Source organism: Pseudomonas sp. WS 5051 (genome assembly GCF_012985715.1).
In the GTDB taxonomy this organism is placed as follows: domain Bacteria; phylum Pseudomonadota; class Gammaproteobacteria; order Pseudomonadales; family Pseudomonadaceae; genus Aquipseudomonas; species Aquipseudomonas bubulae.
In genome coordinates this window covers 171869-287211 of record NZ_JAAQWV010000001.1, presented here as the reverse complement: position 1 = coordinate 287211, position 115343 = coordinate 171869, and the positions used below count along the sequence as shown (strand labels likewise).

Genomic DNA, 115343 nt, shown 5'->3' with positions numbered 1-115343 from the left:
GCGTGGCCCAGTCGTCGATCACCTGCTCGCGGTTATTGCGTCGCCACACCACTTCGCGGGCAAAGGGTTCGAGGATGACTCGATAACGGCCTTTGTGTTTGAGGCAGAACATCAGATTGACCGGGCATTTGAGCAGTCCTGCCAGCAACCACGGGCCTTGGGGGAATGCTGCCGTATAGCCGAGGAAACCGACCTCTATATGGCGCCCGCCATTGAGTGGTACGCGGTCACCGGCGATGGCCAGCCATTCGCCGTTTTCCAGGCGCTGGTTGAGTTGCAGCATCACCGCCGGGTTGAGTTCACTGACCTGAATCAACCGTAAATGGCTGGCCCCGGCTTCGCCCAGCAGGCGGTTGAAGTGTTCGGCATGCCGGGTGTGAACCAGCACATTCATGGTCACCTGCTCGCCCAGTTCGGCGAGCGCACGGCAGACTTCAAGGTTCCCCAAGTGGGCGCCTACCAGCATCTGCCCGCGTTCGCCGCGCAGTTGATTGCGCAGCAGCGCGGGGTCAACGATTTCGATGTCTTCGATCTTGAGACGGCCATTCCATACATCGAGCTTGTCGAGCAGGGCGTCGGCAAACGCCATGAACTGCCCGAATACCCGCCAGCGAGTAGGGCGCAACTCGCTTTGCTCGCTCCAGTCGGCCAGGCGCTGCTGGTATTGCCAGATGCTGCGTCGTGCGCGGCCGCCGAACACAAAGAAGTACAGCACAATGGCGTAAAGCACCGGGCTGAGCACACGTCGGCCCAGCAACCTGACGCCCAGGGCGGTGAGCTTCATCAGCCGGAAACTGCCGCGCTCTTTGTGGGCAGCCCAATGCTGTTGAGGTTCATTCATGCTTTGCAGCGCCTCCAGAGGATGCCCGGCAAGCGTATCAACATGCCGAAAAACAGCTTGGTGTGCATGCTCGAAATCAGCGCATTGTCATGGAACAGGCGAAAGTGCGAGAGACCGTCCTGCGGGTAGTGGACCTGGGTCGGCAGCCAGCACATCGGCTGGTTGCGCCACGCCAGGCGAACCAGGATCTCGGGGTCGAAATCCATGCGCTTGCCCAGCGTTACCGAGTTGATCAGTGCGAGGGTCGGCGCCAGCGGGTAGACCCGAAACCGCACATCGAGTCGGGAATCTGCAATGAAAGGCTGTTGATCCACACCCACACATGGGTCAGGTAACGCGCATACAGGCGGCCCTTGGGCACGCTGGCATCGTATTGTGGGTAACCGCAGACCAGCGCTGCAGGGTTTTGCTGTGAAACCCGCATGAAAGTAGCGACGTTGCGCAGATCGTGCTGGCCATCTGCATCCACTTGCAGGGCATGGGTAAAGCCCAGTTGCATGGCTTCACGAAGACCGGCCATGACTGCGCCGCCTTTGCCCTGATTGACGGCCAGACGAATGAGGAAGATGTTTTCGCCACGGGCAAGCTCACCAAGAACAGCGGCGCAAGCGGGGCTGCTGGCGTCGTCGACCAGCACACAGGGCAAACCGGCGGCGCGCAGGGCCGCGACCACGCCAGGCACGGCGGTTTCGTGGTTGTACACCGGGATCACGGCGCAGGGGTTATGCACGGGACTATTACTGTTATCCACAGGGGGCCTCCAGCACGATGCGACCACTGGAACAGGGTGCAGTGGCGTTGCGGTAGGCGAAGTGCAATTTTGCGCGTTCGCTGTCAAAGCGCAGGGTTAATTCAATGGCGTCCCCGGGGCGCACCAGTTGCTGGAACTTGAGTACTTCCATCCCGGCAAAACGCGGCGGCAGATCGAGCAGCTGCTGGCCCAACACCATTGCCCAGTCCACTTGCACCACACCCGGCAACACCGGTGTTTTGGGGAAATGGCCGCTGAAGAACGCCAGGTCCGGCGGGATCGACAGGTTCAGCGTCCACTGACCGGCGTCTTCGCTTTGGCTCAACACTTCCGGCAGCTTGGGCCGGGGTGCGAGTAACAATGCATCGACTCGGGCCTGTGGCAGCTTGCCCTGGCTGTTGAGTGGTAACTGGCGCAGCAAACGCCAGCGGCGCGGCAAGGCCACGGCTTCGCAGTGCTGACTCAAGTGCTGGCGCAGGGTGTGGGTCAGGGCTCGGCGCCCCTGTTCGCGCAGGGCAAACAGGCCACTGGCGCTGAGCACCAGCAGGGCGCCCAGTGAGGCGCGTTGGTCATGCACCACGCCCAGGCGGGCTTCGGCTACCCAGTCATGGGAGACCAGCGCCTGCTCCAGCATTGGCAGGGAAATACGTTTCTCTTCGAGTTTGACGATGCGATCCAGTCGCCCGAGCAACTCAAATCGCCCGTCGGCTTCAATACGGGCGGCATCAGCCGTGTGTTCGACATGGCCCTTGGGCAAGTAGCTAGAGGCGATGATCAAGGCGCCGTCACTGCTCTGGCTCAATTGCACATCGGCAAAGGGCTGCCACAGGTGTTGCCCCTGACGCCAGGCGATACCGCCGGTTTCGGAGCTGCCGAGGATCTCGGTCGGCCACTGGCCCAGGCGTTCGAACAGCGTCCGGGCTGCTTCTTCGGGCAGGGCACCGCCAGAAGAAAATACTCGGCGGACCGAGCTTAACGCCGGCCAGTCGAGGTTGTCGGCCATGCGCTTGAGCAAGGCCGGGCTGGCGATCCAGGCAAAAGCAGCGTGCTCACGGCTGGCGCGTTGCATGTCTTCAGGGAAGGCCAGTTGTTTGCGTACAAAGCTGCGGCCTGCGCACAGAGGCCACAACACACGGAACAACAGCCCGTAGATGTGCTGCGCCGCCACACTGGCAATAATGCAAGCATCACCCAGATCAGCACCCCACAGTTGCTCCAGTGCCTGAACCTCGTTGGCCATCTGGCGCAGGCTTTTGTCGATCCGTTTGGGTTCGCCGCTGGAGCCCGAGGTGCACAAACTGAGCTGGCACTGGTCCAGATCCAGTTGCGCTGCAGGCAGAGGATCGGCGTACAGGTCCTGCAACTCTTCGCTTTGAGTTATCCACAGGTCAACCTGGCTGTCCCATCGAAGGCGGGTTTGCGCTTGCAGGTCGGCGGGCAAGAGCACGCTGACTCCGGCCTGCCAGGCACCGAGCAAGGCCTGCGCCAGCTCGGCGGCATCTTCAAGGTGTACGGCAACGCGCCGCACGCCGCGCTGTTGCAGGCCGCCCGCCAGGCGCAGGGCCCGTTCACGCAGGGTGTCGTGGTTCAGCTCGGGGTCAACGCTGACCCGGCGATCTGCGTGCCCCTTGAGCAACAGGTGCTCAAGATTTATCCAATTCATGCCCGGCCTCTTACCTTTTGTCGTATCAGCCATTCAATGAAAAACAGTAGCCCCATCAGCGCGTAGGCGATCAGGCCGTTGTACAACGTCCACCAGCTCAGCGGCGCCCACAGCGTCAGGGAGGCTGCGACTAATCCGTTTAGCATGAAGAACAGGCACCAGACCTTGGTCACCTGCCGCGTGTAATCAATTGCAATATCGGGCAGCACGGGCTCGCGCAACCGCGCCAGCCGCTCGATCATTGGCGGCCCGTACTTCAGGCTCAGGCCGAACAGGCAAAGCATGAACGTGCTGACCAGCACGGGGTACCAGCGCAACAGTGCCGGGCTGTTGAACAGCCCCAGCAGGGCGCAGAACATCAATGCAATCACCGCCATCAACAGACTGCCCGGGCGGCGTTCGCCGGTCAGGGCGCGGGCCAGCCACAGGCTGCCCAGCAGCAGCGCGAATTGCCACGGGGCGAAATGGGCCATGCCGAAATACACCGCAAAGGGGTACATCAGTCCGGCCAGCAACAGGCCGAGGCCAATCAGGCGGTTCATGCGTCAGCGTGAACCAGGCGGTAAACCGCCTCGACCACGTCATTGACGGTACGCACCGATTTGAATTCTTCAGCGGCGATTCGTTTGCCGGTTTTACGCTTGATATGGTCAATCAGGTCGACAGCGTCAATGCTGTCGATTTCCAGATCCTGATACAGGTTGGCGTCCAGGGTGATGCGTTCGGGTTCCAGTTCGAAAAGTTCGACCAGAGCGTCGCGCAGGGTGTTGAAAATGTCGTCACGGTTTTGCATGGTTCGGTCTCAGGCTGCCTGTTTGGCGGTGACAAAAGCCGCAAGGCTGGCCACGTTGGAAAAATGATTGCGTGTATCTTTGGCGTCGGCGTCTATTTTGATGCCGTAGGTCTTTTGAATCGCCAGGCCCAGCTCCAGTGCGTCGACCGAGTCCAGCCCCAGGCCGTCGCCAAACAGGGTTTGATCGTCGCCAATGTCGCTGACACTGATGTCTTCGAGGCCCAGGGCATCGATGATCAGCTGTTTAATATCGTTTTTCAGATCGCTCATCTGTGGCGAGCTCCTTAATAAAATAGTCATGCACGAAGTCGTTGAGCAGGCGCGAGGCTTTGGGCGGCGGGCCAAGCGCGGAAAATGTATGTGGATCTATATCGGCACCGACCCGAAAGCTGAAGTGCACGCGACGCTCGGGTATGCGATACCAGGGCTCGGCCTTGGTCAGCGTGGTGGGGCTGACCTTGATCACCACCGGCGTAAGGATCTTCGCACCCCGCAGTGCAATCGCGGCGGCCCCGCGATGAAAGGATGGCGCATGGCCTGGCCGGGTACGCGTGCCTTCCGGGAAAATCACCAGGGTCTGGCCTTGCTGCAACGCCCCCGCAGCGTTATCGAGCATGTCTACGCTGCCATCATTGCTGATGTATTGCGCCGCACGCACAGGGCTACGGGTAAACGGGTTTTGCCAAAGGCTCTGTTTGACCACGCAATTGGCGTTTCTCACCAGGCCGATCAAAAAAACCACATCGATTAGCGACGGGTGGTTGGCGATGATCATCTGCCCGGGGCGGCCTAGCCGCTCGGCACCCTGGACGTCATAGGTCAGCACGCCCATGCGCGCCATGGTGCGAATAAACAGCCAGAACAGGCGGCTGACGGTAAAACGGGCACGCTCGCGGTGACGCGTGGCATCGCCCGGCAGGCAACTCAGCACCGGAAAAATCACCAGACGCAGGCACAGGCAACCGATACCGAACAGTGCAAAGCTGATGGCAGTGGCGATCAAGCGCCAGGCATAAGCATCACGGCGGGCGCTCACAGGCTGCGTTGCCAGTTCCACACACGGTTTTTCCAGGTGTGTTGGAATGTCGCCTTTTCATCGAACAGATGGCGCAAAAGGTTCAGGGCATGGGGCCATTTAGCCTGTTCAATGCTTGCGGTACTGCTGGCGAGTGAAACCTGCCATTGTTTGCCCGGGGTCAGCAGCAGGCCCACGGCATAAGGGAAGGGCACGTCATCGATACAGCGTGCATAGGCCTCGGGTGGCTGCTCTTCGGTGATGATCAGCAACACGGCGGGCGCACCTTCATTGAGCAGGGCGCAGGCTTCGATCAGGCCGTGCTCCAGGCCGTCTCCGGCGGCAGCAATAGCGGTCATTTCGCTGGTTTCGCCGCGCATGATCGACCACAGGCCAATCACGGCGTTATGCACCGAGAGGCTGAACTGCGTGGGGGACAAGGGCTGATCAGCCGCGAGGTCGCTGAGTATGTCGAATGTGCGCGGGGTTTCACCGTGACGCGAGGCAAAGACCAGCGGTAATGCTTCACGGCCTTCGGCCAATGGCCAGCCGACGCAGAATGCCATGCGAGCCAGGCGGCTGAGGCGGCGCCGTTGCATGGCGGGTAAAAATGAGACATCGGGTGCTGCGCTGTTGGCAGCAAGTACACAGGGGTGCTGGCTCCAGGCTTGCCAATCGGCCACGGTGTCGAGGCCTGGAGCCCAGGCGCGCCACGCGGCGATATTGAAATTGATCACTGGAGTTCATCCCGCCCTTGCAGGCTTCCTTGATGCGAAAGTGGACACCGATCGACGCCGCACTTGATACAGAGGGGCGATATTATCCCGGTGCAGTTGGTTCGTAGCAAATATTGCTTACAGCCCCAGTGTGGTTTTTCTGGGAATTTAGAAAAATAGGATCAATGGATTTTATTTGAGAGATTTATTCGTTTGTTTTTGTGGAGATATTCTCGATTGATGTAGGGCATTTCTTAGCAAGGTAGCTAAGCCGCGCAAAGGGCATCTACACTCGGACACTCATAGGTACACGGAGGTTTTGAAATGCGTCGCGTGGTGTTTAACCAGAAAGGCGGTGTGGGTAAATCCAGCATCGCGTGTAACCTGGCTGCGGTTAGCGCCAGCGAAGGGTATCGCACGTTGTTGGTGGATCTGGATGCCCAGGCCAACTCTACTCAATACCTGACCGGACTGACCGGCGATGATATCCCTATGGGGATTGCCGAGTTCTTTAAACACACCTTGTCAGCGGGCGTGGGCTCGAAGAAAAACCGGGTCGATATTTACGAAACACCCTTTGAAAACTTGCACGTAGTGACGGCTACGGGTGAATTGGCCGATTTGCAGCCCAAGCTTGAGGCCAAGCACAAGATCAACAAGTTGCGTAAGTTGCTGGACGAGCTTGCTGAAGACTATGACCGCATTTATGTCGACACTCCACCCGCGCTGAATTTTTACGCGGTATCGGCGTTGATTGCCTGTGATCGTGTGCTGATTCCGTTCGATTGCGACAGTTTTTCACGTCAGGCGCTCTATGGCCTGCTGGCTGAAATCGCTGAGCTAAAGGAAGACCACAATGAAGACCTGCTGGTCGAGGGCATCGTGGTCAACCAGTTTCAGGCCCGGGCCAGCCTGCCCCAGCAAATGCTTGATGAGCTGATTGCCGAGGGGTTGCCGGTGCTGCCCATGTACCTGAGCAGCTCAGTGCGCATGCGAGAGTCGCATCAGGCCTGCCAGCCTTTGATTCACTTCGACCCGAGGCACAAGCTGACCCAGCAGTTTGTGGAGTTGCACGATTACCTGGATCAGAACGCTTAAGCGCTGATGCCTTGGCTGCGCAGCCAGGCGCCAAGTTGCTGCAATGGCAACGCACCGCTCTGGCGTGCGATTTCGCGGCCATTTTTAAACAGGATCAGGCTGGGTATCGAACGGATGCCCAGTTGCCCCGCCAGGTGCTGGTTGGCCTCGCTGTCTAGCTTGGCAAGCCGACACTTGCCCAGCAGTTGGCGGGCGGCCTGCTCAAATACCGGAGCAAAGGCCTTGCAGGGCCCGCACCACTCGGCCCATACATCTATCAGTAGCGGCAGGTCGCCCTTGATCTGGCTGGCGTAATCGGTTTGCTGCAAATCGAAGGGCCTGGCCAGCAATACTTCATTTTTGCAGCGCCCGCATTTGGGGTGCTCACCCAGGCGATCGCCGGGGATGCGGTTCAGGCCGTTGCAGTGGGGGCAGGGGATCAGCAGCGGTTCGGTCATGGAGAGCTCCTTGGAAGTGGCCATTGGTGCCGCCTGTCGCAGCGACTCCAGATTGATGGCGTGCAGTTCAGCAGATGAACACCTGGGCCGCCACCCCCCATGACGTATCTGCTCACAATGTGCTCAAGCCGGCCACCAGGTCTCTATCTAGGCTGTAAAAACCCCCCGGGCTTTGCACCGCTGGTCTGGCGATCGTTATCGCAAGTTGCGATTGCCAGGGTTCGGGTTTAGCCTTCATAGCAAGATGCGATAAGGACATTGCATGCGAGTGATTACAGCAAAACGAATTTGGGAAGCCAAAGCACAATGGCCGCAATCGGCGAGCGCACTGGATGAGTGGTATCGCAAGATCAAAGTCCTAAGCCCTGAAGACTTCGCCGCGTTGAGGTCGTTTTTCCCCGCCACCGACAAGGTGGGTTCGTTTCATGTTTTCAATATAGGTGGTAACAAACTGCGGTTGATCGCCGTGGTGCGTTACCGGGTACAGCGCCTCTACATCCGTCATGTGCTGGATCACCGTGACTATGACAAGGGCAAATGGAAGGAATCAGCACCATGAACGCATTGGTCGAACAGGCAGCAGAGCATTGGCAATTCGTGGCGCCGCTGCTGCGCAAACCGAAAAACGAAGCCGATTACGACGGGCTGGTCGCCGCCCTTGATACGTTGATCGACTTGATAGGCGATGATGAGACCAACCCCTTGATGAGCCTGGTGGACATCATCGGTGACTGGGTTGAGGCTTACGACCTAGAGCATCGACCGATGCCCAAGGTCAGCGGCGTCGATGTGCTGCGCTCGGTGATGCAGGAACACGGGCTGACGCAAAGCGATTTGCCAGGTGTCGGCACCCAGTCTGTGGTGTCCGAAATCCTCAGCGGTAAACGCCAGCTCAACGTACGGCAGATTCGCTGGCTGGCCGATTACTTCAAAGTGCCTGTGGATATGTTTATCTGAGGCTTACGGCGTGCGCCACGCTGTGGCTGGTTTGTGGGCCGACGACTGGCGACCGGCCTCGGTTCTGTGGGAGCGGGCAAAACCGGCAACAGTATATTTACCGGTTTTGCATCACGACGAGCAGCTGATTTCCAGATGCTTGCCCCACTCCGGCGGGCGTTCGGCGTAGCCTTCCATGCCCGGTTGTTCGGTGAACGGTTGGGTCAATACCGTGTGCAAGCGTTGCACTTCGCTGTAATCCCCGGCCTCGGCCGCATCGATGGCCTTTTGTGCCAGGTAGTTGCGCAGGATATACAGCGGGTTGACCGCGTGCATGCGCTCACGCCGGACGCTTTCATCGCTTGCGCCGTCTCGGGCAACCCGGGCCACGTACTGCGCGGCCCATTCGTCAAAACCCTTGAGATCGACAAATTCGTCTCGCAGCCGTGCTACCGCCTGTTCTGCCGGGAGGTCCCCCAGGCGCCGGAAAAACAGGTTGTAGTCGACGCTGCTGCCTTGCATCTTTTGCAGCAAGGTTTCGACCAAGTGTTGATCGGTGTCTTCGGCACTGGTCAGACCTAACCGGCGGCGCATCAGGTCGAGGTAGTGGGCCTGGTACAGCGGCAAAAAAAGCCCCAGGGTTTCGCGCAAGGCTTCAACGCTGATAAACGGCGTCAATGCCTGGGCCAGGGCACTCAGATTCCACTGGCCGATCGGCACCTGGTTGCTGAAGGAGTAACGCCCTTCATGGTCGGAATGGTTGCAGATGAAGTTGGCGTCGAAGTCGTCGAGGAAGGCGAACGGACCGAAGTCAAAGGTGATGCCCAGGATCGACATGTTGTCGGTGTTCATTACACCGTGACAAAACCCGTAGGCCTGCCACTTGGCGATCAGTTCAGCGTTGCGTTCGACGATTTCGCGAAACATGGCCAGATAGGGTTCGGGTTGCTCCAGGCACTCGGGGAAGTGCATCGCCAGCACATGCTCACCCAGTAGCTTTTGCTGCTCGGGGCGCTTGGTGTAGTAGAAATACTCGAAGTGCCCGAAGCGTATATGGCTGGGTGCCAGGCGCAGCACCATGGCGGCGCGCTCCTGGGTTTCGCGCCACACCGGGGTGTCGGAGGCGATCACACACAGGGCTCGGCTGCTGGGGATGCCCAGTGCATGCAGTGCCTCGCTGGCGAGAAACTCGCGGATCGAGGAGCGCAGTACGGCGCGGCCATCACCCATGCGCGAATAAGGGGTCCTGCCGGCGCCCTTGAGGTGCAGGTCCCAGTGCTCGCCCGCGTCGTTATACACCTCACCCAGCAGTAACCCGCGGCCATCGCCCAGTTGCGGATTGTAAGAACCGAACTGATGACCGGAATAGACCATCGCCCGAGGCTCGGCGTTGGCCCACAGGGTATGGCCACCAAACAGTTGCGCAAATACAGGGTCTTGGGTGACAGCGGGGTCGAGGTCGAGCAGTGCCAGGGCGGCGTCGCTGGCGACCACAACACGCGGTGCGTCGATGGGCTCAGGCAGCACATGGGTCGAGAAGGCATCACCCAGGCGGGCAAAGCGGTTATCAAAAGTCAGTTCGTCGAGGGCTTTCAATGACCGTCTCCAGTGAACAGTGGCGGATCGTGGCAGCGGGCTTGCCGCGACGGCATCAACGGGCTTGGTTGGTTAAACCGATTCGTTTGCATCGCAGACAAGCCAGCTCCCACAGAGGTTGCATCGGACTTGCGTCAGTCGAGCTTGCCCAACTGCGGCTTTTGCGGTGGTGGTGTCGGCTCGGGCGGGACTTCCGGCCCAACGGGCACCAGTTTGTATTCTTGCCCCTGCAGGTTCTTGAGGTACACCTCCATCTGCTGGAAGGAGATGTTGATGTGGTGGTTCTTGAACTCGCGGTTGATAAAGCGGTTGACCTCGTCGATCACCGGGTTGCGGTCGCCCAGGTCGCGTACGTGCATGCGCAGTTCGTGGTCGAGAGTGCTTTGGCCGAAGTTGAGGAAGTACACATGGGGCTCCGGGTCTTTGAGCACCCGCGGGTTCTCTTGCGCAGCCTTGAGCAGCAACTGCTTGACCAGGTCGAGATCGGAGCCGTAATCGACGCCCAGCTTCAGGGTCACACGGGTGATGGTGTCCGTAAGCGACCAGTTGATCAGTTGCCCGGTAATAAAGGTCTTGTTCGGGACGATGATGTCTTTGCGGTCGAAGTCGGTGATGGTGGTGGCCCGGATGCGGATCTTGCTCACGGTACCTGACAGATTGCCGATGGTGATGGTGTCGCCGATCCGTACCGGGCGTTCGAACAGGATCATGATCCCGGAAATAAAGTTGGCGAAGATTTCCTGCATGCCGAAGCCCAGGCCTACCGACAGTGCCGCAACCAGCCATTGCAACTTGTCCCAGCTCACGCCCAGTGTCGACAGGGTGGAGACAAAGCCTACGCCGATGATCACGTAGGTCAGCAGGGTCGTAGTTGCGTAAGCACTGCCCTGGCCCAGATCAAGGCGCGACAGCACCAGCACCTCCAGCAGGCCGGGCAAGTTACGCGCCAGCGCGATGCTGATGCCGATGATGACCAGCGCACCTATCACGTCGCCGATGCTGATGGGCACCATGCTCATATTGGCGCCGGTACCGCTGGTATATTCGTAGAGGGTGATGTTGTCCAGGTAGGAAAATACCGAGATCAAGTCAGCCCACACCCAGTACAGAATGCCGATAAAGCCAGCCAGCAGGGCCAGGCGGATCAGGCGCAGGGACTGTTGGTTGACCTGTTCGATGTCCAGGGTCGGCTCTTCGATAATCGTATCGTTGCCTTCGCCTGCTTCCTTGGCGGCCTGGCGTTTGGCCAGTGCACGCTGGTAGGCCAGGCGCCGTGCCGCTACTGCCAGGCCACGGACAAACGCCGCTTCGACCACCAGCCAGAGCATCAGCAGGTAGAGGGTATTGATCAGGCGGTCGCTGAGCTTGAGTGCGGTGTAGTAGTAGCCAAAACACACCGCCACAAACAGCGCCAGCGGCAGCAGGGCGAAGGCAAAACCGAGCAACTTGCGCAGGCGATAGGCTTTTGTTGCTGTTTCAAAGTCGTTGAGCAACAGGCGGCAGAGCAGCCAGGCCATGGCCGCATAGCAACTGAGCACCACCAGAATACCCAGGACATCGTCGGCCAGCGCAGCCGGTTGTTGCTCGGCAAAGGCGACGACGGCCACCAGGGCCAGGACCACAAAACCGAGTTTGCGGATCCAGTTTTGCAAGAACGCGACCAACGGTTTTTCCCAGCGAAAATGCAGTTCGGCCACGCCACCCGGCGCCAGAATCCGGTAAGCGGTGTAGAACACCAGCCAGGCCTCGGCCATCTGAATCAACGCCGCGCCCGTATTGGCATTCATGCCCCGGGCATCGGTTTGCAAGGCGTAGCCGCACAAGGCCAGCGCCAATGAAATGGGCATCGCCAGCAAGATATTGATCAATATTGCCAGCGGCGTGTGCCATTGGCTGTCACGCTTGAAGTGACCGATGTCCTGATGGATGTTGTTCAATTTGCTGTAGAGGTAGCGACGTTTCCACAGCAGCGCCACGACCACCAGCAAAAACGGCAAGAACAGCAGGGGACGTTGCACCAGGCCTTCTGCCAGTTCACTGACGCTGGAACCCCAGGGCAGGGTGGTGATTTGCTGCTCAAGCTGGCGCGGTGCGGTTTCCAGCCATTCCAGATCCAGCGGCTTGTTGCTGGGGATCCAGAACATTTGCTCATCCAGCGTGGCGCGCAGGCTTTGGGCGGTGCTGAGCAGTTGTTTCTGGTTCAGTTGCAGGGTGATCGATTCGTTGAGCAGCGAGCTTAGTTCGCGGTTCAGGCGGTCCAGCAGATCGCTGCGGGTGTTGACCAGTTCGAGCAGGGTTTTGCGCAGTTGCGGTGTGACCTGGTCGACAGGTTGGGTGGACAGCAGGTTGTCGACGTAAGTCGTGGGGTTGCTGATCAACTCGCGCTGCTGGTTGATTTCAAACTGGTACAGACGGATATCGGCGATTTCGTCTGCCAGATTCTTGTCCATTTTTTGCAGGCGCGGCAGGGCTTGCTTCTGCTTATAAAGTATCTTGGACAGCAACAAACTGCCCTTGAGCACGTTGATCTGCTCATCCAGGGCCTGGTCGCTCTGGGTAACGTTGTCCAGTTGTTGCTTTGTTTGCAGATTCTGCTGGGTCACCTCGTTGAGGCGATCGGTGCTGCGCAACAGGTAGTCGGAGAGCTTGAGGTTGATCGCGCTTTCGGTCGCCAGCAGGCTGCTGCTGCCGGACTTTTTCGCCTCGATGGATTGCTCGGTCACGGTCTGCTGCGACTGGGCCAGGCGCTTTTGATTGATCAGGGTTTGCAGGTCCTGGATTTCCTGGTCCTGGCGCGTGGTTTTTTCCAGCAGCAGGTCGTGCTGGCTGCCGCTCAGATCTTGCAACAGGCTGTTGCCAGCCAGTTCCTGGCGGCGCAGGGCAATCAGTGCGTTGAGCGAGGCGGCTTCGGCGTTGAGCTGGTTGCGCTGATCGGGGGTAAGCAACTTGCCATTGTCGCGTCCTGTTTTCAGGGTGGTGTTGATCTGCTGGATACGGGTCTGGCTGTTGCTGATCTCGGCCTGGGCCCGCTCGGGTCGGGTCTGCGCGGCAATGCTTTGGCTGTTGGCGATAGCCAGGGCTTTTTGCAGCTCGCCCTGTTGCGTGGTGCGTTCCGCCAGCAGTTGTTCCAGCTGCTGCACGGACAGCTCGCTGTAGCGCTGGGCTACGGGTATGGGTTTGCTGGCCTTGATTTTGGCCAGTTCGCGCTGGTTTTCGGCAGTCTGGCGAGGGGCATCGTTGATCTGTTGTTTGACGTCGTTCAGGCGCTGTTCGTAATCGGCTTTGCTGTCGAGCAGGGTCAGGGTCTGCTGGAGCACCGCCTGCAGGGCTTTTTGGTCGGCGTCCGGCAGTTTGCGCTCGGCAATTTTGTCCAGGCTTTGCTGCACCGCTTCGGCGGTAGGCGGGTCGGCAGCCTGAAGCGTGCCGACACAAAGGCTCAGGCCGAGCAGGACGGTGGCGATGAACGTGCGCAGAGTTGGCATAGATACCGGTCAGACAAGGGCGGAAAGTTGGAGTTTAGAGGAACAGCCCCGGGCCCGGTGCACTTCCTTCGGGGAATCTGACGCCCACTTTGGCGATCTTGTTCCCTTCCATCATCGCAACCGTCCAGATGGTGTTGTTCCACTCCACCTGGTCGCCGACCACCGGCGCGCCGCCGACCTTGTGGGCAATGAAGCTGCTCAGTGAGGTGTTCGGGTCGATGCCGTCCAGCTTCAGGCCGTACAAGGCGGCCACAGCGCCCAGCTGGGCGTCGCCCTCGAGCACGAAGTCGCCGAAGAAACGCAGGTCCAGGCCACGGCTCGGGGGCTGGCTGAACAGTTTGCCCAAGGCAGGCAAGTCGTGTTCGTGGCCGATGACGCAGAGCAGGTCACCCACTTCAAGCGTGGTACTACCCGACGGATGGAGCAGTTTTTTATCGCGAAACAGGGCGGCGATACGGGTGCCGTCGGGCATTTTCAGTTCACGCAGGGCCGCACCGATGCACCAGTTTTGTGCGTCGAGGCGATAAACAAAGAGTTCCCACTCGCTGGTGACATGCACTTCAAGGGCTGAACGGGACACGGGGGCCAGATCAGGCGGTACGGTCACCTTGAGCAGCTTGGCGACCCACGGCAGGCTGGTGCCTTGCACCAGAAGAGATACCAGCACGATAAAGAATGCCAGGTTGAAATACAGCTGCGCATTGGGCAGCCCGGCCATCAACGGGAACACCGCCAGAATGATCGGCACCGCACCGCGCAGGCCTACCCATGAGATAAAGGCTTTTTCGCGTCCATGGAAGGCTTTGAAAGGTAGCAGCCCCACTACCACTGACAGCGGGCGGGCAAACAGAATCATCCACAGGGCCAGTGCCAGTGCTGGAATGGCGATGGGCAACAGGTCGTGTGGCGTGACCAGCAAGCCCAGCACCAGGAACATGCCAATCTGGGCCAGCCAGGCCATGCCGTCGAGCATATGCAAAATGCCATGACGGCTGCGGATCGGACTGTTGCCAATCACCAGGCCGCACAGGTAGACCGCGAGAAAGCCGCTGCCGTGCAGGGCGTTGGTCAGGGAAAAGACCACCAGCCCGCCTGCGATCACCAGAATCGGGTACAGGCCGTTGGCCAGGTTGATACGGTTGACCATTTGCAGCATTAGCCAGCCGCCTGCCAGACCGACCGTGCCGCCGATGGCAAATTCACGCACCAGGTTGAGCAACAGGCTCCAGTGCAGGCCTGTTTCACCGCTGGCGAGCATGTCGATCAAGGTGACGGTGAGGAATACCGCCATCGGGTCGTTGCTGCCGGACTCGATTTCGAGGCTGGCTGAAACCCGCTCGTTCAGACCTTTGCCACCCAGCAGCGAGAACACTGCGGCGGCATCGGTGGAGCCGACAATGGCGCCAACCAGCAGACCCTGGATCAAGTTGAGATTAAACAGCCAGGCGGCCATCAGCCCGGTCAGCCCCGTGGTGATCATCACCCCCACCGTGGCCAGCGATAACGCGGGCCATAACGCCACGCGAAAACTGGAAACCCGGGTGCGCAAGCCGCCGTCGAGCAAAATCACCGCCAGAGCGAGGTTGCCCACCAGATAGGCCGTGGGGTAGTTGTCAAAAATGATGCCGCCGCCATCGACACCTGCGGTCATGCCCACCGCAAGGATGATGACCAGTATCGGGATGCCCAGGCGCGAGGACAGAGAACTTACCAGGATGCTTGCGCCTACCAGCAACGCGCCGATCAAGAACAGGCTGTTGATGGTCGTCGCATTCAAAGGCAGTACTCCAGAAAGCTAAAAAAGACAGGGCGCAGACCTGGCATGCAGCCTGCGTGCCATCGATTCTAACCTGCGCCATTGGCGGGCTGTCAAAAAAGGTTTTGAATGGATTACACCCTGGAGGTGTTTGGGCCTGTCGAGTAGGACTGAAGGCCTTTCTTACAAAAAAATGGGATTTTCACTGCATTTTTATATTAGGTAAATTGTGTGTACTGCGGCCTCCCACTTGCGCACGGACATGACATGAACCCTGCTACTGAGGCTGGCAACAGGCTATCGAAGACAACACCGTGGTGTGACGACAAACGAATCAACCTTTATGTCGTGTCTGTCAGCAAGTTTCTGCTGCTGTATGGGCTTACGGCAGGCGGGTACATGGTCTATTGGTCATATCGCAACTGGGCGTCCTACAAAGCGGAAACCGGGGCGCCGATCGCGCCGTTGCTGCGCGCTGCGCTCTGGCCATTTTTTATCCTGCCGCTGTTTGAAGTGGTTCAGAACGGCCTCGACAGGACAGGGCGCTGCTATTTTTGGCAACCCGAGACCAGAGGCCTGCTCATTATGCTGCTGGTCATGTTCTCGGTGCTGGTGTCCACGCTGTTTACCCGGCCCGCGGATGCGGTCTATGTGTTGTTCACCAATGCAGTACTGATCACCGGTTGTTGTGCAATGCTGGTGGCGGCCCAGCGCGCAATCAATATGCTGGCGGGTGACCCGCAGGGCAGCGTCAACAAGGCCCTGAGCTGGGCTAATTTTGCCTGGATGGTGGCCGGCACGTTGTTGATGGCCATCGTTGGCTATATGGAATTCATGAGCCAACGTTGAGTTCATGGCGTAAAAAAACCGGGCAACCCTTTCGGGTGCCCGGTTTTTTATTGCCCGATCACATCCTCAACCGATGGTCATCAGGCTTGCGTTGCCACCCGCAGCAGCGGTGTTGACGCTCAGTGCGCGCTCGATCACCAGGCGTTCCAGGGCGATATTGGTTTCGCCCTGGGACAGGCCCTGTACGCCAACGATGGCGCCTGCGCGTTGTGCCACTTGCTGGCACACGTCACGCAACTGGTCACAGTCGCCGTGGTGCAGGACGGCGTCGAAGATCACTTCGTCCTTGGTCCAGTCCGCGACCAGTGTGATGCGTGGCTGCACCTCTGCAGGCAGGCGGGCCAGCAGGGCCTTGGCCAGTTCACTTTGCGGCAGTACCGCCGAGCTGCCCACGGCCAGAACGGCAGCCAGTTGGGTCAGCAGGTCGCTTTCAACTTCAGCCAGGCACAGCACATGTTCACGCGGCAGAATGGCGTAGCTGTTGCGTTCGCCGGTCGGGCCGTTGAGCAGGCGCGTGATGCCACTTTGCGAGTGTGCAGCGTACTCGGTGCACAGCTCGGCCAGTGCTGGTTGCTGGTTGCTGGTTGCCCAGGCTTGCAGGGCGCTGAGCGGTTTGCTCATGGCCTCGCGGGCCTGGGTGTCCGGTGCGGTCACGGCATCGACCTTGGCGAACGATTGCTCGATTGCATTGCCCGGGCGGGTCGACAGCAGGCGGTACAGGTACAGCGGGCCACCGGCTTTCGGGCCGGTACCCGACAGGCCTTCACCGCCGAAAGGTTGCACGCCGACCACCGCACCAACGATGTTGCGGTTGACGTAGACGTTACCGGCGTTGACGTTGTTGACCACCTTGGCAATGGTTTCGTCGATACGGGTATGCACGCCCAGTGTCAGGCCATAACCCGAAGCGTTGATCTGTGCGATCAACTGGTCGATGTCTTTGCGCTTGTAGCGCACCACGTGCAGCACCGGCCCGAAGATCTCGCGTTCCAGCTCGTCAAAGCTTTCCAGTTCAATCAGGGTCGGCATGACAAAGGTGCCGCGTTTACATTCTTCGCTATCGGCGATGGCCATCTGGTACACAGAGCGGCCCTTGTCGCGCATGCCCTGGATATGCTGCTCGATCCCGGCCTTGGCTTCGGCGTCGATCACCGGGCCGATGTCCACGTTCAAGCGCTCGGGGTTGCCCATGCGCGATTCGGCCATGGCACCTTTGAGCATTTCGATGACGCGATCTGCCGAGTCCTCTTGCAGGCACAGTACCCGCAGTGCCGAGCAACGTTGACCGGCGCTGTCGAAGGCCGAAGACACCACGTCGATAACCACTTGCTCGGTCAGGGCCGAAGAGTCGACGATCATGGCGTTCTGGCCGCCAGTTTCGGCGATCAGCGGGATAGGGCGGCCCTGGGCATCCAGGCGACCGGCAATATTGCGTTGCAGCAGGCGGGCCACTTCGGTGGAGCCGGTGAACATCACGCCTTTGACGCGATCATCACCCACCAGGCGTGCGCCGACGGTTTCGCCGCGGCCAGGCAGCAATTGCAGCACGCCTTGCGGGATGCCGGCTTCGAGCAGGATGCGTACGGCTTGTGCGGCAACCAGCGGGGTTTGCTCGGCAGGCTTGGCCAGTACCGGGTTACCGGCAGCCAATGCTGCAGCCACCTGGCCGCTGAAGATGGCCAGCGGGAAGTTCCACGGGCTGATGCAGACCACCGGGCCCAGCGGGCGGTGGGCATCGTTGGTGAAGTCGTTACGGGCCTGCACCGCGTAGTAGCGCAGGAAGTCCACTGCTTCGCGCACTTCGGCGATAGCGTTGGCGAAGGTCTTGCCAGCTTCACGGGCCAGCAGGCCCATCAGTGGCTGGATCTCGCCTTCCATCAGGTCGGCGGCGCGCTCCAGGATCGCAGCGCGCTCGGCGGGCGGGGTGGCCTGCCAGATCGGTGCGGCGCTCAGGGCACACTGGATAGCGTTATCGGCGTCTTCAACGGTGGCTTCTTGTACATGACCCACCACATCACGCAGGTCGGCCGGGTTGAGCACCGCCGCCGGCGCTTCGTTGCTGGAGTCACAACCGAGCATCGGCGCGGCTTTCCAGTCGTTATGGGCCGTGGCCAGCAAGGCGCAGGACAACGACGCCAAGCGGTGTTCGTTGGACATGTCGATGCCGCTGGAGTTGGCGCGTTCGCTGCCATACAGATCACGCGGCAACGGGATGCGCGGGTGCGGCAAGCCGAAGCCGCCTTCGGTCGTGGCCATTTGTTCAATCTGGCTGACTGGATCGGCCACCAACTCGTGGATTGCGATAGTGTGGTCGGCGATACGGTTAACGAACGAGGTGTTCGCGCCGTTTTCCAGCAGGCGTCGCACCAGGTAAGCCAGCAGTGTTTCGTGGGTACCCACTGGGGCGTACACACGGCACGGACGGTTCAGCTTGCCTTCGGCAACCTTGCCTACAACCTGTTCGTAGAGGGGTTCACCCATGCCGTGCAGGCACTGGAACTCGTACTGACCCGGGTAGTAGTTTTGACCGGCAATGTGATAAATCGCCGACAGCGTTTGGGCGTTGTGGGTGGCGAATTGCGGGTAGATGGCTTCTGGTACGGCCAGCAGCTTTTTCGCACAAGCGAGGTAGGACACGTCGGTGTACACCTTGCGGGTGTAGACCGGATAGCCTTCCAGGCCTTCGACTTGGGCGCGTTTGATTTCGCTGTCCCAGTACGCGCCCTTCACCAGGCGGATCATCAGGCGATGACGACTGCGGCGAGCCAGGTCGATCACGTAGTCGATCACATACGGGCAGCGCTTCTGGTAAGCCTGAATCACGAAGCCGATGCCGTTCCAGCCAGCCAGCTGCGGCTCGAAGCACAGGCGCTCGAGCAGGTCGAGAGAGATTTCCAGGCGGTCTGCTTCTTCGGCGTCGATATTGAGACCGATGTCATACTTCTTGGCCAGCAAGGTCAGCGACAACAGGCGCGGGTACAGTTCGTCCATCACGCGTTCGTACTGGGCGCGGCTGTAGCGCGGGTGCAGGGCCGACAGCTTGATGGAAATGCCCGGGCCTTCATAGATGCCGCGACCGTGGGAGGCTTTGCCAATCGAGTGGATGGCTTGCTCGTAGGACGCGAGGTACTTTTGTGCGTCATGTTCGGTGAGTGCGGCTTCGCCGAGCATGTCGTAGGAATAACGGAAGCCCTTGGCTTCAAAGCGCGTGGCGTTGGCCAGGGCTTCGGCGATGGTTTCGCCGGTGACAAACTGCTCGCCCATCAGGCGCATGGCCATGTCGACGCCCTTGCGGATCATCGGCTCGCCGCTCTTGCCGATAATGCGGCTCAGGGAGGAGGTCAGGCCTGCTTCGTTGTGCGTCGACACCAGCTTGCCGGTCAGCAACAGACCCCAGGTCGCAGCGTTGACGAACAGCGACGGGCTGTTGCCCAGGTGCGGGTGCCAGTTGCCAGTGCTGATCTTGTCGCGAATAAGGGCGTCGCGGGTGCCTTTGTCCGGGATACGCAGCAGCGCCTCAGCCAGGCACATCAGGGCCACGCCCTCCTGGGACGACAGGGAAAACTCCTGCAGCAAGCCCTGCACGATACCGGCACGGCCGCCGGCGCTCTTCTGGTTGCGCAATTTTTCGGCAATCGAGGCCGCCAGGGTTTGCGTGGCTTCGGCCATAGGGGCTGGCAGTCGCGCCTGCTCCAGCAGCATGGGCACTACTTCAGGTTCCGGGCGACGGTACGCCGAAGTAATGGCAGCGCGCAGTACGGACTGCGGCAGGATGCTTTCTGCGAACTCCAGGAAGCATTGATGCGCGTGGTCGGCTTGTACTTCGTCGGCGTCATCGCTGGCAGAACCAGGGATACCGCTCAACTCGGTCAGGGTTGCACCACCCTCGAGTTTTTCCAGGTAATTGAAGATTGCCTGCTTGATCAGCCAGTGTGGCGTGCGATCAATCGAGGTCGCGGCGGCCTTGAGGCGCTCGCGGGTCGGGTCATCAAGTTTGACCCCAAGGGTGGTGGTAGCCATTTTTTTATCCTCATGGGTGCCACATTTGCGTGGCAGCAGCTGGCGGCAAGATTAGCGCTGCGCCGAAACGGGTGCAACTAGGTGCAACCCGTTTTTTTGTGGATTGGTCGACGCTTCGTCAGGAATATTCAGGCGGGGTGAAATCAGTGCCCTGCTGTGGTGCTTTCTGTTTGGTTTGGTAGGGTCTTTGCTCCGAAAAGGCGCAAAAACTCCGAATTGAGACGAAAAGGCGACAAGGTGCAACTTGGCTCGCAGAAACTGGTTGCACCCGATTTGCTTTGTTGCATAGCATTCGCGCCCAAGGTGCAACCTCCTACAGAAGATTGGTTCATCGGCTGATGGATTTCCTGGGGAAACATCAGTCATAAATGCGCGGCAGGGTTAATCGTCTCAAACAGGACGTTTGTGAGCGTACGGCCAGACCGCCGCTAAACATAAAAACAATGCCAGGGCTTTATCAATGAGTGTTAGTAACCCAACCCTGATCACGTTCGTGATCTATATTGCGGCAATGGTGCTGATTGGCCTGATGGCTTATCGCTCCACCAACAACCTTTCTGACTATATTCTCGGTGGCCGTAGCCTGGGCAGCGTTGTCACTGCATTGTCCGCCGGTGCCTCCGACATGAGCGGCTGGTTGTTGATGGGTTTGCCGGGTGCGATCTACATGTCCGGCTTGTCGGAAAGCTGGATCGCCATCGGTCTGGTGACCGGCGCTTACCTGAACTGGCTGTTTGTTGCCGGTCGCCTGCGGGTACAGACCGAGCACAACGGTGATGCGCTGACCTTGCCGGATTACTTCTCCAGCCGTTTTGAAGACAAAAGCGGTTTGCTGCGGATCATCTCGGCCATCGTGATTCTGGTGTTCTTCACCATCTACTGCGCTTCCGGCATTGTGGCCGGCGCCCGTCTGTTCGAAAGCACCTTCGGCATGTCTTACGAATCCGCCTTGTGGGCCGGTGCTGCGGCGACCATCGCCTATACCTTTATCGGTGGGTTCCTGGCAGTGAGCTGGACCGACACGGTTCAAGCCACCCTGATGATCTTCGCGCTGATCCTGACGCCTATCATCGTGCTGCTGGCCACGGGTGGCGTAGACACCACGTTCCTGGCCATCGAGGCCAACGACCCAAGCAACTTCGACATGCTCAAGGGCACGTCCTTCATCGGCATCATCTCGCTGATGGGCTGGGGTCTGGGTTACTTCGGTCAACCGCACATTCTGGCGCGTTTCATGGCCGCTGATTCGGTCAAGTCGATCGCCAAGGCGCGTCGCATCTCCATGACCTGGATGATCCTGTGCCTGGCCGGTACGGTCGCTGTAGGCTTTTTCGGTATCGCTTACTTCTCGGCACACCCTGAAGTGGCCGGGCCGGTGACCGAAAACCCAGAGCGCGTATTCATTGAACTGGCCAAGCTGCTGTTCAACCCGTGGATTGCCGGTGTGCTGCTGTCGGCCATTCTGGCTGCGGTCATGAGTACCCTGAGCTGCCAGTTGCTGGTGTGCTCCAGTGCCCTGACCGAAGACTTCTACAAGTCCTTCCTGCGTAAAAATGCCTCCCAGCTGGAACTGGTATGGGTTGGCCGGATCATGGTGCTGGTGGTTGCACTGATCGCCATTGCACTGGCTTCCAACCCGGAGAACCGTGTGCTGGGTCTGGTGAGCTACGCGTGGGCAGGTTTCGGTGCTGCGTTCGGTCCAGTAGTACTGATCTCTGTACTGTGGAAAGGCATGACCCGTAATGGTGCATTGGCCGGTATTCTGGTCGGTGCCATTACCGTGATCGTGTGGAAGCATTTCGCCTTGTTTGGCCTGTACGAAATCATCCCGGGCTTTATCCTGGGCAGCCTGGCCATTGTGCTGGCAAGCCTTGCGGGCAAAGGCCCAAGCAAAGGCATGATCGAGCGTTTCGACGCTGCTGAAAAAGACTTCCAGCAAAACAGCTGATCAGAGAAGCGCTTGCGCTGACCTTGAAGTGTTCAAAAACGGCCCGTCTCCAGGTGAGACGGGCCGTTTTTTTTGCCTGGGCGTTGCTCACCGTATCTCGGAAAAAACGCCCGCGACCTGACGTCAGGTTGCGTACAAGGTAAACTTCGCCTCCTGCGCAGGAGCAACCATGAACTATCGTCACGCCTTCCACGCCGGCAACCACGCCGACGTCTTCAAACATATCGTCTTGACCCGCCTCATCGCCCTGATGTCGCGCAAAGAGCAGCCTTTTGCCTATCTCGATACCCACGCCGGTATTGGTCTGTACGACCTCAAGGGCGATCAGGCCAACCGCACGGGCGAGTACCTTGAAGGCATTGCACGGTTGTGGGGGCAGAAAGACCTGCCTGCAGTGACTGATGACTACATGCAAGTACTGCGCAAGATGAACCCGGATGGCGAGTTGCGCTATTACCCGGGCTCGCCGGAGTGGGCGCGACGCCTGACCCGTTCCCAGGACCGTGTGCTGTTGAACGAGAAACACCCCGAAGACGGCGTATTGCTCAAAGACAACATGAAGGGTGATCGCCGCGTAGCGGTGCATTTGGGCGAAGGCTGGCATGTGCCGCGTGCTTTGCTGCCGGTGGCTGAGAAGCGTGGCTTGATGCTGATCGACCCGCCGTTCGAGAAACTCGACGAAATGAAGCGCTGCGCCGAATCGTTGAAAGACGCGATCAGTCGCATGCGCCAGACCGTTGTAGCGATCTGGTATCCGATCAAGGACAAGCGCCAGTTGCGTCGTTTCTATCAGGACTTGGCAGGTTCAGGTGCACCGAAGTTGCTGCAGGTGGAGTTGTTCGTGCATCCGCTGGATACGCCCAACAGCCTCAATGGTTCGGGCCTGGCGATCGCCAACCCGCCTTGGGGTCTCGAAGAAGAGCTGCGCGAACTGTTGCCGTGGCTGGCCAAAAAACTGGGTCAAACCCAGGGTGGCTGGCAGATGGAATGGTTGATTGCGGAAAATAGCTGAAAACCAATGTGAGAGCGGGCTTGCTCGCGATCGAGGCGATGCGGTGTAACAGAAACACCGAGTCGCTTGCATCGCGAGCAAGCCCGCTCCCACCGTTTTTTGTGCTACATCAAATCGGGCAGGTCACACCGGTGCCGCCGATACCGCAATAACCCTGCGGGTTTTTCGCCAGGTACTGCTGGTGGTATGCCTCGGCGAAGTACACCGTTGGCGCCTGGTCGATTTCAGTGGTGATGGTGCCCAGCCCGGCCTTGTCCAGTTCCGCCTGGAACACCTTCTTGCTTTCCAGTGCCTGCTCAAGCTGTTCAGGGGTGGTGCAGTAGATCACCGAGCGATACTGGGTGCCGATGTCGTTGCCCTGGCGCATGCCCTGGGTGGGGTTGTGCAGTTCCCAGAACATGGCCAGCAATTGCTTGTAGCTGACCACTTCCGGTTCGTAGACCACCAGCACCACTTCGGTGTGGCCGGTCAGGCCCGAGCAGACTTCTTCGTAGGTCGGGTTCGGCGTGTAGCCGCCCGCATAGCCCACTACGGTGCTGACTACGCCTTCGCGCTCCCAGAACTTGCGTTCTGCGCCCCAGAAGCAACCCAGGCCAAAAATCGCGAAGTCCACGTTCATCGGGAACGGGCCCAGTAGCGGCTGGCCGGTGACGTAGTGGGTTTCCGGCAGTTGTACGTGAGTGTCACGGCCGGGCAGGGCTTGTTCTTTAGTGGGTAGCACGTTTTTATTCACCAGGATTTCCGAGCGCAAGACCATGTTTCATGTCCTCTCAGTCAGAGTGTAGGAAGTCAGGCTGCTAGTGTGCCCGAGTGTTACGGCGCTGTCAGGCCAGTGGGCCACGCGGGTAGCGTTTGAGTTTTTCTATCAGTTCGCTGCCGGGGATAGGTCGGTCGAACAGATAACCCTGGCCTACATCACAGCGATGGCGGCGCAGGAATGCCAACTGTGCAGCGGTTTCTATGCCCTCGGCAACCACTTTGAGCTTGAGGTTGTGGGCCATGGCAATCACGGCGGAGGTGATTTCCATGTCGTTCTGGTTGTCGGGGATGTCTTTGATAAAGCTGCGGTCGATCTTGATGATGTCGATCGGAAATTTTTTCAAGTAGCTGAGCGATGAGTAGCCGGTGCCGAAATCGTCCATGGCCAGGGTCAGGCCCAGTTTTTTCAGTTGGTCGAGTTGCAGGCGGGTGTCGTCGGTGGCTTCCAGCAGCAAGCCTTCGGTCAGCTCCAGCTCCAGCAGCGCAGCCGGTAACTGTTCTTCCTTGAGGATACTGGCAATCGAGGCAACCAGGTCCGGGTCGGAAAACTGCTTGGGCGACACGTTGATCGCTACTTGCAGACTGCCCAGCCCGGCCAGGCTCAGTTGCCGGCTCATCCGGCAGGCCTGGCGGGCGACCCATTTGCCGATAGGGATGATCAGCCCGGTTTCTTCGGCCACGCTGATGAACTGATCGGGGCGGATCATGCCGTTTTTAGGGTGGTTCCAGCGCAGCAGGGCTTCCATGCCCAGCAGTCGTCCGGTACGCAGGCACAGCTTGGGCTGGTAGAACACCTCAAGTTCGTTCTGGGTCAGGGCGCGGCGCAGGTTGTTTTCGACAAACAGTTTGTAGCTGGCTTCGGCATTCAGGGCTTCGGTAAACACCTGCACCTGGTGCTTGCCGCAGGCCTTGGCCTTGTGCAGCGCCAGGCCTGCGTTGCGCATCAGGGTTTGCGGATCCCGGCCATGCAAGGGCGCACAGGCTACCCCGACCGAGCCGGTGACGCTGATCAGCTGGTTATCGACGAACATCGGCTTGTCGAGGGTCATCAGCAACTGGCTGGCAATTTGCTGTCCGGTCGTCAGGTCAGTATCGTCCAGCAATACCGCGAATTCGTTACTGGCAAAGCGCGCCAGCCCATCGCTGGCGCTCAGGCTGTTGCGCAGGCGCCGGGCCAGGCTGATCAGCAGCTTGTCGCCGGTCTGGTGGCCAAGGCTGTCATTGATGCGCTTGAAGTTGTCGATGTCCACCAGCAACAGGCACACCGGCGTGTTGCTGTTGCGGGCGAAGCGTTCATCGAGGTTGCGGATAAAGGCCGGGCGGTTGCCCAGGTTGGTCAGGTTGTCGGTGTAGGCCAGGCGTTCGATGCGCTGCTGCGCCAGCTTGGCCTCGGTGATGTCTTCATAAATACCGATGTAGTGGGTCAGCTCACGGTTGTCGCCATACACCTTGGAAATCGACATCTGCCCCCAGTAGGGTTCCAGGTTTTTGCGTCGGCTCTTGAATTCACCCTGCCAGCTGTTGCCTTTGCTCAGACTGGAGTGAGCATCGAAGAGCAGTTCGCTGAGGTTTTCCAGAGCGGGCAGCTCGGACAGTTTATGGCCCTGGACTTCCTCGGTGCTGTATTGGGTGATGGCGGTAAAGCTGGGGTTTACGTACTCCACCACGCCATCGCAGTTGACCAGCAAAAAGGCGTTGGCACTTTGTTCGACGGCGCGCTGGAACAGGTGCAGGGCGTTGGTGGCAGCGCGGCGGTTGTGGTTGTTGATGACCTGGGCAAACTGGTCGGCCAGCTCGCCGGCGAAGGCGATTTCGTCCGCTTGCCAGGCGCGGGTTCTGCCGACCTGCTCCAGGCACAGGACGCCCACCACCTGACCGTCGATGCGGATACCTGCGTCGAGCATGGCATTGGCTTCGTGCCGGCCCAGGCTGGCCACCAGTTCGCGGGTGCGCGGGTCGCGGCTGGCGTTCGGCGCGTCGATCGAACGGCTGGTGTGCAAGGCTTCCAGGTAGTCGGGGAAGTGGCTGGCATCGAAGATGTCTTGCGCGACATGGGCCTGGGTCTCGCGTTCGAACGCCGAAACAGGCAGCAACCGGTTGCCTTCAAGATTCCACAGGCTGGCACCATCGATTTGATAGATATCGCAGGCGCTGCGGGTGATCAGCTCGGCGGCTTCTTGCAGCGAATTGTGCTGGCTGTAGCGATGACGGGCGAGGCGCAGGATCAAGTCCTGCTGGGCACGCACGCGCTCCAGATGCTGAAGTTGATCCGCCTGGGTACGCTGGTTGAGCGCCAGGGCGATCTGCAGGCGGCTGTTTTGTGTTTCAAGTTCGGCCACCGGGGCGGGCGAAGGGCTGGCAGCGCTGTCTTCAATGGCTAGCAGATAGCCGCGCAAAAAATGTCGATTGTGCTGTTTGTAGGCCTCGCCCAGCTCCATCAGGTTCAGTGGGCCCAGGGCGGTGTGCAGGGTGTAATGCACAACGTAGTGGTGGCTGGTCCTGAGCTGATGCTCGATTGCATCGTGCAGGTGATAGCGGGCGCGGGGTTCCATCAGACTGGCGTAGGGCGAGCCAACCAGCGCGCACAAGTCTGCCGCGGGCATGCCGAATTGGCGCTCGCAGTGCGGGTCGAGATAGAGCATGGCCCAGCTGGCTTCATTAAGCCGTTCGAAACGCAGCATGCCGAGCCTGGAAGGTACGGGGAGCTGGGTCACGACCTCGGCTGCCAGGCGCGGGGCAGCATCAGGCTGGCTTTTCATTGGGGCACTCGCTTCACAAATGCGGATTGCGCACGGGCTGTCACCCTGTCTCTGTGGTAGACGGCAAGGTTGCATCATGCTCGGCGTGCTGACAAGTGAACATAAAGGCTAAGTGCTATAAGGGCTTATCGGCCGGTCGGGGATTTCCTGCAGGCCGATCGGCAAGGTTTGCAGCTTATTTAAGCTCAACAGTTGCGGACTCGATAATCCGGCCCTTTTTATTGTGAAAATCAACCTTGAGTTGTTGGCCGCTAATGCTCAGGCAGACGAAGTTGTCTTCGCTGACCACTCGACTGTTGAGCTTGAGTGAGTAAGTGCCTGTGCCCACGCTGGTCAAGGGGGCGTTGACGAGCAGGTCTCTGACATTCGCGTACGGCAGCAGTCTGGTATTGCACAGGGGTGAGGACACCACGCTGTGTACGATAAAGTCCGGGCTTTTGTCGTGGGTCAGATGACAGCAGAGCGAGCCATGAATATCGCCCGACACGAACACCACGTTCTTGATGGCGTTGCTGCGAATGGTTTCGAGGATGCGGTTGCGCTGCGCCGCAAAGGCCTTCCAGCCGTCATTGTCGCGCCGTTGGTCGGGCATAAGCATGACGCTGCTGACGATGAACTTGACCCTGGCGTTGCTGTTGATCAGCCATTTGAGCAGTGCCTGTTCCTGAGTGACGCCGATCATGCGTTTGTCACGCCCCGTAAGGGTGCGCTCGGTGCGGCAATCCATGACGAACCAGTCGATGTCAGCGTTGGCAAACCTGTACCAGTAGCGGGACAGGTTGCGGTTGATGCGCCCGTCGGGCAGCAGGTCGTGGGCCGGGCCATGGCTGCACTGGTAAGCCTCGTAAGCTCTCATGGCGTTGTTGTAGAGCGTTTTATCTCCGGTATCCCGATTGGCTGGCCAGTTATCTTCGATTTCATGGTCGTCGAGGATCATGTAGGTCGCAGTGCCTGCCATTAGCTTGCGGATATGGGGTTGTGTGAAAGCGGCGCGGTATTTTCGGGTGATGCTGGAGTAGTCGCGGTCCGGGGCCACAATATTCAGGTCATCGACATACACCTGATCGCCGGCCATCACCACAGCATCAATGCTTTGCTGGCGGGTCAGTGCATGGATGTTGCCGAAGATTTCGTCCCCTAGGTGCGGGGCAGAAGGGATGCCTGCCGTGAGCCTGAGGTAGCGGCAAGAGCCAACGACATATCGGCGAGTACGGTTGCGTGCAGTTGAGTCGGTCTTGAAGCTGTATACCGTGGCAGGCCATTGAAGCGGGATCTGCTTGACGGTTTCAGTCGTGTGCCCGGGGTTTGCGGTGGCGAACCAGCCAGCCTGGTATTCGTAGCGGGTATCACTGTGCAGAGTGTTCAAGACCAGCGTATCGGACATGTCGAACTCAGGGCTCAGTCTTGAAAACACACCGGCAGACCACTGGCTGTCGCCAGCCTTGCGATGCCGGATACCGGCGAAGACGGCGTTGTTTTTGTCGAGTTCGCCGCGGACAAAAATGCGCGCGTGCTGTGAAGTGGTAAAGCCCACTATCGGGCCAACGGTGGGTGGGATCACATCGAAATCCTTTCTGATGTTTGGGCGATGGCAATCGCGTGGTTCAATTCCTTTGGTTAACGGTAGAAGTGGTTGGGTGGTTGACCCATTCATGGATTCAGCGCTGGGTGTAGTGCTTGAAGGGCAGTGAGTGTCAGAAAAGCCCCTCACCCTAGCCCTCTCCCAAAGGGAGAGGGGCCTAAGCGCACGCAACTTCAAAAACACCGCCAATCAGCTCCCTCTCCCTCCGGGAGAGGGTTGGGGTGAGGGGCTCTTCAAATCGCAGGCAAAAAAAAGCCCCGCCAAATGGCGGGGTTGAGGTACGAGCGTGGCGCTCGGAAAACAGTGCGCTACCCCGGCCTTCAGTGACGAAGGCCGGGGCGTGGCTTACAACAGGATAGTGCGGATGTCGCCCAGCAACTGGCTCAGACGCTGGGTGAAGCGTGCAGCAGCAGCGCCGTTGATCACGCGGTGATCGTAGGACAGCGACAGTGGCAGCATCAGCTTCGGCTGGAAGGCTTTACCGTCCCAGACTGGCTGGATGGTTGCCTTGGATACGCCGAGGATCGCCACTTCCGGTGCGTTGACGATCGGCGTGAAGCCGGTGCCGCCAATGTGACCGAGGCTGGAAATGGTGAAGCACGCGCCTTGCATGTCGTCTGCGGTGAGCTTCTTGTCACGGGCCTTGGCGGCCAGTGCAGCGGCTTCAGCAGCCAGTTGCAACAGGCTCTTCTGATCAACGTTCTTGATCACAGGCACCAGCAGGCCATCCGGGGTGTCAACGGCGAAGCCGATGTTGACGTACTTCTTGCGGATGATCGCTTTGCCGCTTGGCGCCAGCGAGCTGTTGAAGTCCGGCATTTCCTTGAGCAGGTGCGCGCAGGACTTGAGCAGCAGAGGCAGTACGGTCAGTTTCACGCCGGCTTTTTCTGCGACGGCTTTTTGCGCGACGCGGAAGGCTTCCAGCTCGGTGATGTCAGCCTGGTCGAACTGAGTCACGTGCGGAATGTTCAGCCAGCTGCGGTGCAGGCTCGACGCGCCGATTTGCATCAGGCGGGTCATGGCCACTTCTTCCACTTCACCGAAACGGCTGAAGTCGACAGCAGGGATCGGCGGAATGCCAGCACCACCGGTTGCGCCGGCGGCCGGTGCTTCCTTGGCTTTTTGCATCATGGCTTTGACGTGCGCCTGCACGTCTTCCTTGATGATACGGCCGTGCGGGCCGCTCGGAGTGACTGCACTCAGCTCGACGCCGAATTCGCGGGCCAGTTGACGCACGGCAGGGCCGGCGTGAACCTTGCCACCTTTTGGCGCAGGCGCGGCGGCCGGGGCAGGAGCAGCCTCGGTTTTCGCAGCAGGTGCCGGGGCTGCAGGTGCTTCAGCTTTTGCCGGTGCAGGAGCAGCAGCGGCCTGGGCAGGAGCAGCAGGTGCCGCAGCGCCTTGAACCTTGAGCTTGAGGATAAAGTCGCCAGTGCCGACTTCGTCATCCAGCTTGACCGAAATACTCTCAACCACACCGGCGGCTGGCGATGGAATTTCCATGCTGGCCTTGTCGGACTCGAGAGTGATCAAGGATTGATCAGCCTCGACGGTATCGCCGGCCTTGACCAGGATTTCGATGATTTTAGCTTTGCCCGACGAGCCGATATCCGGGACATGAATGTCCTGGATGGTAGCAGCGGCAGGTGCAGCCGGGGCCACAGGGGCCTCGGCAGCAGGAGCAGCAGGTTTTTCGGCCGCAGCAGGAGCTGCAGCAGGGGCCGGTGCTTCAGGCGCCGCAGCGGCGCCCTCGGCTTCCAGTTCCAGCAGTTCGTCGCCTTCTTTCAGGCGGTCGCCCAGCTTGATCTTCAGGCTCTTGACGATGCCGGCCTTGGGAGCAGGGATTTCCATGCTCGCCTTGTCCGATTCCAGGGTCAGGATGCTCTGATCGGCTTCGATACGGTCGCCGACTTTTACAAACAGCTCGATGACTTCACCGTCGCCGCTGCCGATGTCAGGTACTCGAATGAGTTCGCTCACAAATATTCTCCTCAGCAGTCCAGTGGGTTGCGTTTTTCCGGGTTGATGCCGAACTTGACGATGGCTTCTGCCACCACTTTAGGTTCGATATCGCCACGGTCAGCCAGTGCTTCCAGGGCTGCCAACACCACGAAATGACGGTCTACTTCAAAGAAGTGACGCAGTTTTTTGCGGCTGTCGCTGCGGCCGAAACCGTCAGTGCCCAGCACTTTGAATTCCTTGACCGGTACCCACTGGCGAATCTGTTCGGCGAACAGCTTCATGTAGTCGGTAGAGGCAATCACCGGACCTTTACGGCCAGTCAGGCACTCTTCAACGTAGCTCAGCTGAGGCTTCTGGCCAGGGTGCAGGCGGTTGTGACGCTCTACGGCCAGGCCGTCGCGACGCAGTTCGTTGAAGCTGGTAACGCTCCATACGTCAGCGCCGATGTTGAACTGTTCACGCAGGATGATCGCCGCTTCACGGACTTCACGCAGGATGGTGCCGGAGCCCATCAGCTGAACGTGGTGCGCCGCTTCCTTGGTGTCTTCCTCGAGCAGGTACATGCCCTTGACGATGCCTTCCTCGACACCGGCCGGCATGGCTGGCTGCTGGTAGGACTCGTTCATGACGGTGATGTAGTAGAAGACGTCCTGTTGCTCTTCGGTCATCTTCTTCATGCCGTCCTGAATGATCACCGCCAGCTCATAGCCGTAGGTCGGATCAAAGGTGCGGCAGTTCGGGATGGTACCGGCCAGGATGTGGCTGTGACCGTCTTCGTGCTGCAGGCCTTCACCGTTGAGCGTGGTACGCCCGGCGGTGCCGCCGATCAGGAAGCCACGGGTGCGGCTGTCGCCAGCGGCCCAGGCCAGGTCGCCAATACGCTGGAAGCCGAACATCGAGTAGAAGATGTAGAACGGCAGCATCGGCTGGTTGTGGTTGGAGTACGAAGTACCGGCGGCGATGAAGGAGCTCATGGCGCCTGCTTCGTTGATGCCTTCTTCGAGGATCTGACCTTTTTTGTCTTCGCGGTAGAACATCACCTGGTCTTTATCGACTGGCTCGTAGAGCTGGCCGACAGAGGAGTAGATGCCCAGCTGGCGGAACATGCCTTCCATACCGAAGGTACGGGCTTCGTCCGGGATGATCGGAACGATGCGCGGGCCGATTTCCTTGTCCTTGACCAGCTGCGCGAGGATCCGCACGAAAGCCATGGTGGTGGAAATTTCACGGTCGCCGGAGCCGTCAAGGATGGCCTTGAGGGTTTCCAGTGGCGGGGTCGGAATGCTGATGCTCTGTGCGCGGCGCTGAGGTACGAAACCGCCCAGTGCGGCACGGCGCTCGCTCAGGTAACGGGCTTCGGCGCTGCCTGCTTCCGGTTTGAAGAACGGCAGGTTTTCGATTTCGTCGTCTTTGACCGGGATGTCGAAACGATCGCGGAACAGCTTCAGGCTTTCAACATCAACCTTCTTGGTGTTGTGCGCGGTGTTTTTCGCTTCGCCGGCGCCGGTGCCATAACCCTTGATGGTCTTGGCCAGGATAACGGTTGGCTGGTCTTTGTGGTTGACCGCTTCGTGGTACGCCGCGTAGACCTTGTACGGGTCGTGGCCGCCACGGTTGAGCTTCCAGATCTCGTCATCGGACAGATCGGCAACCATCGCCTTGAGTTCCGGCGTGTTGAAGAAGTGTTCACGTACGAACGCGCCGTCTTTGGCTTTGTAGTTCTGGTACTCGCCGTCGATGACTTCGTCCATGCGACGTTGCAGGATACCGTCGACGTCTTTGGCCAGCAGCGGGTCCCAGAAACGGCCCCAGATGACTTTGGTTACGTTCCACTGAGCGCCGCGGAACACGCCTTCGAGTTCCTGGATGATCTTGCCGTTGCCGCGAACCGGGCCGTCGAGGCGCTGCAGGTTGCAGTTGATGACGAAGATCAGGTTGTCGAGGTTTTCACGGCCTGCCAGGGAGATTGCGCCCAGGGATTCCGGCTCGTCGCACTCGCCGTCGCCCAGGAAGCACCAGACTTTCTGGCCAGCAGGGATGTAGCCACGGGCTTCCAGGTACTTCATGAAGCGCGCCTGGTAGATCGCCTGGATCGGGCCAAGGCCCATCGATACGGTCGGGAACTGCCAGAAATCAGGCATCAGCCAAGGGTGCGGGTAGGACGACAGGCCCTGACCGTCCACTTCCTGGCGGAAGTTGTTCATTTGTTCTTCGCTGATGCGGCCTTCCATGAACGCACGGGCGTAAACGCCTGGCGAGGTGTGACCCTGGAAGTAGATCAGGTCGCCGCCGTGTGCGTCGGTCGGGGCCTGGAAGAAGTAGTTGAAGCCGATGTCATACAGGGTTGCGCTGGAAGCGAAGCTGGAGATATGACCGCCCAGGTCAGAATCTTTCAAGTTCGTGCGCATCACCATGGCCATGGCGTTCCAGCGTACCAGCGAGCGAATGCGGCGTTCCATGAACAGGTCGCCAGGCATGCGTGCTTCGTGGGTTACGGGAATCGTGTTGCGATAAGGCGTGGTGATGGCATACGGCAGCTGCGAACCGGTGCGGGTAGCGAGCTCACCCATACGGGTCATCAGATAGTGAGCGCGGTCTTCGCCTTCTTTGTCGAGAACCGATTCCAGGGCGTCCAACCATTCCTGGGTTTCGACGGGATCGAGGTCTTGCATGGCTTGCTCCAGGGCGGATAGGCTTCCAGAATCGGTTGCCTGAGTTTGCGACTGGCCTTGTGGGCAGACGACATAAATTCTTGGATGGCCGGAGGTTGATTCCAGCGGCGTGTAGTTTTACTACAAATCGTCGGCCATTTCAGCCTTTCGAGTGTGTCATGCAGTAGTAAAACTACAGGAATGGTCCTGATGGCCACCTGTTTCGTTGTGCGAAAAATCGATATTGTTGGTGCTTTTATCTGCAATAAGCCGGTGATCTGCGGGCTTGATGCTAAACAAAATGATCTTACAGCTATTTATAACCTTTGTTCGACAGTCGGATTAAACCGCTGTTTCTTCCTGTCACCGTACTCGGCAACACCATAGCCGATCAAGGATAGACCATGAGCCTCCCGTCGCTTGCTCCAATTCCCGGTCTTTTACAGCCACTGGCCAGCCGTGCCGAGCAGTCGTGGCGCACGGCAGTCGCCGGGCTTGAGGGCGGGCACGGGCTCGATGACTGGTCGCCAGAGCGCTGGTCGGCGTTCAGCCGGGTCAGTGCGGCCAGCAACTTCTTTATAGAACAGTCTTTGCGTGACCCTTTGATGTTGCTCGAACTGGCGCGCTCGGGTGAGCTGGACCGCACCTTCGCCCCCGGCGAGTTGTGCGGGCAGATTGCTGCTGCCGCGCAGGCCGCAACCAGCGATGACGAACTGGGCCGCGCACTGCGTCGTCAGCGCACCCGCCAGCAAGTGCGGATTATCTGGCGCGATATCAATCGTCAGGCCGACCTGATCGAAACCTGTCGCGATCTGTCGGACATGGCCGATGCCAGCATCGATCAGGCCTATCGCTGGCTGTATCAACGTCATTGCCAGCAGTTCGGCACACCCATTGGCAATCGCAGTGGCGAGCCGCAGGCGATGGTGATCCTGGGCATGGGCAAGCTCGGCGCCGTGGAGCTGAACCTGTCTTCAGACATCGACCTGATCTTTGCCTACCCTGAAGGCGGCGAAACCGTGGGGGCCAAGCGGGCGCTGGACAATCAGGAGTTCTTTATCCGCTTGGGCCAGCGCCTGATCAAGGCGCTGGATCCGATGACGGTCGACGGCTTTGTGTTTCGCGTCGACATGCGCCTGCGTCCTTATGGCTCATCCGGTGCGCTGGTGTTGAGCTTCAACGCGCTGGAGCAGTACTACCAGGATCAGGGCCGTGACTGGGAGCGTTATGCCATGATCAAGGCCCGGGTCGTGGCCGGTGATCAGGTGATGGGCGCGCAGTTGCTCAGCCTGTTACGCCCGTTTGTGTATCGTCGCTACCTCGATTTTTCCGCGATTGAAGCGCTGCGCACCATGAAGCAGTTGATCCAGCAGGAAGTGCGGCGCAAAGGCATGGCTGACAATATCAAGCTGGGGGCGGGCGGTATCCGCGAGGTCGAGTTTATCGCCCAGGCATTCCAGCTGATTCACGGCGGCCGCGATCTGAGCCTGCAACAACGGCCGCTGCTGAAAGTCCTGACCATCCTGGAAGGCCAGGGCTACTTGCCTGCAGAGGTGGTCGGCGAACTGCGCGAAGGTTATGAGTTCCTGCGTTACACCGAGCATGCAATCCAGGCCATTGCCGACCGCCAGACTCAAATGCTGCCCGACAATCAGCAGGATCAGGCCCGCATTGCCTTTATGATGGGTTTTGACAGCTGGACCGCATTCCATGAACAGCTGATGGCGTGGCGTGGTCGTATTGACTGGCACTTCCGTCAGGTTATTGCTGACCCTGATGAAGAAGAGGTCATCGACGAAGGCGAGCTGATTGTCGGTGGTGAGTGGTTGCCGCTGTGGGAAGAGGTCCAGGACGATGCCGCAGCCTGCGCGCAGTTGGAAGAGGCCGGGTTTGTCGATGCGCCCAAAGCCCTGAAACAACTGGCGGCCCTGCGTTCCAGTCCGCAACTGCGCTCTATGCAGCGCTTGGGGCGCGAGCGTCTGGATGCTTTTATCCCGCGCTTGCTGGCGCAAGCCGTTGAGCACGCCAACCCTGATCTGGTGCTGGAGCGGGTGCTGCCGCTGGTCGAGGCGGTGGCCCGGCGTTCTGCTTATTTAGTGTTGCTCACCGAAAACCCAGATGCTTTGCGCCGTTTGCTGACGCTGTGCGCAGCCAGCCCGTGGATCGCCGAGCAGATCACCCGTTTCCCGTTGCTGCTCGACGAGTTGCTCAACGAGCGCCGTTTGTTCAAGCCGCCGCTGGCCCCTGAGCTGGCCGCCGAGTTGCGTGAACGCCTGACGCGTATCCCCGAAGACGACCTTGAGCAGCAGATGGAAGCCTTGCGCAACTTCAAGCTGGCCCACCGTTTGCGGGTCGCGGCATCGGAAATCTCCGGCAGCCTGCCTTTAATGAAGGTCAGCGATTACCTGACCTGGCTGGCCGAGGCCATTCTGGAGCAGGTGCTGGCCCTGGCCTGGCGCCAGACAGTGGCCAAGTACGGCACGCCACAGCGCACCGACGGCAGCCTGTGCGATCCCGGCTTTATTATTGTCGGCTACGGCAAGGTCGGTGGCATCGAGCTGGGGCATGGCTCGGATCTGGACCTGGTGTTTATCCACGATGGCGACCCGAATGCTGAAACCGATGGCGCCAAGCCCATCGACGGTGCGCAGTTTTTCACCCGTCTGGGTCAGCGGATCATCCATTTGCTCACGGCGCAGACCAACTCCGGGCAGTTGTATGAGGTCGACATGCGCCTGCGCCCGTCAGGCGCTTCGGGGTTGCTGGTCAGCTCGCTAGGTGCTTTTGAGCGCTATCAGGAAAACGAAGCCTGGACCTGGGAGCATCAGGCACTGGTGCGCGCCCGCGTGCTGGTGGGCTGCAAACAGGTGGGCGCGGCCTTTGAACAGGTGCGCGCGAGCGTATTGGGCCGCGAGCGGGATTTGCCGACCTTGCGTCAGGAGGTCAGCGAGATGCGGGCCAAGATGCGCGACAACCTGGGCACCCGGATTACCGCTGCCGGAACCGCAGAAAACGCCTTCGAGGCAACGGTGCCGTTCGACCTCAAGCAGGACGCCGGAGGTATCGTCGATATTGAATTTATGGTGCAATACGCGGCCCTGGCGTGGTCCAGGGAACACCCGGCGTTACTGCGCTACACCGACAATATCCGCATTCTGGAAGGGCTGGAGCAGGTCGGGCTGATGCCCGCCACCGATGCCAGCCTGTTGCGCGAGGCTTACAAGGCCTTTCGCGCCGTCGCCCACCGGCAAGCCTTGCAGAAGGAAGCCGGGGTGGTCACGGGGGATCAATTTGTGGTCGAACGCCAACACGTACGGCGCATCTGGTCCGAGCTAGGATTGAGCTGATTTACTGGCTCACACACAGAGTTAAAGCTGTAAGAACGTATCCGGCGGGTCCATAAGGCCCGTCCAATTTGCCTGCCGCCTCGTGGTGCGGGTGCTGGATTCTTTGAGGAGCGTAATGATGTCGATGGCTGATCGTGATGGTGTGATCTGGTATGACGGCAAGCTGGTGCCGTGGCGTGATGCCACGACCCATGTGCTGACCCATACATTGCACTACGGCATGGGCGTGTTTGAAGGTGTGCGCGCTTACGAAACCCCGCAGGGCGCGGCGATTTTCCGCTTGCAGGCGCACACTGACCGTCTGTTCGATTCGGCCCACATCATGGGCATGAAGATCCCGTTCAGCAAAGACGAAATCAACGAAGCGACCCGCGTAGCGGTGCGTGAAAACAACCTCGACAGCGCCTATATCCGCCCGATGGTGTTCTACGGTTCCGAAGCCATGGGCCTGCGCGCCACCGGCCTCAAGGTGCACGTGATCATCGCCCCCTGGAGCTGGGGTGCCTACATGGGCGCCGAAGCGCTGGAAGTCGGAATCAAGGTGCGTACCAGCTCCTTTACCCGCCATCATGTGAACATCTCCATGACCCGGGCCAAGGCCAACGGCCATTACATCAACTCGATGCTGGCCCTTCAGGAAGCGATTTCCGGCGGAGCCGACGAAGCGCTGTTGCTCGATCCGGAAGGCTTTGTGGCTGAAGGCTCGGGCGAAAACGTATTCCTGGTCAAGGATGGCGTGATCTACACCCCGGACGTGACCGCGTGCCTGAACGGCATTACCCGCAGCACGATCCTGACCCTGGCCACCGAGCTGGGGTACAAGTTTGTTGAAAAACGCATCACCCGCGACGAGGTGTATATCGCCGACGAAGCGTTCTTTACCGGCACTGCCGCTGAAGTGACGCCGATTCGCGAAGTCGACGGGCGTCAAATCGGGATCGGCCGGCGTGGCCCGATCACCGAAAAACTGCAAAAGGCTTACTTTGACCTGGTGACCGGCAAGACTACGGACCATCCAGAGTGGCGTACACTGGTCAAGTAATGTCGGCATAGCATCACAGCAGGGAGGCGAATGCCTCCCTTGCTTGTTTATGGAAACTTATGAATATTTTGATCGTTGGGCCCAGCTGGGTCGGTGACATGGTGATGGCGCAGACACTGTTCCAGTGCCTCGAGCAGCGCCACCCGCAGTGCGAAATCGATGTGCTGGCTCCCGAGTGGAGCCGGCCCATCCTTGAGCGCATGCCTGAAGTTCGCAAGGCCTTGAGCTTCCCGCTCGGCCACGGCGCGCTTGAACTGGCCACGCGACGCAAGATCGGCAAGTCCCTCAAGGGCCAATACGATCAGGCAATCTTGTTGCCCAACTCGCTAAAATCGGCCCTGGTGCCATTTTTTGCGGGTATTCCCAAACGTACCGGCTGGCGCGGCGAGTTCCGCTACGGCCTGCTTAACGATGTGCGCAAGCTCGACAAAGAGCGCTACCCGCTGATGATCGAGCGCTTTATGGCCCTGGCCTATGAGCCTGGGGCCGACCTGCCCAAGCCGTACCCGCGCCCCGATTTGCAGATTGACCCGCAAAGCCGTGCCGGCGCACTGGCCAAGTTCGGCCTGGAGCTGGATCGTCCGGTGCTGGCGCTGTGCCCGGGTGCCGAATTTGGCGAGTCCAAGCGCTGGCCGTCCGAGCACTACGCCAAAGTTGCCGAACAAAAGATCCGCGAAGGTTGGCAAGTGTGGCTGTTCGGCTCCAAAAACGATCACGGGGTAGGCGAAGATATCCGTTCGCGCCTGATCCCGGGGCTGCGCGAAGAGTCGGTCAACCTCAGCGGCGAGACCTCACTGGCCGAAGCCATCGACCTGTTGTCCTGTGCCGATGCCGTGGTATCCAACGATTCCGGGCTGATGCATGTGGCCGCTGCGCTGAACCGCCCGCTGGTGGCGGTCTACGGCTCCACTTCGCCAGGTTTTACCCCGCCCTTGGCGGACAAGGTCGAAATTGTGCGGCTGGGCCTCGATTGCAGCCCCTGTTTTGACCGTACCTGCCGTTTTGGCCACTACAACTGCCTGCGCGAACTGATGCCGCAGCCGGTGATTGAAGCCTTGCAGCGCCTGCAGGGTTCACCGGTCGAGGTTAACTAGGTGCGCGTTCTGTTGGTCAAAACTTCATCCCTCGGGGATGTGATCCATGCCTTGCCGGCGCTGACCGATGCGGCGCGGGCGATTCCGGGCATCACCTTTGACTGGGTAGTGGAAGAAGGCTTTGCCGAAATCCCGACCTGGCACCCGGCGGTGGGCAAGGTGATTCCGGTGGCGATCCGCCGCTGGCGCAAAAACATCTGGCAGACCCTCAAGAGCGGCGAGTGGAGCCGCTTCAAGCAAAGCCTGCGCGCCGAAAAATACGACCTGGTGATCGACGCTCAGGGACTGGTGAAAAGTGCCTGGTTGACCCGCTACGTGAAAGCCCCGGTTGCCGGGCTGGATAAAGACTCCGCCCGGGAACCGTTGGCCAGCCGCTTTTACCAGCGCCGCCTGGCGGTAGCCCGCGGGCAGCACGCGGTTGAGCGTCTGCGTCAGTTGTTCGCGGTCGCGCTGGGCTACGACCTGCCCAAAGGGCTGGGCGATTACGGCCTGGATGTCGAAAAACTGGTTGAGCTGCCGCGCAAAAAGCCCTTCGTGCTGTTTTTGCATGGCACCACCTGGGACACCAAGCACTGGCCCGAAGTCTATTGGCGCGATCTGGCCCAGCGCATGGGACATCTAGGCGTCGAAGTGCGCCTGCCGTGGGGCAATCCGGCTGAAAAAGCCCGGGCCGAACGTATTGCCAATGGCTTGAATAATGCCGTGGTGCTGCCCAAATTGAATCTGGCCGGGGTTGCCAAGGTACTGGCCAGTGCCAGTGCCTGCGTGGCAGTCGACACCGGGTTAGGGCATTTGGCCGCTGCACTGGATGTGCCGACCATTTCTTTGTTCGGGCCTACCAATCCGGGCCTGACCGGTGCCTATGGCAAGGTGCAAATCCACCTGGCCAGCGATTTTCCGTGTGCGCCATGCCTGCAGAAAAAATGCACCTACACTCCGACTGCACAGGACCAGCAGCGGTTTGATCTGAAAAACGAGTGGCCACTGTGCTTCACCCGTTTGAACCCTGAGCGTGTCGCGAGTCGATTAAGCACGTTGTTACTGGCTGAGGAACTGCGCTGATGCAACTGGCTTTTGTGCTGTACAAATACTTTCCGTTTGGTGGGCTGCAACGGGATTTCATGCGCATTGCGCTGGAATGCCAGAAGCGCGGCCATCAAATCCGCGTCTACACCATGATCTGGGAAGGCGATATCCCGCCCGGATTCGAAGTGCTGGTGGCGCCGGTCAAGGCGTTCCACAACCATACCCGCAATGAAAAAATGCTCGCCTGGATGCAGGCCGATCTGGCCAAGCGCCCGGTAGACCGGCTCATCGGCTTCAACAAGATGCCGGGGCTGGACGTGTACTACGCGGCGGACGGCTGCTTTGAAGACAAGGCGCAAAACCTGCGTCATTCGTTTTATCGCTTCTTCAAACGCTACAAGCACTTTGCCGAGTACGAGCGCGCGGTGTTCGCCAAGGACGCCAAGACTGAAATCCTGATGATTTCCGAAGTCCAGCAGCCGCTGTTCATCAAACACTACGACACCCCGCTGGAGCGTTTCCATCTGCTGCCACCGGGTATCGCCCTGGATCGCCGCGCGCCGGACAATGCCGCCGAGATTCGCGCCGAGTTCCGACGTGAATTCAATCTGGCAGACGACGACTTGCTGCTGGTGCAGATTGGCTCGGGCTTCAAGACCAAGGGTGTGGATCGCAGCCTCAAAGCGCTGGCGGCCTTGCCGGGTGAGCTCAAAAAACGTACGAAATTGTTTGTAATCGGCCAGGACGACCCCAAAGTCTTTCAATTGCAGAGTGCCACTTTGGGTTTGGGCGATCATGTGCAGTTCCTCAAGGGGCGCAGTGATATCCCGCGCTTCCTGCTGGGCGCCGATTTGCTGATTCATCCGGCCTATAACGAAAACACCGGCACTGTATTGCTTGAGGCACTGGTAGCGGGTTTGCCGGTGCTGGTCAGCGCTGTTTGCGGCTACGCCCATTACATCAGCGACGCCGATTGCGGTCGGGTCCTGGACGAGCCGTTCGAGCAGGCGCAACTCAATGAATACCTGACACACATGTTGTCCGACGACACTGCGCGCGCGGCCTGGAGCCGGAATGGCCTGGCCTACGCGCAGACGGCCGACCTCTACAGCATGCCGCAGCACGCTGCGGATGTGATTCTGGCGGAGCAACACTGATGAAACTGATTCTTGCCGAACCGTTCAAGAGCTTGTGGGCAGGGCGCGATGCGTTCACCGAAGTCGAGCGTCTGGAAGGCGAGGTTTACCGCGAACTGGAAGGCCGGCGTACCTTGCGTACCGAAGTCGACGGGCGCGGTTTCTTTGTGAAAATCCACCGTGGCATTGGCTGGGGTGAAGTGTTCAAGAACCTGCTGACGGCCAAGCTGCCAGTTCTTGGCGCCGGCCAGGAGTGGCGGGCGATCAAGCGCCTGCACGAAGTGGGTGTGCCGACCATGACGGCCGTGGCTTACGGCGAAAAGGGCAACAACCCGGCAGCCCAGCATTCCTTCATCATCACCGAAGAACTGGCGCCGACGGTCAGCCTCGAAGACTTCAGCCTCAACTGGGTCAAGCAGCCACCGCAGCCCAGGCTCAAGCATGCGCTGATCGCTGAAGTGGCACGCATGACCGGCATGATGCACCGTGCCGGGGTCAACCACCGTGACTGCTATATCTGCCATTTCTTGCTGCACACCGACAAACCGGTGACCGCAGACAACTTCCGCCTGTCGGTGATCGATCTGCACCGCGCCCAGACTCGCGCCGTGATCAGTAAGCGCTGGCGCAATAAGGATCTGGCGGCACTGTATTTCTCGGCCCTGGATATCGGCCTGACCCAGCGGGACAAACTGCGCTTCCTGCGCGGTTACTTCCAGATGCCCCTGCGCCAGATCCTGCGCGAAGAAGCCCGCCTGCTGGCGTGGCTCGAAGGCAAGGCGAACAAACTCTACGAACGCAAACAGCGTTATGGAGATGCACTGTAATGGCGGGTTGGAATCTGGAACCTGCTTACAGTGCGTTGGCGTCTGATTTTGGCAGTCTGGAGGCAGTATTTGCCTTGCAGGGGGAGCATCTGACGCGCGATCCGCTGTCGGAAGTCATCCGTGTGCAGCGCGATGGCGTGAATTATTACGTCAAGCGCTACACCGGGGCCGGCAAGGGCCTGCGCCGTTATCTGGGCCGCCCGCGGGTCAAGTCCGAATGGCAGAACCTCAAGCGCTTCGCCAAGTGGGGTATCCCCACGGCCGAGGTGGTGGCCTGGGGCCTTGAACGCAGTGGGTTCGCCTACTCCCGTGGCGCCATGATCACCCGCGAACTGCCCAATACCCGGGATTTGTCAGAATTGGCGGACAACCATGATCCGCTGCTCAAGGATCGTGCCTGGGTAGATTGTGTCAGCCGTCAGTTGGCGCGTTGTACCAAGACCATGCATGACCATCGCTTTACCCATAACGACCTGAAATGGCGCAATTTGCTGATCGATGAGCAGCCCAAGCTGTTTTTGATCGATTGCCCCAACGGCGATTTCTGGCGCGGCTTCTGGCTCAAATACCGCATCACCAAAGACCTGGCGTGCCTCGATAAAGTGGCCAAGTACCATTTGTCCTACACCCAGCGTTTGCGTTTCTATTTTCAATACACCGGGCGCACGACGCTCAATGCGGCGGACAAGGAACGTGTCCGTCATATCGTGCGTTTTTTCGAGGGCCGGGAATGACAGACTTTATGGCAGACGCCGACCGGGCATTGCTTGAGCGCAATGGCCTGGCTGACTTTGATGCCCTGTGGGCCGTGCAGCTGGAAGCGGTAGACGAGCCCAATACCAGTGGTGGCGGCTGGAGTAGCGTGTTTCGCATGGATCTTGAAGGTCAGGGCTATTACCTCAAGCGTCAGAGCAATTACCTTACGCGCACGCTGCACAGTCCGCTGGGCGAGCCGAGTTTTGCCCGCGAATTCCGTAATATTCAGCGCTATAAGCACATAGGTATTCCTGCGCTGGAAGCGGTGTTTTTTGGTGAGCGAAAAGTGCCGGGCGAGCGTCGTGCAGTGCTGATGACCCGTGCGCTGGACGGTTGGAATGACCTCGACTCGCTGCTCGAGCAATGGCCGCAACTGACCACAGAGCAGCAGCAGGCGATTTTGCGCGAATGCGGCCAATTGGCTCGTCGGCTTCACGCTGCGCGGCAGGTGCATGGATGTTTTTACCCCAAGCATATCTTCCTGCAGGCCGATGGCGCGGGGGGGTATCGCGCTCAATTGATCGATCTGGAAAAAACCCGGCCCTTGTTGCTGGGCCAGCGGGACAGGGTCAAGGACATTGAGCCGTTGTTGCGTCGGGCCGATGTCTGGAGCGAAGCAGAGGTGCGCGCCTTGCTCGCTGCTTATCTGGAACAGCCCGTCGACAGTTCCTTGGTCGATGCCTGGCTGACGCGACTGTATGTGCGGCGCAATCAAAAAGGGGGGCGCTGATGCGTTTGTCCGAACTGCTGAAGGCTGGCCGTGCGCCAGGCTTGCCGCTGAGTATCGAACTGGCCGACGCAGCAGGGCCTGCGCAATTGCAACTGCTGACCTTGCTGCGGGTATTGCCGGGCCAGCGTTATGTCGGTGCCGGGGTGTGGCGCGGGCGTACCGTGCTGGCCAAGATGATGGTCGGCAACAAGGCTGCACGCAACTTTCAGCGCGAGCTGACCGGGGTGCGTCTGCTGGCTGAACAAGGCTTGACCACGCCGCAACTGCTGGCTGATGGCTTGCAGGAAGGTGAGGGGGGCTGGTTGCTGTTCGAGTACCTGGAGGGCGCTCAGAGCTTGGGCGATGCCTGGGATGCAGTCGCGTCGTTGCCGGTGCTGGCTGATGAACAAGTGGCCGTACTTGCCGAGGCTTTGACTGCCATCGGGCAGATGCACCGCAAGGGTCTGTGGCAGGAAGACCTGCATCTGGACAACCTGTTGCGTCAGGACGGCAAGCTGTATTTGATCGATGGTGCAGGCATCTGTGTCGAAGAGGCAGGCAAACCGCTGTCGCGGCAAAAAGTGCTGGAAAACCTCGGCGTGTTTTTTGCCCAGTTGCCCAAAAGCCTTGAGCCGTTTATCGAAGAATTACTCGTGCACTACCTGCTGAGCAACGGCGAGCATGCCTTGCCGCTTGAAGCGCTGCTCAAGCAGGTCGAGAAAGTCCGTGCCTGGCGCCTGAATGACTTTTTGAACAAGGTTGGCCGTGATTGCTCGTTGTTCAGCGTGCAACACGGGGCGTTTGCCCTGCGTGCCGTGCTGCGCGAAGAAGAGCCGGCGATGTTGCCCGTTTTGGCCAGGGCTGATGCGTTGCTTGATCAGGGGCATCTGTACAAGACCGGTGGCGCGGCCAGTGTCGGCAAGGTTGAAGTAGCGGGCCGCATGCTGGTGGTCAAGCGCTATAACATCAAGGGCTTTGCCCACTGGCTCAAACGTTTCTGGCGCCCGAGCCGGGCATGGCATTCATGGCGTGAAGGCAATCGTCTGGCGTTTTTGGGGATTGCCACGCCTAAACCGTTGGCAATGCTGGAGACCCGTTTTATGTGGTTGCGGGGCAAGGCGTATCTGGTGACGGAGTTTTTGCCGGGGCCGGATATCATCGAGCGTTTTGCGCCGTATGTTGAGCACGGAGATGCACCCGAAGCCGAATTGATGGCTTTGGAGCGGTTGTTTGCCGATTTGATCCGCGAGCGTATCAGCCACGGCGACCTCAAGGGCCATAACGTGTTCTGGGATGACGGGCGCTGGGCGCTGATTGATCTGGATTCGATGTGCCAGCATCGCTCATCGAGCAGCTTCGCTGCAGCGTACGCCCGCGATCGTGCACGCTTTATGCGCAACTGGCCGGTGGGCAGTGCGTTGTATCAGGTGATTGACGGGCGATTGCCGACAAACCCTGACTGAAGCCTAGCCAGGACTTTCTGTGGGAGCGAGCCTGCTCGCGAATGCTCTTCGCGAGCAAACCCGCTCCCACAGGGGCGTGCCCGTGCTGTCAGAAGCTGTACTGCGCCCCGGCTCCGGCATACCACGAGCGGCCCGGCGCAGCTTCGTAGTAGCGGCTGTTGGAGTCGCCGACAATCACCGAACCCACATACTGACGGTCCAGCAGGTTGTCCAGACGCAAGGTCTGGTGGAAGGTCCAGTGCTCGATCTTCTGTTCAAACTTCGCCCGCCAGTTGAATACGGTATAAGCAGGTGCTGCCTTGGCGGTGTTGGTGTCTTCCACATATACCTTGCTGCGGTACATGCCTTCAATAGCCGTACTGACCCAGTCGGCCGGCTTCCAGTTCACCTCGGCAAACAGCGTGGTCTGCGGTACGCCCGGCAGGTAGTTGCCTTTGTCTACTTCCTTTCTGCTGGTCCCACTACCACTTACGAAGTCGCTGTCATAGGTTGCTTGCAGGCGGGTGTAAGCCAAGGTGGTAGTCCAGTGTTCGCTCAATTGGCTTTCGATGCCGAGTTCAAAACCACGGCGCAGGGTGCGGCCAGCGTTTTGGTAGCTGGTTCGTCCGCCCACGGAACCTGCAACAACTAGTTCATCTTCTGTGGTTATCTGGAATACAGCTGCATTAATGCGTGTGTCATTCAGTTGAGCTTTCAGGCCAATTTCGTACTGAGTACTCTCAGAGGGTTTAAGGCCGAAATTAAAGCCTTCCTGCCCGCCCGGCGCATAGGCAAGCTCTGCCTGTGTCGGTGTTTCAAATCCCTTACCTGCACTGACATAGCCATGTAGCTCGGGAGTAAAGGCGTACATCACGCTCAAGGACGGTGTGGCCTTTTCATAACGCCTAGTGCCACTGGCGTCGCCATTGCTCAAAAAGTGATCATCTACATCCATTTCCATCGTGCTGTAACGTAAGCCCGTTTGGACGGTCCAGTTGTTGATGGCCCAATTAGCTTGTACGAACGGGTCAAGGCTACGAGCTGTATCTACTTCGTCGCGGCGCATTTCTCCTTTAACACCCAGTTGATCGCCACTGTAGTTTTGATACCCGTGTCGATTATCGCGGCTTTGATCAAAGTCCAGACCACTGACAATTGTTAGATCTCCCGGAGCACTAGCTATGGGTTGAATCCAGTGCACGTTTGCCCCGTAGAATTTACGGTCGAACTGAACAACACCACCACCGCGTTCGTTAGCTGGGTTCAGAGTTGTGGTGTTGCCTATGTATTTAGGAATCGCCAAATACTGAATAACGCTGCGCGTACCGGTATAGGCATTGACCTGCAGGGTAGCGTCACCGATATAGCGCTCGTAGTTCAGGCCCAGTTGCTGATGGTCGATGCTCTTACGGGTGTTGTAGGTAATGGCATTGGGCGTTACCGAACGCGGGTCGGCCTTGTAGGCTTCCCAGCTTTGGCCCAGCGGGTCCTGTGTGCCGTTTTGCTCAAGGCTGCTGTAGATCAGCGCCAGCTTGCTGTCTTCGTCGGGCTTGAGGTTGAGCTTGGCGAAGGTCTGGTCCCGGCGTGCGGCGCTGTGGTCGCGGTAGCCGTCGGTGTCCATGCGTGAGGCATCAAGCACAAAGCCGACGTCGTCGGTGGCGCCCTCGGCGGTCAGGTGGTTCTTGCTCATGCCGTCGCTGCCGACCAGAGTCTCGGCGCCAATGCGCGGCGGGCCCTCGCCGTCGCGGGAGAACATTTGAATCACGCCACCGGCGTTACTGCCATACAGGGTTGCCGCCGGGCCGCGCAGCACTTCAATGCGCTCGGCGGTATCGAGGTTGAAGGTTGCAGCCTGGCCCTGACCGTCGGGGGTGCTGGCCGGTATGCCGTCGGCAATCAGCTTGATGCCGCGCACCCCAAACGCCGAGCGGGCACCAAAGCCACGGGAAGATATTTGCAGGTCCTGGGCATAGTTCTGACGGTTTTGCACCACCAGCCCCGGTACACGGGACAGCACCTCGGATGCATTGATGCCCAGTTGGCCATCCTGGATTTGCTCCTGATTGATACTGTCCACCGAGTACGGCAGGTCAAAACTCGGGCTGGCGCTGCGCGAGCCGGTGATGACACTGGGATCCAGCTCCAGGGTTTCGGCGCAGACGACAGGTGCCAGGCACAGGCCTGGCAGTAACAGGGCAAGGTGAGCAGGTGTGAAATATTTCATGGGCAAATCGGGTTCCGTGTGACGCGACCCGTCCAGGGCGACGGGGGGAGGCTAGCAGAGGGCGCGCAGTTTAGCGGCTGAGGTGCGGATATCCAGCAAAACAAGTGACAAGGACGCGCTGAGCCGTCCCTGTCTTGAACGTGATGAGCGTCGGGCGCGGGGTTATTGCACTTGGGTCATGTTGATGTCTTGTAAGCCATGGATCAGGTCTTTGAGGGTGTCGTAGCGTTTTTGGTGGATGGTTGGCCAGCTTTCACGTTCGATAAAAATCTGACCATTGGCGTCGGTTCTCAAAGGGGTATGCACAATTTCGTGGTTATTTGAGCGATGTATCAACTGGGCGCCTTGAGGGGATGCGCTGTCCAGGCGGAAGAACCCCGGAGCCGGTAGCCTGTTATTGGTTTGCGATGGGGAGAGGGCTGGTAAATGGGGCTTTGTGCCTGGAATGTCGATTTGCAGCCAGTAATCGTTTTTCAAAAAGCGGTAGTTAGCATGTTTGTTATCCGCGGGGATGATTTCACCGATGTCCTGACGCAAGCCGCGGCTGGTGCCCGGGGCTGAATCCGATACCCGCACGGATATCGCCCCTTCAAGTTCGGCCAGCCCCGGTATGCCCTCAAAGGTGTTGGCATGTGAGTTGCCCGTCAGGGCTATCCATTTGCCTCCTGGGTTTTGGGCCTGATGAGCGCGAATCGTACGGGAGGCAAAGTAGCTGAACATTTCATAACGGTTTAGCCAGGGCGTTTCGCTCGGTGTGCTTTTCGGGTAGTAACTGGCCGAGCAATCAACCGCGATGACCTTGATGCCATGCCGTCTGGCCTCGCGCACCAGTTGGCTGAAGGTATGGCGGCTGGAGGGGTTGATCTGATGACCAAAATCCTGATCCTCAAGGTATTTGTTCAACCTGAGGGGCATTTTTCCGCTTTGGAAGTAGTCATCCAGAAGGCTTTGGTGCAGGTCGCTTTGCAGGTGCTCCATGTAGAGGACCTTTACGTCGTGTCTGGCAAACTCGGCCATGTTGTCGATCAGGATCTTTTTACTCGATTGGTGAGAGTGGGTTTCACCCCACACGATGCCATCTGACTGCTCGAACAGGTGGTTGATCAACGCTTGTTCCTGCACGTTGCCAGGTAATTGCGGGCGGGTGGCCCGGGGTTTTGCAGGTTTTGTCAGGAAGTAGGCCTTGGCATCCGCGAGCAGCTTGATCCGCAGCTCCTTGAATGCCCGGTGGGCAAGGCTGCGCTCGGACGCAAAATCCATAAAGTCAGTGATGCCATCGAGTACTGAACGATGGTTCTCGGTGATGTCCCGAAGTGCTTCCTGGTACTCGGCGGGCATGTCGTAGTCGCTGTATTTGAGGTGGGGCACATCGCCAGGCAACTCGGTGAGATGCCCGGTCAGAGGTACCCAGCGTTTGCTGTTGTCCGCCAGCCTGTGCTTGATTTGCCAGCGGCCTGCGGTGCGCCGGACCTTGAAGCTGGCGCTTGCGCCAGCGCTTGAACTCGATTGCGGTTGCAAGTACCAGTTGCGGCCCAGCCAGCCGCTGTAGACTTCGAACACGTCGCTGTCCTGCTTGATATATCGCATGTTGTCTATGCGATAGATGCCCTGCTCGTCAGGGGTGTAACGGCTGAGATCGACGGCTCTGACGCGCGCGTTGTCGATTACCCTTTCAATGCCGGGCTTTTGTTTGAGCAAAGGGGTTGTTGGATCGACATCCCACTGCCCGGCCGAGAGTTCGCGCAAGGGGATGCTGTACGGTGCGTTGGGTTTGCGCTCATCCAGTGCGCGCCAGGTGTTGTCCAGGTTGTCGTACTGGCTGCGATAGAACCTGCCGTTTGTGTTTTTGGTGTAGCAGGCGGTCTGACCATTGGCAGTGGGCGCTTCATACACACCTGCACCGTATTCATCCCCCGTGCGCAGCCTGAGCCTGGCACCGGGATAATGGCTGGCAGCAGCGGGGCTCAACGAGGGTACGGGCTGTTTTGCGCGTTGACGTATCGAATTGCCGAATACGGCTGAGCCGGTAAAGTCCGAGGCGCCGTCAGTCAGGTAGGTGATGGACTCCATAAAGTGCAGCAGAGCTTCGTGTTTTTCGTCGCGCTGCAGGGCATCAAGGCCTCTGATGATCTGAGCGATAAACCGCGCCAGTACGATGGGCAGCAGCACTCGGGTGGGCAATGCGAAAGACAGGATGTCGATTGCCGTCAGTACGGCCTCTTTGGCAGTGTTTACGTTGCTTTCCCAGGTAGAAGTCGACTGCTCGTCAGCATCGCGGATGGCGTGCAAGGCCTCGGTGTCGTAGGACGCTTCGAACAGGTCATGGCTGATGCCCTGCAGTTGCAGATTGGCCTCGCTCAGTCCCCGCTCCAGCAGCGGCTTGATATACGGCTGTTGCGCCGGTGTCACGTGGCGCATCACATAGGCTCGCCAAATAGGCCGTGACAGGATCTGGCCCAGCTCGTTGCGTGAGTTGGCAACCAGGAACCAGCGGCTCTCAGGCCCGCCGGGGGTGTAGCACAGCAGTTGCCCGGAGCCGGTGGCGCTGAACACCAGCAAACCCGGTAGTGGTTTATAGCGCAACATCAGCAGATGGACTTTGACCTGCTCACCGTTGATTTGTGCACGGTTGTTCTCTACGGGCTGCTCCAGCGCAGCCCTGACCCATGACACCTGTTGGGTGGTCAGCGCACCCGCCAGCGTGGCTTCAAGCAAGTCCAGGTTCAGTTGTGTCTGCTTAAAAGCGACATAACGCTCCTTGCGCCATTGGGCCTGGCTGGAGTTGACCAGCAGCTCCTTGAGATTTTTTTTGTAGCGCTCGCCAATATCCAGCTGGCGCACCAGCGTTTTCAGATAGCTGCTGGTCAGCACGGCATGTTTCTGGCCCGCTCCATCCTTGACTTGTGCAGTGAGGGCGAAAGTGACGTCCCAGATACCGACATTGGACAGCGCCAGCTCACTCAGGCTACGGCGTGTGGTGTGGTAACTGATGATCGGCCCGGTTCTGCCCAGGCTCATGCCTGCAGGAAACCCGGAACCACTGACAGGGTTGATCAAAGGGCCGGTGCGCAGGGCTTCAGTGGTCGAGATGAAGATCTCGTCCGGGTCGACGTCTATGCCGTGGTCTTTTTTGATCTGTTGCTGTAACTGAAGGCGGGCATAACCCAGCAGTGTATGTTTGCGGCCGATTTCGCTGAGGGGTTGGGCGTCATCGGATTCTGCCGCCAGGCGCTCGTGATTAAGGCGCTCAACGGCCAGCCGCCACTGGGTTTTTTGGCTGTCTGAAGCAGTCTTCAACCAGTCGGGCAATTGGCTTTCCAGCAATCGGGTATAGCGCCCGCGCAGTATGTTGACGGGATTTAGGGGCAGGCTTGCAGCCAGGGATTGGTCGACGCAGTCGGATAGCTGATCGAGGGATGTGTCTTGCTTGAGATTGCGTGCCACCGACCAGGCATGGTGCATGTCGCTTTTTTGTTTGTTGATCAATTGATCGCTGAAGACGGTAGCTATGGCGCTGTCTGCAACCGGGCTGTAGTCGACTTGCTCATGGGCCAGGGCGCGCTCCCGATCTTCGGTGAGTACGCACGTGAGCAGTGTTTCACGCTGGTAAGGATCGTTGAGCCGGGTCGACAGTTCCTGGCTGAGGGCGGCGAGTGAATCGAACACTTCCAGGCCAGTGTTCGGCAGGTAAAGCACTGAAGGCCGCGGGGTGGGATCCAGGGCAGTGCGCTTGTCCTGCACGCTGGCTGAGATCAGGGGCAGGTGTTTCGTGGTAATCACGAAGGCGCCGTGCAGCACTGCAGTCCTTTGCATGAGACGACTGCTGAGTGCCAGCGTGTAAAAGCCGTAGGGGCCGGGCGTTTTTGGCGCGGGAGATGGGCTGGCATCAGGGAGTACCTGATTGATCATGTCCAGGGCGGTGGGGCTGAAGGTGCTGTCCTCGTGGCGCACGGAGGCTTCTGCGCGGATCAGCCTGTGGGCAAATTGCGACAGCCAGTCTTTGGGCGCTTGCCCATTGAGGTCCTTGTGGGGTGTGCGCCAGAAGTCGTTAAGGGCATCCCTCACACACAACTGCGGGGAGCGGACGACAAACTCAAGGTATTTTTCGAGTTCAGGGGCGGATACCCCGGCCGTTCGATCCTCCTCGTCAAGGGTATAGGCGTAGTTGTAGACGCGGGTGGCACCCTGTACGAAGGTCGGGATCTGGCCGGTCAGGTAGCACTGGTCTATCAGGGCAGTCACCGACTGGCTGGATATAGTGGGGTTTTGGCCAGGCTGGGCTGCGATCTCTTCATTGATGAAAAGAAAGTCGGTGCAGGTGTCAGCGGGCAACCGCGGAAAAAATACCCGCAGGCAGTGATCCAGCGACAGATCAAGGTTGGGCAAGGCATTGCGCAGCACGAGCAGTTCGCGCTCTGCGTCTTTGAGGTTAGCGAGTGCACTGGGCATGGGGTCGTTCCTGTCTATTGACGCGTACGTCGGTGTATCCACAGGAAATCCCAAAACGTTCGGGTGTTAGGGCTACATATATGTGGCCCGGCGATTTTTTTGCAGATGAGGGCGCGCAATAGGGCGTGGCAAATCGTGCAGGGTCACTGCGGGCGTCTTTACGCTATAATCCCGCTCTTTAGCTGTTTCTCGAACTGCGAGGAACGCATCATTTTTTCAGGCGCCCGCCGCCTGCCTGCATTCAAAAGAGGCTAATCCAGTGGCATTGACGATTCTTGGCCTGTCCGGCGCCCTTAGCCATGATCCCTCCGCAGCCCTCTATATCGACGGCAAGCTGGTAGCGGCGGCTGAAGAAGAGCGCTTCGTACGCGATAAGCATGCAAAGAACCGCATGCCCTACGAGTCCGCAAAATTCTGTCTTGAACAAGCGGGTATCAAACCTTCCGACGTTGACGTGGTGGCGATCCCGTTCGCTCCGATCAGCTTGTTCGGCAAGGCTCGCTGGCACTACGCCAAGCGCTACTGGTACGCCCCGGACCGCGCCCTTGACGCGATCCTGATGGGCAACCGGCGCTACAAGCGCTACCGCAACAAGATCGTGTTCTGCCTTGAGCAGCTGGGCTTCGACCCGAAGAAAATCAAGATCGAACCGGTCGAGCACCACCTGGCTCACGCATCCAGCGCCTACCACTGCTCGGGTTTTAAAGAGAAAACCGCGATCCTGGGCATCGATGGCAAGGGCGAGTACGCCACGACCTTCTTCGGCTACGGCGAAAATGGCAAGATCACCAAGGTCAAGGAGTTCTTCGACCCGGACTCCCTGGGTGGCCTGTACGGTGCAATCACCGAGTTCCTCGGTTTCGAGATGCTCGATGGCGAATTCAAGGTCATGGGCATGGCGCCGTACGGCGACGCCAGCAAATACGACTTCTCGCGTCTGGCCTCGTTCGAAAACGGCGAACTGGTGATCAACACCGAATACGCCAACGTGATCGGTCTGCGTCGCTACAAAGAGAACGGCAAGGGCTTCTACTTCTCGCCAAAACTGATCGAGTGGCTGGGGCCCAAGCGCGAAGGCGATATCGCCGACGAGCCGTACATCCACTACGCGGCCAGCATGCAGGCGCTGTTTGAAAAACTGTCGCTGCAGATGATCGACTACTACCTGGGCGACATCCTCAAGGAAACCGGCAAGATTGCCTTTGCCGGCGGCTGCGCGTTGAACGTGAAGCTGAACCAGAAAATCATTGCCCGCCCGGAAGTCAAAGAACTGTTCGTACAGCCTGCGTCCGGTGATGCCGGTACCGCAGTCGGCGCAGCGGCGTATGTATCCCACGCTCGCGGCGTGCCGGTCGAGAAGATGGAACACGTCTACCTCGGCCCTGCGTACAGCAACGAAGACGTGATCGCGGCCTGTGCCCGTCACCCTGGCAAACCTGCCTACCGCCGCATCGAAAACACCCCGGAGCGCATCGCCAAGATCATGGTCGATGGCAACCCGGTAGCGTGGTTCCAGGGGCGCATGGAGTTCGGCCCGCGTGCATTGGGCGGTCGCTCGATCATCGGTTGCCCGAGCAGCGAAGGCGTGGCAGACCGCATCAACGAACAGATCAAGTTCCGCGAGCGCTGGAGGCCTTTCTGCCCGTCGATGCTCGACACCGTAGGCCCGCAGATGATCAAGGTCGATCACCCGGCACCCTTCATGACCTTCACTTTCGAAGTGGCTGAAGAGTGGAAGACCCGCGTGCCGGAGGTTGTCCATGAAGATGGCACTTCCCGCGCCCAGGTGCTCAAGCGCGAATACAACCCGCGTTATTACGACATGATGAAGGCGCTGGAAGTGCTGACCGGTAACGGCGTTTCGCTGAACACTTCGCTTAACCGTCGTGGCGAGCCTATGGTTTGCTCGCCGACTGACGCGCTGAACATGTTCTTCGGTTCCGATCTGCAGTACCTGATCATGGAAGACATCCTGGTGGTTAAAGACGGCGCTGAGACTTATGAATCGCTCGACTGAGCGTCATGTGCTGCAGTTCTGCCACGGCTATGACGGGCCGTTCCTGGACTGTGCGCGCCAGTACGCGAGCCTGTTTGCCGGTACCGGGTACAAGGTCACCACGGTCTTCCTGACCGGGGCAACCGACCCTGAAGTGGCAGCAGGCTGTGCGTCTGATGAAGTGATCTTTATGGAATTCAGCTCCAGGGCCATTCGTGGCCTGAAGCTGGGTGCCATCGCCAGGCTGCGCAAGATCGCAGCCTCGCGCAATTTCAGTTTTTGCATCGCCCACCGCTTCAAGCCGATTTATATCGCCTTGTTGGCCACCGGCTTGCCGGTGATCGGCGTGCATCATGCGTTTGGCGATTATCAGCGTCGCAGCCGCAAGCTGTTTGCCCACCTGTTTCGCAAGCGCCTGAGCCTGCTCGGTGTTTCCGACGCGGTGCGTGACGACATGCGCAAGTGCCTGCCCAAGTGGCCAGCCGGGCGTATCAACACGCTCTATAACCGTATCGATATCGATGCGGTCCAGGCCGGGCAATTGTCTGGCACCCCGGCGCGCGAAGCGTTGGGGCTGTCGGTCGATGGCTTTATTGTCGGCAACGTCGGTCGCCTGCATCCGGACAAGGACCAGGCCACGCTGATTCGCGGTTTTGCCCTGGCGTTGCCCAATCTGCCGACTGACAGCCAACTGGTCATTATGGGCAAGGGGCGTCTGGAGGAGGATCTCAAAGAGCTGAGCAATGAGCTGGGGATCGGCGATCAGGTGCTGTTTTTGGGCCAGGTGCCTGATGCACGCCGCTATTTCAGGGCCTTTGACGTGTTTGCGTTGAGCTCTGATCACGAACCGTTTGGCATGGTGCTGCTTGAGGCTATGGCTGCCGGTGTGCCGTTGCTGGCAACGGCCTGTGGCGGTGCCAAAGAAGTGGTCGAGGGCGTGGGGATTTTGTTCCCGCTGGGCGATGCCGAGCATCTGGCCCAGGGCCTGCAGCACCTGGCTCAACTCGATGATGAGCAGCGCATGGCCTGCGCCGAACTGATGCTTGAGCGTTTGCACGAACGTTTTAGTGATCGGGCGGTGCGCAATACCTTCTGGCACTTGGCGCAAGTCACCGACCTGATTGCGGAGTCCTGATGCTCAATCGATTTCAAGGCTGGCGTGAGCGCGGCTGGAGCGTTGTGGATTCCGGCACTTATGCCGATGCCTGGCAGCGTTTTGGCGGCAGCGTCGCTACCCACCCGATGGTCGTTGAACGTCTGGCGCAGTTGGCCGGTATTCCTGTGCGTTATCTTGCCTGGGAGCAGGACGGCAAGCTGAAGGCGGCGATCCCGACCTGGGGACGCGACCTGGCCTTGTCCAAGGATGTGCTCAAGCGTCATGGCAAAAAAGGCTTGTTCGATCTGGGCAATGCCGAGCTGATTCTGCCGGCGGCTGCCGATGCGGCGGCACCTTTGCGTCATCGAGCACGCTACCTGTCGCAGCTCAATGAGGGCCGTTTCAGCAATCTGCTGCCGCAAGCCGAGCAGTTGGCGATGGCTCGCACGCCGGAAGAACTGTCGAAAAAATTCCGCTACAACCAGCGCCGCGAACTGCGCCTGCTGGAAGAGGCGGGCGGCGTAGTGCGCCCGGTATCGGAGTTTTCCAGTGCTGAATTGGCGAGCATATACTGCGATCTGTTTTTGCGCCGCTGGGGCTTTGTTGCCACAGGGGCCGAGCGGATGGCCGAGGTCATCGAGCTGTTGCGCGAGCTGTTGATCGGCTCGGTGATTTTCCTCAACGATGCGCCGATAGCGATTCAATTGGTGTACCGCGCTGAATCGCCCGAGTGGATCAGTGTCGAGTACGTCAATGGCGGTGTTGACCCTCAGACCCGTGAATTCAGCCCTGGCAGCGTGTTGAGTTTTCTCAATACCCAATCTGCCTGGGAACAGGCCCGCAATGTCAACAAGCCGTTGCGCTTCTCGTTCGGCCGCGCCGACCGTGAATACAAAGAGCGTTGGTGCAACCCGGTGCCCGTGTTCAAAGTCTGAAACACAAATCTTGTAGGTGCGGACTTGCTCGCGATGGTATCACTGCGTTTTTTAACATCCCGCAGTGCCTGCATCGCGAACAGGTTCGCTCCCACGGGAGATCAATCACAAGAGCCTAGCCATGAGCCAACCCGCCTCGCGCAAACAGCAACTTCTCAAGCGTCATCGGCGCAACAAGCGTATTGGCCTGCTGATCGGCCTGCTGGTGCTGATTGCCAGTGGCGTGTTGCTGGCCTGGTGGTTGCCACCGGTGTTGGCGGTGCTGGGCTGGGTGGCCCATGAAGCATGGTTTGCCGATCATCTGTTCTATTCGCCCAAGGACGATTACCAGTACAGCTTCCCGGCCGGCAGCGAGCAGCCGGCGGTGCGCCTTGAGGGCGACAAGCTGGTAGCGGAGCAGCCGCTGCAACTGGCGGGAGATGAAACCCTGATCCTGGAGGTCAAGGTTAAAAGTGGCTGGCTGGGACGCTTTGTTGACCCGTATGTGCAACTGTCGGGTGGCGAGTCGGCGGACCGGCAAACTTTCGAGCGTGGCGTGAATGGCCAGCGCTACCTGAACGTGAGTGGTTGTGCGCAGGCGCTGGTCGCGGGGCAGTTGCGTGTGCGCGGGCGCTACTGCCGCGTTTTGGGCCAACCTGAACTGCGGATTTTCCGTCAACCCGATTATCGCCAGCAGCGGATCATGGTTGTCGCACCCCACGCCGATGATGCTGAGCTGGCCGCGTTTGGCCTGTACAGCCAGGCCAAAGAAGCCTGGATCGTGACCCTGACCGCTGGCGAAATCGAAGCCGGGCATTATCAGCAAATGGGCCTGCCACGGGCAGAGGCCGCCCGCCTCAAGGGCCGTTTGCGCGCCTGGGACAGCATGGTCGTACCGCGCTGGGCCGGGGTGCCTGAAGCCCATTGCGCGCAATTGGGTTATTTTTGCCTGCAATTGCCCGCCATGCAGGGCGCTCCCGATCAGCCGATGGCCTCGCGCGAGGCCGATTTGAGCGACATTCGCGTATTCCGCCAATTCAACCCGTTCCCGTTGCCCGCCGATCAGGACGGCGCGCCGACCTGGCATAACCTGCTGGCCGACTTGCGTGCATTGATTCTGCGCGCGCGCCCTGAAGTGATCGTGCTTCCGCACCCGTCAATCGACCCGCACCCGGACCATATCTGTGCCCATGACGCTGTCACCGAGGCCCTTGAAGGCCTGGAGTGGCAGCCGACCACGGTGCTCGGCTACGCCAACCACCTGCATGACAACGATCGCTGGCCGATGGGTAACAGCGGTGACGGCATTGCCTTGCCGCCGGTGTTCGATGCCACGCTCTGCCTGCGCCCTTGCAGCCTGCCGTTGAGCCTTGCACAGCAACGCGACAAGGCCATGGCGCTGGGGATGATGCATGACCTGCAGCCACGGGCTGCGCTCAAGCGCAGGATTAGACGATCGATACAGCAACTCCTGGCAGGCAGAAAGCCATCGCCTTATGGCGAGAATGAGTTTTTCCGCAAGGCCGTCAGGCGTCATGAGCTGTTTTGGCAACTAAAATAATAAGCACATATAAAAAGCGGTCATAGCATTGACCCTAATCTCGACCTTTACATTGAGTTCCCTGTGATAAAACCATCACCGCGTATTTTATTTGTGATCCCGTACTTCGGCCGGTGGCCGTTCTGGATGCCGTTTTTCCTCGAAAGCTGTCGGCACAATCCCGATATTGACTGGCTATTTTTCAGCGACTGTGGGGTACCTGAAAATCTGCCAGCCAATGTGACCGTTGAACCGATCAGCTTTACCGACTATTGCCGTAAGGTTTCTGAGCGCCTGAAGATCAATTTCGCACCCAAAGAGGCTTATAAGTTGTGCGATATCAAGCCGGCGTTGGGCTATATCCACGAAGATCGTCTGCAGGGCTATGATTTCTGGGCCTTCGGCGATATTGATCTGGTGTACGGAGACCTGCGCAGTTATTTCACCGCCGAGCGGCTGGCCCGCTATGACCTGTTTTCAACCCACGAACGCCGGGTCGCGGGGCATTTGTGCCTGATGCGCAATACGTCATGCAAGCGCGAGCTGTTCATGCGGATAAAGGACTGGCAGCAGCGCTTTACTGACAATCAGCATCATGCGCTGGATGAAGGTGCCTTCAGCCGGATCTTCCTGTGGCGCAAGAACCTGCCCAAACCGCTGTTCGAGCTGGTGGGCAAGTTCAACCCGCTTCGTCGCACCAGTGAGTTTACCGAGGCCTTCAGTACCCCCGGCGGCTGCATTAAGTGGCATGACGGCACGGAAAATTTCCCGGGCAAGTGGTTCTGGAAAAACGGCATATTGAAAAACGATCGTGACGGCGATCACAGCTTTCCTTACTTTCACTTCGTGTGCTGGAAGCGTAACGAGTGGGCCAAGCTGCCTGCTCCCGATCCAGTTGCAATCCAGCGTCTGGCGGCAGAGCCTGCCTGGGTTATTGATGCCACCGGATTTCACCGGGGAGAGTTATGAAGCGTTCCAAGGTTTTGCAATTGCAGCCCGACTACAACGTCAAGTCCCATGACTTTGCCGACCTCGCCGAGCAGATCGTACGCGCATTGCCCCGTGAGCATTACGAGATCACGGCGGCCTTTTTGCGTGGGCGCCCGGGGCCGGGCGAGCCAGTGAGCAAGGCCGACCACTCGGTGTATTTCGAGTTCAGCGACAAGTCGCTCAAGGGCATGCGGTTGCGCGCCATGTGGGCGTTGTACAAGTTCTGCCGCAAAGAGCAGTTTGATGTGGTGATCTGCAACCGCTTCAAGCCGGTGAACATGATGCTGCAGCTCAACCGCTGGCTGAAAATCCCGCTGTGCGTGGGTATTTCCCACGGGTTTGGCGAGTACGACCGTTTTTACCGGCGCAGCCAGGCCAAGCGCCTGATCGACAAGCACTGGCGCTTTGTCGGCGTGTCGCCTGCGGTCAAACAGTACCTGCTGGACTGCCAGTGCGGTTTCACCGACGCCAATACTTACGCGATCACCAACGCCATCGATATCGAGCAGGCCGAAGCCCTGCAGCTGCCACGCCAGCAGGCGCGTGAAAAGCTCGGCCTCGATCAGGATGCGCGGATGATCGGCGCGCTGGGACGTCTGGTGCCTATCAAGGGCCACCGCTTTTTGCTGCAAGCCTTCGCGGCATTGAAAGACAAATACCCGAACGCGCAATTGGCCATTATTGGTGCCGGCCGCGAGGAGTCGCGTTTGCGCGAGCAGATCGGGCAACTGGGGCTCGATGGTCGTGCGCATTTGTTGGGCTTCCAGGAGAACGCCCTGCAGTACGTGCGTGCTTTTGATATCTGGACCATGCCTTCACTGGCCGAAGGCCTGGGGCTGGCGCTGCTCGAAGGCATGAGTGGGCACTTGCCGGTGATCGCCAGCAATGTGCCGGCCATGCTGCCGCTGATTGAAGGGGCGGGTGGCCTGGCGGTGAAGCCCAGCGACGTGGCAACGCTTACCGCAGCGCTGGACGAGTACCTGGCCCTGTCGGACGACGCTTTGCGAGCCAAGGGCGAGCAGGCGTTCCGCTACTTGCAGCAAAACCACGACATTGAGGTATTCCGCCAGGAGTATCTGGACCTGATCGACTCGGGCCTGCGCCAGGCCCGTAAGGAACACCCATGACTGACTCGCAACCCCTGGTGACGGTGATCATCGCCTCCTACAACCACGGGCCCTACATAGAACAAAGCATCCAGAGCGTTCTGGATCAGACTTATCCCAATATCGAATTGCTGGTGATCGATGACGGCTCGCCTGATGACAGCGTGGAGCGTATCCAGCGTTTGCAGGCGGTACATGGTTTCGACTTTCGAGTGCAACAGAACCAGGGCCTGACCAATACCCTCAATGGTGCGATTGCCCGGGCCAAGGGCAGCCTGATCGTGCCCTTCGGTTCCGATGACATCATGATGCCGGACCGTATCGCGGTGCAGGTTGCCTACATGGATGGCAAGCCGGAAGTAGGTATTTGCGCGGGCAATATCGAGTTGATCGATGCCAATGGCAACCTGTTCCCGGAAAAACGCCAGCGCCGTGATGTACCGTTCCGGCGCCTGGACTTCGATGACATGTTCCTGGAGCGCAAACCGTATCCGCCTGCGCCGACCCTGATGATCCGCCGTGAAGCACTGGACAAGGTGGGGGGGTTTGACCCGAGCATTCGCCTGGAAGACTTGTATATCGAGCTGAAGATTACCCATGCAGGGTACTTTATCGACGGCCTGAACGTGGTGATGGCGCGCTATCGCAAGCACGCGACCAACTCGTACAAGAACCACCGGTTCATGATCGACAGCATTCTGCGCATTTATGCCCAGTTCAGCGATCACCCGCTGTACGACGAGGTGCGCTACAAGTTCCTCAATTCCATGTTCCTGAAAACGGCCAACCGCAATCGTGCCCTGGCTCGCGAGCTGTTGGCGCAGATTCCGTTCAAGCGCTGGACGGGCAAAACCTGGCGTGGGCTGGGGCGGCTGTATTTCTCACCCCTGGAAAAAGACTGACGGCGTGCGAGGGGTTATTCCGGCTCGACCTGTGAGGTTGTCCGGGTACGCCGGCGCAGTCGGCGCACAACCCTTTTGCCTGCGGCCATGCCCGGCTTCTCGATGTAGAGGAAGCTCAGGCTGCTGAGCACAATCAGCAGGCAGCTGCTCAGGGCCGCCAGCAGCAGGAACACCAGCGGCTCTCTGGTATCCAGTGGCAGCCCCAGTGGCAGGCGTTGCAACATCAGCCAGATCAGGAAGCCGTGTAACAGGTAGGTGCTGTAGCTGATTTCACCCATCCAGCGAATGCTGCGCTTGGCCAATGCGCCAAACAGCGTATGCCCGGAGGCGATGATCGAGAACGCCAGGGTAAGCAACAGCAGCGGGAAGAACGCAAAGCTCTTGCGGAACAGGGTCAGCACGGCCATCAGCACAACCAATGCAATGACCCCTGCAACGGGCGTCCGGCTCCAGGCCAGCAGCCTGGGCGTGCGTACCCAGTACGCCGCGGCCACGCCACCGAGAAAGCTCATCAGAATGTGCTTTTTCAGCGAGTGCTCCCAACCTACCACCTGATACAGCGCATAGATGGCGATCAGGCACAGTGCAGTCTGTCGCCAGTCGCTGCGGTACAGAAACACCATCCCGAACAGCGGCAACGCCATATAGAAGAACACTTCGTAGCTCAGGGTCCAGGTGACGTTGGCAATCAGCCCGCCGGTTTGCGGGAATTGATTGATGTCCGGGCGATCAAAAAACAGCCAGGCCAGTATCTGGCCGGCAATCTCCAGCGGGGTGTCCTTGAGTGTCCAGTCCTGGATGTAGAACACGCTGACAATCACCAGCAGCATCAGCGGCAAATATAGCGGGTACAGGCGGAAAACCCGGGACACGGCGAAGGCCAGCCAGTCGTATTCACGGCCTTTCTCGAGCAAACGCCCCCAGAACAGAAAGGCCGTGATCATGAAAAACAAGGCCACGCTGGCCAGGCCGATCTGGGCGTAGAACCGGGTCGAGGGCATTTCAAATGCCCCGGTATGCAGGAACACCCAGGTAATGGCGGTGTGGTGAATGAACACACCAAAGGCCAAATAGCCGCGCAAGCCATCAACACTGCTATAGCGGCCTTGAGCTGAGTGCTCCAGATTGCGCTGGATGGTCGGCGACCACCGCAGCAGCAATGCTGACGTCATGATCGCCAGGCCATAGGCCAGCACCGCCCACAAGGGGTTACTGCTGTCCAGGCTCAAGGCGCGTTGGTTTGAGCAAGTGCCATAACCTGGTTGCGCAGGCTTGTAACGGCAGGGGCGGGAGCCAGGGTGGCATAACCTTGCAGCAGTTCGGGCAGTTGCTCTTCGAACAGCCAGCGACGGTCTTCGGGGTAGCGTTGCATATGCCGCAAGTTGCGCTGGCGCAGGGCTATGCGCAGTGCCGAAGGATAAAGATGCATGTCGGCGATATCGATCAGGGCGAACTCGCCATCGTCCATCAACAACACATTGCCCAAGTGCAGTGAGCGGAAGTAAACGCCCTTGTCATGCAGGATCGCCAGGAACTTGCCGAAGCGCTCGACCAGGGCCTGGCGCATGGCCGGCGAACCCATCGACTGCATGACCTGGCGCAGGGTCTGGCCGGGCAGTGGTTGGTACAGCACGGCAGTGCTGCCATTGCGCAACTGAAACAGGTCGAGGATTTTCGGCGCGGGAATGCCCATCGCCTGCAAGCGCTCACTGTTGACGGCAAAACGTTCCGAATAAGGGTTGAAGCTGCCCGAGGTATAGCAGCGGCGTGCGCGGAACAACTTGAGGAAGTTGCCGTTTTGCAGGCGCAGCACCTTGGGGCCCAAGCCATCTTCTTCAATCACCTGGGCATGGCTGGCAAGGGTATTGAAGGCGGCATCGGACAGGCGGTGAACCGGCCTGTCGCGCAGGGTCTTGAGGCGCAGGCCGATATTCAGTGCGGCGATCAGGGCCAGCGGGATCCACAGCAGATACCAGTGTTCCTTGGGGCGCGAGATGATCCCTCCACCCTCGGTCAGGCCGGCACCGATACCGTATACCAGCCAGGCGGAGGCCAGGATGAACAACGGCTGCACGCGGTGACGCCAGCTGCTGTACAGGCCCCAGGCCTGCATGAACAACCAGGGCAGCAGGCCGAGCAAACCGACGTAGAACAGTACCCCGAGGAAAAAATTATGGGGCTCGCTCAGGGGGGCGTCGGGATATTGTGGCAACGTCAGAGACAAGTGCGCGTCATAGCCATGACCGACCCACGGGCTTTGCGCGATCAGATCCAGCGCCATCTGCCACAGTTCAAAGCGGAACGAGCTGCCGCGGCTGACGAGCATGTCCCAGAACAGCGTGGCCACCACAATGCCCCCTGCAGCGAGCATGCTGATCAGGGCCAGTGAGCGACGGTTCCAGCAGATAAAGCTGAGCCAGACCATGGTCATGACGATGGCCAGCAGCGGGGTTCGGGAGCCGGTGGCGATCACCGCCGCAAACATGATGACAAAGGCGGGAATGGCCACAAACAGGGCTGGCGGGCGCTTGCAGGTCATGCCCAGGGTTAGCCAGTAGATGCAAAAGAACCCGAATGCGTGGGAGCTGAGCAGCGGATTGTCGAAAGCACCGGCTCCGATCATCCGCAGTTGCGGATCATGGTTGGGGTAGAACATGTACAGGTTGTACAGGGTCGCGACCAGGGCAATGACTGCGGCACCAAAAATGACCGGCTGCAGGCTGTCACTGCGGTATTTGACCAGCAATGTACCGCCCGCGAACAGCATGAACAGGTGCAGCGGGGGTTTGAACAGGCCGAGAATGCTCTCCTCGGTGTTGCTCCAGATCAGGCTGACCATGGCCCAGGCAGCAAACAGCAGGAAGCCTGCGATCAACGGTTCACGCAAGATGTCCCGGAGTTCTTTGGGCCGCAAGACAAGGGCAATCAGGGTCGGAATGCTGAACAGCCCGTAATACAGTTTGTGATGCAGGCTTCGTCCAGGCAGAAAATAAAGGTCGGATAAAAGTAATAAAAGGCCGACAGGCAGCAGCCATAGGCAAATGAAATCAAACACCCGTTGTTTTGAATAATTTAAGTAGCTCAATTGCATGCTGAAAGGTTCGTTCCAGATTTTGGACGGCCATACTAGCGCACTGGCCCTGTAGTGTCGTTTTTACTGCCCCACGAGGCCGGGCTACAAGCGGCAGTCAGTACACCAGAGAAGCTGTGATAAAGTCAGCTTCCTTTTTTACTAACCGCCGCGTGATATGACCGAATCCAGCCCCAGCACAAGCGAATCGAGCTTGAAGATATATCTGCGCCTGCTCAGCTATGTCCGGCCTTATGTCGGCCTGTTCCTGCTGAGTATCGTCGGGTTTCTTATTTTCGCTTCGACCCAGCCAATGCTTGGTTACATCCTCAAGTATTTCGTCGATGGCCTGTCCAATCCGGACGCAGTGCTGTTTCCTTCCGTTCCCTATCTGCGTGATCTGCGCCTGTTGCAGGTCGTGCCGATCCTGATTGTGTTGATCGCCGCATGGCAGGGCCTGGGATCCTTCCTGGGCAACTACTTCCTGGCCAAGGTCTCCCTGGGCCTGGTACACGACTTGCGGGTTCAGCTGTTCAACAACCTGCTGGTCTTGCCCAACCGCTATTTCGACAAGCACAACTCGGGCCATCTGATCTCCCGTATTACCTTCAACGTGACCATGGTCACCGGTGCTGCCACCGATGCGATCAAGGTGGTGATCCGTGAAGGCATGACAGTCGTGTTCCTGTTTGGCTCGTTGCTGTGGATGAACTGGCGCCTGACGCTGGTTATGGTCGCGATCTTGCCACTGATTGCGGTCATGGTGAGCACAGCCAGCAAAAAATTCCGCAAGCAAAGCAAGAAGATTCAGGTGGCGATGGGTGACGTAACCCACGTTGCCTCGGAAACCATCCAGGGCTACCGCGTTGTGCGCAGCTTTGGCGGTGAGGCGTATGAGCGCAAGCGCTTCCTGCAGGCGAGCCAGAGCAACACCGACAAGCAACTGCGCATGACCCGCACCGGGGCTATCTATACCCCGATGCTGCAACTGGTCATCTATGTAGCTATGGGCATCCTGATGTTCCTGGTGCTTTACCTTCGTGGTGACTCGTCGCCTGGCGACATGATCGCCTACATCACCCTGGCCGGCCTGTTACCCAAGCCGATTCGTCAGCTGTCTGAAGTCAGCTCGACGATCCAGAAGGGTGTAGCGGGTGCCGAAAGCATCTTTGAACAGCTGGATGAGAAACCGGAGGTCGATACCGGCACTGTTGAGCGCGACCACGTCACTGGCCGTCTGGAAGTGCGCAATCTGAGCTTCACCTACCCGGACACCGACCGTCAGGTGCTCAGGGACGTGAGCTTTTCGGCCGAACCGGGGCAAATGGTGGCATTGGTGGGGCGTTCCGGCAGTGGCAAGTCGACATTGGCGAACCTGATTCCGCGTTTCTATCACCACACAGCGGGCGAAATTCTGCTCGATGGTGTTGAAATCGAAGATTACCGTCTGCTCAACCTGCGCCGTCATATTGCCCAGGTAACCCAGCATGTGACCCTGTTCAGCGATACCGTGGCCAACAATATTGCCTACGGTGACCTGGCGGGTGCCCCGCGTGCCGACATCGAAAAAGCCGCGCGTGATGCTTACGCGATGGACTTTATCGAGCAATTGCCACAAGGCCTGGACACCCAGGTCGGTGAGAACGGCGTGCTGCTTTCCGGCGGTCAGCGTCAGCGTCTGGCAATTGCCCGGGCGTTACTCAAAAACGCACCGCTGCTGATCCTGGATGAGGCCACCTCGGCGCTGGATACCGAGTCCGAGCGCCATATCCAGGCGGCACTCGACCACGTCATGAAAGGTCGCACCACGCTGGTGATCGCTCACCGGCTGACCACCATCGAGAAAGCCGATCTGATTCTGGTGATGGATCAGGGCCAGATTGTCGAGCGCGGTACCCATGCCGAGCTGATGGCGCAAAACGGTTACTACGCACGCTTGCACTCGATGGGGCTTGATGCGCCTGAGGTCTCCGGCGATATCGCCTGAGGCCTATACTGATACCTGTGGAGGCAGGCCTGCCTCCACGGGGAATCTTCATCTTGAGTCTTGTAGCTCATGTCTGATTCTCATTCGCTGCGATTAATACCGTGAACTGACCTGCGTTCACCCTGTGTTAATATCGCGCCCCTGTTCATTTTGTATGTGGGTTGTCCATGAAGTTGTCCATGCCGCGATTCGATCAAGCCCCTGTCTTGGTGGTAGGCGATGTCATGCTCGACCGTTATTGGCATGGCGGGACCTCACGGATTTCCCCTGAGGCGCCGGTGCCGGTGGTCAAGGTCGAGCAAATCGAAGACCGCCCGGGCGGCGCTGCCAACGTTGCGCTCAACATCGCTGCACTGGGCGCGCCTGCCTCGCTGGTGGGGGTGACCGGCGACGACGAAGCCGCCGACAGCCTGGCCAACCGGCTCAAGGGTGCGGGTGTTCGTGCACTGTTCCAGCGTATTGCGCACCAGCCGACCATCGTCAAGCTGCGGGTCATGAGCCGTCACCAGCAATTGCTGCGTATCGATTTCGAAGAACCGTTTGCCACCGACGCCCTGGCGTTGGGTGCTGAAGTTGAAAACCTGCTTGAAGGCATCAAGGTGCTGGTGCTGTCCGACTACGGCAAGGGTGCCCTGAAAAACCATCAGGTGCTGATCCAGGCCGCACGTGCCAGGGGCATTCCGGTGCTGGCCGATCCCAAGGGCAAGGATTTCTCGATCTACCGTGGCGCCAGCCTGATTACGCCAAATCTCAGTGAGTTTGAAACCATCGTCGGTGGTTGCACCGACGAGGCCGACCTGGTGGCCAAGGGCGCCAAGCTGATGGCAGATCTGGATCTGGGTGCCTTGCTGGTGACCCGTGGCGAACATGGCATGACCCTGTTGCGTCCGGGCTTTGCCGCCATGCACCTGCCGGCCCGTGCCCGAGAAGTGTTTGACGTAACAGGGGCTGGCGATACCGTCATCTCAACCCTGGCCGCAGCCATTGCTGCCGGTGAGGAACTGCCCCACGCCGTGGCCCTGGCCAATCTGGCGGCGGGTATTGTGGTCGGCAAACTGGGTACGGCAGCCATCAGCGCGCCGGAGCTGCGCCGGGCGATCCAGCGCTCAGAAGGGTCGGAGCGTGGTGTGCTGAGCCTTGATCAGCTGTTGCTGGCCATCGAAGATGCGCGGGCGCACAACGAAAAAATCGTCTTCACCAATGGTTGTTTCGATATTTTGCATGCCGGGCATGTGACCTATCTGGAGCAAGCGCGGGCCCAGGGCGATCGTTTGATCGTTGCCGTCAACGATGATGCATCGGTGAGCCGCCTCAAAGGCCCGGGTCGCCCGATCAACAGTGTGGACCGTCGCATGGCGGTACTGGCCGGTCTGGGCGCCGTGGACTGGGTGATCAGCTTTCCTGAAGCCACGCCGGAAAATCTGCTGGCTCAGGTCAAGCCTGACGTGCTGGTCAAAGGCGGTGATTACGGCATCGATCAGGTGGTTGGCGCCGATATCGTGGCCGCCTATGGCGGTACGGTTAAAGTGTTGGGGCTGGTTGAAAACAGCTCGACCACAGCTATTGTCGAGAAAATTCGCGGTCAGTGATCGACCGCACACCCCCTGTGGGAGCGGGCTTGCTCGCGATCGGGTCGACTCGGTGTAACTGAAAAACCGAGTTGTCTGAACGCGAGCAAGCCCGCTCCCACATTTGAATCTAAGACTTTTTCACCACCTTCCTGAAAATCTGCCGCGCCTTGCCGGTCAGGCGCTTGAGCCGTGACTCGGGTTTGGGCGGGGTTAAACCCTGTTGCCGAACCCAATCCTTCCAGCGAATCCGCTCGTCATGGACCACCCAGCCGTCCTGCGGTGCAAAGCTCTCGGCCAGCCGCACGCCACGGGTACTGGCAGGTTGCAGGCGGTCTTTGCTCAGGGTGTATAACTCGGCGCAGGGCCGGCCTTCCGTGAGTGGGATCAGGTAAAGATCCGGGCGCTTGCGGTCCAGCCGCGCTACCAGTTGATCCCCTTCAAGCCGCTCTTCGACATGGAAAAGGCTCAGGGACTTGGCCTCTTTGGGCACTTCCAGACGCAGGTCGTAAATCAGTTGCAGCGATGCTGTCGGCAAGTGCACGTAGGTCCGTGGCCGCTCCAGCAAGGGTTGGCTGCCACAGCTTACAGGCCGGGTCGCACCGGACAGGGGGGTCAGGCGAAAGGGCATGGCCTCGCGGTAATGCAGCGCGGCGGCGTAGGGCGCAGGTAGCCATGTTTCATTGAACCGCCCGCTCAGCCAGCCTTCGGGGGTTTCCAGCAGGCACTCTTCGGCAATCTCCTGGATGGCTGTGTGCAGGGGCAGGCTGACCTCGTGGGCTGGCACGTAACCAGAGATCAGCTTGAGCACCACATCGCCCCGATCCTGACGACGCTGACGTACCAGCACCCAGTAGTCGCGACCTTGCCAACTCATGGTCAGTCGCACGGATACGCCAAGGTTGGCCAGCTCCAGCGAAAAACGCTCATTATCGGCAACCTTGACCGGGCGGCGCTTTAGCAGGGTCTGCGCGAAGTTCAACGGCATGCCGATGCTTTGATAGCTCAAGCCCTCTGGCGTGGCTTCGACAAATAACGGCAGGGTTTTGAAGTCGCTGGGGTTCTTGCGGATCAGCATGCGCGGCATGTCGGCTCCTCCTTGCGTCGGGGTCGGCCGCGTCGGCGGCTTCAGGTTTTACGCAGAACCTGCGCAACGGTCGCCACGTTATGGGCCAAATGCAGCGGATTGATGGTGCCGACAATAGCACTGGCAACCCCGTGATGGCCAAACACCAGTTCGAAGCTGGCGCGCACCGGATCGACCCCAGGGCTCAAGCACACATGCCCGCTGGCCAGCGCCTTTTTAACCAGAATGGCCTTGCCGTGGGCCGCGGCGTAATCGATCACCGGCCGCTCGGCCTGTTCATTGAGGTTGTAGGTGACCATCGCGCAATCACCGGTTTCCAAGGCCTTGAGCCCTCCTTCAACGGTTTTGCCCGACAAGCCGAAACCGCGAATCTTGCCCTCGCGTTTGAGTTCGGCCAGGGTCTCGTAGACCTCGCACTCATTGAGAACCGCAAGGTCATTGCCGTCAGAGTGCACCAGCACCAGATCGATAAAGTCCGTTTCAAGACGTTGCAGGCTGCGTTCCACCGAGCGCCGGGTATGTGCGGCGCTGAAATCATGACTCGACTGGCCGTCGACAAACTCTTCGCCGACCTTGCTGACGATCACCCAGTCCTGGCGCTGACCACGCAATAGCGGGCCAAGGCGTTCTTCACTGCGGCCATAGGCGGGGGCGGTGTCGATCAGGTTGATGCCCAAATCGCGGCTGAGCTTGAGCAGCATCTGCGCTTCGTTATCATCCGGAATCTTGAAGCCGCTGGGGTACTTGACCCCCTGGTCGCGGCCCAGCTTGACGGTGCCCAGCCCCAGTGGCGAAACCAGCAGGCCGGTACTGCCCAGCGGGCGATGGAAGTCGTGCAGGGTTGGCCGGCTCATGGCAACAGTTGCTCCCACGCGGTTTTTCCCAGGGGTGGACGTGGCAGCGGAGGGAGGGCCGGAGCATTGCCCGGTTTGATTCCGTCGTGCTCCAGCGCTTGCAGCACCCGGTCAGAGAAGTCCGGTGCCAGTGCCAGCTTGGTCGGCCAGCCGACCAGCAGACGGCCCTGGTCCGAGAGAAAAGCGTTGTCCGGGCGTACCAGCCCCGACTGCGCAGGCTCGGCACGGTTGACCCGCAACGTGGCCCACTGCGCCTGGCTCAGGTCAACCCAGGGCAGCAGGTTGCCCAGCTCTTTTTTCGCCACGGCGATTTGCTCGGCAGGTTCGCGGGCCACGCCATCGGCTTCGGCGATATCACCGCCCAGATACCACACCCACTCGCCATTGGCCGCGGGGTGAGTGGTTACCGTAATGCGTGGCTTGGGCCCACCGCCCAGGCAGTGGGCGTACAGCGGCTTGAGGCTGGGCCCCTTGACCAGCACCATATGCAGCGGGCGCAGTTGCTGGGCCGGAACGCTGATGCCGACACTGGCCAGCAGCTCGGCATTGCCGCCACCTGCACTGAACACAATACGCTGGGCGTGAATCTCCAGACCGTCGACCCGCAGGCCAATCAGTTCGTCGTTGTCAAACAGCGGCTCAATCACCTGCCCGGCCAGCAGGCCATCCCCCGCCAACTCCGCCAGACGCTCGATCAGGCTCGGGACGTCGACTACCAGCTCCGCCAGGCGATACACCTTGCCTTTGAAACGTGGATCTTGCAGGGCCGGGGGCAACTGGTCGCCCTTGACCTGATCGACGCGGCCACGCACGGCCTTGCTGGCAAAAAAGCTGGTGAGGTTACCCGCGAGGGTGCCCGGCGACCACAGGTAATGGGCTTCGGAAAGAAGGCGCACACCACTCAGGTCGAGTTCGCCGTCGCCGGCAAGGGCTTCGCGCCAGCGGCGCGGCATATCGGCGATGGCTTCGGACGCCCCGGTCAGGGCACCGTGCAGCGCATATTTGGCGCCGCCATGAATGATGCCTTGAGATTTCACACTCTGCCCGCCCCCCAGGCTTTCACGCTCGACCACAATCGTGGAGAAGCCCTGGCGACGCAGGCGGGCATTGAGCCAAAGGCCGGCAACCCCAGCGCCGACAATCAGCACGTCGGTGGAAATAACAGATGGCATGGGCGACCTCGGCGTTTAAAGACAAAGACCGCAAGTATACAGCCTGATCCACAACCTGGCCTGAGCCTGTAAACCTGCGTAGCAGCTGCCGAAGGAACGAGGTGTGGTGTTTTCGTTGCTGGATTCAATGCCCCGCTGTTTTCGAGAACAGTTGAATCACCACCACCCCCAGCACAATCAGGCCCATGCCGAGCATGGCCGGGATGTCGAGTTTTTGCCCGTAGATAAACAGCGCTGCGACACTCACCATCACAATGCCCATACCCGCCCACACCGCGTAAGCCACGCCCACGGGAATGGTGCGCACCACCAGGGTCAGCATCCAGAATGCCGTGGCGTAACCGGCAATCACCAGGATCAGCGGCAGCGGTGTACTGAAACCCTTGATCGCTTTCATGGAGACGGTGGCGATGACTTCGGCGCAAATGGCAATGGCCAGGTAATAGTAGGCGTTCATGGTGGAGTCCTGAGTGTGGAGCGGGGCAATTTAGCAGCAAGGCATTCTAGTAGTTGTGAAAGTGTGTAGTGCGTTCTGGTTGCGACAGGGTAGGGAGTATTCGGTGCCATCATCGTGAATACTTTTTCAAGTAAACTCCGCACCCATGAATAGAACTCTCTACACCTTGCTGTTTCATCTGGGGCTGCCACTGGTGGCGATTCGATTGTGGCTGCGGGCGCGCAAGGCGCCCGCTTATGCCCGGCGTATTGGTGAGCGTTTCGCCTTGAATCTGCCGACCCTGCAGCCGGGGGGGATCTGGGTGCATGCGGTCTCGGTGGGCGAGAGCATCGCTGCCGCGCCGATGATTCGTGAGCTGCTAAAACGTTACCCACAGCTGCCAATCACAGTGACGTGTATGACACCCACCGGGTCCGAGCGGATCCAGGCGCTGTTCGCGAATGAGCCGCGTATTCAGCATTGCTACCTGCCTTACGACTTGCCGTGGGCGGCCGCGCGCTTTTTGAATCGCGTGCAACCCAAACTCGCGGTCATCATGGAAACCGAGTTGTGGCCCAATCATATCCATCAGTGTGCCAAGCGCGGCATACCGGTGGCGCTCGCCAATGCCCGCTTGTCGGCACGCTCGGCCAAAGGCTATGGCCGCTTCGCCCGCCTGACCCGGCCCATGCTGGAAGAAATGAGCCTGATTGCCGTGCAGACCGAAACCGAAGCCGAACGCTTTCGTCAATTGGGTGCGCGACCTGAGTGCGTTGAGGTCACCGGCTCGATCAAGTTTGACCTGACCATCGACCCCCAGCTGCTGGTCGATGCCCGGGAGCTGCGTGAGCAGTGGCAGGCTCTGGCTCGCCCGGTATGGATTGCAGCCAGCACCCACGAGGGGGAGGACGAGATTGTGCTCGCGGCCCATCGGCAATTGCTTGGCCATTACCCCAATGCGTTGCTGATGCTGGTGCCTCGGCACCCGGAGCGCTTCAATCAGGTATTCGAGCTGTGCCAGCGCGAAGGGTTTGCCACGGTGCGCCGTTCCAGTGGCGAGCCGGTCACCGCAAGTACCCAGGTCATGCTGGGCGATACCATGGGTGAATTGCTGTTTTTGTACGCGCTGGCAGACACCGCTTTTGTGGGAGGCAGTCTGGTTCCCAATGGCGGACATAACCTGCTGGAACCGGCAGCGCTGGCCAAACCGGTGTTGAGCGGGCCACATCTGTTCAACTTTCTGGAAATCAGCGCGATGCTGCGCGACGCCGGAGCACTGGAAGAAGTGGACGACGCCCAAGGGCTGGCGCTGGCGGTACAGCGCTTGTTCGAGTTGCCGCAAGACGCCCGGCGCATGGGCCAGGCGGGCCTTAAAGTCATGCAGCGCAATCAGGGCGCCTTGCAGCGGTTGCTCGATGGCCTGGGACGGTTGATGTCGCGCTAGTCGGCCAGTGGCAGAAACCAGCGTTCGGCCAGGTCTTTACCAATCTGGCCGCGATGCACGTTTACGATGGCAGGGGCAGTTTTAGCCTTGTCCAGCTGGACGATGTAGCTGAATTTTCGCTGCTCTTTTGTCTTCAAGTGAGCGGCCGTGTAGTTCGCTTTCGGGGTATGGGCCTCGTCATAGTGAAAATGGGCATACCACAGCGGGCTGCCCTGGCGGTCGTTGACGGCGTACTCCTGCATATAGTCCTGCCGCTCACCGGTTAACGGGATGCGCTTGCCTAGCCCCGCTATCTGGACCTGTTTCTCATCAATCAGGTACTGCAGGTTGCCATGGGTCGGCGGCAGTTCGAAGCTCAACTTGATGCGCATCTCCCTGCCTTCCCTGATCATTTTTTGGGCAGCACTGCGCATGCTGTCGATCAGGGTCTGATCGTCCTGGGACCTTGAATCCTCGGCTTGGGTCTGCAGGGCCAAGTGCAGTTCAGTGGCCAGCTTGTCGAGCTTATTGGCTTCGCGAATGAGTTCTTCCTCGACTTCCTGCGGGTAGCGGGTACTCATGCTGTGCACTGTGGCCTTGTGCAGATGCCATTCGGACAAGGCGTAAAGTTTGCGCGCATCACCCTTGATGATATTCAGTGCCCGTGTGCGCGGTGATTCAGTGCGCACGGTTTTAATCTCGATCCATTCGTCCTCGTGCTGCAAATAAGTCGACAGTAATTGCTCGTCATAGTCTGAGCGGATTTCAATGACATCACTCAGCCATTCGTTGTCTGCGGGCCGGAGTTCGCCGATCAATTTGCCCTTGCCACGGACATGAATCACTTTTTTGGAGCGACTGCCAGCGGCAGGTGGTGTGCGCTTTCCAGGTCTTTGTGCGGGGGGCTGCGGGGGCGGCTTGATCTCGGCCGCCAGTTGGCGGGTGACATCCTGATAGAGCTCTGTCAGCAACAGACGAAGCTTTTTGAAGTACTCGGGATCCAGTTCATCGGCATACATCAAGCCAATGCCTTCCAGGGCATCCAGCGCCTGGCCGTAGTTCTCCGCGAGGCTGTCCAGTACCTCCAGGCGTTTGTCAGCGTCGATTTCCAGAGTATTGAGCTGGTTATGGGTGTGGGTGTGCTCATTGAGCGGGTCAATGGCGCTATCAAGGCTTTCTTCTGTGAGACTGCTTGCGGAGGGGGTGGAGCTGGCCTGTTTCAGGCAGTCGAGCTGAAAACCCTTGAGAGTCAGGCTGGTATGTCCGGCCGCAGGTATTGAGCGGGCCAGTTCGGTAGCGGCAGCGATGCCCGCTTCGCCGAAGTTGTACAACTGCTCCAGATAGCCGTCTCTTTGCTCGATACGTTCTATCGTGATCTCGTTGATTGCCACCTGCTCGCGGTTTGACTGTGCATACCCCTGGGGGTCTGCCTGTACCGCGGCCTCGATATCAGCGTCCTCTGCATTGAACTGCGGCCACTTGTTGATCAGGGCTCTTTGTTCGTTTGCCGAGACAACCAGGGAGATGATCCGGTTGTCGAAGGACTTCTCCAGCATGGAAATCACGATCGTTTCGTGAAAGGGGATATCAAGCTTGCTGCGTTCCTCGGCAGTGGCCAGCAATGCCTGGTAACCGCTCAACTCCGCGTGCAGTGCGGTTTTGAGCCTCTCGCGTAAAGCGGCGAGCTGCTCGGCAGTGAAGCGTGGGTCTGCCATTGCACTTCTCAGGGCGCTGTGGGTGATATCAACGGCCTTCTGCCGCGGAGCTTCAAGGGGGTAAAAGTCAGTCAGCTGTGTTTGCAGTTCACTTTTACGCCGGGCTTTTTGCGCTTGCAGGGACGCTATGCGTCTGGAGAGGCCCCCAGCCTGTAAACGCAGGCGGGTGTCTACAAACCAATTACCTTTACCATCCGTTCTCAGGTTCGGGCCAATGCGATTGATATCGGTGCTTGAAGAGATGGCGACATTATCTTCGCTGTCGATGTGCACGGGGTACAGCCCTTCACCGAGCAAGGCGTGCCACTTCTGATCAATTAAATAAAGCCCCTTGAACAGGCCGTCGGGTATCGGAGGCGGTAAAGTTTCGGGTCGCGCCACCTTGAAACTGGCCAACAGCTCGCGTCTGCTGGCAGTCAGGCGATCGCTGGCGCTGGCGATGCCCAATTCCAGCTCGGTGCTGCGGGCACCAGGCAACTCGCCGGGCAGGGCCACGATGCCCGTGACAATTTTGGGCGGCTCCGGCTCCGGCCAGATTTCGGCGATACGGGCCGGCGCCTGCGCTCGCAAGGCCTTGCTCATTAACCCTTCTGGAAGTGGTGTGAGTTTCTGCAGAGCCGTCTGGGACTGGTGGAACAGCAACATGCCCAGGTTAAGCAATACATCGGCGGCTGCCAGCTCGCGAGTCGCGGCGTCACTGCTGGCAAGAGCGGGGATGTCCTGGCTGGCCAGTTTCGCGACACTCAGCAAACCGCCGGTCAGCATGATGGGGGGTGGCAAGCCCGGCAGCAGCAACAGGCTGTTGAAAATCAGGCTGCCACCTTCCAGTAGCACCCCCCAGCGGCTTTCCGTATTGGACACCGAATCTGTGTTCGCCTGCTCCACCAGCGCCCTGGCATTACAGCCAAAGAGGTACTGCATCAACTGGCCGTTCTGTAGAAATTGCAGTAACTCGTCGCTGCCGTTGGTGGCCAGCCTGGCAGGACCCGGCCGTTCAATCGGAGCGAACTCACTGCCCAAACCGAAGCGCAGGTAATGTGGCTCCTTGAAGCCGCCGTTGTCGTAGATCGGACGGGCAATGTCACTCAACCAGGTCAGTACGCTGGTTTGCAGAGGCGAGGGCTCGACAATGGCGTCCAGCAGTGCGTCGCGGGTGCTGAACTCCAGCAGTGATGGCGAGTAAAAAGGCCGGTACAGCACATGTGGCCCATACTCGACGTTGGCCGGCTCGATGATAAACATGTTGCCCACAATGTCGGGCAGGGCTTCGGGGTGGCGTAGCAGGGCCAAATGACGAATGACCACTGCCAGTCCTTCGACCTGTTGCTCAGCGGCGCAGGTGTGTACCACTGCGGCCACATGGCGGGCGCCCAGCGGGGTCAGGCCATTTTGTTTTTTCAGGCTCAGTTCCAGCGCTTCCATCGGCAGTTGCACGCTGGTTTGAGTGGCGAAAAACCTTTCGCGCACCAGGGCGTCGGGTGTGTTGCTCAACAGTGCGTTTTCAAGATACTTGGGGTACACCCTGCCGATATCGACCTTTTCGATCAGCCCGCCGCGTCGGGTGATGTAGTCGGGCGTCAACCATCCTGGCAGTGGCTCCCCCAGGCGATGGCGCAGGCTGAGTGCACCTTCGGGCCGACCGATCAGATTTTTCAGGGACAGCTCGGTCAGGCTCATGGTGGTGCTCTCCACGATGCCGATGGTCCCGGGCAGGCCGGTGGCGGACAGAAAAGTCAGCTCGATATCATTGGGTGCAAACTGATCCATGCGCTCTTGCATGGGGATATCTTGCTCGAATTGTCGCTGGTCGGCGCGCATTTGCCAGTGCAACGCGTCGGCGGCATAGGTGTGGATGTCGCTGATGCCATACAGGTAGGTCTTGCCTTCGCTGGCCTGTTTGGCGGCATACAGGGCAAGGCTGTAATGGCGATAGCGTGCGATGCTGGCCGCTGACGCGTTATTCAGCCATTCGGGCAAGTGGTTTTTGACCGTTGTAAGGCTCTGCAAGGTGGCTTTGGGCGCGTCGGCAAAGTATGCCGAGGTATCCGTGATGGACCTGTAAACCCTTTGCAGTGCCTGCCAGCCGATACTGGACGGCACTTTTAGCGTGGCTGTGCGTTCAAGTTGCCGGTTCAGAATGGCGGCGGCGCTGGCATCGAAAAAATTACCCTCCAGCTCAAATTGCTTCATGCGAATTTCTTTTACGGTGTACGAGCTGATGATTTTCCTGGCCCAGGCCTGACCCAGTGTGGCCATGCTTTTAAAGGTGAGGGTGTCGCCGTCAGCTTTGCACATCAGCACCTGGTTTCGGGTGACCAGAGCAATCCTTGTATTGAGCCCGGAGTAAACCACCTCAGGATTCAGCAGGGTGGCTTCGAGCCAATAGGCGCGCACAGCGTTCTCGCCATACAGGCGGATACGCTCTTCGAGGTCAGGCGTGGTGATGATCTGGTTGATGGCAGCAAGGGCGGCCGGGTTCAGACCGGTTTGCCGAATTGCACCAATTGTCAGGGTGTCCCGCATCACATCGCTGAGCCACCGCCAGCGGCTGGTGCCGGTATCGGTTTTTTTTGTCCACCACTGGTGCAGTGCATTCTGCAGTCCGACGGGCAGGCGCCAGGGGAGCTCCTTGACCAGGCTTTCGATAACCTGCATATCCAGCTCACCGTCATCGGGCTTGAGCCAGTCGGGGGCGTTATCGGTCAGGTAGTAGGGTTGTGTGTTGACGGGGCTTAAATCCAGCGTGACACCGCTACCCAGGTAATCCAGCACCCGGGGCATGAACGGCTCCAGCGACCAGCCTCCACCGGGCCTGGGCACGGCCAGGCGGGTGCGTTCGAGGCTGATTCGCAGTGAGGGATAGCGCTGTGCAATGGCCGCTGCGAGCATTTGCCGGGCGACCGTTGTGAGTGGGGGCGGGTTGGCGAACTGTGCCCGTACGGCATTTTCGGGCAGGGCGAGGGAGGGCGAGGGGACTGTAGGCATGAGCGTTCCTGTGTTGCGTTCCAGAAGGTCATACGACCGATGCCGTATTAACTTCTGGAGCGTTCAAGGAACGGTGTTAGCTGGATATGTCAGCCAATCAAATTGCGCGAAAGTCAGTTGCCCGGCGAGCGCAGATTGGCTTCGGCGGCCTTGGCCAGGTCCGGTGGCAGAAAGTCCTTGTCCGGGTTGTAGTCGGCTTTCAAATAATGTGACAGCGCTTCCAGATCCCCCGGGTTCAACGTTCCTGCAGCCTGCTTGAGGCGCAGGTTGTCGAGGATGTAGTCGTAGCGGCTGTTGTTGTAATCACGTACCGAGTTGTACAGCTGGCGCTGGGCGTCGAGCACGTCGACGATATTGCGTGTGCCCACCTGGTAGCCGATTTCCGTGGCTTCCAGTGCGCTCTGGTTGGAGATGATCGACTGTTTGCGTGCCTGCACCTGTTCAACGTCGGTATTGACCGCACGGTGCAGGTTGCGGGTGTTTTCCACCACCTGGCGGCGCAAGGCTTCACGCTGTTGTTCGGTCTGGTCCAGGCGCGAGTACGACTCGCGCACCTGGGAGCTGGTCAGCCCGCCGCTATAGATCGGGATATTCAACTGCACGCCGATGCTGCGCTGGGACACGTCGCCGCCGTAACGCTGGTTCAGGGCGTTGGGGTTGCTCAAACCGAAAGCGTCGTTGTCGCCGGTTTTGTACTGTGCCACGGCATCGAGGGTTGGCGCATGGCCAGCCTTGCGCTGCTTGAGAGTTTCTTCGGCGGCGTTTACTGCGTAATTGCTGGCCAGCAGGTTGAGGTTCTGCTGCGCGGCGGTGTCTACCCATGACTTGGCGTCATTGGGCATCGGCGGCAGGATCGGCAAGGTGTGACGCATGCCTTCAATCGCATTGTACTGGCGGTTGGTCAGGGTGATCAGCGATTCAAAAGCGTCTTCGACCTGACGCTGGGCCAGCATCCGGTTGGCCCGCGCCGTATCGTAGCTGGCCTGGGATTGCAGCACGTCAGTCTTGTCCGACAGACCCACGTCAAAGCGCTCGCGGGACTGGTCCAGCTGGCGCTTGAACGCGGCCTCTTCGGCCTTGGTCGCCGCCAGTGTGTCCTGGGCGCGCAGTACCGAGAAGTAGGCATTGGCGCTTTGCAGAATCAGGTTTTGCTCGGTGGCCGAGAGTTGCAGTGCAGCCTGTTCGTTGATCGATTCGGCGGCTTTCAACTGGAACCAGCGGTCAATCCGGAAAATCGGCTGTGCCAGCGTGGCCTGATAGACCACGGCGCTGCGGGTGGTGGTCAGCGATGGCTGGTCGATGGCCGTGCGCACGTTGCTCGACTCGGCCCCCCCTGACAGGTTGGGCAGCAAGCCAGCACGGGCCTGGGGCACCACTTCCTTTTGCGCCTCGTAACCGGCGCGGGCCGCCGCCAGGTCGGCGTTGTTGTCGACCGCTTCGTGGTAAACGCTGACCAGACCGTTTTGGCTGGACAATGGGGCGGTGGTTTCCAGCGCCATTGCGCTGGACGCCCAAGACACGGCGATAGCCAGTGATAGTTTGCGCAGCATGAGCGATCCCTAGTTCAAGAATGCGAAAAATGAAAGCCCGAGTCCGACTCGCGGTTTCAAGAAGTAGCGAGTGTAGTAGTGGTGGCACCTTGCAACAATGCCGTTCTTGCGCCTTTTATCACGCCATTGATTGAGGGGTTGGCGTTCTGCCTCACTCTTCTCTAGACTGGGCGCGTTCTTGTCGGGGTGCCTTGCTATGAGGCTGAGATCGAATAATTTCGGATCCCGTTGAACCTGATCAGGTTAACGCCTGCGTAGGGAACAAGATTTCTCGTCTCCCGGCGAGTCCTCTTGAGTGCTGTCCGGGATTGATTGGTCAAAAAATGATCAATCATTCGAGGCCGTCACTCAGCACCCAGTCCTTGGGTGCATCCGTACATTTTTCAGGTTCTCCCTCCGACAATCCGCCTGGATGCAGTCTGGAGAGCCGTGATGAGTACAAAACCAAAAAACGCGATCAATCTCAGTGATTCGGCCAAGGTCGATGAGCAGTCGGTCAAGCCGTTTACCCGCTCGCAAAAAGTCTACGTACAGGGTTCGCGCCCGGACATTCTGGTGCCGATGCGTGAAGTCAGCCTGGATGTCACACCTACCGATTTTGGCGGTGAAGTGAACGCCCCGGTATTGATCTACGACACTTCGGGCCCGTATACCGACCCGTCGGTGCAAATTGATGTGCGCAAAGGTCTGGGCGATGTGCGCTCGGCGTGGATTGACGACCGTGACGACACCGAGCGCCTGCCGGGCCTGAGCTCCAACTTTGGGCAGATGCGCCTTGAAGATGCAGAGTTGACCAAACTGCGCTTCGCCCACGTGAAGAACCCGCGTCGGGCCAAGGCCGGTGCCAACGTCAGCCAGATGCACTATGCGCGTCAGGGCATCATCACCGCCGAGATGGAATACGTCGCCATCCGCGAAAACATGAAGCTGCAGGAAGCCCGCGCCGCCGGTTTGCTTGACCAGCAGCATCCGGGCCACAGCTTTGGCGCGAGCATCCCGAAAGAAATCACCGCCGAATTCGTGCGTGATGAAATCGCCCGCGGCCGCGCCATCATCCCGGCCAACATCAACCACGTTGAGCTGGAACCGATGATCATCGGTCGCAACTTCCTGGTGAAGATCAACGGCAATATCGGCAACAGTGCGCTGGGCTCTTCTATTGAAGAAGAAGTGGCCAAGCTGACCTGGGGCATTCGCTGGGGATCGGACACGGTCATGGACCTGTCCACCGGCAAGCACATTCACGAAACCCGCGAGTGGATCATCCGCAACTCGCCGGTGCCGATTGGTACGGTGCCGATTTACCAGGCGCTGGAAAAGGTCAACGGCGTGGCCGAAGACCTGACCTGGGAGCTGTTCCGCGACACCCTGATCGAGCAGGCCGAGCAGGGCGTGGACTACTTCACCATCCACGCAGGTGTGCTGCTGCGTTATGTGCCGCTGACCGCCAAGCGCGTGACCGGGATTGTGTCCCGTGGTGGTTCGATCATGGCCAAGTGGTGCCTGGCGCACCACAAAGAAAACTTCCTTTACACCCACTTCGACGAAATCTGCGAAATCATGAAAGCCTACGACGTCAGCTTCTCGCTGGGCGATGGCTTGCGTCCGGGATCGATTGCCGACGCCAATGACGCGGCGCAGTTCGGCGAGCTGGAAACCCTTGGCGAGCTGACCAAGATCGCCTGGAAGCACGACGTGCAGTGCATGATCGAAGGCCCTGGCCACGTGCCGATGCAGTTGATCAAGGAGAACATGGACAAGCAGCTGGAGTGCTGTGACGAGGCGCCGTTCTACACCCTCGGCCCGCTGACCACCGACATTGCGCCGGGTTACGACCACATCACCTCGGGCATTGGTGCGGCGATGATCGGCTGGTTCGGTTGCGCCATGCTTTGCTACGTGACGCCCAAGGAACACTTGGGCCTGCCGAACAAGGATGACGTGAAGACCGGGATCATCACCTACAAGATCGCGGCCCATGCTGCCGACCTTGCCAAGGGTCATCCAGGCGCTCAGATCCGCGACAACGCCCTGAGCAAGGCGCGTTTTGAGTTCCGTTGGGAAGATCAGTTCAACCTGGGCCTGGATCCGGACACGGCGCGCTCCTATCACGACGAAACGCTGCCCAAGGATTCGGCCAAGGTCGCGCATTTCTGCTCCATGTGCGGGCCGAAGTTCTGCTCGATGAAAATCACCCAGGAAGTTCGTATCTACGCCGCCAACCAGCGCATAGATGCCATCGACGTGGATGTGGCCAAAGGCCTGGCCGAACAGGCCGAGCGCTTCAAGCAGGAAGGCAGTCAGCTGTACAAAAAAGTGTGATGTAAGCAGTCCCCTTGTGGGTGCGGGCTTGCTCGCGATTGCAGCACCTCGGTGATTCAGCTGCACCGAGTTGATTGCATCGCGAGCAAGCTCGCTCCCACAGGTTTTTTAGGCGGTTTTCTCTTTGTGGGATTCATTCCTTGAACACACCCGGTACTTACTCTCCCGACCTTGCTGTCCCTCTGGATCGGCGTGCATTCGGCGGTCGCGATTTGTTCTCCCTGTGGTTCTCCCTCGGCATTGGCCTGATGGTGTTGCAGACCGGCGCGTTGCTTGCGCCGGGGCTGGGACTGTCGGGTTCATTGCTGGCGATTTTTCTCGGCACGCTGGTAGGCGTGTCGCTATTGGCTTCGGTCGGTGTGATTGGCAGCGATACCGGCCTGTCGTCGATGGCTGCGCTCAAGCTCAGCCTGGGCAGCCGCGGTGCCATGCTCCCGGCCATGCTCAACGTGCTGCAACTGATCGGCTGGGGCTCGTTTGAAATCATCGTGATGCGCGACGCAGCCAGCCTGCTTGGCGCCCGGGCTTTTGGCGAAGGCAGCCTGTTGAGCAACCCCCTGTTGCTGACGCTGTTGTTCGGCGCCTTGGCCACCTTGCTTGCGGTGAGCGGGCCATTGACCTTTGTGCGCAAGATTCTGCGCAAATGGGGTATCTGGTTACTGCTGGCGGCCTGTCTATGGCTGACCTGGAACCTGTTTGCCAAAGCCGATCTGCCAGCGCTGTGGGCGCAAAAAGGCGATGGTTCGCTGCCGTTCGCAGTGGGTTTTGACATTGCCATTGCCATGCCGCTGTCGTGGTTGCCGCTGATTGCGGATTACTCACGCTTCGGCAAGCGTGCACAAAACGTGTTCGGCGGCACGGCCTTGGGCTTCTTTATCGGTAACTTCTGGCTGATGAGCCTGGGCGTGGCTTACACCCTGGCATTCGCCCCGAGTGGTGAAGTGAATGCGCTGCTGTTGGCGCTGGCAGGGGCCGGGCTGGGGATTCCGCTGCTGCTGATTTTGCTCGATGAGTCGGAAAACGCATTTGCCGATATTCACTCGGCGGCGGTGTCAGGCGGGATTCTGTTGCGTTTGAAAGTCGAGCATCTGGCCCTGGCCATCGGCGTGGTCTGCACCTTGATCGCCTGCTTTGCGCCGCTGGCGCAGTACCAGAACTTTCTGTTGCTGATTGGTTCGGTGTTCGCGCCATTGTTCGGCGTGGTGCTGGTGGATCACTTTATCCTGCGCCAGCGCAGTGCCCGGGTTGCGCCTGAGTTGTGGCGCTGGCCGACGCTGCTGGCCTGGCTGGGCGGGGTGCTGACCTATCACCTGCTGGCGAACGTGCTGCCGGATGTAGGCGCAACATTGCCCGCGTTGTTGCTGGCCGGCGGGTTGCAGTGGCTGTTGGGGCGCGGGTCAAAAACGGCCTAGCACACTGTGGGAGCGGGCTTGCTCGCGATGCTGGCGACGCGGTTTTCCAGTGAAACCGTATCGATCCCATCGCGAGCTAGCCCGCTGCCACAGGGGCGGTTGGCGTTACCCGCGACCCGGAAACCACTCTGGCTTTAAAATCCCGTTCAAACGCGAGTACGGAATCTTCAACTCAACATGGCCCTCAGAGTACGGCGCAATGCTGTACACGTCGTACTTGAGCACTACGTTGTCTTTGAGCAGCGCCACATGCGGGGTTTTCTCGAACGGCCAGTTTTTCACGAACTCCGGATCGCTGCCGTAATGGCTGCTGATCAGCCAGTTGTTGTGAGCCACTTTGGCTGCACCCCAGAAAGCCTGTTCCTGGCCCGGCAGCAGCATGTCCTGCAGGGTCACGTCCTTTTGCTGTGAGCGCGAGTAGTTGATAAAGCCGCGGCCCGGCATGCCATGGGCGCCCCCGGTATCCAGGTAGCTGGAAAGCTCGACAATCACCAGACCGTCATGCTGCTCGCGTACCTTGGCCTGCAAATAAGTGCTGTTACGGCTGTCGGCCGTACGCAGGAAGTGTTCGCGATAGGCGTTGAGCGAGGGCGCCAGTTTGTCCTCAGGCGAATTGACGGTCATTCGCAACAGGCGATTTTCGATCAGCGCATCGAGCTTGGGGGCGTCGGGAAAATGCAGTGTATCGATGTTCACCAGCGGGCATTCCTGGCCGGTGCAGCCTGCCTTGACTTGCTCAGAAGCGTCATTGGCAAACGCCAACGGCTTTTGCACCGCAGGCTGGAACACGCTTTGGCAAGCGCCCAGGGTCAGGGCGATGCAAGTCATGGAAGCAAACTTTAAAAGCGACATGGTCGTCCTTCATCGTCGGAAGAGTGGGGGAGTGATGGTGGTTCGACTGCCAGCATGGGCATCGGTTCGCCACTAAGCTTATGTAGAGCCAATTAGAGTTGTTTTGCAGGCGATCCGTCTATCCCCGTGTTAGAAAAGAGGCTGCATCCGCAGTCTCTGGCGCGTTAGGATGCGCGATGCCGAGGGTCCGCCCACGGTGAAATTCGCCAGCAAGGGGTTTGTAATGACTGACATCACCAAGGCCAGGCCAAGCACCGTCGAGATCGTAAAGCGCGAGAACGGTTATCAGGGTTTTTACAAGCTTGATCGGGTGCATCTGCGACACGAACTCTTTGCCGGAGGCATGAGTCGCGAGATCAGTCGTGAGGTGTTTGTACGACATGATGCAGTCTGTGTGCTGCCCTACGACCCGCAGCGTGATGAAGTGGTACTGATCGAACAGTTCCGCGTCGGCGCCCTGGGCAAGACTGACACGCCCTGGCTGATCGAGCTGGTTGCCGGGCTGATCGACAAGGCTGAAGTGCCCGAGGAAGTGGCTCACCGTGAAGGTGAGGAAGAGGCCGGGCTGACGTTCTCGTCGTTGTGGCCGATCACTCGCTACTTCCCGTCGCCGGGGGGCAGCACCGAGTTTGTTCATCTCTATCTCGGGCGTTGCAGCACTGAGGGCGTCGGGGGCTTGCATGGTCTGGAGGAAGAGGCAGAAGATATTCGTGTAACGGTATGGGCGTACGAAGATGCGCTGCAAGCAGTACGTGATGGGCGTATTTCCAATGCAGCGAGCATTATTGCCCTGCAATGGCTGGCGCTTAATCGCTCTGAAGTGAGGGGGTTATGGTCGTAAATGGGGTTCGCGATCGTTATCGGGTCGATCTGATCGGGCTGCAGGCCGCTTGCGAGGCCAACTATGCGCGTCTGATGCGTTTGTTGCCCGAAATGCGCGAGCAACCCGGCCCGCGCCAGATTGCCGTGACCCAGGGCGATCAGATGCTGGGCGTGCTGACGCTGGAGGTGATCCTCGATTGCCCGTACACCAGCACCTTGCGTGTCAGCCAGGAGCACAGCTTGCCGTGGTTGCCGGTGCCTCAATTGCAGGTGCAGGTGTATCACGATGCGCGCATGGCCGAAGTGATCGCGGCCGAGCATGCGCGGCGTTTTCGCAGCATTTATCCCTACCCCAATATCGCCATGCACCAGCCCGACGAAAAGGCCCAGCTCAATGTGTTTTTGGGTGAGTGGCTAAGTCATTGCCTGGCCTGTGGCCATGAGTACGCAGAAGTGCGCTGAAATCCTGGCAAGCGCACCAAAAAACTGGCCTCTGGATCAAGGCGCTTACTCCCATAATGGCCATACTCAATGGCATAATCGCGCCATTCACTGACCCTCCCCGGGAGAGCCACCTTGCCGAATGTATCCACGCTGACCACCGAAGACCCGGTGCTGCTGGTGCAGCTCTCTGACAGCCACCTGTTTGCAGAAGCGGATGGCTCGCTGCTGGGGCTCAAGACCGCGCAAAGCCTGCAACAAGTGATTGATCTGGTGCAGGCCGAGCAGCCGCATATTGACGGCCTGCTGGCCACTGGTGATCTGACCCAGGACGGCAGTGTCGAGGCTTATCAACGCTTTCGCACACTGACCGCGCCGTTGGCACCCTTTGGCCGCTGGATCCCCGGCAACCACGATCAAGTTGCGCAGATGCGTGAAGCGGCCGTGCAAAGCCGTCTTCTGGAGCCGGTGGTCGATATTGGCAATTGGCGCATTACGCTGCTCAACTCGGCAGTTCCCCACTCCACCCCCGGTTACCTGGAGGACGATCAGTTGCAATTGCTGGCCCAGTCCTTGAGCGAAGCCCCCGATCGCCATCACCTGGTGTGCCTGCATCACCACCCGGTGTCGGTGGGCTGCCCGTGGCTGGAGCCGATCGGTCTGCGCAATGCCAAAGAATTCTGGTCGGTCATGGACCGTTATCCCCAGGCCCGGGCGGTACTGTGGGGGCATGTTCATCAGGCGTTCGACCAGCAGCGCAACGACGTTCGATTGCTGGCCACGCCCTCTACCTGCATCCAGTTCGCGGTGGGCAGCCCAGACTTCAAGGTCAGCGGCGAGGCACCGGGCTATCGCTGGCTGCGCTTGCAACCGGACGGCACTCTGCAAACCGGCGTGTCGCGCCTGGCGGATTTCACCTTTGAGCCGGATTACAGCGCCAACAATTACTGAATTATCTTGAAGCGAGTCATTGCCCCTGAGTCAGGCTAAACTGCGCGCCTTTATTGTTGCTGTGTTCAGCTTAACGGGTCTTCGGGGGTCATCGCATGTCAGGTTCCATCTTGTATATCCACGGGTTCAACAGTGCCCCCGAGTCCAAGAAAGCCATGCAGTTGACGTCGGCTATGCACGGCATGGGCCTTGGCGGGCAACTGCGGGTGCCTGCCCTGCACCATCATCCGCGCCAGGCCATTGCCCAATTGCAGGGCGTAATCAGTGAGCTTGGCAGCCCATTGCTGGTCGGCAGCTCGCTCGGCGGCTACTATGCGACATGGCTGGCCCGCCAATACGGCCTCAAGGTCTTGCTGATCAATCCGGCCGTCAGCCCGCACCGGATGTTCGACGGCTATCTGGGCACGCAAACCAATCACTACAGCGGCGAAACCTGGGAACTGACCCTCGATCACGTGCAGGCGCTGGCAGAACTTGAAGTGCCAGCCCCTCAGGACGCGCAGCGTTGTCAGGTGTGGTTGCAGACAGGCGATGAAACCCTGGACTACCGCTACGCTGAACAGTACTACGCGGCATGTACGTTGCGTATTGAGGCGGGCGGTGATCACAGTTATCAGGGCTTTGCCCAGCAGCTGCCCGACTTGCTGAACTTTGCAGGGATCGGCGCCGAACAGTTTGAAACCATCGACTTCGCGGCCCTTTAAGGCGCCCGTCGAATGGCCCTTTTTTTCACTTACGACTAACGACGAGACCCTATGGCCACTCCCAGCGCTAGCTCTTATAACGCCGACGCCATCGAAGTCCTCTCGGGCCTCGACCCGGTGCGCAAACGCCCCGGCATGTATACCGACACCAGCCGGCCCAACCACCTGGCCCAGGAAGTCATCGACAACAGCGTCGACGAGGCCCTGGCCGGTCACGCCAAGTCGGTCAACGTCATCCTGCACGCCGATCATTCGCTGGAAGTCAGCGATGACGGGCGCGGCATGCCGGTGGACATCCACCCTGAAGAGGGTGTGCCGGGCGTCGAACTGATCCTCACCAAGCTCCACGCGGGCGGCAAGTTCTCCAACAAGAACTACCAGTTCTCCGGTGGCCTGCACGGCGTGGGCATCTCGGTGGTCAATGCGCTGTCGACGCTGGTGCGGGTCAAGGTCAAGCGTGACGGCAACGAGTACCAGATGACCTTTGCCGATGGCTATAAAGCCACCGATCTGGAAATTATCGGCACCGTGGGCAAACGCAACACCGGCACCAGCGTATACTTCGCGCCGGACCCGAAATACTTCGATTCACCCAAGTTTTCCGTCAGCCGCCTCAAGCACGTGCTCAAGGCCAAGGCCGTGCTATGCCCGGGGCTGCTGGTTACGTTCGAAGACAAAAATACCAACGAAAAGGTCGAGTGGCATTACGAAGACGGCCTGCGCTCGTATCTGGTCGATGCAGTCAGCGAATTTGAACGCCTGCCCGACGAGCCGTTCTGCGGCAGCCTGGCCGGTAACAAGGAAGCCATCGACTGGGCCTTGCTGTGGCTGCCCGAGGGCGGCGACAGTGTTCAGGAAAGCTACGTCAACCTGATCCCTACGGCCCAGGGCGGTACCCACGTCAACGGCCTGCGCCAGGGCTTGCTCGATGCCATGCGCGAGTTCTGCGAGTTCCGCAGCCTGCTGCCGCGGGGTGTCAAGCTGGCGCCTGAAGATGTGTGGGAGCGCATTGCGTTCGTGCTGTCGATGAAAATGCAGGAACCCCAGTTCTCGGGTCAGACCAAAGAGCGTCTGTCATCCCGTGAGGCGGCGGCATTTGTCTCGGGCGTGATCAAGGACTCCTTCAGCCTGTGGCTCAACGCCAACCCCGAGTTGGGCATGCAACTGGCCGAACTGGCGATCAACAACGCCGGGCGCAGGCTCAAGGCCAGTAAAAAGGTCGAACGCAAGCGCATTACCCAGGGGCCGGCCTTGCCGGGCAAGCTGGCGGACTGCGCCGGGCAAGACCCTATGCGCTCCGAGCTGTTCCTGGTGGAAGGTGATTCTGCAGGCGGCTCGGCCAAGCAGGCGCGGGACAAGGAGTTCCAGGCGATCCTGCCGTTGCGCGGCAAGATCCTCAACACCTGGGAAGTCGACGGCAGCGAAGTGCTGGCGAGCCAGGAAGTGCACAATATCGCTGTGGCCATCGGTGTCGATCCGGGCGCGGCCGATATGAGCCAGTTGCGTTACGGCAAGATCTGCATCCTTGCCGACGCCGACTCCGACGGCCTGCACATTGCTACCTTGCTCTGTGCATTGTTTGTGCAGCACTTCCGCCCGCTGGTGGATGCCGGTCACGTCTATGTGGCGATGCCGCCGCTGTACCGCATCGACCTGGGCAAGGAGATCTTCTACGCCCTGGACGAAGCCGAGCGCGACGGCATTCTTGACCGTCTTGTCGCCGAGAAAAAACGCGGCAAGCCGCAAGTCACACGATTCAAGGGGCTGGGTGAGATGAACCCGCCACAGCTGCGCGAAACCACGATGGATCCGAACACCCGTCGCCTGGTGCAACTCACTCTTGAAGACTTCGCCGCCACGTCAGAAATGATGGACATGCTGCTGGCCAAGAAACGCGCCGGTGACCGCAAGTCCTGGCTCGAATCCAAAGGCAACCTGGCGCAGGTGCTGGCCTGATGCGCAGTGCCTTGCTGGGCTTGTTCTGTTTGGGTGCTGCGCCGGTCATGGCCGATACCTGGCCAGAACTGGCGTTGCAGTCAGAGCATCCGGTTGAAGGCATGCGCGGAGGCAATCTGTCCGGGCTGGCATTATGTTCGGGTGAGCTGTGGGCGGTGTCTGATCGTGATGATGATCAGATTTATCGCCTCGATACCCGCGAGTCTCTGTGGCAGGCCGAAGCCTTGCCTGTCGATGTGCCGCCAGCGCCGGAAAGCGGCTTGCCGTGGGGCGTGCGCATGATGGGCAAGGCCATCAGCCCGTTGCGCGGCGGCGAGCTGGACTTTGAAGGGATCAGTTGCGATGAGGCGGGCAACCGGTTCGTGGTCAGTGAGTCCCATGCAGCGGTACTGCAAATCCCTCAGGCCGGGGCGCCTTCATGGCTTAAAATCGACCCGGCGCTGGTGCGTCAGGCCCGTGCCAGCGGCATGTTGCTGCATTTCAATGCGCTGTTTGAGGGGATTGCCGTCAACCCGCAGGGTAATCAGATATGGCTGGCGGCCGAGCGTGAGCGCCGTGGCTTGCTGACGATTCGCAAAAAACAGAGTGTATGGGACTGCGAAAACGGCTGCGTGCTGATGAGCGAAGGCGGTCTTGAACAGCCGCCGACGCAACTCAACGCCAAGGCCCAGGCAAAGGACTTTGCCGACCTGGCGCTGTTCGAGGACAAGCTGTTTACCCTTGAGCGCATGGCCTATCGTATTTGCCGGCGTACCCCGAATACGGGCGAGATCGAACGCTGTTGGTCGTTTGCCAATGATGCCCTGACCGATGCCCGGCGTTACAACACCGGCTATGGCAACACCGAGGCCCTGAGCCTGGATGCCAAGGGCGCCTGGGTCGGGGTCGACAACGGCAGCCATAGACGCGCCGATGGCGAAAAACGTCCCATCGTCTGGCGCTTTGCTGCACCGCAAGGTGGCTGGAGTGCCAAACAATGAGCCAGCAAGCACCGGGCAAAGGCGTGGGGCGTATCTTCATGATCGTGGCCTGGTGCGCGGGCCTGTACCTGGCCACGCAGTTTTTCGGGCGCTGGGAACAGCGTCAGCAAAACCCCAATACCGAAGTGACCTCGCAGCAAGGCGAGGGTTATATCGAAGTCAAACTGCTCGGCAACGTGCAGGGCCATTTCGTCGCCAGTGGCCGGATCAACAACGTGCCGGTGGAATTTTTACTCGATACCGGTGCCACCGATGTGGCAGTACCGCTGGATCTGGCCAGGCAACTGGCACTGCCCAAGGGCCTCCCGGTGACCCTGAGCACCGCCAATGGCCGCACCCAGGGCTACCAGACCCGCATCGATCGCCTGCAGCTGGGCGCCATTGTGCTGCGCGATGTGCGAGCTGTAGCGGCCCCCGGGCTGGACGGCGAGCAGGTGCTGCTGGGCATGAGTGCGCTGAACAAACTTGAATTTACCCAGCGCGGCGGCACCATGCTGCTGCGCCAGACAACGAACTGAATGAGGTCCGCATGAGCGACTCCCTTGATCTCAGCCTGGACGGCGTAGAACGCCGGTCACTGGCCGACTTCACCGAACAGGCCTACCTCAACTACTCCATGTACGTCATCATGGATCGGGCCTTGCCGCATATCGGCGACGGCCTCAAGCCCGTTCAGCGGCGTATTGTTTACGCCATGAGCGAGTTGGGCCTGGACGCTGACTCCAAGCACAAGAAATCGGCGCGTACCGTCGGTGACGTGCTCGGTAAATTCCACCCTCACGGCGACTCGGCCTGCTACGAAGCGATGGTGCTGATGGCACAGCCGTTCAGCTATCGCTACACCTTGGTCGACGGCCAGGGCAACTGGGGTGCGCCGGACGATCCCAAGTCGTTTGCGGCCATGCGTTACACCGAAGCTCGCCTGTCGCGTTACTCCGAGGTCCTGCTCAGCGAATTGGGCCAGGGCACGGCGGACTGGGTACCGAACTTTGACGGTACCCTCGACGAACCTGCGGTTTTACCGGCACGTTTGCCCAATATCCTGCTCAATGGCACCACCGGCATCGCCGTCGGCATGGCCACCGATGTGCCGCCGCACAACCTGCGTGAAGTGGCGGCGGCGTGCGTGCGTTTGCTCGACGAGCCGAAAGCCACGGTTGAGCAATTGTGCGAACACATTCAAGGCCCGGACTACCCGACCGAAGCTGAAATCATCACCCCGCGCGCCGACCTGCTGAAGATCTATCAGACCGGCCGTGGTTCGGTGCGCATGCGTGCGGTGTATCACATCGAAGACGGCGACATCGTGGTCACTGCACTGCCGCATCAGGTGTCGGGTGCCAAGGTGTTGGAGCAGATCGCCGCGCTGATGCAGGCCAAGCCGACCAAGCTGGCGATGGTAACCGACCTGCGCGATGAGTCCGACCATGAAAACCCGTGCCGTATCGTCATCATTCCGCGCAACAACAAGGTCGATCTCGACGAGCTGATGCAGCACTTGTTCGCTGTCACCGAGCTTGAGTCCACGTTCCGGGTCAACATCAATATCATCGGCCTGGACGGCAAGCCGCAGCTGAAAAACCTGCGTGCCCTGCTGGTGGAATGGCTGGAATTCCGCGTCAACACCGTGCGCCGTCGCTTGCAGTTCCGCCTCGATAAAGTCGAGCGCCGCCTGCACCTGCTGGACGGTTTGCTCACCGCTTACCTGAACCTCGATGAAGTGATCCATATCATTCGCACCGAGGAACACCCCAAGGCTGAGCTGATTGCACGCTTTGCCCTGAGTGAAACCCAGGCTGATTACATCCTTGATACGCGCCTGCGCCAACTGGCCCGTCTGGAAGAGATGAAGCTGCGCGACGAGCAGGATGCACTACGTAAAGAGCAAGCCAAGCTGCAAGCCCTGCTGGGCAGCGAAGCCAAGCTGAAAAAGCTGGTGCGCACTGAACTGCTGGAAGACGCCAAAACCTACGGCGATGATCGTCGTTCGCCAATCGTGGCCCGCGCAGAAGCCAAGGCCCTGTCGGAAAACGAGCTGGTGCCGACTGAAGCGGTCACGGTGGTGCTCTCGGAGAAAGGCTGGGTACGTTGCGGTAAAGGCCACGACCTGGACGCTACCGGCCTGTCCTATAAAGCGGGGGATGGTTACAAAACCGCCGCTGCCGGGCGTTCCAACCAGTTTGCGGTGTTTATCGACTCCACGGGGCGCAGCTACTCAGTGGCTGCGCACACCTTGCCGTCGGCCCGTGGTCAGGGCGAACCGCTGACCGGTCGTCTGACCCCGCCTCCGGGCGCGACATTCGAGTGCGTGCTGTTGCCGGAAGACGACGCGTTGTACGTGATCGCCTCCGATGCCGGTTATGGTTTTGTGGTCAAGGGTGAAGACCTGCAAGCCAAGAACAAGGCCGGTAAAGCGCTGCTCAGTCTGCCCAAAGGCGCGCAGGTGATGCAGCCGCGGCCGGTGTCCGATCGCGAACACAACTGGCTGGCGGCGGTGACCACTGAAGGGCGCCTGCTGATTTTCAAGGTCAGCGACTTGCCGCAGCTGGGCAAGGGCAAGGGCAACAAGATCATCGGCATACCCGGCGATCGCGTGGCCAGCCGCGAAGAGTACGTGACCGACATCGCGGTACTTCCAGACAATGCCGCATTGGTATTGCAGGCGGGCAAGCGTACCTTGACGCTCAAGGCGGATGACCTGGAACACTACAAAGGTGAGCGTGGCCGTCGTGGCAACAAACTGCCTCGTGGGTTCCAACGTGTGGATGCCTTGTTGGTAGAAACCCCCAATTAAGCCTGTTTAGTGCGCCCGGCCTGCGTTTTTAAGCGCAGATCGGCGCGACAGCGCTGGAGTCATGCCCAATATTCGCGGATGATATGCCGCGTTAGCGGCACGGCTTATGGCAATGTGCTTTGCGAGCCTTTCGAGAATTACACTGCGGCTCGCCCTGAGGCGGCCACCTGGATGGAATGATGAACGTTCTACGCCTTCCTTTAATTGCGTTGCTGACCGGTGTGTTGGGTCTGGCGGGGTGCAGCACGCACCAGCCAGCGGCCTTGTACCAACTGGACAGCGGCACCCCCGGCCAGCCCGCGCAAAGCGCCGGCATGGCTGTGGTACTTGGCCCGATCAGCGTGGCCGACTACCTGCAACGCGAAACCTTGCTGCAACGCCAGCCTGATGGCAGTTTGAGCGCTGCGACTGACGGACGATGGGCGGGTAGCCTGTCGGCAGATATCGACCAGCTGCTGGTGCGCCAACTGGCATGGCGCCTGGACAGCCAGCGTGTGGTCCAGGCCCCGGCACCTGCGGGCTTCAGCCCGGATGTGCAAGTGTTGTTGTCGATCACTCGGCTGGACTCGGGCAAGGACCTGCCTGCAGTGCTGGACGCACAATGGCGCTTGATTGACCGTCGCGGGCAAGTGCGTGACAACCGCATCGTGCACCTGGAGCAGCCGCACGGGGGCAGTACGGCGGACCAGGTCAAGGCTCAGGGCAAGTTGTTGCAACAGTTGAGCGAGCAATTGGCGGTGGCACTCAAGCCTCTGGCCAACCAGCCGCCTCTGGTGGAAGCGCCCAAGGCGCCGTCCAAGGCAGCCCCCAAGCAGGGTGCGGATAAACCTCGTATCCCGATGGCCTCACCGATACGCACGGATATGGAAATCTTCCGCTTCTGAGGCTGTAGCCAGAAACAAAAAAATCCCGCACATGTGCGGGATTTTTTATGGCAGGTCAAAAGCCCCTCACCACGCCTCTCCCTCCGGGAGAGGGCCAGGGTGAGGGTGCTCTTGGCTTTGGCTACCCGCGACTCTCGTGCATCCGCGCCAGCTGGCGCTCCAGCATCGAAGGGTAAGGCTCCATCAGGCGCTCTACGCAGCAGGCGCCTTCCGGGCTGGCAATCGGGCGGATTCGGGCGCGCTGGCGGATCAGCGGGTCATCGCTGATCTTGCGCTCTACCAGCAACAGGTTGCGGCTGTGTTGCGACAAGGCCAGTGCATCCTGCGCCGTTTCGGTCAGCAGCAGGTCAATCTGACTCATGCCGCTCAGGCCTTCACCCAGCACCAGGCCCAGTTGCAATTGCAGGGTAATGCCGCTGTCTGCCACTTCGATTTGCAGGGCGTGACCCAATGCACGCAGCAGCTCGCCGCAGCAAATGGCGTTGGTCAGGTAGTCGTCGCCGCTGTCTTCACTGTGGAACAGCATCAGTGTGCTGCCATCGTTCAGCGTATGCAGTTCGCTTTGGTACAGCGAGGCTGCCTGGTTCAGACAATCACGATAGCGTTCCAGCAGTTCCATCAATCGGGCGCGGGGCAGGCGGCGCAATTGCTCTTGTGCCCCCAGTTGCACCGCGAGTACGGCACTCGGTTGCGGCGCCGCAGATGCGACCGGTTTTGGTTTGGCCAGGGCAACCGGCGCGGCACTCGCCGTGCTGGTGTCGCGCAGGTCGGCAAACGGGTCTTCGTCGTCGTTCTCGTCTTCTTCGGTGCTCACCAACTGTCGAGGTGCAGCCTTGGGCGCAGGTGCCGCTGCAGTCTCATCGAACGTCGGGTCACTCAGGTTGCGCACTTCAAAGCTCGGCTCGTTGTCTTCGGCCTCTTCGTAGTCGCTGTCGTCGTAGTCGTCTTCTTCTGGTTCCGGCTCGGGCTCTGGTGCCGGAGGGGCCAGGCGGGTGTGGAGCTGACGAGCCAGGTCGCCGATCTCATCCTGGCGCTGGATGGCCGGGGTGTAAGGATCGGGTTCGCGCAGCCATACCCGCAGTTGCAGCAGGGGCGTGGTGATATGACGGCCCAGACGCAAGCTTAAGGCCAGGGCAAGGGCCAGCAGGATGGCACTCAAAATGCCCATGCTTTGCAGGCTGATGGTCATCGGCTGCTCGAACTGGTGCATGTCCAGGCTGATGCGCAGATGCCCAGCGGTCACATCCTGAAAGGTGATCTTGGTTTGATACACACCCTCGGTTTCGCCCAGCAGGCCATTTTTGGGACGTTGCCCGGCTTCGGCGAGGATACGGTTATCCACGCTATAAATGGCCGCGTGGGCCACCAGCGGGTTTTTGGTCAGGTTGTTGAGCAGCACGTTGAGGCTGAGGATGTCGTTTGACACCAGCAGCTCGGTCGCCGAGGTGGCGGTTTGCGTGGTCAGGCTCTGCCCCAGGGCGTCGGCCTGTTCGTGCATGGCCTGCTTGAATTGCAGGCCCATGACCACGGCATAGATGACCAGTGCCAGGGCGACCAGGATCACGTTATGGCTGGCGATACGCAGAGCAAGCGGAACGCGGCGATCGCGCAGGGCCCGGAAGATCAGCAGGAAGAAGTTATCGGTTTTGACAGGCGATGGCCGGTTCACTGAGCGCGGCTCTTAGTCCGTTAAGTTGGTGCGCAGTATAGCGAGCGGCCTGAGGGCGGCAAAGCCTTGGCGGTGCCCGATGGTCACTGAAAGTGGGTAGAATGCGTTTTTTTTAGCGAATGGGGGTGTGCCTTGCGCGAAATCGTCCTGATAAACATCACAGGTGAGGACCGTCCGGGTCTCACTGCGGCCATTACCGGTGTACTGGCCAGCAATGGTGTGAATATTCTCGACATCGGTCAGGCCGCCATCCATGGCGTTTTGTCATTGGGTTTTCTGGTCGAAATTCCACAAGCCGAGCTGGTTTCGGCAGTGCTCAAGGACCTGCAGCCCTTAATCGCGAAGGAAGGTTTGCAGCTGCGTTTCGACCCGATCAGCGAAGAGCATTACCAGCGCTGGGTCCACGAACAAAGCCAGACCCGGCATGTGGTCACGCTGATGAGCCGCCAGGTGACCGCCCATGAGCTGCAGCGCGTGACATCGGTGATCAGCCAGCACGGTTTGAACATTGAGCAGACGGATCGCCTGTCCGGTCGCGTGCCGCTGGATGCGTCGACCGAGTCGAGCAAAAGCTGCATCGAGCTGCGTGTGTGTGGCGAGCCTGTGGATGTTGACGCGCTGCGTGCCGATTTCTTCAACCTGGCCCAGGAGCTGGGCGTGGATATCGCCCTGCAGGAAGACACCCTGTTCCGTCGCAATCGCCGCCTGGCGGTGTTCGACATGGACTCGACGCTGATCGAAGCTGAAGTGATCGACGAGCTGGCCAAGGCGGCAGGCGTGGGGGATCAAGTGGCGGCCATCACCGAGCGCGCGATGGCTGGCGAACTGGATTTCAAGGCCAGTTTCAAGGAGCGCATGGCGCTGCTCAAGGGCCTGGACGTGGGCGTGCTGGATGCCATCGGTGCTTCGTTGCGCCTGACCGAGGGCGCTGAAGTGCTGTTCGCCGAGCTCAAGCGTCTGGGTTACAAAACTGCGATCCTGTCAGGCGGTTTCACCTACTTTGCCAAACAAGTGCAGGCCAGACTGGGCATCGACTATGTCTTTGCCAACGAACTGGAAGTGGTGGACGGCAAGGTGACCGGTGTTGCGGTCGAACCGATTGTTGATGCCCAGCGCAAGGCAGATTTGCTGCGCGAACTGGCACAAAAGGAAGGCTTGAGCCTGGAGCAGACCATTGCGGTCGGTGATGGCGCCAATGATTTGCCGATGCTGGCGATTGCCGGGCTGGGTGTGGCATTCCGTGCCAAGCCGCTGGTCAAGAAATCGGCCAAGCACGCAATTTCGACTTTGGGCCTGGATGGCGTGCTGTACCTGCTCGGTCAGCGTGACCGTAACAGCCAGGGCTGAGCCCCCCTGTGAATGACCTGTGGGAGCGGGCTTGCCCGCGATTGCATCACCTCGGTGAATCAGATGCACCGAGTTGCCAGCATCGCGAGCAAGCCCGCTCCCACAGGGTTATGGGTTATTCGGCGTGCGCCGGTGCACCCATTTTCTGACCCATCATCACCGGCGTTCCTGCCGTCAGGCCTTCGGCCCATTTCACCTGATCCGCGCCAAACAGCACGATCGCCGTCGAACCCAGTTTGAAACGACCCAGCTCGGCACCTTTTTCCAGGTGGATCGGCGCACGGGCAGCTTCGTCGTAACGGAAGGTTTTCAGCTCGCGTTTCGGCGGTGTAACCAGACCGGCAAACACGGTTTCAATCGATGCCACGATCATGGCACCGACCAATACCACGGCCATCGGGCCGCGCTCGGTGTCAAAAATGCACACCGCACGTTCGTTGCGGGCAAACAGCTCCGGCACGTTTTCGGCGGTGGTCTGGTTGACCGAGAACAGGCGCCCCGGCACGTAGATCATTTCACGCAGGGTGCCCGCCAGTGGCATGTGCACGCGGTGGTAGTCCTTGGGCGACAGGTAGATGGTGGCAAATTCGCCGCCCATAAACTGGGCTGCTACTGCAGCATCGCCACCCACCAGCTCCAGCACGCTGTAGCTGTGGCCCTTGGCCTGGAACACGCGGCCGTGTTCGATCGGGCCCAGCTGGCTGACCGCGCCATCGGCAGGGCTTAGCACCGCACCCGGAGTTTGATCCAGCGGGCGGGCGCCGTCTTTCAGGGCGCGGGTAAAGAAGGCGTTGAAGTGCTCGTAGGCGGTCACGTCTTCAACCAGGGCCTGGGACATGTCTACCTGATAACGCTTGGCGAACCAGCTGGTGAACGCATTCTTGAACCAGCGTACGCGGCATTCGGCAATACAGCCGGCCAGGCGTGACAGCAGGTGATGCGGCAACAGGTACTGACTGAGGAGGAACAAACGCTTTTTCATTCAAGGTCCTTAATTTTTTACAGGTAGCTCGACGGGGGTGTCGGGGTGGTTGCCCCATTCGCCCCAGGAGCCGGCGTAGCCTTTGACGCGCGGGTAACCGAGCGCCTTGGCGACGAGATAGGTAAAGCCGGAACGGTGGTGGGTCTGGCAGTGGGTAATCACTTCTTTGTCTGGCGTGATGCCCAGATCCTTGAGGATCTGCGCCATGTCCGGGCGGATACGCAGGTTACGGGTTTTATCCATGCCGGTGGTCCACTCAAGATGCTTGGCCCCGGGGATATGCCCGCCCTTGGCCGCCAGCACTTTTTCGCCGCTGTATTCGGCGGCACTGCGTGCATCCCAGATCGCCAGGTCGGCGGCGCCCAGGCGGCTTTGCAGGTACTCGCGGGTGGCAGTAGGTTCATCGTGCAAGGTCAGCGCCACCGGGCCATTGACGGCGGCAGGCACGTCCTGACTGAGGGCATAGCCTTCGCCAATCCAGGCGTGAATGCCCCCGTCCAGATAGTGGTATGCCTTGTGCCCGATTACATCAAGCAGCCAGATAAACCGCCCGGCCCAGCCGCCGCCTTCGTCGTCATAGACCACATAGACCGCGTCGGGATTGTGCCCCAGCTCGCCGAACAGGGTTTCGAGTGACGCTTGCGACGGCAGCAGGCCGGGTGCCGGTGGCAAGCCCAGTTGCGTGCGTTTCGGGTCGACAAAACGGGCGCCCGGAATATGCCCGGCCTCGTAGCGTGCAACACTGGTCAGGTCAACCAGGATCAGTTCGGGTGCGTCGAGCCGGGCGAGCAGGTCGCCGGGCTCGATCACTAATGGCAAGCCAGAGAAGCCAGGCATAGGAAGCCTCCAGAGCAAAAAGGGGGGATTGTAGCGCTAGCGCCCGCGACTACTAAAGGTATTCAAGGCTTTCTCGATGCATTGGGCCGTTTTGCCAAAGGCTTGCACGCTGGTTTCGGAAAATGGCCCGCCGCCCTGGTCTGCCAGTATGAGCATGACCACGCGACCGTTATTGCTCAGCGAGCGTAGCAGCAGATGCTCGCCGGGGAACAGGCTGCGCAGGCTGTAGGGCAAGACTGCGGAGATCACCGCGTTGTTTTCGGGCGTCAGGCGCACTTGTGCAGGTTGCATCATCAGGCGTTGCAGCGCGGTGCTGTCACTGATGTTGACGGTCAGGTCGAAGGCGGTTCTGCCTAGGCCGGCAATCTGGTTGACGCTCAGGCTGGTCGAGGTCTTGTCGGGGGTGAGTATCATCACCCGGCGCATGCCGCACGCCTGCAAGGCTTCGCGGGCACAGGTGCTCAGATGCATCGGGTTGCTGAATGCGCTGGGTTGCTCCAGCAGCTGCCCGCAATGTTTGCGCCAGGCGACGAGTGCCTCGGCCGAGGGAAGCGGGGCTGCCTGCGAATTGTCCCCGTTGCGGCGTGAGTCCCACGGCCAGAGCAATGCCTGGGCCGGATGCCAAAGGTCGGGGCTGGAGTGATAGCGCGCGCTGCTCGCGGCCTGCTGGTGTGCCTGCTGCTGAACTTCGTCCAGGGGCATTTGCAGGTAAAGGCTGGTGACGTACTGCCAGCGCAGGTTGTGCGGTGTGTCCCAGCCCTGCTGGGCTGACAGCGCCAGGCAGTTGGCCAGCAACACACTGTTGGCAGGCTGGTTGAGCCAGCGCCGCAGGGCCGGGTCGGCGTCCAGCAGTTGTTGCTGACGCAGGGGGTGATGGGTGTCGCGGGCGATATGCAGCACCCTGACCAGGGTGCGGCGCTCTTCGGTGATCACCGTATAACCTTGCATCACCCACCCCGGCAGACGCCACAGCTCGGCCAGGCTGCGGCAGATATCAAACAGTGGCACACCAAAAAGCTGGCGCTCGACTTTACTGGCGCACTCATTGTGCCCGACCACCCGCCGTTCCCAGGTTTCGAGCAGCAGTGGGTGGGTCAGTGCCAGGGCCCATGGCGGTGACAGAAACAGCAAGCTGCTCCAGTAGATTTCCTGCCAGAGCCGCGCCAGGCGATTGCCGAACAGGCCAATGGCCTGTTGTGCGGCGTGCTGGCTGATCAGCTGGATTTGTCGGTAGGCCAGCGGGATATCCTCGATCGCCAGCGCCGGCACATGTTCGAGCAGCATCTGGGTGCGTTTGAGGCCCAGGCGGTTGATCGCCACTTCAAGGCTCTCGGCCGGCTCGCTCAGGCTGCTTTGGGCTTGCTGGTTGGCCTCGCGGATCAGTCTGAGGGCCAGCGCCGGGCTGTCCTGCATAACCTCGGCAATTTCGCGTAACGAGCGGCGACTGTCGTTGAGGGTCTTGAAGACCCGCGCATGGCTGGTTTGCGGGATCGGCAGATCGACGGCGTCCAGGTGTGCAACCCAGGCATCCAGGGTGGTGGGTGTTGATATCGGTGCGCGGGTTTCGTTGGCCATAATGAGGACGCGATGATCATCCAATCTGGGGGTCGAATGGCTTTTCGGCTCTACCGGCTATAGTCTGGCGCAGATTCGCCGATAAGGAGAAGAAGAGTTTTAGCTACGCTGGAATATGACCTTGAACCGACCCAAGAAGTACTTTTATATCTATGGCTAAAATTATCGGCATCATCGTCGTGTTCGCGAGTGTGCTCGGCGGATACGTACTTTCCCACGGCAAAATCGGGGCGCTGATCCAGCCGTTCGAGGTTTTGATCATCGGCGGTGCGGCCTTCGGTGCGTTCCTGCAAGCCAACCCCGGTTACATGACCATGCATGTGATCAAAAAATCACTGGGCATGTTCGGTTCGCGTTTCTCCCACGCTTTTTATCTTGAAGTGTTGGGCCTGGTTTACGAGATTCTCAACAAAAGTCGTCGCGAAGGCATGATGGCCATCGAGAGCGACATTGAAGACGCGGCCGCCAGCCCTATCTTCGCCAAATACCCCACTGTCCTTAAAGATGAGCGCATGACCGCGTTTATCTGCGATTACCTGCGCATCATGTCCTCGGGCAACATGGCCCCCCACGAGCTTGAGGGGTTGTTTGACATGGAGCTGTATAACCTCAAGGAAGAGCTGGAGCATCCTTCCCACGCCGTTACCGGTATCGCCGACGGCATGCCGGGTTTCGGTATCGTCGCCGCGGTACTGGGTATTGTGGTGACCATGGCCTCGCTGGGCGAAGGTGATCAGGCGGCCATCGGCATGCACGTTGGCGCCGCCCTGGTAGGTACCTTCTTCGGTATTTTGGCGGCCTATGGTTTCTTCGGTCCGTTGGCGACGTCTTTGGCTCACGATGCCAAGGAAGAACTCAACGTGTATGAATCGATCAAGGCCTCGCTGGTGGCTTCGGCCTCAGGCATGCCGCCGTCGCTGGCGGTCGAGTTTGGTCGCAAGGTCCTGTACCCCAAGCACCGGCCCAGTTTTTCCGAGCTGGAACAAGTGGTTCGTGGTCGCTGATTTATGGAAAACAACCAGCCCATAATCATCAAGCGCGTCAAGCGCTACGCCGCAGGCCATCACGGTGGCGCCTGGAAAATCGCCTTTGCCGACTTCGCCACGGCGATGATGGCGTTCTTTCTGGTGATGTGGCTGATGACGGCGGCCACGCCCGAGCAAAAGATCGCCATTGGTGGTTATTTCAAAGATCCGATCGGATTCAGCGAAAGCGGCACGCCCTACGTCATCGACCTGGGCGGCACTCCGGCCTTGGCGCCGGACAACACCCTCAACCCTGAAGAAAAACTGCAGCCCCAGCCCGACAAGATCAAGGTAGATGCCGAGCAGGTTGAAAGCATGGCCGAGCAGGTCGAGAAAGAGCGCCTCGAACTGCTGTTGCAGGAGTTGCAGAACAAGGTCGAAGAAAACCCGCAGCTGCGCAAGTTCAAGGATCAGTTGCTGTTTGAAATCACCCCGGACGGCCTGCGTATCCAGATCATGGATGCCGCAAACCGGCCGATGTTTGATGTGGGCAGTGCACGGCTCAAACCGTACTTCGAAGATATTTTGCTGGCCATGGCCGACACCATCAAGGCAGTACCCAACAAGGTCAGTATCAGCGGCCACACCGATGCCATGCCTTATGCGGGGGGTGGTGATTACGGCAATTGGGAGTTGTCGGCCAACCGTGCCAATGCAGCGCGGCGTGCGCTGGTGGCGGGCAGCTACCCGGAAGGGCAGATTGCGCGGGTGGTGGGTTATGCCTCGTCAGTGCTGTTCGACACGGCTAACCCCAATAATCCGGTCAACCGTCGTATCGACATTGTGGTGCTGAACAAAAAGGCCCAGCAGGCGATTGAAGGCGAGCAGGGTGCGGAGTCAGTCAAGCCCCAGGAACTGCCCAAGGCGCCAGTTGACCCGATCAAGCTGCCCGCCGACAAACAGCCACTGCCGATGCATGAAGAACGGCAGAAGCTGAATCTGTTTGACGATCCGCCGCCCTCACCCTAACCCTCTCCCAGAGGGAGAGGGGACTGAGCGCACGCGGCTTCAAGAACACTGACAATTTGCCCCCTCTCCCTCCGGGAGAGGGCTGGGGTGAGGGGGCTTCTGGCCTGAATCAGTAACTCGACTCAGGCAAGCTGGCAATGATCGAGCGATAGCTGTTCATGCGCTGTTGCTGCACGCGGCCATCTTCCAGGGCCATCAGCAATGCACAGCCCGGCTCGCGGTCATGCTTGCAGTCGCGGAAGCGGCAACGGCCGATCAGGTCGTTGAACTCGATAAACCCCGCCTCGACATCGGCACGGCTGACGTGGCCCAGGCCGAACTCACGAATACCCGGGGAGTCGATCAGATCGCCGCCGCCCGGGAAGTGGAACAAGCGCGCCGTGGTCGTGGTGTGCGTACCCTGGCCGGAAATCTCCGAGAGCGGCCCGACCCGAAGGTTGACCTCAGGCAGCAGGCTGTTGACCAGGGACGACTTGCCAACGCCCGACTGACCCACAAACACACTGATATGGCCGTCCAGTTGCGCTTGCAACTGCTGCATGCCATCGCCGTGATGGGCCGACACTTCCAGCACCGGATAACCCAGTTGACGATAAACCCCCAGCAACGCATTCAGCGCCGGTGCGTTCTGCTCGTCGATCAGGTCAGCCTTGTTGAGCAGCAACAGCGGGCGAATCCCGGCGTGCTCGGCGGCGACGAGATAGCGGTCGATCAGGTTGGCGTGCGGCTCGGGCATGGGCGCGAACACAATCACGATCATGTCGACGTTGGCTGCAACCGGCTTGAGCTGACCACGGCTGTCCGGGCGGCATAGCTCGGTCTTGCGCGGCAACTGGGCGACGATAACGCCGATGCCCTGATTGCCGGCGCGCCACACAACCGTGTCACCGGTTACCAGAGCGGGCAGGTTGGCGCGCAGGTGGCAACGGAACATCTGGCCTTTGAGCTCACCTTCCTGGGCTTCGACTTCGACCTGCACACCAAAGTGCGCGATCACCAGGCCAAGTTGCTCGGGGCCTAAATCGCCGCCTTCAAGCGCTTCGACGGCACTGGATTCGCGTTTGGCGGCGCGGGCAGCGCGCTCGCCCTGGATCTTTTCGATGCGCCAATTCTGACGACGGTTGAGCTGGCGTTTGGCCATGGGTGTTCCGTGTTGATAAAACGATAAGAAGGGTAAAACGCCGGGGAGTTTAGCACGAGGGCCGCGTGCCTAAGCTAAACTGCGCACCTAAGCACTGGAGGCCATTATGCAAAACGCGCAGAACCTGATCTGGATCGACCTGGAAATGACCGGTCTGGACCCTGACAACGACGTCATTATTGAAATGGCCACCATCGTTACCGACAGCAACCTCAATACCCTGGCTGAAGGCCCGGTCATCGCCATCCACCATAGTGATGCCGTGCTGGCGCGCATGGACGAGTGGAATACCCGTACTCATGGCGGCAGCGGCCTGACCCAGCGGGTCAAGGACAGCACCACCACTATGGCCGAAGCCGAAGCGCAGACCATCGCTTTCCTTGAACAGTGGGTACCCAAAGGCAAATCGCCGATCTGCGGCAACAGCATCTGCCAGGACCGCCGCTTCCTGTACACCCACATGAAAGCCCTGGAGAGCTACTTTCACTACCGCAACCTGGACGTTTCGACGCTCAAGGAACTGGTTGCACGCTGGGCGCCGGAAGTACGCGACAGCCTGGTGAAAAAGGGTACGCATCTGGCGCTGGACGACATTCGCGAGTCGATTGCCGAGCTGCAACACTACCGCAAGCATTTCATCAAATTCTAAGCTGCCGTTGATCCCCCTGTGGCAGCGGGCTTGCTCGCGATGCAAGCGACTCGGTACATCTACCGAACCGCAGCGAAGCCGTCGCGAGCAAGCCCGCTCCCACAAAGAACAGTATTTGTTGCCCGCTTTTGGTGCCAATGCCAACTGAGAGTAGACTGCGCGCCTTCTTGCAAGGATCGCTGCCATGTTGCTGATGCTTTATTTAGTTGCCATTACTGCCGAAGCCATGACCGGCGCGCTGTCTGCCGGGCGTCGGGGCATGGACTGGTTCGGCGTGGTGCTGATTGCCTGCGTCACCGCGCTAGGCGGCGGTTCGGTGCGTGACGTCCTGTTGGGGCACTACCCGCTGACCTGGGTCAAACACCCGGAATACCTGGTACTGACCACGTTCGCTGCATTGGTGACGATCTTTATCGCGCCCTTGATGCGTCATCTGCGCTCGCTGTTTCTGGTGCTTGATGCCCTGGGGCTGGTAGCGTTTACCCTGATCGGCTGCATGACCGCGCTGGAGATGGGTCAGGGCATGCTGGTGGCTTCGGTGAGCGGAGTGATTACCGGGGTCTTCGGCGGCATCCTTCGTGACATCTTCTGCAATGACATTCCGTTGATCTTCCGTCGCGAGCTGTATGCCAGCGTTTCGTTTGCTGCGGCGTGGTGTTTCTTGTTGTGTACTTATCTGGAAATGCCCAACGAACAGGCGATTTTCGTCACCTTGTTCGGCGGGCTGCTGCTGCGTTTGCTGGCGATCCGCTTTAACTGGGAAATGCCCAAGTTCGTTTATAACGACGAGCATTAAGCAGCTGTGGCAGCGGGTTTGGTTCAGGCCCGCTTGGCGTGTTGTGTCAGCGCCCACTCCACATGCTCGCGCACCAGCTCCGACGGGTAATCACGCCGCGCATTCAGGGCTTCCAGCACCGGGATCGTCGACGGCGCATTGCCCAGACCTACCGCCAGGTTGCGCAGCCAGCGTTCGTACCCGGCCCGGCGCAGCGGCGAGCCTTCGGTGCTGCTCAGGAATGTGTCTTCATCCCACATAAACAGCTCGGCCAAGCCGGCATTGTCCAGGTTATGCCGTGGCTTGAAGTCCCCTTCTGCGGTGGTGCGGGCAAAACGGTTCCAGGGGCAGACGATCTGGCAGTCATCGCAACCGAATACCCGGTTGCCGATCATCGAGCGCAATTCTTCAGGGATCGCGGTTTTCAGCTCGATGGTCAGGTACGAAATGCATTTGCGCGCATCCAGCACATAAGGCCCGACAAAGGCATTGGTGGGGCAGATGTCCAGGCAGGCGGTGCAGCGCCCGCAGTGTTCGGTTTCGTGGGGGGCGTCGACCGGTAGCGGTAAATCGACAAACAGCTCGCTCAGGAAGAAGTAGCTGCCCGCCTTGCGATTGAGCACCAGGGTGTTCTTGCCGATCCAGCCCAGACCCGCCTGTTGCGCGATGGCCTTTTCCAGTACCGGGGCGCTGTCGACAAAGGCGCGGAAGCCAAACGGGCCAATGTCCTTCTGGATGCGGTCGGCCAGTTGTTGCACGCGCTTGCGGATCAGCTTGTGATAATCGCGGCCCAGGGCATAACGTGAAACGTAGGCTTTTTCCGGTTGGGCCAGCAGCTGCGCCATATGAGTGTCACCGGGCAGGTAGTCCATGCGCAGGGAAATCACGCGCACTGTGCCGGGCACCAGCTCTTGCGGGTGTGAACGCTTGCTGCCGTGGGCGGCCATGTAGTCCATGTCGCCGTGGTAGCCGGCTTCCAGCCAGCGTTGCAGATGGTGTTCGTGTTCTCCCAGGTCGAGGCCGGCAATGGCGACTTGTTGAAAGCCCAACTCGCGGCCCCATTCCTTGATGGACCGGGCGAGAGCGGGGAGGTCGGCAGTAATAGCAGGCATGGGACAAGAGAAACCGGAGCTGAGATGCGTATAATTCTGCCAGACATCGGAGCCAAACACGCATGCCGCAGACCAAACACCTGTTAGCCGACCCCCAAGCCCTTAGTGCAGATAATCTGGCGCCACTACCTCGCCGAGCCCCGAGCGCCCATAAAGGCCAGTTCGGGCATGTGCTGCTGGTGGGTGGCGATCGCGGATTTGGCGGCTCGATTACCCTCAGCGCCCAGGCTGCACTACGCTGTGGCGCTGGCCTGGTATCACTGGCCACGCGCCCCGAACACGTGCCTGCTGCGCTGGTGCGGGTGCCCGAGGTGATGGTGCTCGGCGTATCGTCGGCCAACCAGTTGATGGGCGTACTGGCGCAGGCTTCGGTGGTCGTGGTGGGACCGGGTTTGGGGCAGGCGCCCTGGGGGCGCAGTCTGTTGTCGGCCGCGGCACAGGCAAAAATGCCGCAGGTGTGGGATGCCGATGCGCTTAATTTGTTGTCCAACGCAGTCATCACGCTGGCACCAGGGTCGGTGATGACCCCGCACCCGGGTGAAGTCGCACGCTTGCTGGGTATCAGCACCGGGCAGGTACAGGCCGATCGACCGGCTGCGGCCAGGGCGTTGGTTAAAAAATACTCAGCAGTGTGCGTCCTTAAAGGTGCAGGCAGTCTGATTGCAGGGCTCAATGGCGAGTTGGCCATTTGCAGTCACGGCCATCCGGCAATGGCTACGGCCGGTCTTGGGGATGTGCTGGCAGGCGTGATCGGCGCGCTGCTGGCTCAGGGGTTGGGCGCTTATGACGCCGCATGCCTGGCGGTGTGGCTGCATGCCCGCGCCGGTGAGCAACAAGGACAATTGGGCCGTGGGCTGGCGGCCAGTGATTTGATTCCAGCCATTCGTCAGTTGTTGGAGGAACACGCACCGTGCACGAAATAACACTGCAACTGGCCGACGAAGAGGCCATGACCGCATTTGGCGCGCGCCTGGCCACTGTCACTCAAGGTCACGGCCTGATTTTTCTCGACGGCGACCTGGGTATGGGTAAAACCACCCTGTCACGTGGCCTGATTCGCGGCCTTGGTCACACGGGTTCGGTCAAAAGCCCGACCTTCACATTGGTCGAGCCCTACGAGATTGGCGATATTCGAGCCTTCCACTTTGACCTGTATCGGCTGGTCGACCCGGAAGAGCTGGAATATATGGGGATTCGCGATTATTTCGACGAAGACGCCCTATGCTTGATCGAGTGGCCCGATAAAGGTGCAGGCTTTTTGCCAAAGCCTGACCTGACCATTACCATTAGGCCGCATAACACCGGGCGTTTGCTGACGCTGACGCCCCAAGGTTCTCGTGGCGAGTCTTGGTGTGCCGCATTGGCGCCGGAATACAAATAATGATGGGGTTTGGTATGCGCTTTCGCGCGTTAGCAAGTGTGGTGGGTGTGTTGCTCAGTGTCATGGCATTCAATGCTGTGGCCGCAACCCAGGTCAAGAGCGTGCGTCTATGGCGGGCGCCGGATAACACTCGACTGGTTTTTGATCTTACCGGGCCGGTGCAGCACAGTGTGTTTACGCTGACCGCACCTGATCGTCTGGTCATCGACATCAATGGCGCGACCCTGGGCGGGCCGCTGAATGTGCAAACAGCCAATACGCCAATCACCAGCATGCGCTCGGCGCAGCGTACCCCCACCGACCTGCGCGTGGTTATCGACCTGAAAAAGGCCGTGACCCCGAAAAGTTTCGTTCTGGCGCCCAATGCCCAGTACGGCAACCGCCTGGTGGTCGACCTGTATGACCAGGGCGCCGATCTGGCGCCAAGCCTGCCGGCCACCAACGTGGCAACGGTGCCGGTGGTGCCGGTGACGCCCGCGCAACCCGACGTGAAACTGCCGCCGATCCCGAGCGGTAAACGCAGTGTGGTGGTGGTGATCGATGCCGGCCACGGCGGTGAAGACCCGGGGGCCTCGGGCTCGGCTGGCCAGCGTGAAAAAGACGTGGTGTTGGCGATTGCCAAAGAACTGCAACGCCAGATCAACGGCATGAAAGGCTTCAGGGCCGAGCTGACGCGTACCGGCGACTACTTTATCCCGCTGCGTGGCCGCACCGAAATCGCCCGCAAGAAAGGCGCCGACCTGTTTGTCTCGATCCACGCCGATGCTGCACCGTCCAAGGCTGCCTTTGGTGCTTCGGTGTTTGCCCTGTCTGAACGCGGCGCGACTTCCGAGACGGCGCGCTGGCTGGCCGACAGCGAAAACCGCTCCGACCTGATCGGTGGCGCAGGCAACGTCAGCCTCGATGACAAGGACCGCATGCTGGCGGGTGTGTTGCTCGACCTGTCGATGACCGCGTCGCTGACCTCCAGCCTCAACGTCGGGCAAAAAGTGCTGAGCAACATAGGTCGGGTCACCCCGCTGCACAAGCAGCGCGTGGAGCAGGCCGGGTTTATGGTGCTGAAGTCGCCGGACATTCCGTCGATTCTCGTCGAGACCGGGTTTATCTCGAACTCCAACGAAGCGTCCAAGCTGGCTTCGAGCAGTCACCAGCAAGCGCTGGCCCGTTCGATCAGCAGCGGCGTACGCCAGTTCTTCCAGCAAAATCCGCCGCCGGGCACTTATATCGCCTGGCTGCGTGACACCGGCAAAATCGCCCAGGGTGCCCGCGAACACACGGTTCGCCCCGGCGAAACCCTGGCGATGATCGCTGTACGCTATCAAGTGGGCGTGGCGACATTGCGCTCGAGCAACAGCCTGAAAACCGATGAGCTGAAGGTTGGCCAGAACCTGAATATTCCGGCAACTGCCCTGGCGGCACAGTAATGAGTGATGAAACATTGAGCAGCAGCGCGCGGATTGAATTGCTCAGCCCGCGCCTGGCCAACCAGATCGCTGCGGGCGAAGTAGTTGAACGCCCGGCTTCGGTGATCAAGGAACTGCTGGAAAACAGCCTCGATTCGGGTGCCAAGCGCATTGATGTGGACGTGGAGCAGGCCGGGATCAAGCTGCTGCGGGTACGTGACGATGGCAGCGGAATTTCCAGCGACGACTTGCCGTTGGCGCTGGCCCGTCACGCCACCAGCAAGATTCGTGATCTGGAAGACCTTGAGCGGGTGATGAGCCTGGGCTTTCGCGGTGAGGCGCTGGCTTCCATCAGTTCCGTGGCGCGCCTGACCCTGACCTCGCGCACCCGTGGTGCCGATCAGGCCTGGCAGGTCGAGACCGAAGGCCGCGACATGGCGCCCCGGGTTCAGCCGGCTGCACATCCGGTGGGTACCTCGGTTGAAGTGCGCGACCTGTTTTTCAACACCCCGGCACGGCGCAAATTTCTCAAAACCGAAAAGACCGAATTCGATCACCTGCAGGAAGTGATCAAGCGCCTGGCGCTGGCACGTTTTGATGTGGCGTTCAATTTGCGCCACAACGGCAAGTCCATCCTCAACCTGCACGAAGCCCGCGACGATACTGCCCGCGCCCGGCGTGTGGCGGCCGTGTGCGGCTCCGCGTTCCTGGAACAGGCAATGCCCATCGAGGTTGAACGCAATGGTTTGCACCTGTGGGGCTGGGTCGGTTTGCCGACTTTTTCCCGCAGTCAGGCGGACTTGCAGTACTTCTATGTCAATGGCCGCGCAGTACGCGACAAACTGGTGGCCCATGCGGTGCGCCAGGCGTATCGCGATGTGCTGTTCAATGGTCGCCACCCGACCTTTGTGCTGTTCTTTGAGGTCGACCCCTCGGTGGTCGACGTCAACGTACACCCGACCAAGCACGAAGTACGCTTCCGTGACGGGCGCATGGTGCATGATTTCCTCTATGGCACTTTGCACCGTGCTCTGGGTGACGTTCGTCCCGAAGACCAACTGGCCGCACCAGCGCCGGTGCCCGGGGCCGAGCGCCCGACGGGGCTGGATGCTGGCGAATTCGGCCCGCAGGGTGAAATGCGTCTGGCGGCTAATGTGCTGGAGCAGCCGCAGTCGGCCCCGTCACCGCATGTGGCAGGTTCGGGCGCTGGTGCGGGCTATCAGTACCAATACCGTCCGCAGTCCTCCGCGCCCCCGGTGCCCGTCGAAGAAGCGCGCAATGCCTATCGCGAGTTTTTCGCACCATTGCCTGAGGCCAATGCCGCGCCTCTGCCGGACGGGCAAGGTGATATTCCGCCGCTCGGCTTTGCTCTGGCCCAGCTCAAGGGCATTTATATCCTCGCGGAAAACGCCCAGGGGTTGGTGCTGGTGGATATGCACGCGGCCCATGAGCGGATCATGTATGAGCGTCTGAAAATCGCCATGGCCAGTGAAGGCCTGAGTGGTCAGCCGCTGCTGGTGCCGGAATCGATTGCGGTCAGCCAGCGGGAAGCCGATTGCGCCGAAGAACACGCCGAGTGGTTCCAGCGCCTGGGCTTCGAGTTGCAACGCCTTGGCCCGGAAACCCTGGCCATCCGCCAGATCCCGGCCCTGCTCAAGCAGGCCGAGGCCCAGCGACTGGTTCACGACGTACTGGCCGACCTGATGGAATACGGCACCAGTGACCGGATCCAGGCGCACCTCAACGAGCTGCTCGGCACCATGGCCTGCCACGGTGCGATCCGCGCCAATCGCCGTTTGGCGATCCCGGAAATGAACGGTCTGTTGCGTGACATGGAAAACACCGAGCGCAGCGGTCAGTGCAATCATGGTCGTCCCACCTGGACCCAAATGGGCCTGGACGACTTGGACAAACTCTTTTTGCGCGGTCGCTGATGACAGGTTCCAACGCTTTACCCCCGGCTATTTTCCTGATGGGGCCGACGGCCGCCGGCAAGACCGACCTGGCCATCGAGCTGAGCAAGGTGCTGCCGTGCGAGCTGATCAGTGTCGACTCGGCGCTGGTCTATCGCGGCATGGACATCGGCACTGCCAAGCCGTCGAAAGAAATTCTGGCGGCTCACCCGCATCAGTTGATCGACATTCTCGACCCGGCCGACAGCTATTCGGCGGCCGATTTTCGTCGCGATGCGCTCAAGGCCATGGCCGAGATCACGGCGCGAGGCAATATCCCGCTGCTGGTGGGCGGCACCATGCTCTATTACAAGGCACTGATTGACGGCCTGGCCGACATGCCTCCGGCGGACCCCGAGGTGCGCGCGCAGCTTGAAGAAGAGGCGCAGCGCCTTGGCTGGCAGGCCCTGCACGATCAGTTGGCAGCCATAGATCCGGAGTCTGCCGCGCGAATTCACCCCAATGATCCGCAGCGTCTGACCCGGGCGCTTGAGGTTTATCGGGTCAGCGGCATGAGCGTGACGGCCCATCGGCAAAAACAATCTGAACAAACGACTAAAGCAGCGGCTTCTGGGCACAGCCAATTGCCCTATACTGTCGCGAATCTGGCCATCGCTCCGGCGAACCGTCAGGTGCTGCATGAGCGAATTGCACTAAGATTCGGGCAGATGCTGGAACAGGGGTTCATTGACGAGGTCATAAACCTGCGCAACAGAAGTGACCTGCATGCCGGGTTGCCGTCTATACGTGCAGTGGGTTACCGCCAAGTCTGGGACTACCTCGACGGCAAGCTGACAGCGGCCGAGATGCAGGAGCGCGGCATCATAGCCACGCGCCAGTTGGCCAAGCGCCAGTTCACCTGGTTGCGCAGCTGGAATGATTTGCATTGGCTTGACAGTCTGGACTGCGACAATCTGCCACGAGCCTTGAAATACCTGGAATCGGTCTCCATATTGAGCTGAGTCTTGGCAAATGCCGTCTATCCTATGGATGTGGCGACAGCGGTCATCTAATTTTTGTTTCTATTTTTTATCCTTACAGGAGTGCGGCATATGTCAAAAGGGCATTCGCTACAAGACCCTTACTTGAATACTTTGCGTAAAGAGAAGGTTGGCGTTTCCATCTATCTGGTCAACGGGATCAAGCTGCAGGGGACCATCGAGTCTTTCGACCAGTTCGTGATCCTGCTGAAAAACACCGTCAGCCAAATGGTTTACAAGCACGCAATTTCGACAGTCGTACCAGTACGTCCAATTCGTCTGCCTAGCGCAACCGAATCGGATCTGGCAGACGCTGAACCAGGTAATGCCTAAATAGGAGCATCCTTTGTTCTTTGAGCGCCACGGTGGTGGTGAGCGAGCGATCCTCGTTCACTTGGAAGGACAGGACCCTGAGGCGCGCGAAGATCCGCAGGAGTTCCAGGAGTTAGCTGTGTCGGCTGGCGCCGATACCGTCGCGTTTTTTAACGTGCCGCGTCATCGGCCATCGGCCAAATACCTGATTGGCAGTGGCAAGGTCGAGGAGTTGCGCGATCTGGTCAAGGCCGAGAAGGTCGACATCGTGATTTTCAATCACGTACTCACGCCCAGTCAGGAACGTAACCTCGAACGTGTTTTCGAGTGTCGCGTGCTTGACCGTACCGGGCTGATTCTCGATATCTTCGCTCAACGCGCCCGTACCCATGAGGGTAAGCTGCAAGTCGAACTGGCTCAGCTTGACCACATGAGCACGCGTCTTGTACGCGGCTGGACTCACCTTGAGCGTCAAGGTGGCGGCATTGGCATGCGCGGGCCGGGTGAAACCCAGCTCGAAACCGACCGCCGACTGTTGCGTGTGCGCATCAGCCAGATCAAAGCCCGTCTGAAAAAAGTCCGCAGTCAACGCGAGCAGTCCCGTAGAGGGCGTCAACGCGCCGATATTCCTACAGTGTCGCTGGTGGGCTATACCAACGCCGGTAAATCCACGCTGTTCAACAAGGTCACCGGCTCTGACGTCTTTGCCGCCGACCAGTTGTTCGCCACGCTAGACCCGACCCTGCGCCGCCTTGATCTGGGCGACCTGGGGCCGATCGTGCTGGCCGACACCGTGGGCTTTATTCGTCATCTTCCGCACAAGCTAGTTGAAGCATTCCGGTCTACGCTCGAAGAGTCGAGCAATTCCGATCTGCTGCTGCATGTGATCGATGCGCACGAGCCTGAGCGCATGGCGCAGATCGAGCAGGTGATGGTGGTACTGGGCGAAATCGGTGCGCAGGACTTGCCGATTCTCGAGGTCTACAACAAAATCGATTTGCTTGAAGGTGTCGAGCCGCAGATCCAGCGTGATGCCGATGGCAAGCCGCAGCGGGTCTGGTTGTCGGCCCGTGATGGTCAAGGGCTGGAGTTGCTTGAGCAGGCCATCGCCGAGTTGCTGGGCAATGATTTGTTCGTGGGCACCTTGCGCTTGCCGCAACGTTTTGCTCGACTGCGTGCACAGTTCTTCGAACTGGGGGTTGTGCAAAAAGAACAGCATGACGATGAGGGCTCCAGTCTGTTGGACGTACGCCTGCCGCGATCCGAGCTCAATCGCTTGGTCAGCCGCGAAGGGATGCAGCCGCTGGAATTCATCGAAGAACACACTTTGCAATAAAAGCCTCGCAAAGCGGTCGTGCCGCTGTGATAGGCATTCTGTAGCATTGGTCGGCGCGCCGTGGGCGCGTCTTTGCTTTATCAGATGGAGAGCGCTATGGCTTGGAATGAGCCGGGTGGCAACTCGAACAATCAAGATCCTTGGGGTGGCAAACGCCCTAAAAATGGCGACCGCAAGGGGCCACCAGATCTCGACGAGGCCTTCCGAAAGCTGCAGGAAAGCCTGAATGGGTTGTTCGGTGGTGGGAAAAAACGTACTGGCGGCAGCGGCAGTGAGGGTGGTTCGAATGGCAAGGGCGCCGGCTACGGTCTGCTCGGCATCGGCCTCGTCGTGCTGGCGGCTGCCTGGCTTTACAGCGCCGTGTATGTAGTCGATGAGCAGGAGCAAGCCGTGGTGCTGCGCCTGGGCAAGTACTACGACACCGTTGGGCCGGGCCTGAATATCTACTTCCCGCCGTTCGACAAAAAGTACATGGAGAACGTGACGCGTGAGCGTGCGTACACCAAGCAGGGTCAAATGCTGACTGAAGACGAAAACATCGTCGAAGTGCCGCTGACCGTGCAGTACAAGATCAGCAACCTGCGCGACTTCGTGCTGAATGTTGATCAACCGGAAGTCAGCTTGCAGCAGGCTACCGACAGCGCCTTGCGTCACGTCGTGGGTTCCACGTCGATGGATCAGGTGCTGACCGAAGGCCGTGAGCAAATGGCCGTGGAAATCAAGGAACGCCTGCAGCGTTTCCTAGATACCTACAAGACCGGTATCACCGTGACCCAGGTCAACGTACAGAACGCAGCCGCACCGCGTGAAGTACAGGAAGCCTTCGATGACGTGATCCGTGCCCGAGAAGACGAGCAGCGTGCCCGCAACCAGGCCGAAAGCTATGCCAACGGCGTTGTACCGGAAGCACGTGGTCAGGCCCAGCGCATCATCGAAGATGCCAACGGCTACCGTGATGAAGTGGTTTCCCGCGCCAAGGGTGAGGCTGACCGCTTTACCAAACTGGTTGCCGAGTACCGCAAAAATCCTGAAGTGACCCGCGACCGTCTGTATCTGGACACCATGCAGGAAGTCTTCAGCAACACCAGCAAGGTACTCGTGACCGGTAACAAAAACGGCCAGAGCAACCTGCTTTACTTGCCGTTGGACAAAATGATCGAAGGCCGTAATGGCAGCACCCCGGCAACGGGTTCGGCAGCCGCAGCGAGCAATACTGATTCCGGCTCGCACGTCAGTACGGATCTGCCGCCACAACCGCGCACCAGGGAGAGCCGCTGATGAGCAATAAATCGCTGGTTGCCCTTATTGTTGCTGTTGTCGTGGGGATCGTTGCCTGGAACAGCTTCTACATCGTCTCGCAAACCGAGCGTGCTGTACTGCTGCGCTTTGGCCGTGTGGTCCAGGCTGACGTTCAGCCGGGCCTGCATGTGAAGATTCCTTACGTCAACCAGGTGCGCAAGTTCGACGCCCGCCTGATGACGCTGGACGCGCCGACTCAGCGTTTCCTGACGCTGGAAAAGAAAGCGGTCATGGTTGATGCCTTCGCCAAGTGGCGTGTGAAAGATGCCGAGCGCTTCTACACCGCAACTTCGGGCATGAAACAGATTGCTGACGAACGTCTGTCGCGTCGTCTGGAATCCGGTCTGCGTGACCAGTTCGGCAAGCGCACCCTGCACGAAGTAGTGTCGGGTGAGCGTGATGCGTTGATGGCTGACATCACTGCATCGTTGAACAAAATGGCTGAAAAAGAGCTGGGCATTGAAGTGGTCGACGTTCGCGTCAAGGCCATCGACCTGCCAAAAGAAGTAAACCGCAGCGTTTTCGAACGTATGAGCACCGAACGTGAGCGTGAAGCACGCGAGCATCGGGCCAAGGGTAACGAACTGGCAGAAGGCATTCGTGCTGACGCCGACCGTCAACGTCGTGTTCTGCTGGCTGAAGCTTATCGTCAGTCCGAAGAAGCACGCGGTGATGGCGATGCCCAGGCAGCTTCGATCTACTCCAAGGCTTATGGCCAGGATCAGGAGTTCTACAAGTTCTATCGCAGCCTGCGCGCTTACCGCGAAAGCTTCGCGAGCAAGAACGATGTGCTGGTTCTGGACCCAAGCAGCGATTTCTTCCGCTACCTGGAAAAATCCAAGCCTTCGCAGCAGTAAAAGCGCTTCAAGCCTGTGGGAGCAGGCTTGCTCGCGATGCAAGCAACTCGGTCTGTCTGCTAAATCGAGTTGATGCCATCGCGAGCAAGCCCGCTCCCACACTGTTTTCAGAAGGGTTGGCATGTTCATCACAGGCCCTGATTCACTCCGCTTGGCGGTCAAATGGCCTCGCAGGGTGATCCTTTTAGAAAACGGGTGTATGATGCGGCAGCCGGGAAATTCCCGGCTTTTTTGCGTCTGCATGTTTGATTGTCCGAATGGCTGTTACAGCATCGGCAGAATTTTCGAGGAATGTGCGAGCCTGTCGTTCAGGCTTTTTTGCTGTGCGCGTTCAAGACGCAGCCACGTTCTGCTTTACTCAAGGCTCGCCTGCTGGCTGGCCGCCCGGATCACAGGGGAATGGCGTAATGGCAACGGTAGACCGCTGGCTTTTGCCAGATGGCATCGAAGAAGTACTTCCACCTGAAGCTGCCCGCATTGAAGTGGCGCGCCGTCAGGTGTTGGATCTGTTCCAGAGCTGGGGCTATGAGTTCGTCGTGACCCCGCATATCGAATACCTGGAGTCCCTGCTGACAGGGGCTGGCCAGGACCTCGACTTGCGTACCTTCAAGGTGATTGACCCGCAAACGGGTCGCCAGATGGGTTTTCGTGCCGACATCACGCCGCAAGTGGCGCGTATCGATGCGCATACCCTGCGTCGTGAAGGCCCGAGCCGTCTGTGCTACGCCGGCAGCGTGCTGCATGCTCAACCGCGTGCACTGTCATCCTCGCGCAGCCCGATCCAGCTGGGCGCCGAGTTGTATGGCGATGCAAGCCCGAGCAGCGATGTTGAAGTGATCAGCCTGATGCTGGCCATGCTGCAACTGGCCGATGTGCCGGATGTGCACATGGACCTGGGGCATGTTGGTATTTACCGTGGTCTGGCCCGTGCGGCCAACCTGTCGGTTGAAGTGGAACAACAATTGTTCGACGCCCTGCAACGCAAGGCGATCGACGAAGTAACGGCCTTGACCCAAGGCTTGCCGGCCGATTTGGCGGGCATGCTGCAGGCCTTGGTTGGTTTGTGTGGCGGTCACGAAGTTCTGGCTGCTGCGCGCGAGCGTCTGGCCAAGGCTCCGGCTCAAGTGCTGGCAGCTCTGGACGACCTGGTGGCGATTGCCGAAGGGTTGTCTGTGCGTTTCCCGCAGTTGCCGTTGTACTTTGACCTGGGCGAGTTGCGTGGGTATCACTACCACACAGGTGTAGTGTTTGCGGTATTTGTACCGGGCGTTGGGGACTCCATCGCCCAAGGCGGTCGTTATGACGACATTGGTGCTGTTTTCGGGCGTGCCCGGCCGGCAACCGGCTTTTCGACCGATTTGAAAACCCTGGTGACCCTGGGGCGTGCGGAAGTCAAGTTGCCGTCTGGTGGTATCTGGATGCCAGACAGCACCGATGCGGCACTCTGGCAGCAGGTTTGCCAGCTTCGCAGTGAAGGCCAGCGTGTGGTTCAGGCGTTGCCTGGGCAACAGCAGGCTGGTGCCCTGGAGGCAGACTGCGACCGCCAATTGATTCAGCAGAATGGCCTGTGGCAAGTAGTGCCGCTGGTTTCTTGAGTTTTCCTGCCGGCGGCTGCCGGCACCAAGTTTGCGCGAATGAGGACAAGTGTTATGGGTAAGAATGTCGTAGTCCTGGGCACCCAATGGGGTGATGAGGGCAAAGGCAAGATCGTTGATCTGCTGACCGAACATGCTGCCGCTGTAGTGCGTTACCAAGGTGGCCACAACGCTGGCCACACGCTGGTAATCGACGGCGAAAAAACCGTATTGCACCTGATTCCGTCGGGCGTGTTGCGCGAAGGCGTGCAATGCCTGATCGGCAACGGTGTCGTGGTTGCTCCCGACGCCCTGCTGCGTGAAATCATCAAGCTGGAAGAGAAAGGCGTACCGGTGCGCGAGCGCCTGCGTATCAGCCCGTCCTGCCCGCTGATCCTGTCGTTCCACGTGGCGCTGGACCAGGCCCGTGAAAAAGCCCGTGGCGAGCTGAAGATCGGTACGACCGGTCGCGGTATCGGCCCGGCTTACGAAGACAAAGTTGCCCGTCGTGGCCTGCGTGTTGGCGACCTGCTGAACATGCCGCGCTTTGAAGCCAAACTGCGTGAACTGGTGGATTACCACAACTTCATGCTGGTTGGTTACTACAAAGAGCCGGCTATCGACTTCGACAAGACCCTGGCCGAGTGCAAGGAATACGCCGAGCTGCTCAAGCCGTTGATGCTGGACGTGACAGCCGAGCTGCACGACCTGCGTCGCGCTGGCAAGGACATCATGTTCGAAGGCGCCCAGGGTTCGTTGCTGGACATCGACCACGGTACCTACCCGTACGTGACCAGCTCCAACACCACCGCTGGCGGCGTTGCGACCGGTTCGGGCGTTGGCCCGATGTTCCTGGACTACATCCTGGGCATCACCAAGGCTTACACCACTCGCGTAGGTTCGGGCCCGTTCCCGACTGAGCTGTTCGACGACGTTGGCGCTCACCTGGCCAAGCAAGGTCACGAGTTCGGTGCTACCACCGGC

The 115343-nt window shown here is 59.6% G+C and carries 86 protein-coding genes, 1 pseudogene and 1 riboswitch (2 of these 88 running past the window's edge); of the genes and pseudogenes, 52 read left to right on the top strand and 35 right to left on the bottom strand.

Annotation, left to right across the window (positions count from 1 at the left end):
- The 8 genes and pseudogenes from HBN79_RS01170 to HBN79_RS01135 form a co-directional block, all read right to left on the bottom strand.
- Positions 1-841, bottom strand: partial view of a glycosyl transferase gene (locus HBN79_RS01170; protein WP_095000880.1) — the 5' portion only. It extends 98 nt beyond the left edge of the window; the window shows 841 of its 939 coding nt (coding positions 1-841); it begins with the start codon at positions 839-841; its stop codon lies off the left edge, out of view.
- Positions 838-1571, bottom strand: a pseudogene (locus HBN79_RS01165) (glycosyltransferase family 2 protein). The gene HBN79_RS01170 and the pseudogene HBN79_RS01165 overlap by 4 nt, the downstream one beginning before the upstream one ends.
- Positions 1572-1584: 13 nt before the next feature.
- Positions 1585-3255: an AMP-binding protein gene (locus HBN79_RS01160; protein ID WP_095025236.1), complete on the bottom strand. Its 1671-nt coding sequence runs from the start codon at positions 3253-3255 to the stop codon at positions 1585-1587.
- A complete protein-coding gene (locus HBN79_RS01155; protein ID WP_169916146.1) occupies positions 3252-3797 on the bottom strand; it encodes a hypothetical protein in 546 nt (181 codons plus the stop codon). Before HBN79_RS01155 ends, HBN79_RS01160 begins: the two co-directional genes overlap by 4 nt.
- A complete protein-coding gene (locus HBN79_RS01150) occupies positions 3794-4048 on the bottom strand; it encodes an acyl carrier protein (RefSeq protein WP_095000884.1) in 255 nt (84 codons plus the stop codon). The genes HBN79_RS01155 and HBN79_RS01150 overlap by 4 nt, the downstream gene beginning before the upstream one ends.
- Positions 4049-4057: 9 nt before the next feature.
- Positions 4058-4318, bottom strand: coding sequence for a phosphopantetheine-binding protein (locus tag HBN79_RS01145; RefSeq protein WP_095000885.1), 261 nt, complete (start codon positions 4316-4318; stop codon positions 4058-4060).
- On the bottom strand, positions 4293-5105 hold the full coding sequence (locus HBN79_RS01140) for a lysophospholipid acyltransferase family protein (RefSeq protein ID WP_169916145.1): 813 nt from the start codon (positions 5103-5105) through the stop codon (positions 4293-4295). The genes HBN79_RS01145 and HBN79_RS01140 overlap by 26 nt, the downstream gene beginning before the upstream one ends.
- Positions 5081-5800 (bottom strand): beta-ketoacyl synthase chain length factor, encoded by a 720-nt coding sequence (locus HBN79_RS01135; protein ID WP_169916144.1) that lies wholly within the window; start codon positions 5798-5800, stop codon positions 5081-5083. The genes HBN79_RS01140 and HBN79_RS01135 overlap by 25 nt, the downstream gene beginning before the upstream one ends.
- A gap of 303 nt (positions 5801-6103) precedes the next feature.
- Here HBN79_RS01135 and HBN79_RS01130 point away from each other — a divergent pair, with 303 nt between their 5' ends.
- Positions 6104-6877 (top strand): ParA family protein, encoded by a 774-nt coding sequence (locus HBN79_RS01130; RefSeq protein ID WP_095000888.1) that lies wholly within the window; start codon positions 6104-6106, stop codon positions 6875-6877.
- Here the strand turns inward: HBN79_RS01130 and trxC are convergent.
- Positions 6874-7314, bottom strand: coding sequence for a thioredoxin TrxC (gene trxC / locus HBN79_RS01125; RefSeq protein WP_095000889.1), 441 nt, complete (start codon positions 7312-7314; stop codon positions 6874-6876). The two genes, HBN79_RS01130 and trxC, sit on opposite strands and share 4 nt — an antisense overlap.
- A 262-nt stretch (positions 7315-7576) precedes the next feature.
- On the opposite strand from trxC, the gene HBN79_RS01120 reads away from it, so the two are divergent.
- Entirely contained in the window at positions 7577-7873 is a 297-nt protein-coding gene (locus tag HBN79_RS01120; RefSeq protein ID WP_095000890.1) for a type II toxin-antitoxin system HigB family toxin, read from the top strand.
- On the top strand, positions 7870-8271 hold the full coding sequence (locus HBN79_RS01115) for a transcriptional regulator (RefSeq protein WP_095017710.1): 402 nt from the start codon (positions 7870-7872) through the stop codon (positions 8269-8271). Before HBN79_RS01120 ends, HBN79_RS01115 begins: the two co-directional genes overlap by 4 nt.
- 111 nt (positions 8272-8382) lie before the next feature.
- Here the strand turns inward: HBN79_RS01115 and HBN79_RS01110 are convergent, their stop codons facing one another.
- The 3 genes from HBN79_RS01110 to HBN79_RS01100 all read right to left on the bottom strand — a co-directional run bounded on the left by HBN79_RS01110 (position 8383) and on the right by HBN79_RS01100 (position 15105).
- On the bottom strand, positions 8383-9846 hold the full coding sequence (locus HBN79_RS01110; protein ID WP_095026327.1) for a protein adenylyltransferase SelO: 1464 nt from the start codon (positions 9844-9846) through the stop codon (positions 8383-8385).
- Between the two features lie 134 nt (positions 9847-9980).
- Positions 9981-13328 (bottom strand): mechanosensitive channel MscK, encoded by a 3348-nt coding sequence (gene mscK / locus HBN79_RS01105; RefSeq protein WP_169916143.1) that lies wholly within the window; start codon positions 13326-13328, stop codon positions 9981-9983.
- 34 nt (positions 13329-13362) lie between these two features.
- Positions 13363-15105: a potassium/proton antiporter gene (locus HBN79_RS01100; protein ID WP_095000894.1), complete on the bottom strand. Its 1743-nt coding sequence runs from the start codon at positions 15103-15105 to the stop codon at positions 13363-13365.
- Between the two features lie 246 nt (positions 15106-15351).
- On the opposite strand from HBN79_RS01100, the gene HBN79_RS01095 reads away from it, so the two are divergent.
- Entirely contained in the window at positions 15352-15933 is a 582-nt protein-coding gene (locus tag HBN79_RS01095) for a hypothetical protein (RefSeq protein ID WP_095017707.1), read from the top strand.
- A 66-nt stretch (positions 15934-15999) separates the two neighbouring features.
- Here HBN79_RS01095 and putA read toward each other — a convergent pair whose 3' ends face one another.
- Positions 16000-19953 carry a trifunctional transcriptional regulator/proline dehydrogenase/L-glutamate gamma-semialdehyde dehydrogenase gene (gene putA, locus HBN79_RS01090; RefSeq protein WP_095017706.1) on the bottom strand — a complete coding sequence of 1318 codons (3954 nt, stop codon included), beginning with the start codon at positions 19951-19953 and terminating at the stop codon, positions 16000-16002.
- Between the two features lie 460 nt (positions 19954-20413).
- Between putA and putP the strand changes: the two genes are divergently transcribed.
- Positions 20414-21901: a sodium/proline symporter PutP gene (gene putP / locus HBN79_RS01085; protein WP_095000897.1), complete on the top strand. Its 1488-nt coding sequence runs from the start codon at positions 20414-20416 to the stop codon at positions 21899-21901.
- 169 nt (positions 21902-22070) lie between these two features.
- Positions 22071-22913 (top strand): 23S rRNA (adenine(2030)-N(6))-methyltransferase RlmJ, encoded by an 843-nt coding sequence (rlmJ, locus tag HBN79_RS01080; protein ID WP_095017705.1) that lies wholly within the window; start codon positions 22071-22073, stop codon positions 22911-22913.
- Positions 22914-23022: 109 nt separating this feature from the next.
- Here the strand turns inward: rlmJ and msrA are convergent, their stop codons facing one another.
- The 5 genes from msrA to aceE all read right to left on the bottom strand — a co-directional run bounded on the left by msrA (position 23023) and on the right by aceE (position 32644).
- The gene (gene msrA, locus HBN79_RS01075) at positions 23023-23670 is read right to left on the bottom strand and encodes a peptide-methionine (S)-S-oxide reductase MsrA (protein ID WP_095000899.1); all 648 of its coding nucleotides are present in this window, start codon (positions 23668-23670) and stop codon (positions 23023-23025) included.
- Between the two features lie 67 nt (positions 23671-23737).
- Positions 23738-26431: an EAL domain-containing protein gene (locus HBN79_RS01070; RefSeq protein ID WP_095000900.1), complete on the bottom strand. Its 2694-nt coding sequence runs from the start codon at positions 26429-26431 to the stop codon at positions 23738-23740.
- A gap of 175 nt (positions 26432-26606) precedes the next feature.
- The gene (locus tag HBN79_RS01065) at positions 26607-27992 is read right to left on the bottom strand and encodes an alkaline phosphatase D family protein (RefSeq protein WP_169916142.1); all 1386 of its coding nucleotides are present in this window, start codon (positions 27990-27992) and stop codon (positions 26607-26609) included.
- A gap of 366 nt (positions 27993-28358) precedes the next feature.
- On the bottom strand, positions 28359-29990 hold the full coding sequence (gene aceF / locus HBN79_RS01060) for a dihydrolipoyllysine-residue acetyltransferase (protein ID WP_095031373.1): 1632 nt from the start codon (positions 29988-29990) through the stop codon (positions 28359-28361).
- Between the two features lie 11 nt (positions 29991-30001).
- Complete coding sequence (aceE, locus tag HBN79_RS01055) at positions 30002-32644, bottom strand: pyruvate dehydrogenase (acetyl-transferring), homodimeric type (protein ID WP_095000903.1); 2643 nt, start codon at positions 32642-32644, stop codon at positions 30002-30004.
- Between the two features lie 383 nt (positions 32645-33027).
- On the opposite strand from aceE, the gene glnE reads away from it, so the two are divergent.
- The 9 genes from glnE (at position 33028) to HBN79_RS01010 (ending at position 44023) form a co-directional block, all read left to right on the top strand.
- Positions 33028-35970, top strand: a complete 2943-nt coding sequence (gene glnE, locus HBN79_RS01050; RefSeq protein WP_169916141.1) for a bifunctional [glutamate--ammonia ligase]-adenylyl-L-tyrosine phosphorylase/[glutamate--ammonia-ligase] adenylyltransferase — start codon at positions 33028-33030, stop codon at positions 35968-35970.
- Positions 35971-36088: 118 nt separating this feature from the next.
- Positions 36089-37012, top strand: a complete 924-nt coding sequence (locus tag HBN79_RS01045) for a branched-chain amino acid transaminase (RefSeq protein WP_095000905.1) — start codon at positions 36089-36091, stop codon at positions 37010-37012.
- A gap of 59 nt (positions 37013-37071) precedes the next feature.
- Positions 37072-38106, top strand: coding sequence for a lipopolysaccharide heptosyltransferase II (gene waaF / locus HBN79_RS01040; RefSeq protein WP_169916140.1), 1035 nt, complete (start codon positions 37072-37074; stop codon positions 38104-38106).
- On the top strand, positions 38107-39168 hold the full coding sequence (waaC, locus tag HBN79_RS01035; RefSeq protein ID WP_095000907.1) for a lipopolysaccharide heptosyltransferase I: 1062 nt from the start codon (positions 38107-38109) through the stop codon (positions 39166-39168).
- Positions 39168-40289: a glycosyltransferase family 4 protein gene (locus tag HBN79_RS01030; RefSeq protein WP_095000908.1), complete on the top strand. Its 1122-nt coding sequence runs from the start codon at positions 39168-39170 to the stop codon at positions 40287-40289. The genes waaC and HBN79_RS01030 overlap by 1 nt, the downstream gene beginning before the upstream one ends.
- A complete protein-coding gene (gene rfaP / locus HBN79_RS01025; protein ID WP_095000909.1) occupies positions 40289-41095 on the top strand; it encodes a lipopolysaccharide core heptose(I) kinase RfaP in 807 nt (268 codons plus the stop codon). Before HBN79_RS01030 ends, rfaP begins: the two co-directional genes overlap by 1 nt.
- The gene (locus HBN79_RS01020) at positions 41095-41829 is read left to right on the top strand and encodes a lipopolysaccharide kinase InaA family protein (protein WP_169916139.1); all 735 of its coding nucleotides are present in this window, start codon (positions 41095-41097) and stop codon (positions 41827-41829) included. The genes rfaP and HBN79_RS01020 overlap by 1 nt, the downstream gene beginning before the upstream one ends.
- Entirely contained in the window at positions 41826-42581 is a 756-nt protein-coding gene (locus HBN79_RS01015) for a lipopolysaccharide kinase InaA family protein (protein WP_095000911.1), read from the top strand. The genes HBN79_RS01020 and HBN79_RS01015 overlap by 4 nt, the downstream gene beginning before the upstream one ends.
- A complete protein-coding gene (locus HBN79_RS01010) occupies positions 42581-44023 on the top strand; it encodes a lipopolysaccharide kinase InaA family protein (protein WP_169916138.1) in 1443 nt (480 codons plus the stop codon). The genes HBN79_RS01015 and HBN79_RS01010 overlap by 1 nt, the downstream gene beginning before the upstream one ends.
- Positions 44024-44111: 88 nt before the next feature.
- Here the strand turns inward: HBN79_RS01010 and HBN79_RS01005 are convergent, their stop codons facing one another.
- Positions 44112-46226: a TonB-dependent receptor gene (locus tag HBN79_RS01005; RefSeq protein ID WP_169916137.1), complete on the bottom strand. Its 2115-nt coding sequence runs from the start codon at positions 46224-46226 to the stop codon at positions 44112-44114.
- 162 nt (positions 46227-46388) lie between these two features.
- The gene (locus HBN79_RS01000; protein WP_169916136.1) at positions 46389-50675 is read right to left on the bottom strand and encodes a membrane-targeted effector domain-containing toxin; all 4287 of its coding nucleotides are present in this window, start codon (positions 50673-50675) and stop codon (positions 46389-46391) included.
- Between the two features lie 259 nt (positions 50676-50934).
- Between HBN79_RS01000 and HBN79_RS00995 the strand changes: the two genes are divergently transcribed.
- The 7 genes from HBN79_RS00995 to HBN79_RS00965 all read left to right on the top strand — a co-directional run bounded on the left by HBN79_RS00995 (position 50935) and on the right by HBN79_RS00965 (position 59219).
- Positions 50935-52692: a carbamoyltransferase gene (locus HBN79_RS00995; protein WP_169916135.1), complete on the top strand. Its 1758-nt coding sequence runs from the start codon at positions 50935-50937 to the stop codon at positions 52690-52692.
- Entirely contained in the window at positions 52676-53806 is a 1131-nt protein-coding gene (locus tag HBN79_RS00990) for a glycosyltransferase (RefSeq protein WP_095000916.1), read from the top strand. The genes HBN79_RS00995 and HBN79_RS00990 overlap by 17 nt, the downstream gene beginning before the upstream one ends.
- Positions 53806-54702 carry an antimicrobial resistance protein Mig-14 gene (locus tag HBN79_RS00985; protein ID WP_095017697.1) on the top strand — a complete coding sequence of 299 codons (897 nt, stop codon included), beginning with the start codon at positions 53806-53808 and terminating at the stop codon, positions 54700-54702. Before HBN79_RS00990 ends, HBN79_RS00985 begins: the two co-directional genes overlap by 1 nt.
- Before the next feature lie 121 nt (positions 54703-54823).
- Positions 54824-56242 carry a PIG-L family deacetylase gene (locus HBN79_RS00980; protein ID WP_169916134.1) on the top strand — a complete coding sequence of 473 codons (1419 nt, stop codon included), beginning with the start codon at positions 54824-54826 and terminating at the stop codon, positions 56240-56242.
- Positions 56243-56305: 63 nt separating this feature from the next.
- The gene (locus tag HBN79_RS00975; RefSeq protein WP_169916133.1) at positions 56306-57190 is read left to right on the top strand and encodes a DUF6625 family protein; all 885 of its coding nucleotides are present in this window, start codon (positions 56306-56308) and stop codon (positions 57188-57190) included.
- Complete coding sequence (locus tag HBN79_RS00970) at positions 57187-58338, top strand: glycosyltransferase family 4 protein (protein ID WP_095020184.1); 1152 nt, start codon at positions 57187-57189, stop codon at positions 58336-58338. The genes HBN79_RS00975 and HBN79_RS00970 overlap by 4 nt, the downstream gene beginning before the upstream one ends.
- Positions 58335-59219: a glycosyltransferase gene (locus HBN79_RS00965; RefSeq protein WP_095017695.1), complete on the top strand. Its 885-nt coding sequence runs from the start codon at positions 58335-58337 to the stop codon at positions 59217-59219. The genes HBN79_RS00970 and HBN79_RS00965 overlap by 4 nt, the downstream gene beginning before the upstream one ends.
- A gap of 14 nt (positions 59220-59233) precedes the next feature.
- On the opposite strand, the gene HBN79_RS00960 is transcribed toward HBN79_RS00965, so the two are convergent.
- Both HBN79_RS00960 and HBN79_RS00955 read right to left on the bottom strand, forming a co-directional pair.
- The gene (locus HBN79_RS00960) at positions 59234-60442 is read right to left on the bottom strand and encodes an acyltransferase (RefSeq protein ID WP_232527670.1); all 1209 of its coding nucleotides are present in this window, start codon (positions 60440-60442) and stop codon (positions 59234-59236) included.
- Positions 60443-60444: 2 nt separating this feature from the next.
- Positions 60445-62310: a bifunctional O-antigen ligase/aminoglycoside phosphotransferase family protein gene (locus HBN79_RS00955; RefSeq protein WP_169916132.1), complete on the bottom strand. Its 1866-nt coding sequence runs from the start codon at positions 62308-62310 to the stop codon at positions 60445-60447.
- A gap of 157 nt (positions 62311-62467) precedes the next feature.
- On the opposite strand from HBN79_RS00955, the gene msbA reads away from it, so the two are divergent.
- Positions 62468-64276 (top strand): lipid A export permease/ATP-binding protein MsbA, encoded by a 1809-nt coding sequence (gene msbA / locus HBN79_RS00950; RefSeq protein ID WP_095000924.1) that lies wholly within the window; start codon positions 62468-62470, stop codon positions 64274-64276.
- Between the two features lie 167 nt (positions 64277-64443).
- A complete protein-coding gene (gene hldE / locus HBN79_RS00945) occupies positions 64444-65865 on the top strand; it encodes a bifunctional D-glycero-beta-D-manno-heptose-7-phosphate kinase/D-glycero-beta-D-manno-heptose 1-phosphate adenylyltransferase HldE (RefSeq protein ID WP_095000925.1) in 1422 nt (473 codons plus the stop codon).
- 109 nt (positions 65866-65974) lie between these two features.
- On the opposite strand, the gene HBN79_RS00940 is transcribed toward hldE, so the two are convergent.
- The 4 genes from HBN79_RS00940 to HBN79_RS00925 form a co-directional block, all read right to left on the bottom strand.
- On the bottom strand, positions 65975-66931 hold the full coding sequence (locus tag HBN79_RS00940; RefSeq protein ID WP_095000926.1) for a metal ABC transporter ATPase: 957 nt from the start codon (positions 66929-66931) through the stop codon (positions 65975-65977).
- A 41-nt stretch (positions 66932-66972) separates the two neighbouring features.
- Positions 66973-67785: an aldo/keto reductase gene (locus tag HBN79_RS00935; RefSeq protein WP_169916131.1), complete on the bottom strand. Its 813-nt coding sequence runs from the start codon at positions 67783-67785 to the stop codon at positions 66973-66975.
- Positions 67782-68957, bottom strand: a complete 1176-nt coding sequence (locus HBN79_RS00930) for an FAD-dependent oxidoreductase (RefSeq protein WP_095017691.1) — start codon at positions 68955-68957, stop codon at positions 67782-67784. Before HBN79_RS00930 ends, HBN79_RS00935 begins: the two co-directional genes overlap by 4 nt.
- 124 nt (positions 68958-69081) lie before the next feature.
- The gene (locus HBN79_RS00925) at positions 69082-69414 is read right to left on the bottom strand and encodes an SMR family transporter (RefSeq protein WP_095000929.1); all 333 of its coding nucleotides are present in this window, start codon (positions 69412-69414) and stop codon (positions 69082-69084) included.
- Positions 69415-69559: 145 nt separating this feature from the next.
- On the opposite strand from HBN79_RS00925, the gene waaA reads away from it, so the two are divergent.
- Complete coding sequence (waaA, locus tag HBN79_RS00920) at positions 69560-70837, top strand: lipid IV(A) 3-deoxy-D-manno-octulosonic acid transferase (protein ID WP_095017690.1); 1278 nt, start codon at positions 69560-69562, stop codon at positions 70835-70837.
- Here the strand turns inward: waaA and HBN79_RS00915 are convergent.
- Complete coding sequence (locus tag HBN79_RS00915) at positions 70834-75516, bottom strand: DUF6543 domain-containing protein (protein ID WP_169916130.1); 4683 nt, start codon at positions 75514-75516, stop codon at positions 70834-70836. The two genes, waaA and HBN79_RS00915, sit on opposite strands and share 4 nt — an antisense overlap.
- Before the next feature lie 113 nt (positions 75517-75629).
- Complete coding sequence (locus tag HBN79_RS00910; protein WP_095017688.1) at positions 75630-77066, bottom strand: TolC family outer membrane protein; 1437 nt, start codon at positions 77064-77066, stop codon at positions 75630-75632.
- 172 nt (positions 77067-77238) lie between these two features.
- Positions 77239-77344: riboswitch (TPP riboswitch) on the top strand.
- A gap of 154 nt (positions 77345-77498) precedes the next feature.
- Between HBN79_RS00910 and thiC the strand changes: the two genes are divergently transcribed.
- Complete coding sequence (gene thiC / locus HBN79_RS00905) at positions 77499-79388, top strand: phosphomethylpyrimidine synthase ThiC (RefSeq protein WP_095000933.1); 1890 nt, start codon at positions 77499-77501, stop codon at positions 79386-79388.
- 140 nt (positions 79389-79528) lie between these two features.
- Entirely contained in the window at positions 79529-80800 is a 1272-nt protein-coding gene (gene cytX, locus HBN79_RS00900; protein WP_169916129.1) for a putative hydroxymethylpyrimidine transporter CytX, read from the top strand.
- 105 nt (positions 80801-80905) lie between these two features.
- On the opposite strand, the gene HBN79_RS00895 is transcribed toward cytX, so the two are convergent.
- A complete protein-coding gene (locus HBN79_RS00895; protein ID WP_095023821.1) occupies positions 80906-81652 on the bottom strand; it encodes an RsiV family protein in 747 nt (248 codons plus the stop codon).
- A 223-nt stretch (positions 81653-81875) separates the two neighbouring features.
- On the opposite strand from HBN79_RS00895, the gene HBN79_RS00890 reads away from it, so the two are divergent.
- The 9 genes from HBN79_RS00890 (at position 81876) to HBN79_RS00850 (ending at position 91184) form a co-directional block, all read left to right on the top strand.
- Positions 81876-82493 (top strand): NUDIX domain-containing protein, encoded by a 618-nt coding sequence (locus HBN79_RS00890; protein WP_169916128.1) that lies wholly within the window; start codon positions 81876-81878, stop codon positions 82491-82493.
- Positions 82484-82936 carry a DUF1249 domain-containing protein gene (locus HBN79_RS00885; RefSeq protein ID WP_095026315.1) on the top strand — a complete coding sequence of 151 codons (453 nt, stop codon included), beginning with the start codon at positions 82484-82486 and terminating at the stop codon, positions 82934-82936. Before HBN79_RS00890 ends, HBN79_RS00885 begins: the two co-directional genes overlap by 10 nt.
- Positions 82937-83050: 114 nt before the next feature.
- Positions 83051-83866 (top strand): 3',5'-cyclic-AMP phosphodiesterase, encoded by an 816-nt coding sequence (gene cpdA, locus HBN79_RS00880; RefSeq protein ID WP_095000936.1) that lies wholly within the window; start codon positions 83051-83053, stop codon positions 83864-83866.
- Between the two features lie 95 nt (positions 83867-83961).
- On the top strand, positions 83962-84570 hold the full coding sequence (locus HBN79_RS00875; protein WP_150628841.1) for a YqiA/YcfP family alpha/beta fold hydrolase: 609 nt from the start codon (positions 83962-83964) through the stop codon (positions 84568-84570).
- A 51-nt stretch (positions 84571-84621) separates the two neighbouring features.
- A complete protein-coding gene (gene parE, locus HBN79_RS00870) occupies positions 84622-86526 on the top strand; it encodes a DNA topoisomerase IV subunit B (RefSeq protein ID WP_095000938.1) in 1905 nt (634 codons plus the stop codon).
- Positions 86527-86573: 47 nt separating this feature from the next.
- The gene (locus HBN79_RS00865) at positions 86574-87506 is read left to right on the top strand and encodes an esterase-like activity of phytase family protein (RefSeq protein ID WP_232527669.1); all 933 of its coding nucleotides are present in this window, start codon (positions 86574-86576) and stop codon (positions 87504-87506) included.
- Complete coding sequence (locus HBN79_RS00860; protein ID WP_095000940.1) at positions 87503-88024, top strand: TIGR02281 family clan AA aspartic protease; 522 nt, start codon at positions 87503-87505, stop codon at positions 88022-88024. The genes HBN79_RS00865 and HBN79_RS00860 overlap by 4 nt, the downstream gene beginning before the upstream one ends.
- 11 nt (positions 88025-88035) lie before the next feature.
- Positions 88036-90300 carry a DNA topoisomerase IV subunit A gene (gene parC, locus HBN79_RS00855; protein ID WP_095000941.1) on the top strand — a complete coding sequence of 755 codons (2265 nt, stop codon included), beginning with the start codon at positions 88036-88038 and terminating at the stop codon, positions 90298-90300.
- A gap of 179 nt (positions 90301-90479) precedes the next feature.
- Positions 90480-91184 (top strand): ABC-type transport auxiliary lipoprotein family protein, encoded by a 705-nt coding sequence (locus HBN79_RS00850; RefSeq protein ID WP_169916127.1) that lies wholly within the window; start codon positions 90480-90482, stop codon positions 91182-91184.
- Positions 91185-91305: 121 nt separating this feature from the next.
- Here HBN79_RS00850 and HBN79_RS00845 read toward each other — a convergent pair whose 3' ends face one another.
- Entirely contained in the window at positions 91306-92853 is a 1548-nt protein-coding gene (locus tag HBN79_RS00845; protein WP_095000943.1) for an AhpA/YtjB family protein, read from the bottom strand.
- Positions 92854-92985: 132 nt separating this feature from the next.
- Here HBN79_RS00845 and serB point away from each other — a divergent pair, with 132 nt between their 5' ends.
- Entirely contained in the window at positions 92986-94200 is a 1215-nt protein-coding gene (serB, locus tag HBN79_RS00840) for a phosphoserine phosphatase SerB (RefSeq protein ID WP_095000944.1), read from the top strand.
- Between the two features lie 115 nt (positions 94201-94315).
- Here serB and asd read toward each other — a convergent pair whose 3' ends face one another.
- The 3 genes from asd to HBN79_RS00825 are packed head-to-tail and all read right to left on the bottom strand — an operon-like array spanning position 94316 to position 97594.
- Positions 94316-95182 (bottom strand): archaetidylserine decarboxylase, encoded by an 867-nt coding sequence (gene asd, locus HBN79_RS00835; RefSeq protein WP_095017685.1) that lies wholly within the window; start codon positions 95180-95182, stop codon positions 94316-94318.
- Positions 95183-95191: 9 nt separating this feature from the next.
- Complete coding sequence (locus HBN79_RS00830) at positions 95192-96019, bottom strand: rhodanese-like domain-containing protein (RefSeq protein ID WP_095017684.1); 828 nt, start codon at positions 96017-96019, stop codon at positions 95192-95194.
- A gap of 36 nt (positions 96020-96055) precedes the next feature.
- A complete protein-coding gene (locus HBN79_RS00825; protein ID WP_169916126.1) occupies positions 96056-97594 on the bottom strand; it encodes an HDOD domain-containing protein in 1539 nt (512 codons plus the stop codon).
- A gap of 152 nt (positions 97595-97746) precedes the next feature.
- On the opposite strand from HBN79_RS00825, the gene motA reads away from it, so the two are divergent.
- The gene (gene motA, locus HBN79_RS00820) at positions 97747-98598 is read left to right on the top strand and encodes a flagellar motor stator protein MotA (protein WP_095000946.1); all 852 of its coding nucleotides are present in this window, start codon (positions 97747-97749) and stop codon (positions 98596-98598) included.
- Positions 98599-98601: 3 nt separating this feature from the next.
- A complete protein-coding gene (motB, locus tag HBN79_RS00815; RefSeq protein WP_095000947.1) occupies positions 98602-99588 on the top strand; it encodes a flagellar motor protein MotB in 987 nt (328 codons plus the stop codon).
- A 109-nt stretch (positions 99589-99697) separates the two neighbouring features.
- On the opposite strand, the gene rsgA is transcribed toward motB, so the two are convergent.
- Positions 99698-100729, bottom strand: coding sequence for a small ribosomal subunit biogenesis GTPase RsgA (rsgA, locus tag HBN79_RS00810; protein WP_095000948.1), 1032 nt, complete (start codon positions 100727-100729; stop codon positions 99698-99700).
- 106 nt (positions 100730-100835) lie between these two features.
- Here rsgA and orn point away from each other — a divergent pair, with 106 nt between their 5' ends.
- Positions 100836-101378, top strand: coding sequence for an oligoribonuclease (orn, locus tag HBN79_RS00805; RefSeq protein WP_086799078.1), 543 nt, complete (start codon positions 100836-100838; stop codon positions 101376-101378).
- A gap of 184 nt (positions 101379-101562) precedes the next feature.
- A complete protein-coding gene (locus HBN79_RS00800; protein WP_019826256.1) occupies positions 101563-102174 on the top strand; it encodes a trimeric intracellular cation channel family protein in 612 nt (203 codons plus the stop codon).
- Between the two features lie 23 nt (positions 102175-102197).
- Here the strand turns inward: HBN79_RS00800 and queG are convergent, their stop codons facing one another.
- Positions 102198-103265: a tRNA epoxyqueuosine(34) reductase QueG gene (gene queG, locus HBN79_RS00795; RefSeq protein ID WP_095020195.1), complete on the bottom strand. Its 1068-nt coding sequence runs from the start codon at positions 103263-103265 to the stop codon at positions 102198-102200.
- Positions 103266-103327: 62 nt separating this feature from the next.
- On the opposite strand from queG, the gene HBN79_RS00790 reads away from it, so the two are divergent.
- The 11 genes from HBN79_RS00790 to HBN79_RS00740 all read left to right on the top strand — a co-directional run.
- The gene (locus tag HBN79_RS00790; protein WP_169916125.1) at positions 103328-104188 is read left to right on the top strand and encodes an NAD(P)H-hydrate dehydratase; all 861 of its coding nucleotides are present in this window, start codon (positions 103328-103330) and stop codon (positions 104186-104188) included.
- The gene (gene tsaE / locus HBN79_RS00785) at positions 104176-104646 is read left to right on the top strand and encodes a tRNA (adenosine(37)-N6)-threonylcarbamoyltransferase complex ATPase subunit type 1 TsaE (protein ID WP_016783300.1); all 471 of its coding nucleotides are present in this window, start codon (positions 104176-104178) and stop codon (positions 104644-104646) included. The genes HBN79_RS00790 and tsaE overlap by 13 nt, the downstream gene beginning before the upstream one ends.
- Positions 104647-104648: 2 nt before the next feature.
- Positions 104649-106070, top strand: coding sequence for an N-acetylmuramoyl-L-alanine amidase (locus tag HBN79_RS00780; protein WP_198417412.1), 1422 nt, complete (start codon positions 104649-104651; stop codon positions 106068-106070).
- Between the two features lie 14 nt (positions 106071-106084).
- Positions 106085-107983, top strand: a complete 1899-nt coding sequence (gene mutL / locus HBN79_RS00775; RefSeq protein WP_165446536.1) for a DNA mismatch repair endonuclease MutL — start codon at positions 106085-106087, stop codon at positions 107981-107983.
- Positions 107983-108963: a tRNA (adenosine(37)-N6)-dimethylallyltransferase MiaA gene (miaA, locus tag HBN79_RS00770; protein WP_095024348.1), complete on the top strand. Its 981-nt coding sequence runs from the start codon at positions 107983-107985 to the stop codon at positions 108961-108963. Before mutL ends, miaA begins: the two co-directional genes overlap by 1 nt.
- A gap of 90 nt (positions 108964-109053) precedes the next feature.
- Positions 109054-109314, top strand: a complete 261-nt coding sequence (gene hfq, locus HBN79_RS00765; RefSeq protein WP_016783304.1) for an RNA chaperone Hfq — start codon at positions 109054-109056, stop codon at positions 109312-109314.
- Between the two features lie 13 nt (positions 109315-109327).
- Complete coding sequence (gene hflX / locus HBN79_RS00760; protein ID WP_095000953.1) at positions 109328-110629, top strand: ribosome rescue GTPase HflX; 1302 nt, start codon at positions 109328-109330, stop codon at positions 110627-110629.
- 96 nt (positions 110630-110725) lie between these two features.
- Positions 110726-111907, top strand: a complete 1182-nt coding sequence (hflK, locus tag HBN79_RS00755; RefSeq protein WP_095000954.1) for an FtsH protease activity modulator HflK — start codon at positions 110726-110728, stop codon at positions 111905-111907.
- The gene (gene hflC, locus HBN79_RS00750) at positions 111907-112785 is read left to right on the top strand and encodes a protease modulator HflC (protein ID WP_095000955.1); all 879 of its coding nucleotides are present in this window, start codon (positions 111907-111909) and stop codon (positions 112783-112785) included. The genes hflK and hflC overlap by 1 nt, the downstream gene beginning before the upstream one ends.
- Before the next feature lie 407 nt (positions 112786-113192).
- Positions 113193-114380 carry an ATP phosphoribosyltransferase regulatory subunit gene (locus tag HBN79_RS00745; protein WP_095000956.1) on the top strand — a complete coding sequence of 396 codons (1188 nt, stop codon included), beginning with the start codon at positions 113193-113195 and terminating at the stop codon, positions 114378-114380.
- Positions 114381-114434: 54 nt separating this feature from the next.
- Positions 114435-115343: the 5' portion of an adenylosuccinate synthase gene (locus HBN79_RS00740; RefSeq protein WP_016783309.1), read on the top strand. 381 nt of this gene lie beyond the right edge of the window; 909 of the gene's 1290 nt are visible here — the first part of the coding sequence; it begins with the start codon at positions 114435-114437; its stop codon lies beyond the right edge, outside the window.

Excerpts from the sequence above, each read along its gene's own strand:
- motA (WP_095000946.1), top strand. The coding sequence starts at position 97,747 with ATGGCTAAAATTATCGGCATCATCGTCGTGTTCGCGAGTGTGCTCGGC.
- HBN79_RS00965 (WP_095017695.1), top strand. The coding sequence starts at position 58,335 with ATGACTGACTCGCAACCCCTGGTGACGGTGATCATCGCCTCCTACAAC.
- orn (WP_086799078.1), top strand. The coding sequence starts at position 100,836 with ATGCAAAACGCGCAGAACCTGATCTGGATCGACCTGGAAATGACCGGT.
- HBN79_RS00790 (WP_169916125.1), top strand. The coding sequence starts at position 103,328 with ATGCCGCAGACCAAACACCTGTTAGCCGACCCCCAAGCCCTTAGTGCA.
- HBN79_RS00990 (WP_095000916.1), top strand. The coding sequence starts at position 52,676 with ATGAATCGCTCGACTGAGCGTCATGTGCTGCAGTTCTGCCACGGCTAT.
- HBN79_RS01045 (WP_095000905.1), top strand. The coding sequence starts at position 36,089 with ATGTCGATGGCTGATCGTGATGGTGTGATCTGGTATGACGGCAAGCTG.
- trxC (WP_095000889.1), bottom strand. The coding sequence starts at position 7,314 with ATGACCGAACCGCTGCTGATCCCCTGCCCCCACTGCAACGGCCTGAAC.
- HBN79_RS00865 (WP_232527669.1), top strand. The coding sequence starts at position 86,574 with ATGGCCGATACCTGGCCAGAACTGGCGTTGCAGTCAGAGCATCCGGTT.
- HBN79_RS00910 (WP_095017688.1), bottom strand. The coding sequence starts at position 77,066 with ATGCTGCGCAAACTATCACTGGCTATCGCCGTGTCTTGGGCGTCCAGC.
- HBN79_RS01015 (WP_095000911.1), top strand. The coding sequence starts at position 41,826 with ATGACAGACTTTATGGCAGACGCCGACCGGGCATTGCTTGAGCGCAAT.
- HBN79_RS01070 (WP_095000900.1), bottom strand. The coding sequence starts at position 26,431 with ATGAAAAGCCAGCCTGATGCTGCCCCGCGCCTGGCAGCCGAGGTCGTG.
- rlmJ (WP_095017705.1), top strand. The coding sequence starts at position 22,071 with ATGAACTATCGTCACGCCTTCCACGCCGGCAACCACGCCGACGTCTTC.
- HBN79_RS00860 (WP_095000940.1), top strand. The coding sequence starts at position 87,503 with ATGAGCCAGCAAGCACCGGGCAAAGGCGTGGGGCGTATCTTCATGATC.
- HBN79_RS01030 (WP_095000908.1), top strand. The coding sequence starts at position 39,168 with ATGCAACTGGCTTTTGTGCTGTACAAATACTTTCCGTTTGGTGGGCTG.
- HBN79_RS01005 (WP_169916137.1), bottom strand. The coding sequence starts at position 46,226 with ATGAAATATTTCACACCTGCTCACCTTGCCCTGTTACTGCCAGGCCTG.
- HBN79_RS00970 (WP_095020184.1), top strand. The coding sequence starts at position 57,187 with ATGAAGCGTTCCAAGGTTTTGCAATTGCAGCCCGACTACAACGTCAAG.
- HBN79_RS01150 (WP_095000884.1), bottom strand. The coding sequence starts at position 4,048 with ATGCAAAACCGTGACGACATTTTCAACACCCTGCGCGACGCTCTGGTC.
- HBN79_RS01010 (WP_169916138.1), top strand. The coding sequence starts at position 42,581 with ATGCGTTTGTCCGAACTGCTGAAGGCTGGCCGTGCGCCAGGCTTGCCG.
- HBN79_RS01020 (WP_169916139.1), top strand. The coding sequence starts at position 41,095 with ATGGCGGGTTGGAATCTGGAACCTGCTTACAGTGCGTTGGCGTCTGAT.
- HBN79_RS00890 (WP_169916128.1), top strand. The coding sequence starts at position 81,876 with ATGACTGACATCACCAAGGCCAGGCCAAGCACCGTCGAGATCGTAAAG.
- HBN79_RS01160 (WP_095025236.1), bottom strand. The coding sequence starts at position 3,255 with ATGAATTGGATAAATCTTGAGCACCTGTTGCTCAAGGGGCACGCAGAT.
- HBN79_RS00925 (WP_095000929.1), bottom strand. The coding sequence starts at position 69,414 with ATGAACGCCTACTATTACCTGGCCATTGCCATTTGCGCCGAAGTCATC.
- parC (WP_095000941.1), top strand. The coding sequence starts at position 88,036 with ATGAGCGACTCCCTTGATCTCAGCCTGGACGGCGTAGAACGCCGGTCA.
- HBN79_RS01145 (WP_095000885.1), bottom strand. The coding sequence starts at position 4,318 with ATGAGCGATCTGAAAAACGATATTAAACAGCTGATCATCGATGCCCTG.
- rfaP (WP_095000909.1), top strand. The coding sequence starts at position 40,289 with ATGAAACTGATTCTTGCCGAACCGTTCAAGAGCTTGTGGGCAGGGCGC.
- mscK (WP_169916143.1), bottom strand. The coding sequence starts at position 13,328 with ATGCCAACTCTGCGCACGTTCATCGCCACCGTCCTGCTCGGCCTGAGC.
- HBN79_RS00915 (WP_169916130.1), bottom strand. The coding sequence starts at position 75,516 with ATGCCTACAGTCCCCTCGCCCTCCCTCGCCCTGCCCGAAAATGCCGTA.
- thiC (WP_095000933.1), top strand. The coding sequence starts at position 77,499 with ATGAGTACAAAACCAAAAAACGCGATCAATCTCAGTGATTCGGCCAAG.
- HBN79_RS00895 (WP_095023821.1), bottom strand. The coding sequence starts at position 81,652 with ATGTCGCTTTTAAAGTTTGCTTCCATGACTTGCATCGCCCTGACCCTG.
- HBN79_RS01155 (WP_169916146.1), bottom strand. The coding sequence starts at position 3,797 with ATGAACCGCCTGATTGGCCTCGGCCTGTTGCTGGCCGGACTGATGTAC.
- hldE (WP_095000925.1), top strand. The coding sequence starts at position 64,444 with ATGAAGTTGTCCATGCCGCGATTCGATCAAGCCCCTGTCTTGGTGGTA.
- HBN79_RS01130 (WP_095000888.1), top strand. The coding sequence starts at position 6,104 with ATGCGTCGCGTGGTGTTTAACCAGAAAGGCGGTGTGGGTAAATCCAGC.
- hfq (WP_016783304.1), top strand. The coding sequence starts at position 109,054 with ATGTCAAAAGGGCATTCGCTACAAGACCCTTACTTGAATACTTTGCGT.
- HBN79_RS00885 (WP_095026315.1), top strand. The coding sequence starts at position 82,484 with ATGGTCGTAAATGGGGTTCGCGATCGTTATCGGGTCGATCTGATCGGG.
- aceE (WP_095000903.1), bottom strand. The coding sequence starts at position 32,644 with ATGCAAGACCTCGATCCCGTCGAAACCCAGGAATGGTTGGACGCCCTG.
- glnE (WP_169916141.1), top strand. The coding sequence starts at position 33,028 with ATGAGCCTCCCGTCGCTTGCTCCAATTCCCGGTCTTTTACAGCCACTG.
- waaF (WP_169916140.1), top strand. The coding sequence starts at position 37,072 with ATGAATATTTTGATCGTTGGGCCCAGCTGGGTCGGTGACATGGTGATG.
- HBN79_RS00780 (WP_198417412.1), top strand. The coding sequence starts at position 104,649 with ATGGGGTTTGGTATGCGCTTTCGCGCGTTAGCAAGTGTGGTGGGTGTG.
- HBN79_RS00985 (WP_095017697.1), top strand. The coding sequence starts at position 53,806 with ATGCTCAATCGATTTCAAGGCTGGCGTGAGCGCGGCTGGAGCGTTGTG.
- HBN79_RS01000 (WP_169916136.1), bottom strand. The coding sequence starts at position 50,675 with ATGCCCAGTGCACTCGCTAACCTCAAAGACGCAGAGCGCGAACTGCTC.
- HBN79_RS00830 (WP_095017684.1), bottom strand. The coding sequence starts at position 96,019 with ATGCCTGGCTTCTCTGGCTTGCCATTAGTGATCGAGCCCGGCGACCTG.
- HBN79_RS00800 (WP_019826256.1), top strand. The coding sequence starts at position 101,563 with ATGTTGCTGATGCTTTATTTAGTTGCCATTACTGCCGAAGCCATGACC.
- waaA (WP_095017690.1), top strand. The coding sequence starts at position 69,560 with ATGAATAGAACTCTCTACACCTTGCTGTTTCATCTGGGGCTGCCACTG.
- HBN79_RS01095 (WP_095017707.1), top strand. The coding sequence starts at position 15,352 with ATGAACCCTGCTACTGAGGCTGGCAACAGGCTATCGAAGACAACACCG.
- HBN79_RS00875 (WP_150628841.1), top strand. The coding sequence starts at position 83,962 with ATGTCAGGTTCCATCTTGTATATCCACGGGTTCAACAGTGCCCCCGAG.
- rsgA (WP_095000948.1), bottom strand. The coding sequence starts at position 100,729 with ATGGCCAAACGCCAGCTCAACCGTCGTCAGAATTGGCGCATCGAAAAG.
- HBN79_RS00955 (WP_169916132.1), bottom strand. The coding sequence starts at position 62,310 with ATGCAATTGAGCTACTTAAATTATTCAAAACAACGGGTGTTTGATTTC.
- HBN79_RS00935 (WP_169916131.1), bottom strand. The coding sequence starts at position 67,785 with ATGAGCCGGCCAACCCTGCACGACTTCCATCGCCCGCTGGGCAGTACC.
- msrA (WP_095000899.1), bottom strand. The coding sequence starts at position 23,670 with ATGGTCTTGCGCTCGGAAATCCTGGTGAATAAAAACGTGCTACCCACT.
- hflK (WP_095000954.1), top strand. The coding sequence starts at position 110,726 with ATGGCTTGGAATGAGCCGGGTGGCAACTCGAACAATCAAGATCCTTGG.
- motB (WP_095000947.1), top strand. The coding sequence starts at position 98,602 with ATGGAAAACAACCAGCCCATAATCATCAAGCGCGTCAAGCGCTACGCC.
- asd (WP_095017685.1), bottom strand. The coding sequence starts at position 95,182 with ATGAAAAAGCGTTTGTTCCTCCTCAGTCAGTACCTGTTGCCGCATCAC.
- queG (WP_095020195.1), bottom strand. The coding sequence starts at position 103,265 with ATGCCTGCTATTACTGCCGACCTCCCCGCTCTCGCCCGGTCCATCAAG.
- parE (WP_095000938.1), top strand. The coding sequence starts at position 84,622 with ATGGCCACTCCCAGCGCTAGCTCTTATAACGCCGACGCCATCGAAGTC.
- putA (WP_095017706.1), bottom strand. The coding sequence starts at position 19,953 with ATGGCTACCACCACCCTTGGGGTCAAACTTGATGACCCGACCCGCGAG.
- HBN79_RS00980 (WP_169916134.1), top strand. The coding sequence starts at position 54,824 with ATGAGCCAACCCGCCTCGCGCAAACAGCAACTTCTCAAGCGTCATCGG.
- HBN79_RS00850 (WP_169916127.1), top strand. The coding sequence starts at position 90,480 with ATGAACGTTCTACGCCTTCCTTTAATTGCGTTGCTGACCGGTGTGTTG.
- miaA (WP_095024348.1), top strand. The coding sequence starts at position 107,983 with ATGACAGGTTCCAACGCTTTACCCCCGGCTATTTTCCTGATGGGGCCG.
- msbA (WP_095000924.1), top strand. The coding sequence starts at position 62,468 with ATGACCGAATCCAGCCCCAGCACAAGCGAATCGAGCTTGAAGATATAT.
- putP (WP_095000897.1), top strand. The coding sequence starts at position 20,414 with ATGAGTGTTAGTAACCCAACCCTGATCACGTTCGTGATCTATATTGCG.
- HBN79_RS00940 (WP_095000926.1), bottom strand. The coding sequence starts at position 66,931 with ATGCCGCGCATGCTGATCCGCAAGAACCCCAGCGACTTCAAAACCCTG.
- HBN79_RS00930 (WP_095017691.1), bottom strand. The coding sequence starts at position 68,957 with ATGCCATCTGTTATTTCCACCGACGTGCTGATTGTCGGCGCTGGGGTT.
- hflC (WP_095000955.1), top strand. The coding sequence starts at position 111,907 with ATGAGCAATAAATCGCTGGTTGCCCTTATTGTTGCTGTTGTCGTGGGG.
- HBN79_RS01120 (WP_095000890.1), top strand. The coding sequence starts at position 7,577 with ATGCGAGTGATTACAGCAAAACGAATTTGGGAAGCCAAAGCACAATGG.
- HBN79_RS01115 (WP_095017710.1), top strand. The coding sequence starts at position 7,870 with ATGAACGCATTGGTCGAACAGGCAGCAGAGCATTGGCAATTCGTGGCG.
- HBN79_RS00745 (WP_095000956.1), top strand. The coding sequence starts at position 113,193 with ATGGCAACGGTAGACCGCTGGCTTTTGCCAGATGGCATCGAAGAAGTA.
- HBN79_RS00825 (WP_169916126.1), bottom strand. The coding sequence starts at position 97,594 with ATGGCCAACGAAACCCGCGCACCGATATCAACACCCACCACCCTGGAT.